This window comes from Citrobacter sp. Cb023 (assembly GCF_030336805.1).
GTDB classification, from domain to species: Bacteria; Pseudomonadota; Gammaproteobacteria; order Enterobacterales; family Enterobacteriaceae; genus Citrobacter; species Citrobacter braakii.
The window spans coordinates 652,274-767,616 of the sequence record NZ_JAOWCV010000040.1 but is presented as its reverse complement, the minus strand read 5'-3'; the positions used below and the strand labels follow the sequence as shown (position 1 = coordinate 767,616).

Below are 115,343 nucleotides of genomic sequence, written 5' to 3'. Positions count from 1 at the left end.
ATTCGACGTATTGAAATAGATGAAACTCCAGCCTCGGATGCCGACGCCTAAGCGTCATCATCCGGCAACTGAAGTATCGCAAGTAATAAGATCAGGAGTGAGCGATGTGTACGACATGTGGTTGCGCTGAAGGCAACCTTTATATAGAGGGTGATGAGCATAATCCCCACTCGGCGTTTCGCAGCGCGCCATTTGCCCCGGCGGCTCGTCCGGCACTGAATATTACCGGGGTGAAGACCTCCAGTTTCACACCGAGCCAGACCGAAGAAGGCGATTTGCATTACGGTCACGGTGAAGCAGGCACCCACGCGCCAGGCATGAGTCAGCGCCGGATGCTGGAAGTGGAAATTGACGTGCTGGATAAAAACAACCGTCTGGCCGAGCGCAACCGCGCCCGCTTTGCTGCCCGTCAACATCTGGTATTAAACCTTGTCTCAAGCCCAGGCTCCGGTAAAACCACGCTGCTGACCGAAACGCTGATGAAGCTCAAAGACAGCGTGCCTTGCGCCGTCATTGAAGGCGACCAGCAGACGGTTAACGATGCCGCCCGTATTCGCGCCACAGGTACGCCCGCCATCCAGGTCAACACCGGTAAAGGTTGCCACCTTGACGCACAAATGATTGCTGACGCCGCGCCACGTTTGCCGCTTGAAGACAACGGCATCCTGTTCATTGAAAACGTCGGGAACCTGGTTTGCCCGGCTAGCTTCGACCTCGGCGAACGCCATAAAGTGGCGGTGCTTTCCGTCACCGAAGGCGAAGACAAGCCGCTGAAATACCCGCATATGTTTGCCGCCGCGTCGCTGATGCTGCTCAACAAAGTAGACCTACTGCCGTACCTCAATTTTGACGTAGAAAAGTGCATCGCCAGCGCCCGGGAAGTGAACCCGGAAATTGAGATTATCCTGATTTCCGCCACCAGTGGCGAAGGCATGGACCAATGGCTCTCCTGGCTGGAGACGCAGCGATGTGCATAGGTGTTCCGGGTCAAATCCGCACCATTGATGGCAACCAGGCCAAAGTCGACGTTTGCGGTATTCAGCGCGACGTCGACCTGACGCTGGTCGGAAGCTGCGATGAACACGGTCAACCCCGTCTGGGCCAGTGGGTACTGGTCCACGTCGGCTTTGCCATGAGCATCATTAATGAAGCTGAAGCGCGCGACACGCTCGACGCGCTGCAAAACATGTTTGACGTTGAGCCGGATGTCGGCGCGTTGTTGTATGGCGAGGAAAAATAATGCGTTTTGTTGACGAATACCGCGCACCAGAACAGGTGATGCAGTTGATAGAGCACCTGTGTGAACGTGCCGCACACCTCCCCTACACTGCTGAACGCCCGCTGCGCATCATGGAAGTGTGTGGTGGTCATACCCACGCTATCTTCAAGTTCGGTCTCGACCAATTGTTGCCCGACAACGTCGAGTTTATTCATGGCCCGGGCTGCCCGGTTTGCGTTCTGCCGATGGGCAGAATCGACAGCTGTGTGGAAATCGCCAGCCATCCGGAAGTGATTTTTTGCACCTTTGGCGATGCGATGCGTGTTCCGGGTAAACAAGGTTCTTTGCTACAAGCCAAAGCGCGCGGCGCGGATATCCGCATCGTCTATTCACCGATGGATGCGCTGAAGCTGGCGCAGGAAAACCCAACGCGTAAGGTTGTGTTCTTTGGCCTGGGTTTTGAAACCACAATGCCAACCACCGCCATCACCCTTCAGCAGGCAAAACAGCGTGACGTGCAGAACTTTTACTTTTTCTGCCAGCACATCACGCTTATCCCTACGCTGCGCAGCCTGCTGGAACAGCCGGACAACGGCATCGACGCCTTCTTAGCGCCGGGCCATGTCAGCATGGTGATTGGCACTGATGCCTATAATTTCATTGCTTCAGATTTCCATCGTCCGTTGGTGGTCGCCGGTTTCGAACCGCTCGATCTGTTGCAGGGCGTGGTGATGTTGATTGAACAGAAGATTGCCGCGCATAGCCAGGTCGAAAACCAGTATCGCCGCGTGGTGCCGGACGCCGGTAACCTGTTAGCGCAACAGGCCATCGCCGAAGTGTTCTGCGTCAATGGCGATAGCGAATGGCGCGGTCTGGGCGTCATTGAATCCTCTGGCGTTCACCTGACGCCAGACTATCAGCGCTTTGATGCCGAAGCGCATTTCCAGCCAGCGCCGCAGCAGGTGTATGACGATCCGCGCGCGCGTTGCGGCGAGGTATTGACCGGCAGATGCAAACCGCATCAGTGCCCGCTATTTGGCAAAACCTGTAACCCGGAGACCGCGTTTGGCGCCCTGATGGTCTCCTCAGAAGGCGCATGTGCCGCCTGGTATCAGTATCGTCAGCAGGAGTGTGAAGCATGAACAGCGTACAACTCGCCCACGGTAGCGGCGGTCAGGCTATGCAGCAGTTGATCAACAGTCTGTTTATGGAGGCTTTTGCTAATCCGTGGCTGGCGGAACAAGAAGATCAGGCCCGTCTGGATCTGGCGCAACTGGTTGCAGAAGGCGATCGTCTGGCGTTTTCAACCGACAGCTATGTTATCGATCCGTTGTTCTTCCCGGGTGGCAATATCGGCAAGCTGGCCATCTGCGGTACGGCTAACGACGTGGCGGTCAGCGGCGCGATCCCTCGCTACCTCTCCTGCGGTTTTATCCTCGAAGAGGGTTTGCCGATGGAGACGTTGAAAACCGTCGTCAACAGTATGGCGGCGACCGCGCGTGAAGCAGGCATCGCCATCGTGACCGGCGATACCAAAGTCGTGCAGCGCGGCGCTGCAGACAAGCTGTTCATCAACACGGCCGGAATGGGGGCGATCCCCGCCAACATTCACTGGGGCGCACAGACCCTCGGCCCAGGCGATGTGCTGCTGGTCAGCGGTACGCTTGGCGATCACGGCGCAACTATCCTTAACCTGCGCGAACAGCTGGGTCTTGATGGCGAACTGGTCAGCGACTGCGCGGTATTGACACCGCTTATCCAGACGCTGCGTGATATTCCCGGCGTGAAGGCGCTGCGTGACGCGACCCGTGGCGGCGTAAATGCGGTAACGCATGAATTTGCCGCCTCATGCGGGTTTGGTATTGAGCTGTCTGAAGCGGCCCTGCCCGTGAAGCCCGCGGTGCGTGGCGTTTGCGAACTGCTGGGTCTGGATGCGCTTAACTTTGCTAACGAAGGCAAGCTGGTGATTGCCGTTGAGCGTCAGGCTGCTGAAACGGTGCTTGCCGCGCTGCGCGCACATCCGTTAGGACGCGATGCCGCAATGATTGGTGAAGTGGTAGAACGCAAAGGTGTGCGTCTTGCCGGACTCTACGGCGTGAAACGCACTCTCGATTTACCACACGCCGAACCATTACCTCGTATATGCTAACAGCCGGTTGGCAGCAAGCTGTAGGCCGGGTAAGACGCATTTGCGTCGACATCCGGCCTTAACGCTGCAATATCACCTGATGGCGTTTTGCCGATCGGGTCTACGGTTCGTGTAGCAGGACCAGTCCGGCAATAATTTACGACTTATACCTATAATTCATTTACCGTTTTCGCACCGTTCTGCGGTGCTTTTCCTGGAAAAGCAATATGTCGTATACACCGATGAGTGACCTCGGACAGCAAGGCCTGTTCGATATTACTCGTATATTATTACAGCAGCCCGACCTGCCGTCTCTCAGCGAGGCGCTTTCGCAACTGGTCAAGCGTTCAGCGCTGGCCGACTGCGCGGCTATTGTCTTATGGCAGGCACAAACGCAGCGTGCGCGTTATTTTGCGACGCGTGAAAATGGTAACCCCATCGATTATGAAGACGAAACGGTGCTGGCGCATGGCCCGGTACGCCGTATTTTGTCTCGCCCCGATGCGCTGCACTGCAACTATCACGAGTTTAACGAAACCTGGCCACAGCTGGCCTCTGGCGGGCTGTATTCTAAATTTGGTCACTACTGCCTGCTGCCGCTGGCGGCAGATGGACGAATCTTTGGCGGTTGCGAATTTATCCGTAACGAAGACCAACCGTGGAGTGAAAAAGAGTACAACCGGCTGCAGACCTTCACCCAAATAGTCGGCGTCGTTGCTGAACAAATTCAAAGCCGGGTCAGCAACAATGTCGATTACGATCTCCTGTGCCGTGAGCGTGATAACTTTCGCATCCTGGTCGCCATCACCAATGCTGTGCTCTCCCGCCTGGATATTGATGAGCTGGTCAGCGAAGTCGCTAAAGAGATCCATCACTACTTCGACATTGATGCCATCAGCATCGTGTTACGCAGCGATCGCAAAAACAAGCTCAGCATTTATTCCACTCACTATCTGGATGAACATCATCCGGCACACGAACAAAGTGAAGTGGACGAAGCCGGCACGCTCTCTGAACGGGTCTTCAAAAGTAAAGAGATGCTGCTGATTAACCTGAGCGAACGCGATACCCTGGCCCCTTACGAAAGAATGTTGTTCGAAACCTGGGGCAACCAGCTACAGACTCTGTGCCTGCTGCCGCTGATGTCCGGCAATAATATGCTCGGCGTACTTAAGCTGGCGCAATGTGAAGAGAAAGTATTCACCACCGCCAATCTCAAACTGCTGCGCCAAATCGCAGAACGCGTGGCGATCGCCGTGGATAACGCCCTCGCCTACCAGGAGATCCACCGCCTGAAGGAGCGGCTGGTCGATGAAAACCTGGCGCTGACTGAACAACTCAACAACGTGGAAAGTGAGTTCGGAGAAATCATTGGCCGCAGCGAAGCGATGTACAGCGTACTCAAACAGGTCGAAATGGTGGCGCAAAGCGACAGCACTGTCCTGATTCTTGGTGAAACCGGGACGGGTAAGGAGCTGATTGCACGAGCAATTCACAACCTGAGCGGACGTAACGCCCGTCGGATGGTGAAAATGAACTGCGCGGCAATGCCTGCCGGATTGCTGGAAAGCGATCTGTTTGGCCATGAGCGTGGCGCATTTACCGGGGCCAGCACGCAGCGGATTGGACGCTTTGAACTGGCGGACAAAAGTTCGTTATTTCTCGATGAAGTTGGCGACATGCCGCTGGAGCTTCAGCCCAAGCTGCTGCGCGTTCTGCAGGAGCAGGAGTTTGAACGTCTGGGCAGCAATAAGCTGATCCAGACCGACGTTCGCTTGATCGCTGCCACTAACCGCGATCTGAAAAAGATGGTCGCCGATCGCGAGTTTCGTAACGATCTCTACTATCGACTGAACGTCTTCCCGATCCATCTACCGCCGCTGCGCGAGCGCCCGGAAGATATTCCGCTGCTGGTGAAAGCCTTCACCTTCAAAATTGCCCGCCGGATGGGGCGCAATATCGACAGCATTCCCGCCGAAGCCCTGCGTACGCTGAGCAACATGGAATGGCCGGGTAACGTGCGCGAGCTGGAAAACGTCGTAGAACGCGCGGTTCTGCTCACCCGGGGCAACGTGCTGCAACTGTCCTTGCCGGATGTAATCGCTATGGCGCCGTCTACGCCGCCGGTGGCGACCGAAGTCGCGCAGGATGGCGAAGATGAATACCAGCTGATAATGCGCGTTCTGAAAGAAACCAATGGCGTTGTCGCCGGTCCTAAAGGCGCGGCACAAAGACTGGGGTTGAAACGCACAACGTTACTCTCGCGCATGAAGCGCCTGGGCATTGATAAGGACGCACTGGTTTAACGGATTATTGCCCGATAGCGCTACGCTTATCGGGCCTACGCCACTGGTGCGTTTGTCTTTGTCGGCCGGAAAAGGCGCAGCCGCCACCCGGCATAGAATAGCTAAATCACTTCTTCCGCTGGTATTTCTCGGGTAACTCCGGCACCGGACGTTTGTCATCAATCAGATGACGCACGGTCAGGATCGGATGACGCCAGAGCATTCTGGGTCCAGCCCAACGCATAATTTGCTTCATCTCTTCGCGTTTAGCGGGCTGGTAACAGTGCACCGGACACTGTTTGCAGGCCGGTTTTTCCTCACCAAATACGCATTTATCCAGGCGCTTTTGCGCATAGGCAAACAACGCATCGTAATGCCCCGGTTCATCTGAAGCCTGCGGACACTGGCTCTCATACAGCGAGATCATTCTCTGGATCGTCATTTTCTCACGTGCAATACGTTTGCCGGACATGATGCCTCCACAATTAAGTTGCATAAATAATACACCTTAACTAAGCGCAGGACTATTCCCTGCCGGTGATACATTCCTTAGCACCCTACGCAAATAAGAATTATTTTCATTTGTTTATGCCATGTGCTATATAACATAGCAAAGGCTATATTCGATGATAAATTAACCACTTTGTTGTGAGGGATACTATGCCGCATCTGCCCCATCTGAAGTCATTTCTCCTTGCCAGCGTGTTAACGGCGCTTACGCTGTCACCTGCCTGGGCGAAAGAAAAGTTCAAAGTGATAACCACCTTTACGGTAATTGCCGATATGGCAAGCAACGTGGCAGGTGACGCGGCGGACGTCAGTTCCATCACCAAACCCGGGGCAGAAATTCACGAATATCAACCCACACCGGGGGATATTAAACGGGCGCAGGGCGCACAGCTTATTCTCTCCAACGGCCTTAATCTCGAACTATGGTTTGCCCGCTTCTACCAAAATTTGTCCGGCGTACCGGAGGTCATGGTCTCAAACGGCGTGCAGCCAATGGGTATCAGCGAAGGGCCATACAACGGCAAACCGAATCCGCATGCCTGGATGTCAGCGGAGAACGCGCTTATCTACGTGGATAACATTCGCGATGCGTTGATGAAATACGATCCCGACCATGCCGCAACCTACCAGAAAAATGCGGAGAATTATAAAGCGAAAATCCAGCAGACTCTGGCGCCACTGCATGCAGAACTGGCGAAGCTCCCTGCAGATAAACGCTGGCTGGTCACCAGCGAAGGCGCATTCTCTTACCTCGCGCGTGATAACGGCCTGAAAGAGCTGTATCTATGGCCGATCAATGCCGATCAGCAAGGCACGCCCAAGCAGGTACGCAAAGTGATCGATGCGATCAGAAAACATCAAATCCCTACCGTATTTAGCGAAAGCACCGTGTCCGACAAACCTGCGCGTCAGGTCGCCCGCGAGTCTGGCGCGTATTACGGCGGCGTGCTGTATGTCGATTCGCTCAGCGCTGCCGATGGTCCGGTACCGACCTATCTGGATTTACTACGCGTGACGACAGAAACCATCGTCAGCGGCATCAACGACGGGTTAAGGAGCCAAAAATGAGTCAATCTGCGATTACCGTGAATCAGGTTACGGTGACGTATCGCAACGGCCACACCGCGCTGCGGGATGCCACTTTTCAGGTTCCGGGCGGCTCAATTGCCGCTCTGGTCGGCGTAAACGGTTCGGGAAAATCAACGCTTTTTAAAGCGCTGATGGGTTTTGTCCGGTTGGCGAAAGGGGAAATATCGATTCTGCAACAACCGGTTAATAAGGCGCTCAAACAGAATCTTATCGCCTATGTCCCCCAGTCAGAAGAGGTGGACTGGTCGTTTCCGGTACTGGTGGAAGATGTAGTGATGATGGGCCGCTTTGGCCATATGGGGTGGCTGCGTCGACCAAAACAGATCGACCACGACTGCGTGGATGCGGCGCTGGCGCGGGTAGATATGCTGGACTATCGCCATCGCCAGATAGGTGAACTGTCCGGCGGGCAGAAAAAACGCGTTTTTCTGGCAAGAGCCATCGCACAGGACGGGCAGGTTATTTTACTGGATGAACCCTTCACCGGCGTGGATGTGAAAACCGAGGCCCGGATCATCGATCTGCTGCGTGAACTGCGTGATGAAGGCCGGACCATGCTGGTCTCTACCCATAATCTGGGATCCGTAACCGAATTTTGCGATTACACGGTGATGATTAAGGGCACGGTGCTGGCAAGTGGGCCAACCGAAACCACCTTTACCCACGAGAATCTCGAGCTGGCATTCAGCGGCGTTCTGCGTCACGTCGCGCTGAGCGGCGGTGAACAACACGTGATTACCGATGATGAACGTCCGTTTATTTCGCGACGCGCGGCAAGCGAGGGGGAGTAATCATGAACTGGCTGACGGAGCCGTTTGGCTACCAGTACATGCTCAACGCCATGTGGGTTTCGGCGATGGTCGGCGGCCTGTGCGCATTTCTCTCCTGCTATCTGATGCTCAAAGGCTGGTCGCTGATTGGCGATGCGCTGTCGCACTCGATCGTTCCAGGCGTGGCCGGAGCCTATATGTTAGGGCTTCCCTTTGCGCTGGGCGCATTTCTTTCCGGTGGACTGGCGGCGGGCAGCATGCTGTTTCTCAATCAGCGTTCACGCCTGAAGGAAGATGCCATTATCGGGCTGATTTTTTCGTCCTTTTTCGGTATCGGGCTGTTTATGGTGTCGCTTAATCCGATGTCGGTGAACATCCAGACCATTATTCTGGGTAACATCCTGGCGATTGCGCCGGAAGATATTCTGCAACTGGCGATCATCGGCGTGGTTTCGCTGACCATTTTGTTTTTGAAGTGGAAAGATCTGATGGTGGTCTTTTTTGATGAAAACCACGCTCGGTCTATCGGTCTGAATCCGGGTCGGCTGAAACTGTTGTTTTTTACGTTGCTCTCCGTTTCCACGATCGCCGCACTGCAAACCGTCGGCGCCTTTCTGGTGATTTGCCTGGTGGTTACGCCCGGTGCGACGGCCTGGCTGCTGACCGATCGTTTTCCTCGCTTGCTCACCATCGCCGTGGCGCTCGGCAGCCTGACCAGCTTTTTCGGCGCCTGGCTAAGCTACTGGCTGGACGGTGCAACCGGCGGAATTATCGTCGTTCTGCAAACGCTGCTGTTCCTGCTGGCATTTGTCTTCGCACCAAAACACGGTCTGCTGGCAAATCGCCGCCGCGCCCGTCTGGTGAACAAGGAGCAAGTATGATCTTAACAACGCTGCTGGAACCTTTTCAGTTTAGCTTTATGGTTAATGCGCTGGTCATCTCTACCATCGTCGCTGTGCCCTGCGCGCTGTTGTCGGTATTTTTAGTACTCAAAGGCTGGGCGTTGATGGGCGATGCCATGAGTCATGCCGTTTTCCCAGGGATTGTACTGGCGTGGATTGCGGGCATTCCGCTGGCAATTGGCGCGTTTATCGCCGGTCTGTTCTGCGCGGTGGCGACCGGATACCTCGACGATAACAGCCGCATTAAGCGCGACACCATCATGGGTATTGTTTTCTCCGGGATGTTTGGTGCGGGTCTGGTGCTGTACGTCTCTATCCAGTCAGAAGTCCATCTCGATCATATTCTGTTCGGCGACATGCTGGGCGTATCTTTAAGCGATATCATGCAAACCGCGGTTATTACTCTGGGGATCGCGCTTATCATCGGACTTAAATGGAAAGATTTGCTGCTGCATGCGTTCGACCCACATCAGGCAAAGGCCAGTGGGCTTAACACCGCACTGCTGCATTACGGCCTGTTGTGCATGATCGCCCTGACGATTGTCGCCACGCTAAAATCGGTAGGGATTATTTTGTCAATTTCATTACTGATTGCACCTGGCGCCATCGCGATTTTAATGACGCGGAAATTTTCCCACGCCTTATGGCTGGCGGTGGCGATGTCGGTCATTACCTCATTTATGGGCGTGTACCTGTCATTTTTCATCGACAGCGCGCCGGCTCCCACCATCGTCGTACTATTTTCCCTGCTGTTTGTGATTACCTTTATTTATGCAACCCTGCGCGATAGGCGTTTAGAGAATCAGCTTCAGCTGCAGGATCCGTAAATTATGGGTCAGCTAATGTTCTTGATATTAATATAGCCTCCGCCAGGAGGTTATATTATCGGCAGATTACAGCATCGTGATGATACGTTTAAATAAACGGATTATAGATTACTCTAACGTGAACAACGGTTGTGGCTTGCCAATGTGGTATCCCTGTAACCACCCGACATTCATGTGTTCCAGGTGCATCTGGATTTCGGCACTTTCAACAAACTCGGCGACAACCTGCATACCTTTCATTGCCGCAACCCGGCAGAAAGATTCGATGATATAGCGACTAACCTCACATTTTATAATCCCACGAACGAAAGACCCATCAATCTTCAAAATATCTGCTTCAATGTTCATCAGGCGTTCATAGCTTGCAAACCCGGCACCGAAGTCATCAATCGCGATCCGACATCCCAATTGACGTAGTAAGCGTAGTGTATCCGCCGTGTGTTCTTTATCTGACAGGGTATCAGCCTCGGTTATCTCAAAAATAATCCGTTGCGGAATCACCACATATTCCTGCAACAACGCAGTTATCTTTGCAACGATACCTGAACGACATAGCGTCACTGGCGCCAGGTTAATGGAAAAACAACTCAGCGGATGGTAGCGCATGTACTTCAGGGTGTTCTCAATAACCCAAAGATCGATATCGGGTGCTAACCCTGTGTCGCGTGCAACCGACAGAAAATGGTCAGGGGAAATAAACTCCCCGTGCTCATTGAGCATGCGGATCAATATCTCATGATAGGATTCATCACCACGAGTACTGACGATAGGCTGGGCCAGCAGGACAAAGGTATTGTGATCCAACGCGTTTTGCAGTGCAGCGCGAACATCCGTTGTATCGGTAGTAGGGTTGCCAAACAGTCGGCTATGCTGTGCCTCAAGGTTTTCCGGCCTGCCGTTGGTCATTGGCGATATGACTTTTGTTATTATTGGAGGGAACATCATATTCATATCAAATTAATAAATAAATACTAATTTATAGATAAAAATGGACATTCCGCGTAGCTGGCATCAGCGGTGAAGAAAAAGACAAAAACCAACATACTGATAATCAACAAAAATCACAAACCCAGTTTTTTCATTATCATTCCAGCTGAGTGCAAAAAAAAAACACGTCAGATGCTTTTAATGTTTACTTTAACATACAAAAAAAGAGAGTTTGCCTCGCTTCATAATTATTTTTCCGTCACTCACTAACTCCTGCAATACTTTGTGGATAGCACTGCGTGAGATATGATTTCGAGCGAGAATGAATGTATACACAGATGTGTTTTCACGCATCTCAGGCTCCATCGACCAAATATATTTCAGGTGCTCAATAATCAATTCACGGATAGTGCGATGCGATTGCAATTTTTCTCGCTGAAAATAGCGTTGCAGATGTAGCGTTAAAATATCAAATGCATGTTTCCAAAGATTCTTCGCAGTGAACAAAAGTTCGGCATTGGTTGCACTCATCGCCCACATTTCACAATCGGTATCACAACGTAAATAGTGTCCGGCAACTTCCGTACGCATTTGCGGCAAGCCGAGGATGGCCGGTGCAGATATACTTACCATCACTAAATCATTTTCCACACGATGAACAGAGATGGCCCCTTTCTCCAGAAACAAGATATTTCCATCACTCTTCAGATCAATACGCTGGCGTTTTTTGCGTAAGGACAGCCAGGCATTATCTGACTTTTTCATTTCATCACCAACAAGCACTACAGCATTTTCAATATCTTTCTGGAACATGGGACTCTCTACCGCAAATTATGGCTTTGTCAAAACGAGGGTGGATTTTTACTCAACACGAAAAATAAATGTCAGCTCACCAACAAGCTGACATTTATTCCCATCTACATCTACCACCGGCATTCCCTGGTGCCGTTGACGCGTTCAGACTCATGCTGTTTTCGCGTGGTGGCGCCAGGCAGTATATGACGCTGTCCATAAAGAATTAATGGCAATCATCTTTGTCGTTGTTATTTCATCTTTCTGTTCTTTTCAATGTAGCCAAAAAGATACAATACATTGATTTATATATAGTTTATTTTCATTAAAAAGTTATCATTGTTGTTATATTATGATACGAAATTGAAACACTTCGCGGTTCTCGCTGCAGGGTCGGGTCCATACTGGTGGTCTTTATGGACTAAGTGGTATCATGACTCGCCAACCGCCTGGCGCACCAGCAAGAGTAGAAACATCATGTCTGAGACTGGCAATGTCAGTTATCTGATTGAAAAAATAATAATATTTACGCCAGCTACACAATCTCTGGCGCGGATAGATCAACCCAATCAGCGGATAAAACTCAAACACTCGGCGTCATTATGTCTTTTATTACTTATTCAACATCGCGGGCAAGTGGTTTCCCAAAACGAACTACTGGAATTCGGCTGGGGTAAAAATCACCGCCAGGTGAGCTTCAACGCCTTTTATCAAAGCATTCTCTCTTTGCGCAAAAGTTTGCTGCAGCTGGAACTGGAGCAACCGCTTATCACCACAATCCCCCGCAAAGGGCTGATCATCCAGGAAGAGTTCAATATTCAGGTGATTGAAACTCCGGAGGAGAGCGTATCTTTTACAGCAGAACCCTTAGTGCCGGATGTCGCCATAGAAGAACGGTCAGATGACACAGCGCGCCAACCTTTGATCACCACTGCTGAAATGGTAATACTTGCTATTACCCTGATAATTTGTGTGCTTATAATGTATCCGTGGCAAACCAGTGATAACTATTTCTCCGGCTATATCACCGCAGACAAAGCCCCTACTGACTGTCAGTATTATTTTAATAATGATGCCAGTAATTTCTCCCGACATACGGCATTTATCAACAAAAATCCTGGGCTGTGTCAGAGCCATAAATTTATCTATATCACCACCTACCCTGAATCCAAAAAACTATCCGTGCTTGTATGTCGCTCACCGATGAAAAATAGGCAGGAAAACGCCTGTCAGTCGGTTTATTACCCACGGTATGATAGCTAATGAATTTTTATTCCCGAACGCCCCGCATCCAGACAGGTATTATCCTGTTGCTTTGTTTTGCTGCGCTAATTGTTACCGCCGTCTACCGGTACAGTAAAAACAATGGTCAGTTACATAATCTGACCTGTCGGTCTGCCATCGAGATTGTACGCAATACAAGCTCATTCCGAGGGATCATTGATATCAAAACCGGCGGCAGCAAAGGTATTGTGAATATTGATGGCATTATCAAAGATGCCGAAAATAATGAGCAGACCGTGCAACGCATGGTACTTTTTACACAATCCAGCTACGGCTCAAGCCCGGTTTGGATTTCGCAGAAAATCCAAATCTCCAATCGCGAAACAGCACCCGCCAGTCTCATTCAGGAACTCCTCCCCGACTTCTTCCTGACCAACACCAGCGTATCCAACGTCGATTTTTTTGCGCTGAATAGAGAGACGTATTTGATTACCAAAGAGGGGATCCCCTATCTGTACTGCCAGAATTATGCGTTGCCGGAAAATGAATAATCAGTAAGCGAAGATTAAAAAAAGCAAAAACGATTTGAAAGAGTCACTTGATACGGACTTCACGAACCACACGCCAATGATGTCTTGGTGTGTTAATGCTGATTCATAAAGATTATTTCCTCTCATAATATAAAAACCCTATTCTAACCTACACTACCATAACTCGCTGATTATGCGAACATTGTTACCCTGCTCGTCCAGCGTTATAACTCTCTGGTTTTCCAATAATCCCTTCCCTCTCTGACCGCCAGTAACAAATGTCACCGACAGTTGTATATTGATGCAACGATGATTTTATAGCTCGGGCGACTTTTCAGGCGCAGAGTTAGCGGTGAAATTTGACAGTGTGCCAAGCTGATATTCTGCAATGCGGCACAATCATCCGGTCAGACAGGTATTGAGCATGTTCATAACCCGATTGATTGCCCTGCCCGGGAGTCCACTTTAGCCCAGGGCCGACACAGCAATTGTATCTAACACGTTTATTTTATTAAGTTTTTGATAACAATTAGTTAATTAATTTATTCATTCGCCTATTCCGCTGTTCTGCAAAAACGTCATTTGCAGCTTTTGTCCATCATCTAACCAGTAATTACTTTCTTAACGCTAGCCTCTTCATCCCCTCGCTCATGATATAAATTTATAAAAAACATTAAAAATAGCGTTTTAATCTTAAAAAAATAATTTAATCGATATTTACATTTACCAAATATGCAAACAATGGTCTTATATTCCAACCTTACAGCGTGACGCGAAATGTTGTTCTGCAACCGAATGCGCCACTCCAGAGAAGGTGAAATGAATCATCAACATCTGTTCAGATGCCAGGGATGATGTAGCGCGAACCAGGGAGCAGGGAAAAAGTTTCACGCTACTGACAAAAGTAAATTTGATTATGAAAATGGGATATACACAAATGTTTAACAAAACATTCATCGTAGCGGCATTGATGGTTTCCAGCTCTGCATTTGCAGCTGAATCAACCGGCGTAGCGGGTGGCACTATTACCTTTAACGGTTCAGTGTCCGATACCACCTGTAACGTAGTGACCAATAACGGTTCAGACTTCACGGTAAACCTTTCCCCTATTGCTGTGGGTGATATGGGCACCACCGCCGGTGTTGTTAAAACCAACGCCAAAGACTTCACCATGAATCTGAAAAACTGCTCTGCGGCATCGGACGAAGCTAAAACGCTTAAAATCACTTTCAGCAGCAGCAACCTGTCGGATGATGCTAAATACCTGAAAAACTACAGCGACAATGGTGCCGAGGGTGTGGGTATTGCGCTAACCAAAGACGGTAACACTGCCGTACCGTTTGATACCGCTTTCGATACTGGTCTGAGTTCCGCTGACGCTGCCACCGAAGATGGCGTCACACTGACCATGTATGCCAACTACTACAACTACGGTGGCGCGGCCGTAACAACCGGTAAAGTGGTTACTGACGCAACTTATTCCTTCAGCTACGACTAACTCATTCAGCCGGGGTCTCCCCGGCTCTCCTCTACGACATTATGAAAACTCTGATATTTTTTCTTGCGGCTACGTTCATTTCCATGAATGCCAGCGCAAGCGTTGTGATCAACGAAACGCGTGTTATTTATCCGGCCAGCGCCAAATTTGTGTCGGTGCAACTGGTAAACGACAGCGAACAAACCCATCTGGTGCAGTCCTGGATTGACGAGGGCGATGCTTCCGCCGCGCCGGAGAAAGTCAAAGTGCCGTTTTCTCTGCTGCCTCCGGTCGTAAAAATGAGCGGACACGCCGGACAGGCTCTGAAAATCTCGGCGATGAACACCCATTCGCTGCCAAAAGACCGCGAAAGTGTGTTCTGGCTTAACGTTCTGGATGTCCCTCCCGTCCCTGAAGGGAGTGGAGATAGCTACCTACAAGTGGCCATTCGCAATCGTATAAAACTGTTCTATCGTCCGGATCAACTGAGCGATCTCGACAGCAGCGTGGCGGAGAAAATTACCGTTTCGACTTCTGGCGGTCACACTTGCCTGAAGAATAATTCGCCATATTACATGACCATCCCTCAGGTCGTGACCTGGCAGGGGGGCGAGCTAAAGCAAAGCCGAAAAGATAATTTACTGGCTGAGACTGCGTTTATACCGCCGTTTGGCTGCGCGCTGGTGTCCAGCAAAATTCAGTCCGGTGGGCAATATCGCCTTACCTGGCTTGATGATTATGGCGCAAAGAGATTCAGCACTATCCACTGATATCCCAGATAAATGACTCCAGGTTCAATTCTGATGAAAAACAGTTCTCTGTTTCGTATAAGTTTGCTAGTTCACTCTGTCAGCCTCGCGATATTTTCATACGGCGCGTTGGCGGAGGATTTTAATAGCAGCCTGCTGGTAGGTAATTCAGCAGATATGGACTGGAGTAATTCTCGGCTGGTTATGACGCCGGGGGCTTATGATTTGGATGTTTATGTGAATAACGTCTGGCGCGGGAAATTTAATATTTCCGTCGCTAATGACGATAAAGGTACTCTGCTTATTAATAAAGACGACGCATCTCTACTGGATATTCAGGGGCTGGATGATATTGTAAATAAAAGCACCGCTGAAAAGCTCGACGTTAATACCCTGCTACACGGAGGGAAAAGCGCCCTGATACCCGGCACACTGCGTCTGGATTTAGAAGTACCTCAGGCTTTCGTAAAAGAATATAGCCGTAACTGGGTGTCACCGCAAAAATGGGATCAGGGAATTAATGGCCTGTATACCAATTACAATTTCAACTATTACAATTTTCACGGCCTGCAGAATGGCTATAGTGACAGCGATAATCTGTATTTATCGCTGAACAGCGGACTAAACATGTATGGCTGGCATTTTCTCGATAGCTCATCGTGGATGCGCTACAGCGCAATGAACAAAGGTAGCTGGATAAATACCACGCGTTTTGTTGAAAAACCAATTGCGGCAATCGATTCGGTACTGCGCATTGGTCGAAGCTATACGACGTCTGATTATTTTGACACGGTCCGTTTTCGTGGGGTGACACTGAATAAAAGTCGTCAGATGTTACCGGACAGCGAAAACGTTTATATGCCAGTGATCGAAGGTGTTGCAACCAGTTCAGCGGTGGTCAGTATCTCCCAGGATGGTCATATCATCCACCAAATCAATGTCCCACCAGGCCCCTTTGCCATCCGCGATCTGATGCCTACCGGCTCACGCAGCGATTTATCCGTCGAGGTAAAAAACACCGGCGGCAACATTGAGCGCTTCATTGTGCCATTCTCCTCGATCCCGGATATGCAGCGCCCCGGCAGCAGCGACTATCAGATTAACGTCGGGGCGGTGGACATGCGCAACGTCGACGATAGCAGCCATTTTACCCAGGTGAGCTATTCACGTGGGGTGAATAACTACCTCACCGCGTCAGCGGGCGGGATCTGGAGCCAGAATTATCAGTCTCTGCTTCTGGGAGGAGCGGTTTCCATCCCCTACGCTGGGTCACTCTCGGCTTCCGTGGAGGAGTCGCAGTATCGTCTGCCTGGCGATAGCCGTCGCCACGGAGAAAAATACGCGCTGTCCTGGAGTAAATACTTCCCGACCCGCACCAATATTTCGCTGGCTTCGTATTATTACCGTACTCAGGATTACGCTTCTTTTAGCGATTATATCCTGACCAAATCCAATATTAAGGATTATGGCGGAACGGGCACCTCAACGATCAACAGCAAACAAGCCTTTAGCGCCAATATTAATCAGCCGCTGGGGGAACAATTTGGAAGACTGTCGCTTTCAGCCTACTGGCGCGATTACTGGCGCGGTCAGAAAAGTAGCCGTCAGTACAACCTGACCTGGAGCAATGCCAGTCACGGCGTCAACTACTCGGTTTCGCTGCGCCGCTCGGAGGTTACGCAGTCCTATTACGACTATGAAACCAATTATGAAGGCGACCTGGTGAGCGCGTTGCGTTCACGCGGTAAGACGGAAAACAACCTCTATTTTTCTGTCACGATACCGATGTCGATATTCGGCAGCGGCGGCAGCCTGTCTTCTCATGCCAGCGTGCAGAACGGCAAATATTCCTCTTCTGACGTCAGCATGAGCGGGAATATGCATGATGTTGACTACAGCCTGATGCTGAGCCACGACAGTGACAACGATTCGCGGGCAGCCGATCTCTACACCAGCTGGAAAAATGACTATACCAGCATGAACAGCGGCGCGACCCTGGCCCGTGAATATCGCCAGCTAAGCTTGGGTGCCAGCGGCAATCTGCTGGCATGGAAGGGTGGGCTGCTGGCGTCTCCTCATAACGGACGTAATTTTGTCATTATTGAAGCGCCAGGAGTGGTGAACGCGGTCGTTAACGGCGATACCTCCGCACACACCAACAGCAAAGGTATCGCCCTCATCACCAGCGCGACACCGTACCGACAGAATAATTTCCATCTGGAGCAGGATGGAACCCAAAAAAGCGACGTCGACCTTGAAGGTAATTTACTCAATGTGGCGCCGTACGAAGGCAGTATCAGCTGGCTGAAGTACAAAACTGACACGCGCAGACTCTTCACTTTTGATGTGCAAACCGCGGAAGGGGGTCAGTTGCCGTTTGGCGCGGTTGTCAGCGGTGCCGGGAATGAAGAAGTCGGCTATGTCGCACAGGGGAGTCAGATTTTTATTAAGTCAGAGACGCTTCCCGCCAGCCTGAAAGTGAATATCAGCAAAGGCAAAACTAAAAAATTCTGCACTATTTCCCAGCCTGCAGAGCATGCTGAAAATATTTGTCGCTAACTCAGTTTTCTCAGCTAACAGAATCAATCATGAAAAAATTATTTTATCTTATGGTTACGGCCATAATACTGACCGCACTCCCAATATTATCTGCACAAGCACAGTCGCAGGCTCAGTCTCGCGGTGTAACAGGCGATACCTGCCGTAATTCCGGCATACTTTTTACCAGCGTCGCAGAATCGGATAAGTCGCTAAATCTTTCATCGGCTTTCGTGAATTCAAACGTCGTTGAATATTCCTATACCACCAGTTGGTCGGGTAGTATGACCTGTACTTACGGGAATATTGGGATCGGTGGTCTGGCGCAAGACCACTTATATTATTTTACCGGTTTCAACGGTTCTCCTGTTTATTTGAATTTCAACAGTGCGGATGGTGAAAGTAGCTACTGGATAAAATTAACGGCCACCATTAGTGGCGATACCAAAGTGACTGTCAGCGGTATCGTGGGCATTCACTCTCTGTCATATCAGACACAATATACGCTGCGGGCGGAATTAATGTCGGCTCCGCCTGTGGGCATGGAAAGCTATACCAAAACCACAACCAGCGGCGCACTGTCGGTCATACCTGCGGTGATGAGCGGTACCGGAAGCGGCTCCAGCTCACCGTTCCTTTCCAGCAAAACATATGCTTATCGCGCCTGGTCCAATATGATGTCTGAAACCGCACGCAAAAGCTGGAATACCGATTATTTTATTGCTTATGAGAAGCTGACGATTCAGTTTGAGCCAAAAGAAACAACCTGCAATATGACGCGGGACATGAGCGTGAAATTACCCCCTGCTCCGTTTAGCGTCCTGAAAAAAAATGGAAAGGCAACTGGTGCCGATTTCACGATCCCGCTGAAGTGCGGCAACCTGGCCGGAATTAAAACATCTACCCGCAATGTTAAGGCCTGGTTATCCAGCAATGATTTAGTCAGTTCTGATACCAGCTACCAGATAATGGTCAACGATGAAACCACGGCGGGAGGGGTAGGTATTGCCATTCGTAGCCGGATGTTTATGGGTGACTATGATGAGGTGCAAATATCCAGTAGCAATAATATGGAACATGCTTCGCAAATATTAGATATCGCTAAAGATGATGATATAAGCAATACGCAATACATTTATCTTCATGCTTATTACAAAGTTTATAACGCATCAGCATTATCAACCGGTAGCGTGGTGGCGACTGCGCAGATAATGTTTGGCTACGATTAACCCCCCTATTTTACTGTGGCCCAGACGGGCTACAGTAAGTTTTTAATTTAATTCTCTTAAAGGATTTTATGAAAATATCTGTTCAAACCGTGCTTGATCTTTTGCACAGCATTATGCACCCGCTTTCTCCTGAACTGGTGCATCATTTGCAACGCACGGGTCTCATTTGCTGGTATCTCGGGAATCGAGCCGGTTTTGACAGTGCAGCCATCAATAACGCCTGGCTTGCGGGTATGTTGCACAATATCGGGGCGCTGAGCAAAGTGCACCCCTTCAGTGGCGCCCATGGTAAAGCCTTTATTGAAGAGCATGGACGACTTGGCGCCTCAATGATGTCCGGCGTACGTTTTTTACAGCCAGTGACCGCAATTCTTGAAACGCGCCACGCGGATGCCTTGGGTTACACGCAGAATACAATGCTAAATACCTGGCATCTGGTGCATCTGGCCGATGAGTTTGAGCTGTGGCTGCGCGGGATTGAAGGTGACTATGTGGCCCAACGGCATAATATTGTTTCCGGTTTTCTGGCCAGTAGCCCACTATGGCCATCGTGCCTGGTCGAGGCGCTACAGGATGCCAGCCATGAGGATGGTTTCTGGTTTCGCCTGAGTTCGCCCTCATTACAACAGGTGCTGCGCGTTATCAGCCCGCTCAATGATGTGGTGCTGGATCACCATGATTTTCTGGAGGTCTGCCTGCTGATTTCGAATATCGTCGATAAATACAGCAGCTTTACGCAGACTCACAGTACCAGCGTGGCTCACGTGGCGGCGAAGCTTGCGGAGCTGTACGGCTGCGATCGCTACACCCAGGATAAAATCCGCATCGCGGGGTACCTGCACGATATTGGCAAGCTGGGTATTCCACTGGAAATCCTCGAGAAGCAGGGAAAGCTGGAGCCGGACGAGTACGCGCAAATGAAGCGCCACAGCTATAAGACGCTGGAGATGCTACATCCCATTGAGGAGCTGGGTGAAATCGTACACTGGGCGGCAAGACATCATGAACGCCTCGACGGCAGCGGCTATCCTTTTCGCCTGGGTGCGGCTGCGCTGGATATCCCTTCGCGTATTATTGCTGTGGCTGATGTTTTCACCGCGATGACCGAGAACCGCCCCTATCGTCAGGGGATGTCCAGCGAAAAAGCATTGATTATTCTGGAGGAAGAGGCGTCAAATTTTCGTCTGGATCGGGACATTGTCGATCTGCTAAGCCATAATATTGCAGTGCTCAGACCTTTGGTTGCGATGTACTAAGCCAGGCATAACCCGAAATCGCAGCCGCGCAGAATGCATATTGTATAAATTTACCGAAAGAAAACGCGAATGAAATATTTGATAGCCAATAGAGTCATTTACGATAGCGAGAGCGGGGAACTTGTGGTCAAGGAACCCGGAAACGAGCAAAGTAAAAGGCTAACAAATACCGCTAACCGTATTCTTTCGTTACTGATTGCGTCGCCAGGCCGGGTACTTGAACGCGATTATCTTCTGGATAAAGTCTGGGAGGAAGCGGGCCATCCGGGTTCCAGTTCATCGCTGAGCCAGTACATTAGTATCCTCAGAAAAACATTAACATCCTTAATATTCATTGAGGAAATTATTGTAGCCGTACCCAAGGTGGGCTTTTACTTCTCACCAGAAATCGCCGTTGAACTGCAGAATGATGAAGAAATGGTGAGTACCACACCTCTTCCGGTATCCCTGCGTAAGGCGGCAACGAAGGATAAAAAAAACCTCTGGCTGATTGCGGCTATCGCGTTTTTGCTGCTGGCCAACCTTTGGATACTCAGCCAGAAACAGGGTTCACCGCGTTTTGCAGCCGAATACAGTATTGGTGAAATCGGGAACTGCAAATTTACTGCCTATGAAGATTTATCGGAGGAAGTTGACCCTCAGGTCATGAATATTATCCGTCAGCTACAGCCTGAACTTGAGCTAAAGTGCGCCCGGAAACCCGCGCAGATTATGGTTTATTTTCAACCCAGTGTTCTTTACGGTAGTCATGGTCGGTTTTTCTACTCTTATTGTCCAACAGATAAGGCAACAGCAAAAATTGTCTATTGTGAGAACCATTATGCTTTTAACTGGAAATTAAAATGAAGCTGATGACAACCTTAGTGCTGGCAGTGGTCGCGTTGATTTGTCTGTTAACATGGCAACTAAGCCTGCGATCGGGTGTTTATTTTGACAAACGCTGCTTTGCGAATATCACCTATGTTGACGCTTCGGATCACGCTCTCTTATTCAAAGGAAATATCACGTTTGAATTTAACAAGAACGAAACGGGCGTATTTAATCTTTCCGGCAACATTGACTATCAGGGGCGTCAATATCGATTGTCGCGTTATATAACATTTACCTATCATAACGTCAGTGGGAACCAGTATCGTATGAATACGACGACAAAAGATATCATGGCTCACGATAATGTGCCGGAAGACATTACCCTGCTGACAACAAAAATATTTGGGATGGAAGGGGAATACGTTATCTCCTTAGACAAAAAAGACAATAACTATATTACGATTGCAAATACCTTATCACCCTTAATGAACTGTGTGATTCAATAACAGGGATAGTGTTATACATTCACTATGAAAAGAAATAATTGTGTCAATTGTGAAGAGTGCGGTTTTGCAGAACTGTGCTCCGCCTATCTGTTCAGGCAGAAAGATCCATTGTTTATCCGCAATCTGGAGACAAAAAAGAAGATTGCCAGAGGTGAATATATTTATCGTCGGGGAGAGAAAATAGACGAGCTGTATGCCCTACGTAGCGGGGCCGCTAAGGTTTACGATGCGCGCGGGCAGCTGATGGGGATCGTTTTGCCAGGACAGGTGATGGGCGTGGAGGAGCTGCACATCGGGTACAGTCAGCAGGATATTCAAGCCGCAACGGAAATAGAAGTTTGCGTACTGAGAAGCGATCATTTCTACGAAATGAGCCAGCTGATGCCAGGGTTTACAGATTTTATTGTCAGGATCCTGTCACGTTCGGCGCAGGAAAAACAGCAATTTATTTCAGTATTGACCAAAAGTGATACCTTGCAGAAGGTTCAATATTTCCTGCAACTGTTGTCTCGCACTTATAAAGAGTATGGCTTTGAGCATCTCAACCTTGAGTTACCGATCAGTAAGAAAGAACTGGCCCAGGTTCTGGGCATTTCGATATCCACCTTGTCGCGTGCCCTGGATAGCCTGAAGGATCAGGGGATTATTTCCATGCTAAATAAAAAAGAGATAACGCTAATGGTGTCAGACAAAAAATAGCGTCTGAATGAGGATGTTCTTGTAATTTCTTAGTTTCATCTCAAAAAATCAGTAAATCATTTATTGTCCAGTGTATCCCTTTGAGGAAAGCACCGGACTCATTTTTCTTAAAAACAAAGAGTTAAGGTTTTTCCCAATGTCGTTTGTCGTATTCTCTGATGATATTTTTTTTACCCGGTCTGCGGGAGGGCTGATGCCAATAGATAGCCTGCGCGAAGAGAACTTATGTATTATTGATATTGAATCTTTCTTCAGCTTGCATGATATTAAACATCGTGTTTGCAATGAACTGACCGACGGCTATTCTATCATTTTTGTAAAAGGCCGTGGAATGTTATCAAAGGTGCTTTCATCACTGGAGGGTATCTCCAGAACCGCCTCTGTAACGGAGTTTATCCGGTATATTAATGAAGGCCGAAGATATACTGTCTATCATATACTCACCATAATTGATTCTTTGCGGGAGCTACGTAACCTTACCCATACCGAGATTTCCGTAGCCTGTGCGTTACGCCGACAAATAAATATTACTGCCACATCCCAACTTCTGCACTGCTCAACGAAAGCAGTGTATCAGCGGGTATCTGCCTTGGCTCAGAAAATGAACCTCAGATACGGTACTCAAATCCAGTATTTCTTGTACCGCGAATATACCATTGAGGAACTCCAGCAGATAAATTGCATGAAACATCGTCCTGATACCAGTGTATTCCAGAATAATGGATCGACCCCACATCTGTAAGCAGATTCGATCCTCACGACGAGGCCTGTCTAATGGCCTCCGGACTGAGGTATCGCCCCGGTTGTCGTACAGGTTGAATCACTACGGATTTAACAGACACCTCAGAGTCATTTATGGACTTATCTTTGTCGCCAGGCTTCATCATTTCTACCGCTTTAAACGAAAGTAGCTTTCCCTCTTGTTTTCCTGCCATAAAGACTCCGTTATCATGCACCTTATGCAGTCATGAACATCAAGGTAGGTTACTCTGTATATGCCCATATTTTACCCAGGTATAGGTTGGCAAGGCACACTTTAACCCACCTTTAAATGTAGGATTTCATGATATTCGATGAGACAACGTGAAACTTAACGATAACCAAAAAATCACTAACTCATTAAAAATTAAGAAAATGGACATCATAAACCAATGAGTACAATAGAAAACTTAGACTCCCACACCCCCATGATGCAGCAGTATCTCAAGCTGAAAGCTCAGCACCCGGAAATACTGCTGTTTTACCGCATGGGCGACTTTTACGAACTGTTTTATGACGATGCGAAACGCGCGTCTCAGTTGCTTGATATATCCCTGACCAAACGCGGCGCATCTGCAGGCGAGCCAATCCCGATGGCAGGCATTCCTCATCATGCGGTAGAAAACTACCTCGCCAAGCTGGTCAATCAGGGTGAGTCCGTTGCTATTTGTGAACAGATTGGCGATCCGGCGACCAGCAAAGGCCCGGTTGAGCGCAAAGTGGTACGTATTGTCACACCAGGCACCATCAGTGATGAAGCGTTGTTGCAGGAACGCCAGGACAACCTGCTGGCCGCCATCTGGCAAGACAGTAAAGGGTACGGCTACGCTACGCTGGATATCAGCTCCGGGCGTTTTCGTGTCAGTGAACCCGCTGACCGCGAAACCATGGCCGCGGAATTGCAGCGCACCAACCCCGCTGAATTGCTGTATGCCGAGGATTTTGCCGAAACCTCACTGATAGAAGGACGTCGCGGCCTGCGCCGTCGTCCGCTGTGGGAATTTGAAATTGATACCGCCCGTCAGCAGTTAAATCTGCAGTTCGGCACGCGGGATCTGATTGGCTTTGGCGTGGAAAACGCCCCACGCGGATTATGCGCTGCCGGCTGTCTGCTGCAATACGTAAAAGATACCCAACGCACCTCGCTGCCGCATATTCGTTCCATCACCATGGAGCGTCAGCAGGACAGCATCATTATGGACGCCGCCACACGCCGCAATCTGGAAATCACCCAGAACCTGGCGGGCGGGGTGGAAAACACGCTGGCTTCAGTACTCGACTGCACCGTGACACCGATGGGTAGCCGTATGCTCAAGCGCTGGCTGCATATGCCGGTCCGCGACACCAAAATCCTCATCGAGCGCCAACAGACCATCGGCGCGCTGCAGGATACCACCAGCGAATTACAACCCGTGCTGCGTCAGGTAGGCGATCTGGAACGTATTCTGGCGCGTCTGGCCCTGCGTACTGCGCGCCCGCGCGATCTGGCCCGTATGCGTCATGCCTTCCAGCAATTACCCGAACTGCGCGCACAACTGGAAAACGTAGACAGTGCCCCTGTGCAGATGCTGCGCGAGAAAATGGGTGAGTTTACTGAGCTGCGTGAACTGTTGGAACGTGCCGTCGTGGAAGCTCCGCCAGTGCTCGTACGTGACGGCGGCGTCATTGCCCCAGGCTACAATGAAGAGCTTGATGAGTGGCGAGCGCTGGCTGATGGCGCCACGGACTACCTCGACAGACTGGAAATCCGCGAACGCGAACGCACCGGTCTGGACACGCTGAAAGTAGGATTTAACGCCGTGCACGGCTACTACATTCAGATCAGCCGTGGGCAAAGTCATCTGGCGCCAATTAACTACGTACGCCGCCAGACATTGAAAAACGCCGAACGCTACATTATTCCGGAACTGAAAGAGTACGAAGACAAAGTTCTGACCTCAAAAGGCAAAGCGCTGGCGCTGGAAAAACAGCTGTATGACGAACTGTTCGACATGCTGCTGCCACACCTGGCTGATTTGCAACAGAGCGCCAGCGCGCTGGCGGAGTTGGACGTGCTGGTCAACCTCGCGGAGCGTGCTTATACCCTGAATTACACCTGTCCGATCTTCACCGATAAACCCGGTATTCGTATTACCGAGGGACGCCATCCGGTGGTTGAACAGGTGCTGACCGAGCCGTTTATCGCCAACCCGCTTAACCTCTCGCCTCAGCGACGGATGCTGATCATCACCGGCCCAAACATGGGGGGTAAAAGTACCTATATGCGCCAGACTGCGTTGATTGCGCTACTGGCCTATATCGGCAGCTACGTTCCGGCACAGAAAGTCGAGATCGGGCCTATCGATCGTATCTTTACCCGCGTGGGCGCGGCGGATGATCTGGCATCAGGTCGTTCCACCTTCATGGTAGAAATGACCGAAACCGCCAACATTCTGCATAACGCGACCGAGAACAGTCTGGTGCTGATGGATGAGATTGGACGCGGTACCTCCACCTACGACGGCCTGTCGCTGGCATGGGCATGCGCAGAAAATCTGGCAAATAAAATCAAAGCATTAACTTTATTTGCGACCCATTACTTCGAACTGACGCAGTTACCGGAGAAAATGGAGGGTGTCGCTAATGTGCATCTGGATGCGTTAGAGCACGGCGATACCATCGCCTTCATGCACAGCGTGCAGGATGGCGCGGCGAGCAAGAGCTATGGTCTGGCAGTCGCTGCCCTGGCTGGCGTACCGAAAGAGGTGATCAAACGCGCGCGGCAAAAACTGCGCGAACTGGAAAGCATCGCGCCAAATGTTGCCGCAACCCAGGTCGACGGTACGCAGATGTCACTGCTGTCAGTACCGGAAGAAACGTCACCCGCCGTTGATGCGCTGGAAAACCTCGACCCGGATTCGCTAACGCCTCGCCAGGCGCTTGAGTGGATCTACCGGTTGAAAAGTCTGGTGTAGTAAAAAGAGCCCGATAGCGTTAGCCCTAAAGAAAAAGGCCAGTCTCAATGAGACTGGCCTTTCTTGATAGAACTTGTGCTTACTCGCGGAAAAGCGCTTCGATATTCAGTCCCTGAGTCTGCAGAATTTCACGCAGACGACGCAGACCTTCAACCTGAATCTGGCGAACACGTTCACGAGTGAGACCAATTTCACGGCCCACATCTTCCAGTGTCGCAGCTTCGTACCCCAGCAGACCAAAACGACGTGCCAGCACTTCACGCTGTTTGGCGTTCAGTTCGAACAGCCATTTGACGATGCTCTGTTTCATATCATCGTCTTGCGTGGTGTCTTCCGGACCGTTTTCCTTTTCATCGGCCAGAATATCCAGCAACGCTTTTTCGGAATCGCCACCCAGCGGGGTGTCTACCGAGGTAATACGCTCGTTGAGTCGGAGCATACGGCTGACGTCATCAACCGGTTTATCCAGTTGTTCAGCAATCTCTTCTGCACTCGGTTCGTGGTCCAGTTTATGCGACAACTCACGCGCGGTACGCAGATAGACGTTCAGCTCTTTTACAATGTGAATCGGCAGTCGGATCGTACGGGTTTGGTTCATAATCGCCCGTTCGATCGTCTGGCGGATCCACCAGGTTGCGTATGTTGAGAAGCGGAACCCACGTTCCGGGTCAAACTTCTCGACGGCACGGATAAGCCCTAAATTGCCCTCTTCAATCAGGTCCAGCAATGCCAGACCACGATTGCCATAACGACGAGCAATTTTCACCACCAGACGCAGGTTACTTTCAATCATGCGACGGCGAGATGCGACATCTCCACGCAGTGCGCGACGCGCAAAATAAACTTCTTCTTCGGCTGTTAACAGTGGTGAATAACCAATCTCACCAAGGTAAAGCTGAGTCGCGTCCAACACACGCTGTGTGGCCCCCTGCGATAACAGCTCTTCTTCAGCCAGGTCGTTATCACTGGGTTCCTCTTCACTCAAGGCTTTTTCATCAAAAGCCTCTACTCCGTTCTCATCAAATTCCGCATCTTCATTTAAATCATGAACTTTCAGCGTATTCTGACTCATAAAGGTGGCTCCTACCCGTGATCCCTAACGGAACTAGCACGTGAAAGCCTGGTTCCGCCTAATTATCGCTGCGGTAAATAGCGCAGCGGGTTTACGGATTTCCCCTTGTAACGAATTTCAAAATGCAAGCGTGTTGAACTGGTTCCGGTGCTACCCATGGTAGCTATTTTCTGCCCCGCCTTGATTTCTTGTTGTTCCCGGACCAGCATTGTATCGTTATGGGCGTAGGCGCTCAGGTAATCATCGTTATGTTTGATGATAATAAGATTACCGTAACCACGCAGCGCATTACCGGCATAGACGACGCGTCCATCTGCGGTCGCGACAATAGCCTGTCCTTTGCTGCCTGCAATGTCGATCCCTTTATTGCCACCTTCGGTAGCCGCAAAGTTTTCGATCACTTTGCCGTCAGTCGGCCAGCGCCAGGTAGAGATTGGCGAGCTAGTCGACGTTGAGCTTGCAGTTGATTCGGTTGTGCTAACTGCTGGAGCCGTTACAGGCGCTGTGACCACAGTCCCAGCAGGCTTGTTGTTCGGCAACATTTTGTTAGCACTTTGTTCACCTGAATCCTCAGAATACGTAATTGTTGGTTTCGAAGCAACAGCAACGGTGGAATTTTGTGCAGGGTTGGTCACAACTCCTTGCTGTGCTGCATCCGCCTGGGTGATGGCATTGCCACCGGTAATCGGTGCACCAGACGCGTTGCCCACTTGCAGAGTTTGACCGACATTCAGGCCATACGGGGCCGGAACGTTATTGCGTTGTGCGAGGTCACGGAAATCGTTCCCGGTTATCCAGGCAATATAGAAAAGGGTATCGCCTTTCTTAACAGTATAGGTACTGCCGCCCGTGTAGCTACCTTTCGGAATATTCCCATACTTACGATTGTATACAATACGACCGTTTTCCATCTGCACAGGCTGTTGAGCAACAGGCTGGATTTGCGTTGGCTGTGTGGTTGGTTGCTGCACCGACTGGATCTGTGGCGTCTGCTGTACCGTCGACGTCGAGCCCATTTTAGGTGGAGGCGTAATCAGCATGCCAGAACTGGTGTTCGTTGATGCACTACCGTTAACCGAGCTGACCGGCGCTGGTGGATTCGAGGTGTTTGAACAACCTGCCAACCATAGTGAAACCAGTGACAATGCCGCAATGCGGCGAACGGTAAATTTGTGGCTTCCCGCGCTCATTTATCCCCCAGGAAAATTGGTTAAAACCAGTGACGTAATCACCGTGCAAGGCACCGTCACAATACGCTTACTCTTTCGAGAATAACCAGGAAAACTCCAGGTATTCAGCAGCGCTATCTACGCAAGCTCCCCTTTCACTAAGGGAACGAAACGTACGGCCTCCACGGTATCGATAATAAATTCGCCTCCCCGACGACGCACCCGCTTCAGAAACTGGTGCTCATCGCCCACGGGTAAGACGAGAATGCCGCCCTCATCCAGTTGCATCATCAATGCGGTGGGGATCTCGGGCGGCGCTGCCGTTACAATGATAGCGTCAAACGGAGCTCGCGCCTGCCAGCCTTGCCATCCATCACCATGACGGGTCGAAACATTATGTAAATCAAGCTGCTTCAGGCGGCGACGCGCCTGCCATTGCAAACCTTTAATGCGCTCAACGGAGCACACATGATGCACCAGGTGCGCCAGAATCGCCGTCTGGTAGCCAGAGCCAGTACCAATTTCCAGCACCCGAGACTGCGGCGTTAGCTCAAGCAGTTCGGTCATTCGCGCAACCATATAAGGCTGCGAAATCGTCTGCCCCTGACCAATCGGCAGGGCAATATTGTCCCAGGCCTTATGTTCAAACGCCTCATCAATGAATTTTTCACGCGGCACGGCGGCGAGCGCATCGAGGACAAGCTCATCTCTGATGCCCTGCGCACGTAATTGTTCAAGAAGAGTGTGTACGCGTCTGCTTACCATTGCGTGTCGACTCCCACGCTGTCTAACCAGTCAGAAACCACTTCATGCGCGCCGTATGCGGTTAAATCGACATGCAGCGGCGTGATAGAAACATAGCCTTCATCGACGGCTGCAAAATCCGTATCCGGCCCGGCGTCGCACTTTTCGCCCGGTGGCCCGATCCAGTACAGCGTATTACCGCGTGGGTCCTGCTGTGGAATAACCTGATCCGCCGGATGGCGACTGCCGCAGCGCGTGACGCGAATACCTTTAATCTGATCGAGCGGTAAATCCGGCACGTTGATATTCAAAATGCGACCGGTGCGCAGCGGTTCACGACTCAGCGCCCGTAAGATACGACAGGTTACTGCGGCAGCAGTATCGTAGTGTTTATGGCCATCAAGTGAGACAGCCAGCGCCGGGAACCCCAGATGACGACCTTCCATTGCCGCCGCAACGGTACCGGAATAGATAACATCATCACCCAGATTAGGACCCGCATTAATACCAGAAACGACAATGTCCGGACGCGGACGCATTAATGCGTTCACGCCCAGATAGACGCAGTCGGTGGGCGTACCCATTTGTACGGCGATATCGCCGTTATCATAGGTAAAGGTGCGAAGTGAGGATTCCAGCGTCAGCGAGTTAGACGCGCCACTGCGGTTACGATCCGGGGCAACCACCTGTACGTCAGCAAACTCACGCAGCGCTTTCGCCAGCGTTTGTATACCGGGTGCGTGGACCCCATCATCGTTACTCAGCAATATACGCATAATCACCCATTGTGTTAATAAGTTCCCTTACAACACTGGTGGCGAAGCTACCTGCCGGTAGCCAGAAGCGTAACTCGACGGTTACGTCATCCCACCAGTTCCAGCTTAATTGTTGTGGATACAGCAACATAGCGCGACGCGACGCGTCGACTTTCTCGCGCAATAACAGAGACTGCAGCGCGGTTTCATCAGCAACAGCGGCTTTTTCAAACGCCAGTGCGTCGCGCTGAGTTCCCCACTCACCGCTGCCCGGTAATGCCGCTGTGATCATCAATTCTTTCTCATCGACGCGACGCTGTAATTCAGTGTGTTCTTCATGTGTGGCGACAAACCAGCTTCCGCGTCCGGATAATTGTAGCGCATCGCCGTCAACAACTTGATTAAAGTCTGTTTTTTTCAAGCGTTCACTGACTATCTGATTAAACAACGCGCTACGGGCCGCCGACAACCAAAAACTGCGTTTATTGCGATCGCGCACCGGCGCATCGCTTTGTGCCCAGCGCAGCGCCCCTTGCAGGTTGCTGCCGCCGATACCAAAACGCTGAGCGCCAAAATAGTTAGGTACGCCGCGTTCGCTAATCGCCTGCAAACGCGCTTCAACGTCATTTCGCTCGCTCACTTCACGCAACACCAGCGTAAATTCGTTGCCTTTCAGCGCTCCTAAACGCAGCTTACGCTTGTGGCGCGCGTACTCCAGAACTTTACAGCCTTCGAGCTCAAATTTGCTTAGATCAGGCATTGCATTGCCCGGTACACGCGCGCACAGCCACTGTTCCGTGACCGCATGCTTATCTTTCTGCCCGGCAAAGCTCACTTCACGGGCGTGAATTTTCAGGAATTTCGCCAGCGCGTCAGCCACAAAACGGGTGTTACAACCGTTTTTCAGGATGCGCACCAAAACATGCTCGCCTTCGCCATCCGGTTCGAAGCCTAAATCTTCGACGACAACAAAATCTTCCGGATTCGCTTTCAGGACGCCATGGCCCAGAGGTTTGCCATGGAGATACGTCAGATCGTCAAACACTGTCATTTCGGTGCCTTAATGAGTAACGCCACCGCTTCACAGGCAATCCCTTCCCCACGCCCGGTAAAACCGAGTTTTTCCGTGGTGGTCGCTTTCACGTTAACATCATCCATATGGCAGCCGAGATCTTCGGCAATAAACACGCGCATTTGCGGAATGTGCGGCAGCATCTTCGGCGCCTGAGCAATAATCGTCACATCCACATTACCAAGCGTATAGCCTTTGGCCTGAATACGCCGCCAGGCTTCTCGCAATAATTCACGACTATCGGCACCTTTAAAGGTCGGGTCGGTGTCAGGGAAGAGTTTACCGATATCCCCCAGCGCAGCCGCGCCCAGCAGAGCATCGGTTAGCGCGTGTAACGCCACATCGCCATCAGAATGCGCCAGCAATCCTTTTTCATACGGGATGCGCACACCACCAATGATAATTGGGCCTTCTCCGCCAAAAGCGTGTACGTCGAAACCGTGTCCAATTCGCATTATGTCTTCTCCTGGTGGGTAGTCCGGGTCAGATAAAATTCGGCCAACGCCAAATCCTCTGGACGCGTTACTTTAATATTATCAGCCCGTCCTTCAACGAGCTGAGGATGTAAGCCGCAATATTCCAGCGCCGAGGCCTCATCCGTAATGGTTGCGCCTTCGTGGAGCGCACGGGTCAGGCAATCGTGCAACAGCTCGCGAGGGAAAAACTGCGGCGTCAACGCGTGCCATAAATCGGTGCGATCGACCGTATGGGCAATGTCTGTTCGGCCCGGCTCCGCGCGCTTCATCGTGTCGCGTACTGGTGCCGCCAGGATCCCGCCGGTGCGGCTGGTCTCACTGATTGCCAGCAAACGGGCTAAATCATCCTGGTGCAGACACGGACGCGCGGCGTCATGCACCAGTACCCAACTGGCCTCACCTGCGGCTTGCAAACCGGCAAGGACAGAATCGGCACGCTCGTTGCCGCCATCCACTACGGTAATTTGCGGATGCGCGGCGAGTGGAAGTTGGGCAAAGCGGCTGTCGCCTGGGCTGATAGCGATAACGACTCGCGTCACCCGGGGATGAGCCAGCAGCGCATCAACCGAGTGTTCAAGAATGGTTTTATTGCCAATAGAGAGGTACTGCTTAGGACACTCTGTTTGCATTCGGCGGCCAAACCCGGCAGCCGGCACCACGGCGCAAACGTCCAATAAAGTGGCTGCCATGTTAAATCCCTGGACGGTTTATCGATTGTTTTGCCCTGCAGTCTGAGCGCGTTTAGACGCGTCAGGCACCAGACGATAAAAGGTTTCGCCCGGCTTAGTCATACTGAGTTCGTTGCGCGCGCGCTCCTCAATAGCCTCTTGTCCGCCATTGAGATCGTCAATTTCGGCAAAGAGCTGATCGTTACGTGCTTTAAGTTTCGCGTTCGTAGCTTGCTGCGCAGCAACATCATCGTTGACGCGACTATAGTCATGTATGCCGTTCTTACCGAACCACAGCGAATACTGCAGCCAGACCAATAAAGCCAGCAACAGCAGCGTTAGTTTACCCATCCTGCCCCCTGAAAAACGGCATTAACATCCCATAACTTCCGCAGACAACTTTACATCAACGGTCGGGAATGCCGCGACAACGCGGGCAAATGTACCACATTTGCCCGTTGTTACGTATACCCCGTGTAAGGAGAACATAATCTCATTGTTGGTTACGGTTTGAATTATGACCAGAGAGTGAACAACATCAGCGATTGTTAAAAAAAGGCGTTTGCCTAACCCAACAACCACAGAAATAGCGCGCCAAACATCGCCCCAACCACCAGCAGGGTGCAGGTAATGCTCAACAACAACAGCCCCTTCAATAGGGAGTGCAGCGCAATACCCGCGACAATCGCCACGGGCAGCAATGCGAGGAAAAAGGGCCAGGTATAAATGAAGAAAAAGAGTGTGTTAGGGCCATAAATCAGAAACGGAATCCCCAGCGCCAACAGCCACGCGATAAAACCGACCACGGCACCCGGTAGTGACCAGGTGGTTTCATCGTCGGCGGCGAAGGTATCTGACTCTGTAATAGTAATGTTATGGCTGTTACGCATATCTAATCCTGTGACCGTGACTGACCGGGCATACAAGCTCGGGTGTCTCAGGATCTGATAATATCTTCCTGCCTCAGCAGGTCTAATAATTGGGGTACCAAATTTGTTACCAATTGTTCACCATCAAGGTGAATCTCTGGCGATTCAGGCGCTTCGTATACGGAATCAATTCCGGTGAAATTGCGCAACTCACCCGCCCGCGCTTTTTTATACAGCCCTTTTGGATCGCGTAATTCGCACGTTGCCAGCGGTGTATCCACAAAAACCTCAATAAAACGCCCTTCGCCAACGCGTTCACGGACCATTTTGCGTTCGGCGCGATGTGGAGAGATAAAGGCGGTCAACACCACAAGACCCGCATCCACCATCAGGTTAGCCACCTCGCCAACCCGACGAATATTCTCCTTACGATCGGCATCGCTAAACCCAAGATCGCTGCACAGGCCGTGGCGCACGTTATCGCCATCCAACAAATAGGTACTCACTCCCAGCTTGTGCAACGCCTCTTCCAGCGCCCCTGCTACCGTAGATTTACCGGAACCAGACAGCCCGGTAAACCACAGCACAACACCACGATGACCGTGGCGTTGTTCCCGCTGTTGCGGTGTAACAGGATGGGCATGCCAGACGACGTTTTCGTCATGCAGCGCCATTATTTTCCTCCCAGCAGATCGCGCGCGCCCCAGTGCGGGAAATGGCGACGCACCAACGCATTAAGCTCCAGCTCAAACGCGCTGAACTGAGAAGCCGCGGTGTGCTCCTGGACGATTGGCTCACGTACCAGCCCCGCGCCAACGGTAACGTTGGTCAGGCGGTCAATGATAATCAGCCCGCCCGTAACCGGATTCTGCTGATAGGTATCCAGCACCAGCGGCTCATCAAAAGTCAGATTAACCAGACCGATGCCGTTTAGCGGCAACGCTTCAACATCACGTTGGGTCAGGTTATTAATATCAATCTGGTACTGCACGTTATCAACGCGTGCGCGGGTCTTCTTACCGGCGACTTTGATGTCGTAGCTCTGCCCAGGCGACAACGGTTGTTCCGCCATCCACACCACATCAACGGCAGCGCTTTGTACCGCAGGTAACGCTTCACCGGCATCAAGTAGCAGGTCGCCACGGCTGATATCGATCTCATCTTTCAATACCAGGGTGATCGCTTCACCCGCATGCGCTTCCTGTAAATCGCCATCAAAGGTTACGATCCGCGCCACGCTCGACTCAACGCCGGATGGCAGCACTTTGACGCGTTGCCCTACCTTCACACTACCGGAGGCCAGCGTCCCGGCATAACCACGAAAATCCAGATTCGGTCGGTTCACATACTGCACCGGGAAGCGCATCGGCTGAGTATCAACTATGCGTTGGATCTCAACGGTTTCCAGTACTTCCAGTAGCGTCGGACCGCTGTACCACGACATGCTGGCGCTTTGTGAAGCCACGTTGTCGCCTTCCAGCGCAGAGAGCGGCACAAACCGGATATCCAGGTTGCCCGGCAACTGTTCAGCAAAAGTAAGATAGTCTTCGCGAATGCGGTTAAATGTCTCTTCGCTAAAGTTCACCAGATCCATTTTGTTGATCGCCACCACCAGGTGTTTGATCCCAAGTAGCGTGGAGATAAAGCTGTGACGACGGGTCTGATCCAGCACGCCTTTACGCGCATCGATCAGCAGGATCGCCAGGTCGCAGGTCGACGCACCGGTCGCCATGTTGCGAGTGTACTGCTCATGGCCGGGAGTATCCGCAATAATAAATTTACGCTTCTCGGTAGAGAAATAACGGTAAGCCACGTCGATGGTGATGCCCTGCTCGCGCTCGGCTTGCAAGCCGTCAACCAATAACGCCAAATCGAGCTTTTCGCCCTGAGTACCGTGACGTTTACTGTCGTTGTGCAGCGATGAAAGCTGGTCTTCATAAATCTGACGCGTGTCGTGCAGCAGGCGACCAATCAGGGTGCTTTTCCCGTCATCCACGCTACCGCAGGTTAAAAAACGCAGCAGGCTTTTGTGTTGCTGGGCGACCATCCAGGCTTCAACGCCGCCTTCATTAGCAATTTGTTGTGCAAGTGTCGTGTTCATGGCGGCTCCTTAGAAATACCCCTGACGTTTCTTCAGCTCCATGGAGCCCGCCTGGTCGCGGTCAATCACGCGGCCCTGACGTTCACTGGTGGTTGAGACCAGCATCTCTTCGATGATTTCCGGCAGCGTCTGCGCATTCGACTCCACCGCGCCTGTTAACGGCCAGCAGCCGAGCGTACGGAAACGCACCATGCGTTTTTTAATCACTTCACCCGGTTGCAGATCGATTCTGTCGTCATCAATCATCATCAGCATGCCGTCGCGTTCCAGCACCGGACGCTCCGCCGCCAGGTACAGCGGCACGATGTCGATATTTTCCAGCCAGATGTACTGCCAGATATCCTGTTCAGTCCAGTTGGAGAGCGGGAATACGCGAATGCTTTCGCCTTTGTTAATCTGTCCGTTGTAGTTATGCCACAGTTCCGGACGCTGATTTTTAGGGTCCCAGCGATGAAAACGATCGCGGAAAGAATAAATGCGCTCCTTGGCACGCGATTTCTCTTCGTCACGACGAGCGCCACCGAACGCGGCGTCGAAACCGTATTTGTTCAACGCCTGCTTCAACCCTTCGGTTTTCATAATATCGGTATGCTTGGCGCTACCGTGAACAAACGGGTTGATGCCCATCGCCACCCCTTCCGGGTTTTTATGCACCAGCAGTTCACAACCGTAGGCTTTCGCCGTGCGGTCACGAAACTCGTACATCTCGCTGAATTTCCAGCCGGTATCAACGTGCAGCAGAGGGAACGGCAACGTGCCAGGATAAAACGCTTTACGCGCCAGATGCAGCATTACGCTGGAATCTTTGCCGATGGAATACATCATCACCGGATTCGAAAACTCGGCGGCCACCTCACGAATAATATGGATGCTTTCCGCTTCCAGTTGCCGCAGGTGGGTAAGTCGTTTTTGATCCATAACCGTTCCTATGTAATGCCGTTATTTTGCTAACGATGCTCAGATAACCTGACTATAGGGAGGGCAAGAGGGCGAATGAAATTACGAATTGGAATGAGTAGTTCCTCAAAGGAATAACGATCCGGAAAAGCAAATATCAAAAAGTGCTTAAGCTACCGAATTTCGGGCATTTAGGAGCAAATGAAATTGTTTTACCTCGATCACGGTTTCATACTAGCGGCTAAAAATTTCTGCTTGGTATTTAAGGACTCATTATGTTTTCCGCAACGCGCCCCCTTCTTGCAATCCTGGCGCTCGGCGCGTGCTTTATCCTTCCCGCACAGGCAACATCTTCCAAACCTGGAGATATCGCAAATACCCAGGCTCGATATATCGCAACGTTTTTCCCAGGCCGCGTAACGGGCTCTCCGGCAGAAATGTTGTCTGCTGATTATATCCGTCAGCAATTTCAGCAGATGGGCTACAGCAGTGATATTCGAACGTTTAATAGCCGTTATGTTTATACCGCCAAAAATAACCGTAAAAACTGGCATAACGTCACGGGAAGTACCGTTATTGCCGCACATGAGGGTAAAGCGCCACAGCAGATTATTATCATGGCGCACCTCGACACCTACGCCGCGCAGAGCGACGCCGATTCCGATGCCAATCTGGGTGGATTGACCCTGCAAGGTATTGATGACAACGCCGCAGGACTTGGCGTGATGCTGGAACTGGCGGAAAAACTCAAAGACGTGCCGACGCAGTACGGCATTCGATTTATCGCCACCAGCGGCGAGGAAGAAGGCAAACTGGGCGCGGAGAACATCCTGAAGCGAATGAGCGCCGCCGAGAAGAAAAATACGCTGCTGGTTATCAACCTCGATAACCTGATCGTCGGCGATAAGCTCTATTTCAATAGCGGTAAGAAAACCCCGGAAGCGGTGCGAAAATTGACGCGTGACCGGGCGCTGGCCATCGCGCACAGCCGCGGTATCGTAGCCAGCACCAATCCGGGACTGAACAAAAACTATCCGAAAGGTACTGGATGTTGTAACGATGCAGAGGTCTTCGACGATGCGGGCATTGCCGTGCTCTCCGTTGAAGCAACCAACTGGAGTCTGGGCAAGAAAGATGGCTATCAACAGCGCGCCAAAAGCGCCTCGTTCCCGGCAGGCAACAGCTGGCACGATGTGCGACTGGATAACCAGCAGCATATCGATAAAGCCTTACCGGGCAGGATAGAGCACCGTAGCCGCGACGTGGTACGCATTATGCTCCCGCTGGTGAAAGAACTGGCAAAGGCGGGTAAATCCTCGTAACCCATCCAGCTCCATAATATTTCTGCTTTCAAAGTGGATTATCCCCGCTGGCGCGGGGAACACTCGATACTGTCCATAATGATGACCGGGTAATGCGGTTTATCCCCGCTGGCGCGGGGAACACTGATGGTTATTTTTGTCGGATGGGACCGTTTTCGGTTTATCCCCGCTAGCGCGGGGAACACCGCACGTATGCGTATTCATCCGCCGTAATCTGCGGTTTATCCCCGCTGGCGCGGGGAACACAATCTTTGAACGCTTCCCCTCTAGCTGAGCGACGGTTTATCCCCGCTGGCGCGGGGAACACAATCTTTGAACGCTTCCCCTCTAGCTGAGCGACGGTTTATCCCCGCTGGCGCGGGGAACACAATCTTTGAACGCTTCCCCTCTAGCTGAGCGACGGTTTATCCCCGCTGGCGCGGGGAACACGTGCTCGCTCCGTTACCTCGCTTTGTGCCTCGTGGTTTATCCCCGCTGGCGCGGGGAACACTGTGAATTACCGTGATATGACCATGGGATTAACGGTTTATCCCCGCTGGCGCGGGGAACACCCACCAACTCGGCGGCGCTCACTGTTCATAGCCGGTTTATCCCCGCTGGCGCGGGGAACACTTAGAGTCAAGTTTGACAGACTCGTTAATAAACGGTTTATCCCCGCTGGCGCGGGGAACACTGGGGAAAGGTCGGGCTGTTGTTGTTGTGGAACGGTTTATCCCCGCTGGCGCGGGGAACACATCACCACCGTAAAATTGAAGCCATTGGGGGACGGTTTATCCCCGCTGGCGCGGGGAACACCTCTCTGTGTTGCCAGCGGAAACGCGCGCGCGCGGTTTATCCCCGCTGGCGCGGGGAACACGCGAGATTGATAGTGGTTGTCATTTTAAATTCCGGTTTATCCCCGCTGGCGCGGGGAACACAGCGGCTGCCCACGGAAACAGTCGTATTTCCCCGGTTTATCCCCGCTGGCGCGGGGAACACTGATCAGCGCCATCAGCGTTAAAGCAATAAACCGGTTTATCCCCGCTGGCGCGGGGAACACACGATGCTCACGCTTGATTTCGATATCACCGGCGGTTTATCCCCGCTGGCGCGGGGAACACTCGTCGGTTTTTGTTTGCTCACTGTTTGTCTCCGGTTTATCCCCGCTGGCGCGGGGAACACTGGATGCAACCGCGACGGATTCAAGCCGCCTACGGTTTATCCCCGCTGGCGCGGGGAACACTCATTGGTCCCAATTAGCTCTTTTTGCAGCACCGGTTTATCCCCGCTGGCGCGGGGAACACGGTTAGCCGCTGACAGATAGCGCAATAGGTAGCGGTTTATCCCCGCTGGCGCGGGGAACACCGGCGTGGTTTGCTGCGTCAGAAATAAAATCCCGGTTTATCCCCGCTAGCGCGGGGAACACTGACGCCAGATACCTTTGGTAATGCCGAGTTTCGGTTTATCCCCGCTGGCGCGGGGAACACGGCCATAACCAGGCATGGATTGCCCGCCAGGGCGGTTTATCCCCGCTGGCGCGGGGAACACCAATGCAGTTTATGCTAAATCGGCGCGGGCGCCGGTTTATCCCCGCTGGCGCGGGGAACACCGTTAACAATAATGTTTATACTATTCATGCAGCGGTTTATCCCCGCTGGCGCGGGGAACACTTAAAACCAAGGGCATCGACTTTAATATTTTGCGGTTTATCCCCGCTGGCGCGGGGAACACCGGAACCGGTGGTAATGGAATGTTCGGCCAGCCGGTTTATCCCCGCTGGCGCGGGGAACACCCATCCACCACCAGCACGAGGAACCGCTCTTCCGGTTTATCCCCGCTGGCGCGGGGAACACACGGGGAGCGCCCGGGGCAATCACCTCGCGTGCGGTTTATCCCCGCTGGCGCGGGGAACACAACCAGGATGTTTTTATTTTATTTTCAGGTATCGGTTTATCCCCGCTGGCGCGGGGAACACGGTTACAAGCCCTGTCATCCGTAACGAGATCTCGGTTTATCCCCGCTGGCGCGGGGAACACACTGGCAGGTATCACCACGGCCAAACCACGCCCGGTTTATCCCCGCTGGCGCGGGGAACACGTGCGCGTAGGCTCAGTAAAAATAATACCGTCCGGTTTATCCCCGCTGGCGCGGGGAACACTTTACGAAGGCGTTTAAGAAATAAAGTGAGATCGGTTTATCCCCGCTGGCGCGGGGAACACTAACACCACCGCCTTTGTTATCGAAACTGGTTCGGTTTATCCCCGCTGGCGCGGGGAACACATCCGCAATACGCTCTAATGCATGCTGATAATCGGTTTATCCCCGCTGGCGCGGGGAACACGGCTATCCGCGTCGTGACGATGAATCCCGGCGCGGTTTATCCCCGCTGGCGCGGGGAACACCGCTATTAACGGAACGTGCGATGTAATAAATCCGGTTTATCCCCGCTGGCGCGGGGAACACTGATAGCCTCCCAATTTACGCGGTGTTTCGCCCGGTTTATCCCCGCTGGCGCGGGGAACACTGCCGGAAGGTTACAGCTATTCGCCCGAATCGCGGTTTATCCCCGCTGGCGCGGGGAACACGGTACAGGTTCGTTGCTCGCTCCGTTACCTCGCGGTTTATCCCCGCTGGCGCGGGGAACACCAATGCAGTTTATGCTAAATCGGCGCGGTCGCCGGTTTATCCCCGCTGGCGCGGGGAACACTTCGATGATTATTTATTTGGAGCGTTTTCGGTTTATCCCCGCTGGCGCGGGGAACACACAAAAAAACCAATAATCGAAATCACAGCAACCGGTTTATCCCCGCTGGCGCGGGGAACACAAATCGGTATTGCTATATCATTATTTTTAGGGCGGTTTATCCCCGCTGGCGCGGGGAACACTCGTTCCAGCTAACCAGCCCGTTTTGCTTGCCCGGTTTATCCCCGCTGGCGCGGGGAACACAGTATCTTTGGTGCTCGTGACGTTTGCTGGACCGGTTTATCCCCGCTGGCGCGGGGAACACATAGTTGTACCAGGTTAGGCCGCGTTGCGTTTCGGTTTATCCCCGCTGGCGCGGGGAACACAGCCCGTTCAATGGTGCCACGCAAACGGTGAGCGGTTTATCCCCGCTGGCGCGGGGAACACTTCTGCTTCTTGTTCTGTACCGGAAAAAAATTCGGTTTATCCCCGCTGGCGCGGGGAACACTTGAAAATCCCGGCTATTTGTGAACGATTCAGCGGTTTATCCCCGCTGGCGCGGGGAACACGCAAAAAACTAAAACCCGTCGTAGCAGCAGAATCGGTTTATCCCCGCTGGCGCGGGGAACACAAGACGATGAGCACCCCATACTGTTTTATCAACGGTTTATCCCCGCTGGCGCGGGGAACACATGCGTCTGCCTGGTGCGCCCCTGGCGTGATGCGGTTTATCCCCGCTGGCGCGGGGAACACTATGAGAGCGTGTAGCGCCCGGTTATGGCCTGCGGTTTATCCCCGCTGGCGCGGGGAACACTATTGACCAGACAGGCAAGATAACCGGAACGGCGGTTTATCCCCGCTGGCGCGGGGAACACTCATCCGCCATGCTCCTGATTTCGTCGAATGGCGGTTTATCCCCGCTGGCGCGGGGAACACACCGATTGCCTCTAACCAAATATCGGGATCGTCGGTTTATCCCCGCTGGCGCGGGGAAGTGAGGTATCGCCAACATAAACACCTGCGCGAACTTCTAATAACCAGACAGCCAGACGACCGCGCAAACGAGCAGGAATATTTTCGGTGACAACAACAAGCATACTCATGCGCTACCCCCTGTGACCTGCATCGCCCAATGAAACAGGCTCAGGGATCGCCGGAGGCTGGGCATCTGCAAAAGGTTTAGGGATTTCAATTTCCCCGGCAGCCAGTACTTCCTCAATCAATGGGATGATCCGCGCCAGCGTTTTCTGGCTGCGGAATATATCCCGACAGGCCAGACGAACCTCTTTATCTGGACTGACTGGCGCACGGGCAGCAATCTCGAAAGCAACCGGAACAACACCATCAAATTTGACGATATCAGCAATGTCATACACAAAAGAGAGCGGCTTACCGGAATGCACAAAACCAAAAGCAGGTGCGTAACCTGCGGCTAATACCGCGGCTTCGGTAATACCATAAAGGCAGGATGTGGCAGCACTAATACACTGATTAACCGTGTCGCCCTTTCCCCAGTCTTTAGGATCGTAACGTCGACCATGCCACTTCACACCGTAGCGCTCTGCCAGCAGAGCATAGCTCTGGCGTACCCGCGCGCCTTCGATGCCGCGGAGTTGTTCAACGGAGCGACGGCTGGGAGCAGGCTCACCAAAACGCAATTCGAACATTTTACGCACTACTTTCAGCCGGAGTTCTTCATCCAGCGCCAGCTTTGCCTGATACAACAGTCTGTCTGAACGCGCGCCTCCCGGCTGTCCGCAGGCGTAAAGTCGTACACCTGCTTCACCAACCCATACCAGTAAGGTACCTGTGGTTGCCGCCAGTCGCACCGCGGCATGAGAAACGCGCGTGCCTGGCTCCAGCATAATGCAGGCTATCGATCCCACCGGAATATGCGTTCGTATTCCCGTTTTGTCGATCAGCACGAACGCACCGTCGATCACATCAATCTGCCCGTATTGCAGAAAGATCATTGAGGTACGATCTTTCATTGGGATGGGGCTCAGCGGTAGCCAATTCATTGTTCCCCTCGCCGAATCAACATCAGACCGCAGCCTAGCGCTTTGCTTTTACCAAACCCATTCCTGAGAGCGTGAGAGAAACGCGTCACATCGTCTACCCGTAACAGTCCCGCAAAATCAACGCTACCAAAACTGATAGGACGTTCCCCGGTCAGTCGACTGAAACGTTGTTGCTGGTAACTCACCACGTAATCCTGCTTATCAGGAAGCATGAAACCATGCTGTTCCCCCTGACGGCGTAGCCAGTTATTCGCCGCGATGATTTGCAGTGGCCAGTGTTGTTCAGCAGGTATCCCTTTCTGCTTTGCCTGGTATTTGGCATCCATCATCACGTCGCTACGCTTACCGGATCGGGTGATAACGGGGTTCGCGCGTAGCGAAAAATACAGAAACATGCCTTTTGTCAGATGTGGCTGAAACGGTTTACTCTCTACGGCAAAAATATTATGCCCATCTAGAGGTGGAACATCCGACTGCACATAAAAACGCTCACCCCGTTCTGCAGACTCATGGCGAAACAGAAAACGGCGTTCATCCTGATGAGAAAAAAGCTGCCAAAGCCATTGATGACTGGCATAGGGGCTGGCGCTCTGCCACTTCTGCATCATTTCAGGCGTTAGCTTGCCGAGGTCCAGCGTTACGCGTGACAGAAACATTATTTTTCCTCCCTGAGCTGGCCTGCAAACTGACTACGCGTAGTAAACTGCCAGCGTACTTTACTGAGTGGCTGATCGCTTCTCTGAACGGAAATAGCAGGCACAACGCCCTGCGGCTCGCCTTCCCAATAGCAAAGATCGGACGCGGTAGTGATTGCCGCCAGTTCCGGGCAAATCAACGCCTGCTCTGCCTGGTAAAAAACGTGGGCCAACGTTCCGTCCAGTATCAGCGGCGCCAGCGGCAGGGCTGGAGGACAAGATTTTCGCCCCAGATACAGAGGAAATACAGGCTCCTCCAGCGCAGCTGCCAGTTTTTCCAAAACTATCGGTGCCCCTTCAGTTTCCTTAACAGCAATATGAAACAGCGCATCGCACCGATATTCGCGGGTGGTGATCATCGGATTGTTGAGATCTTCCTGCCCCAGAACCAGCTCATCACGCCGAGTGAAATAAATGCGCTTTCTGTTCTCTTTTGGTACTTCGACAGTGTGATAGTCACGCAGCCATTGCTCGCGGGAAGAAAACGGTCGTATGGCAAAATGGTAGTGTCGGTTAAACTCATCCAGATGAGCAGCCTCACGCCGGATACCACAGGCGGCAGCAAGCAATCCCAATAATGCTGAACGACTGGGCACAGCGTTGCTGTGCCTCACCTCGCCCACGGCGGCTTCGCCCCAGGACATCAACGGCGCGTAAAGTTGAAAAACAAGATAGCGGGACATCGCAACTCCTTACTGGCTGACAAACTCCAGCAGTTCCTGGAGCGAACCTTCGCCCGATTCCACATTCATCTCGTAGTGGCGCTCCCCCTCACGTGACCCGTAAGCGCGTTCAAACTTCTGCCGCTGCTCTTTCAGGCGTTGAATGGCCTGTGTCTGCTGATCTTCTCCACGAACAGGATTAAAGAAAGCGACTGAAAGCGCGCGAGGCTGCTGGCGTCCCATTTCCACCAGTGCGTAAGATGCGTAAGCACGCGAGGCAAAGCTGTTCTGATTTCCGGTTGGCGAGACGGTGAGCGCCGTTTCGGCCAGCGCCTTAAGGGTTCGCGCGACCAGGGCTTTATCACCATTGAGGTTTTCCAGTAACAGGTCGCGACTGATGCAAATATAAGAATAGAATAACGCAGAGGCGAAGCCCTTCTCACCCATATGCGCCGACCCGGCGTCATCCTCTTTACGGTTCAGATCGTCCACTGCCGTAAAGAAATCCTCTTCAACCGTAACGGCGCTGACGCCAAGAGCATGAGCCACCTGGCAAGCGGCTTCAACGTTAAACGCCGGGCTGGACGCCAGCATGCGACCAAACAGCGCGATATCAACGCCGCTGGCAGTTTCACGTAACAGCTTCAGCTCGCTCACTTCCGGTTCACGTTTATCCGCAATCAGCGTTTCAACCAGTTGGTTTATATGCCGGTATTCATCCGGACTGATATGCACCAGTTGTTCGATATTCAGGTTCTCTTCCGCCTTCGCATTTTTATCGGCTTTTAATTTGCCGAACTGGCTGGCTATTTTTCCAGCGGCGGAAAGCGCCATCTTTTCTGCAACTCCACCAGCCAGCAGATGTTTATAAATCTCACTGCCCAGACGGCGAGTACGGGTGCCAATATGTCCACTAAGAGCGCTTTCAAAAACTTCCGAGGTACGCCATGCGCGCTTGAGACTTTGTGAGGAGACCCGAAGACGCTCTACCCCGCCCATAATGGCGGTTTTCGGACGTCCGGTATCATCACGGTTCAGGTTAGCGGGGGCGTAAGCCGTCAGAATATGCAATTGAATAAATGTCGTCATGAGTGAAATCCTTTTTATTTGTTCCTGGGAGATTTTTCGCCAGCCTGCAGATATTCACTGGCCCAGCGTACGGAGAGGCGCTTAAAAGGGTTACTTTCAGCCGCCAGATGTGCTTCTTTCGCCTGCCATTCACGCATCCATAAGAAAACCCCGTCAGCCAGCGACACAAGGTTAACGCCCTGGTCACCGCGCAGTTTTACCGCACGAATCAGTTGACTGGAGAGTTCCGCCGGGGTTCTGACCGCCAACAGGCGATCGAAACGCTGACGTGAAAGGCAGGGGCCGCTTTTAATCTCTTCACCAAGCTGGCGGGCGAAAGAGCCGGTGGCGTTGTCGTGATGGGCATGGGCCGCAATGCCTGTAAAAATGGCTAATGCCAGTTTGTCGCTGGCCTGCTTTTCTACGTCCGTCAGCGCACGGTTCAGATGATGAAAAGCCTGGCTGGTGAGCGCCCCATACGGTAAAACCGCATGACGCAGCTCTGCTCGCCAGGCCCGACCATTGCCTGTAAAAGCAGCATCGACGCTATTGCGTTCCTGCAAACTCCGAAACCAACGGCGAATAATGCCAGGCGCACCGTCGATAATAATCAGCTCTTTTCCGGTGTTAGTTTCAAACATTCGCCTGCTCCTTATGTTCCATAGCGAGCTCCTTCAGTGTTTTCAGGCTGGTGAGTTTTTTGACATTCTTGATAAGACTGAGCCGGGCAGACAAAATTCGTTGCAAATCAGCCGTATTATCGGGGTTGGTAAAAGCGCTCTGGTCGAATATTTGTAGCAACCCGCGTTGCAGGTTCTCTCCCCACTCCCGCAGCGCGGCGCGCGCCTGAGGCTGAAGAGAAGAAGGATGTTGGCTTAACGTCTGCCATAGCTGACGAAATCCTGGCTCGGTCTGCTGCCAGAAGGCGATATCCACCATACTGAAATCCCCTTTCGCCTCTTTAGGACTCCCGAACCAGGCCTGTTTAAGCGCCTGAACGAGAAGAGGTCGAACGGAGATCGCCAGTTCGAGTGCAATTGAAAGCAGGTCTTTAAAGCTTTCCGCTTCATCGGCAAATAGCGCGATCAGAGGTAAACGATGCTCATACCAACAGCGCGCCTTGGCTTTATCCATATCAAAACCAAAGCACCATAATCCGGTAGCTCCCGGCTCTGGATTCTCGAGCACAACGCGTGCAGGGATCGTGCAATTCAGTTTATCTTCCGTCTTCATCGCCAGCCCCAGCCAGTCTTTATAGACCAGACCACCAGGTTGTCCCTTGAGCGCCAGCATCGATGACGCCGCGTCTTTCAGCGCTTTTCGATACGGTGAAAGCGGGTGAACCCAGCCGTCATACTGCACGCCGTAGTTTTTGCTGCGGATCTGGCTGAGCAATGCAGGATGAGGCTCACCGCACAAATCACACTCGCCGCTTTGCGTATGGCTGAAATCAATTTCCAGCCGTCGCGGCATGCCCCAATAGGCCTGGAGCGGATGTGCATTTTCGGGCGTCACCCTATTTTTTGACGTTTCACTACTGCGGGTTGCGGCCAGCCACGGGAAAATCAGAGCCAGTTGCTCATCCTGCCATTGCTGCTGCCCAGGCATAACATTCAGCCAAAGTTTGCGCCACAGCGGCTCATTTGGCTGAACTGGCATTAACAGCGTCGTCAGCGGTCCACCGCCGCGCATGCTGGTACGCCCCCCGGCTCCGTCCTCAGGGGAGTTGGTCTGAACGGTATAAAGCGCCATCACTGCACAGTGCGGGCAAAAATGCCGATAAATACGACGTTTTACGAAGTGATCTTTATTTAACTTAACAGTGTTGCCGCCGGGAGCATCAATCAATAACCTGGCGATTGCGCTATTTTTAACATCCAGCCCAGAAAAATCCTGCAAAAAAGCGGGTTTCTGTGGGCCAAACTGCATGGCAACCGCCACGCGTTCCAGCGCTTTTTGCCAGCGGTCCGGATCGATACCATCTTCCCAGATATCCTCCCACTGTTCTTCATCCTCCGGCGCGAATACCGTTTGTAGCAGGCCAATCAATAACTGATATGCCGCCCCCTGAAAATCTGCGCGCGGCCACGCCAGTTCGATAATGTCATTATCAGCCAACTCGCCTGGCGAAATTTTTCGCCGCTGCCCCTGCCTGTCGATAACCGGCAGCCAGGGCTCCGTGATAAGTGAAAACATGATTCCTCCTGAAATAAATTACTGCAAATGCTGGCTCGATAACCCCCACGCCTTGCTATAAACTGCCGACGCGTCCCCCTCTGTAAGTAGCAGCACCTGTGCATTCGGGTTGTGAATTTCGTGGCGAAAATGTTCGAGTTCTTCCCCCTGCAAACACGGCGCGTTAGCAGCAATTTTCTGCCATAGCGTTTCCCGCAACGAGAGGCGACTTTGTTGCCAGGAAAACGGTTCCAGCCGGGCGTAGGATTGCAGCGATCCTCCCTCTGCCCGCCAGGCAAGAAACAAATCGACGGTGGGCTCGCTTAATCGGGTGGAAAGTTCCACGTCGTCACTCCATCCCGCCATGCTTGCGGTACGGTGATAGCCTGTTTCCCAATCCAGAATGTTTTGCTTTGCGGCAGCCTTCACACTGAGATCTTTGCCGTAAACGTTATCCTCCTGAGCTTGCAGGCCAACGGGCGCGGCTATCCATGCTTCGTATACGCTTTCCACCAGTTCGCGCGCATCTTCCGGCATGCGAATCTCCCCTTTGTCGCGCAATATTGCCTGTGTCCGCCACAGGCAAGCGTGGTCTTCGTAGACATAGCCTGTACCTTTGAGATGTTCACCCAGCCAGCCACTTTCCGCTTCCGGTTGCCACTCCGGCGCCAGAATGTGCAACGCTGGAGACAGACGACCATCTGGCATCTGCCCGGTTAGCGCCCCGTGTCGATCGCGAATATGGCGCTGTAAACGTCCTGCGCGCTGAATCAATAAATCGACCGGGGCCAGGTCGCTAATCATGACGTCGATATCCAGATCCAAACTCTGTTCCACAACCTGTGTTGCGATCAGCACTTTGCCGCGCCGCAACGTTGGTGTGCTTGATTTTCCGAACCATTCCAGCGCCCGATTTTCTATTGCCATACGATCGATAAATGCAAAACGACTGTGGAACAACAGCAGGTTTTCTGGTGGAACAAGCCCGCTATCCAGCAACTGGCGATAGACGGTAATCGCGTCATCCACCGTGTTACGGATCCAGCAGATGCATTGCCCGCTTTCAACGGTGCGGAGGATCAGTTCGCGGGCGCTGTCCGGATCGTTGAGCCACTGCACCGCAACGCGACGAGCCACTTCAGGACGCGTGGGAATATAGCGTTCAGATACCCCCTGCGAACTGAGATGCGAAAGCCAGGGATAGCCTGCATTTTGATCGGCAATAACGGGAGCACCGTTAATACCGCGCTGGAAAGCATTCAGTAACGTATGGCGTAAAGACGAGGGCAGCGTGGCGCTCAGGATGATGACGCTACCGCCCTGAGCCGCATGAAAGGTCAGTAGCCCTTCCAGCAGACGCACCATATAGCTGTCATAAGCATGTACTTCGTCCAAAAGCAGGATCTTGCGATACAGCCCGAGCAAACGTAGAGACTGATGACGAAATGGCATGGCGGCCATTAATGCCTGATCGAGAGTTCCGACCCCCACCTCAGCCAGCAGCGATTTCTTGCGTGAATCAGCAAACCAGATATTGCAGGTACTGCTGGCAGCCTGTTCATCCGGTATATAGGCAGATTGTCCGGCATTCCGCGATGACCACAGGGAATGCGTGAAGGCCTCCGACATGCCGCTTGAGCCATGCGCCAGCACCAGCGACGGGCGTTGCTCTGCTACAAATAACGCGCGATAAGCCGTTGCCAGCCGTTGAAACATGGCGTTTGAGGTTGCCATAGTCGGCAGTCCAACGTACAGGCTGTCACCTTTCCCCTGAGCCATTAACCGCTGGGTGAGGATCAGCGCCGCTTCCGTTTTGCCTGCACCGGTCACATCCTCCAGTACAAAAAGTTGTGGGCCTTCGGCTGAAATCGCTATGTCCATAGCGCTTTGCTGAAGCGGCGTTAAGTGCTGAATAAACGGGAACAGATCGGCCGGATTACGGTGGGTATCTACCGAAGAAAGCTGAGGAAGTTGCGCCAGCGCGTGCGTGGCCTGTGCTAAGGCCCTCTGCCAGTACGCGCTATCTGGCATAACGGTACTGACCAGTGGAAAATCATGTTGGTTCGATCCCATCCAGTCCGCAAGCGTTGTCAGTCCAGCCAGCAGCCAGCTTTGTTGACAGAGTTTTTTACGCCAGATTTTGTCGCAAAACCGGTCGGGGAAATCAGTGACATTGAGGAGAGAAGAGAGCGCCGCCATCCATTCTTCGGCAGCCACTTTGTCTTCGGGGGTAAAAGCAACGCTTCCTTTGACATCCTTTAATGGCGGAAGACCATGATGACCGGTGACGACGTTGAGCCAGATATCCAGCGTTCTTTCACTTTCGCGTGTTAACGCAGGTAACGCATTGGGCCATGCTTTTCTCAACCCCTGCCAGAACCAGTATCCCAGCGAGTCGTGTCGTTCAGGATAGCCAATCCCGCTGATACCGGGCACCAAATCCGGGTAAGACGTCTTATTGAGCTGCTGAAAACCCCGCGCGAATTTCCCTATATCGTGGAGCCCCAGTATCCAGGCAAACCAGCGCGCAGCCTCTTCCCGGGAGAAACCTAATTCGGCAAAGATATCTGCCGCATGAAAGCGATTGCGCATCACCATTTGCCAACCGCAGGCCGCCACATCCAGACAGTGATAGGGCAGCAAATGGTATGCATCCCCCTGGTCGTGAATATTTTCCTTTTTACTGGTTTTTCCCCAGTAAGCAAAATAAGGTGCGTAATTAGCCATTTATTAATAACAAGTCCGAATCCAAATATATTAAGAGAATTACAGACTAAGAAATAATATCGGTGATCAGAATCACACCTTAACGCGCAAAATAAAGTATTTATGCAAGATAATAATAAATATGAATAAGATGAATTATATAAATAAGCACCAGAAATATTTCCCTCTATTTTCCGGTGCTGATGAGACTATCACCCCTCGTGCAATCCGCACTCGCGCTTCAATCCGAAGAACCGCGTCTCTTCTTCCGCCATACCCGGCTCCCATTTGCGGGTGGTATGGGTATCACCAACTGACAGATAGCCCTGATCCCACAGTGGATGGTATTTCAGGCCGTGCTTTTGCAGATACTGGTAAAGGGTACGGTTGTCCCAGTCGATGATCGGCAGCACTTTAAACACGCCGCGCTGGATAGCCAGCACCGGCAAATGCGCCCGACTGCCCGACTGTTCGCGGCGCAGACCGGCAAACCAGGTTTGCGCATTGAGTTCTTTAAGCGCGCGGTTCATCGGCTCGACTTTGTTGATCTCATTGTATTTCTCAATGCCTTCAACGCCCTGCTCCCACAGTTTGCCGTAGCGCGCTTCCTGCCAGGCCGCGCTCTCCTTCGCCCGGTAGACTTGCAGATTAAGCTTGAGCTTGTCCGTTAACTCATCAATAAACTGGTAGGTTTCCGGGAACAAATAGCCGGTATCGGTGAGGATCACCGGGATATCCGGGTGAATCTGATTCACCAGGTGCAGGCTTACTGCCGCCTGGATACCAAAGCTTGATGACAGTACATATTCACCAGGCAGGTTTTCCAGCGCCCACGCCACGCGCCCTTCGGCGTCCAGCTTTTCGAGCTGTGCGTTGGTTTCCGCCAGCGCCAGAATGCGGTCGACTTTTGGCAGGTCATTAAGGGCGTTTAGATCGAGTACGGACATAATTACCTCTCGTGGTTACTCCCAGAAATCCCGGGCGGGATCGAGCACCGGGCGAATGATGCCCGCACGCACCGTAAAATCACCGAAGCCTTCACCCGCTTCGCGCTCTTTCGCCCAGCGACCAACCAGTTCGTCAACGGAGTCGAGAATTTCCGATTCCGTAATATTTTCGCGATACATACGCGGAATGCGCGTGCCCATGCGGTTACCGCCAAGGTGTACGTTGTAGCGCCCCGGGGCTTTACCCACCAGGCCCAGTTCCGCCAGCATCGCGCGGCCGCAGCCGTTCGGGCAGCCTGTAACGCGCATCACGATATGCTCGTCAGGAATGCCGTGTTTTTCGAGAATAGCTTCCACTTTATCAGTGAACGATGGCAGGAAACGTTCGGCCTCCGCCATCGCCAGCGGACAGGTCGGGAACGACACGCAGGCCATCGAGTTTTCACGCTGCGGCTTCACCGCATTCATCAATCCGTGATCGCGCGCCAGCTTCTCGATCTTCGCTTTTTGGCTTTCCGGCACACCAGCAATGATCAGGTTCTGGTTGGCGGTGATGCGGAAATCCCCTTTGTGGATCTTCGCGATCTCCAGCAGGCCGGTTTTCAGCGGACGGCCCGGATAATCCAGGATACGGCCGTTTTCAATAAACAGCGTCAGGTGCCAGTTATTGTCGATCCCTTTTACCCAACCAATACGATCGCCGCGACCGGTGAACTCGTACGGGCGGATAGGCTCAAATTTAATACCCGCGCGACGCTCCACTTCCTTTTTGAACGTGTCGATACCAACGCGTTCAAGCGTGTATTTAGTTTTGGCGTTTTTACGATCGGTACGGTTACCCCAGTCGCGCTGCGTTGTCACCACAGCTTCTGCTACCGCCAGGGTGTGCTCCAGCGGCAGATAGCCGAACTCGCTCGCGGTGCGGGCGTAGGTTTTCTTATTGCCGTGCTCAATCGACAAACCACCGCCGACCAGCAGGTTAAAGCCCACCAGCTTGCCGTTTTCGGCAATCGCCACGAAGTTCATATCGTTGGCGTGCAGATCGATGTCGTTCTGCGGCGGGATTACGACCGTGGTTTTAAACTTACGCGGCAGATAGGTTTGGCCGAGGATCGGCTCTTCGTCGGTGGTCGCTACCTTCTCCTGATCCAGCCAAATTTCTGCATAGGCGCGAGTACGCGGCAGCAGATGTTCGGAGATCTTCTTCGCCCATTCATAGGCTTGGGCGTGCAGCTCGGACTCGTACGGGTTAGAGGTACACAGAACGTTACGGTTCATGTCGTTGGCGGTCGCCAGCGCGTCCAGCCCGACCGAATGCAGCATCTGGTGTACCGGCTTAACGTTCTTCTTCAGAATGCCGTGAAACTGGAAGGTCTGACGGTTGGTCAGACGAATGCTGCCGTAAATTGTGTTGTCATGGGCGAACGTGTCGATCGCCTGCCACTGTTTGGTGGTGATCACCCCACCCGGCAGACGGCAGCGCAGCAGCATCGCGTGACGCGGCTCCAGCTTTTGCTCGGCTCGTTCGGCGCGGATATCGCGGTCATCCTGCTGGTACATACCGTGAAAACGGATCAGCAGGAAGTTATCGCCTTTGAAGCCGCCGGTCAGGCCGTCGTTTAAATCTTCGGCAATCGTACCGCGCAGATAGTTGCTTTCCAGCTTCATACGCTCAGCGTCGGACAGCTTGCCTTCGACCACCAATGGTCCTGGGTATTTTTCGCTCATTAGTAGACATCTCGCTGATAACGGCGCTCAATGCGCAGCTCACTTAAAAATTCATCCGCCGCTTCGATATCCATAGCACCGAATTCGGCAATCACTTCCAACAAAGCCTGCTCAACGTCTTTCGCCATGCGATTAGCGTCGCCGCAGACATAAATGTGGGCACCGTCGTTTATCCAGCGCCACAGTTCCGCACCTTGTTGGCGCAGTTTATCTTGTACGTAGACTTTTTCTTTTTGATCGCGCGACCAGGCGAGATCGATGCGGCTCAGTACGCCCTCTTTGACGTAACGCTGCCATTCCACCTGGTACAGGAAATCTTCGGTAAAGTGTGGGTTGCCAAAAAACAGCCAGTTTTTGCCTTCGGCTCCGTCAGCCGCACGCTGCTGCATGAATGCACGGAACGGCGCAATCCCCGTGCCTGGTCCAATCATAATCACCGGTGTCTGCGGGTTAGCCGGCAGGCGGAAGTTATCGTTGTGTTCGATGAACACGCGCACCTCGCCCTCTTCTTCCACGCGATCGGCGAGGAAACTGGACGCGCCACCAGCACGGGCACGACCTTCAATGTCATAACGCACCACGCCCACGGTGACGTGCACTTCGCTTTCCACTTCCGCCTGGGAAGAGGCAATAGAATACAAACGCGGCGTCAGCGGGCGCAGAAGATCAACCAACGTTTGGGCATCCAGCTGCGCCGGAGAGAAACGCACCATATCGACGATTGGCGTGGTTGCGGCGTAATGCTGCAACTGTGCCTTATCACCCACCAGCGGCAGCAGGGATTCGCTACGGGTTAAAGTGGCATAGTTCTCGACGATATTGCCGGTGTTAACCGTCAGCTCGAAATGCCACTGCAGCGCTTCGGTGAGCGACAGGGTTTTGCCGTCAACCGTGACCGGCTCATCTCCTTTCAGCCACAGCAATTCAACCAGCTCTTTGACCAGCTCAGGATCGTTCTGATACCAGACTCCTAAGGCATCGCCCGGCTGGTAGCGCAGGCCGGAATCGCCGAGATCGATTTCAATATGGCGCACATCTTTTTCCGAGTCGCGACCAGTGATTTTCTGATTCACCGCAAGCGACGCCGTCAGTGGCGCTTCTTTGGTGTACGGGCTGGTGTGTACTTCGTTTACCGCACCGCTCGCAGCAACTTGCACAGACGATGCCGCAGGGGCACGCGCTTTCAGGACATCAACCAGACGGGCACGCCATTCGGCTGCCGCGCCCTGGTATTCGACGTCGGCATCCACGCGGTCAAGCAAGCGTTCACCGCCCAGCTCAGCCAGTTTTGCATCGAAGTCTTTTCCTGACTGACAGAAAAACTCGTAAGAAGTGTCACCAAGACCAAACACGGCAAAAGCGGTGTTATCAAGCTTCGGCGCTTTTTTCGAGAACAGGAATTTATGCAACGCTACGGCTTCTTCCGCCGGTTCACCTTCCCCTTGCGTCGACGCCACTACGATCAGCAATTTCTCATTGGCGATTTGTTTGAATTTATAGTCGCCAGCATTGGTGAGAGTGACGTTGAGCTTTGCAGCGATCAGATCATCGCGCAGGGCTTCCGCCACACGACGCGCATTACCGGTTTGCGAGGCGGAGATAAGCGTAATGCCAGGCATTTCAGCAGCAGGCGCAGGAGTCGCCGCATTGCTGCCTGGCTGCTGATTCAGCACGCCCCAAAAATAGCCAGAAACCCACGCAAGCTGTGCGGGAGTGAAATCGGTCGTGGCCGCCTGAAGGCGTGCCAGTTGCTCCGGGTTTAGCGGTAGCAGAGCGGAAGGTGGGGCCTGTGTCGTCATGCGTTGTCATGTTCCAGTAAGCAAAGCGGATTTAAGCAATAAAACCCAAACTGAAGATAAGGTTAACGGCGGGGATAGTAACAATTAAAGAAGGGATAGAAATAACAAATAACCAAATGAACTAACCTGTTTTAGTTATAGTTATTAACAGCAAAACAGATTGGATAACCATATGATATATCAATAATTATTAAATATTACCATCATGAATAGGTCGTTCTGATACTCAGCGCCCTTTTAACTAATGATAAAATTCGCTCTTTACGGTACCCTACGGCGGTTTTTCGCATTCTTGAGAGTAAAAAATGTCCACCACCTTGTTTAAAGATTTCACCTTCGAAGCCGCTCACCGCCTGCCGCATGTACCGGAAGGGCATAAGTGTGGCCGCCTGCATGGTCACTCATTTATGGTGCGTCTTGAAATTACCGGTGAAGTCGATCCGCATACCGGTTGGATCATGGATTTTTCTGAGTTAAAAGCCGCGTTTAAGCCAACTTACAACAGACTCGATCACTACTATCTGAACGATATTCCTGGCTTAGAAAACCCAACCAGTGAAGTACTGGCCAAATGGATTTGGGATCAGGTTAAACCGGTTGTCCCTCTGCTGAGTGCCGTAATGGTGAAAGAGACCTGCACAGCAGGCTGCGTGTATCGCGGGGAATGATTGTATCGTCTGTGGCAACGGTCAATTTTCCTTAACTAACACTCTGTTAGGGTTATGTGCTCTGGATATCTGGAGCACAACATGTCTGACGATTTCGATATTATTATTATCGGTGCAGGGATAGCGGGCACCGCTTGTGCTTTACGCTGCGTGCGAGCAGGACTGTCAGTTTTGCTTATTGAACGCGGCGAGCTTCCCGGCAGTAAAAACCTTTCCGGCGGGCGTCTGTATACTCACGCGCTCGGTGAACTTCTTCCCCACTTCCAACATTCAGCCCCACTTGAACGCCGAATTACCCAGGAAAATCTCTCGCTGTTAACTCGCGATGGCGCAACGACGTACTCCAGCCTGCAACCGGATGGAGACTCATGGAGCCTGCTGCGCGCCCGCTTCGACCCGTGGTTTGTCCCCCAGGCCGAGGCCGAAGGCGTACAGTTTATCAGCGGTGTGACGGTCGAGGCGCTCCATATCGAAGAGGGCAGAGTCTGCGGCGTTATTGCCGATAACGAGACGCTGCGCGCCCGTTATGTGGTACTGGCGGAAGGGGCAAACAGCGTACTGGCCGAGCGCTACGGATTCCTGCCGCGTCCCTCGACAACCGCAATGGCATTAGGCATTAAAGAGACTTTGGCGCTGGATAAATCGTTACTTGAGGAACGTTTCCGCTTATCCAATGACGAAGGCGCGGCAATGCTGTTCAGTGGCAATATTTGTGGCGAACTTCCCGGCGGCGCGTTTCTCTATACCAATCAGGAGACGCTCTCTCTGGGCGTGGTTTGTCCGCTCTCCTCTTTGGCACAAAGCGATGTCCCGGCGGCTGAACTGCTGGAGCGGCTCAAGACGCATCCGGCGTTACATCCGCTGCTCAGAGGCAGCGAAACGCTGGAATATGGTGCGCATCTGGTTCCAGAAGGCGGGTTGCACAGCCTGCCCGTACAATATGCAGGAGAAGGCTGGCTGCTGGTGGGCGATGCGCTGCGCAGCTGTGTGAATACCGGTTTCTCCGTTCGCGGCATGGATATGGCGCTCATTGGCGCTCAGGCGGCGGCGCAAACATTGATTAACGCCTGCCGGAAACGCGAGCCGCAAAATCTGTTTCCGGCTTATCACCACGACATCCAGCACAGCCTGCTGTGGGACGTTCTGCAACGTTACCGGGATGTTCCGGCGTTGCTCCAGCGCCCCGGATGGTATCGTCAATGGCCCATGCTGATGGAGGCTATTTCCCATGAAATCTGGCATCAGGGCGACCGCCCGGTAGCCCCGCTGCGCCAGATTGTCTGGCGTCAGTTTCGTCGTCACGGCCTGCGTCATCTGGCAGGCGATATCATCAGGAGCTTACGATGTCTGTAGCCCGTAACGTCTGGCGTCCCGCCGACATTTCACATATTGTTCCTGCGACCGTTGTTGACAGCGAAACGGCACAACGGCTGATCGCATCCTGCCCCGCCGGACTGTTTTCTCTTACGGCGGAAGGTGAGCTACGGGTCAGCTTTCGCGGCTGCCTGGAGTGCGGCACCTGTCGACTGCTGTGTGATGAAAAAACGCTGCAACAGTGGCGCTACCCCGCGTCCGGCTTTGGCATCACTTACCGATTTGGATAATTTAATAGGATAATTTATGCCCCTGTTACACCTGCTCCGCCAGAATCCTGTCATTGCCGCGGTGAAAGACAACGCCAGTCTGCAATTAGCCATCGATTCCGAATGCCAGTTCATCTCTGTTTTGTACGGCAATATCTGCACCATCAGCCATATCGTGAAGAAGATTAAAACTGCCGGTAAATACGCATTTATCCACGTTGATCTGCTGGAGGGCGCGTCTAATAAAGAGGTGGTGATCCAGTTTCTGAAGCTGGTCACCGAGGCCGACGGCATCATCAGTACCAAAGCGTCGATGCTGAAAGCGGCGCGGGCAGAGGGCTTTTTCTGTATTCATCGCCTGTTTATCGTCGACTCCATCTCCTTTCACAACATTGATAAGCAGGTCGCACAGTCGAACCCGGACTGTATTGAAATCCTGCCGGGATGCATGCCAAAAGTGCTGGGATGGGTGACGGAAAAAATACGCCAGCCGTTGATTGCCGGTGGTCTGGTTTGCGATGAAGAGGACGCTCGCAATGCGATGAAAGCTGGTGTAGCAGCGCTTTCAACTACCAACACCGACGTCTGGACGTTAGCGAAAAAGCTGCATTAACCCGAGCCGCCGGATAGCGGTGTAAACACCTGACCCGGCATCCCCCTGAATTAATTTTCTGCGATGGCTGCCAACGCCTCCAGCACCGGCAGCCAGTCATCCACAATCCCGACATCCGCCTGTGAAAAGACCGGCGCTCTGGCGTCACTGTTTATCGCCACCACAAACCGGCTCTGACGAACCCCGGCCATTAGCGCCGCCGCGCCGGATGCCCCCGCGACAATGCAGACATCCGGCGCAAGCAGATGCCCCGATATCCCAATCACGCGCTCAGCGTCAAAACCACCGTTCATCACCCGTGCACGGCTGTATCCCACTTCGGCACCAAACTCCTTACCAAGAGCGGTAATTTTTTCGGCATCGGCGTCACTTCTTCCCTGCCCTACCACCAGCACACGCCCGGCCTGCAACAAAGGATGAGCTGTAACACGGTCGATGCTTTCTACGCTATCCAGCCAGCCCGGAGGTGTGGTGGAGGCAATCCGGCGCTCCACCATCGCTGGCAGCGCGTTGCCCGACGCGCTCGTTTCCGGTTGTCGCGCCAGTGAAAGGCACAAGGGACGCGCGGTGATTTGTAGCCGGGCCGTCAGCGCATTCCCCCAGTGGGATTTCGTCACCAGCCCCTGTTGCGCATCCAGCGTCTGCACCTGGCAAACGCTGCCGCCGTGCAGACGCCAGGCCAGCCGCGTCGCAAGCTCATCCCCCAGCGCACCCGCCGGAAAAATCAGGATGTCGGCTGGCGTCAGCAACCACTGCGTCGCCAGCGCGTCCAGCACCTGCTCCGCCACGTCCGGCATCGGGTCTAGAGTCCAGCGTTCCAGTTCTGCTGCATTAAGCGCGTTTTCTGCAATCCAGCCTGCCAGTGCAGCGCATTCACCCGATTCCGTAATCACAACGATCTTCATGGCTGCATCCTCTGGCGCAAATAATCATTCCACAATATCCGCGCTTTTTCCTGCGCCGTCGCGCCGTCGATAAGCGTGGCGCTGCGCCGCTGCGCCGGTCGCGCCAGCTTCTGACATTGCACGTTCGGAGTTTCATCACTGGACGCTGGCTGACGTAAAATTGCCGCTTTTGCCGCCGCCAGACGCTGACGCATTCCGGGGACGGGAAGCGCAACTTCACCACATTGCCTGACGGCAATCACTGCCGGAAGCCGCACCCGGCAGCGGCGTAACCCGGTTGTCGTTCGCTGTTCGACAACAACAAAAGGCGGCGTCAGCGTAAAACGCTCCACCTGGGTAAAGCAGGGCCAGGCCAACATTTCAGCCATCAAAAATGGCGTTTGCCCGTTCTGCCCTTCGCTACTCTGACAGCCAGTGATAATCAAATCCGCGCCGTGATGACGCTGCCAGTCAGTTATTTGCCGGGCAATGAATTCCGGCGCAAAGCGCAGATCCGCCGTCGTTTCCAGCAACACCGGCTTATCAAAACCCAGCGCGGCAAAATAGCGCAACCAATGAATAGCACGCTCATCGCTAATGCTTAGCGCGGTTAACGTCATATCACAACCTTCACGACGTTGCGCCAGCAGTAATGCCGCAGCCGCCTGCTCATCGGCACCAGGAGAACAGCGCAGCAGCGCGGTGTCCGGGCCACGGGTATCTTCCGTCGCCGCCAGCCAGTCTTTTTCCGCCAACATGCCGGAGTCTGGTTCGGCCTTAAACGCGAACAGAATGTTCATTTGCTCCTCCCTGTCTTTTCTCCACGCTTCCGGCCGCCACCAACGGCAATGCCTTCGTTTCCGGTGCCCATAGCCAGGTCACCACAAATCCAATGAGGAGCACGCCAGCCAGCAGCAGCAACGTGACCTGCATCCCCCATTGCGCCAGCGTCCAGGGCAGCAGGCCGGTGCTGATTGCCGCGCCAAGTCTGCTCATCGACGTCGCAAAACCCACGCCCAGCGAGCGGATATCCGTCGGGAAGCTTTCAGCAGGCAGGATCCCTACCAGATTACTGACCGCAGAAATTGTGGTGCTGAACAGGACAAAAAGCAGCAAAGTTAACGAGCTACCGGACGGCAGAAAAGCCATCACCACCAGCGTGGCAGCCAACAGAAAAAAACTCCCAAGCAGAAACCGGCGGTGCGCCAGCAGATGTGTTAATACCAGCCCCAGCAGTGCGCCAACGATTAACAACGCATTCAGCAGCAGGCTGGCGGTGAGCGCATCCTCCAGGCCGAGGGTCCCGGCAATGGTAGGCAGCCAGGTGTAGATAACAAACCACGGGATCACCAGACAAACAAAAAACACGCTGTTAAACGCGGTTCGCCGCCAGTAGAGGGGGGAAAAGAGCGTTTTGATATGTTTCCCGGACGCCGCAGAAACCTCGTCGCCGAGCAATACGTGCGCCCCAAAATATCGGTGAACAATAGCGTGGGCTTCCGCGAAACGCCCCTGGCGCAGCAGCCAGCGAGGCGATTCCGGCGTCCCCCAGCGAAGCAGGGTAATCAATAGTGCGGGAAGCGCCGCCGACGCCAGCAGCCAGCGCCAGGCATCCGGGCTTTCGGTAATAAAATAGTGCCCCGCCAGGCTTGCCAGCACATAGCCGATGGTCCATACCACGCTAAAAGCCCCCAGCAACACTCCCCGGTGTCGTCGTGGAGAAAATTCGGCCAACAGAGTGTGCCCTACGGAATAATCGCCTCCCAGCCCAATCCCAATCAGAATACGTAACACAATGAGCTGCTCTGGCGAAGTGGCGAAAAGCTGTAAAAAAGAGGCGATGGTGATCAGCACAAAGCTGAAAGTGAAGATCTTCTGTCGACCAATGTGGTCTGAAATCCAGCCCAACACCAGACTACCGAGAAACAACCCGAGCAGCGCCGAGCCGCCAATCATCCCGGTCATAAACGGCGTGAGCTGCATGGCAGGTGTTAACTGAATAATGGCATAGCCGACAACACCAAGAACATAGCCGTCGGTAAGGTGAGCACCAAAGGTCAAGGCGGCAATACGACAGTGAAAACCGTTAAGCGGTAAATCGTCCATTCGCACCGGTGAAGTGTTCATTTCTACCCCTGTCCGGTAAAATTGTGGCTTCCCGATCAGGAAGCCAGCTGATGTTTATTTCTCAATCGGGTAGATCGTTCCCGTGTTCATAATGCCGTTTGGATCAAACTGACGTTTCAGACCTTCCAGCAGCGGCCACGCGCTGCCATGTTCCAGCTTGCTCCAGTGAACGCGGTGCTTACCAATGCCGTGGTGATGTACCATTGAGCCGCCAAGACGGATCGTCTCTTCGCAAATAATCTTGTTAAGCGGGTTGTGGTACTTATCAATCTCCTCTTCCGGCTTGCAGTCCACCACGTTGTAGTCATACACAAAGTACATGTTGGTACCGTTGATATAACTATGGGAAGAGTGACCGCCCAGCATGGTGATGTCATCCGCGTGTGGGAATTCAGTACGAATACGATGGATCACGTTTTCGTAAATTTGATGGATGCAGCTCCAGCTGCCGGAAACTTCCGTCGTAAAGCCCATATTGCCGGTTTTCAGGATCTGTACGCGTTCAGCAGCCACTTTTTCCGGGCCCCAGTTCAGATGGTTAAACCAGTTCTCAATCAGCTTGCTGTCCACACGCTTACACTGTGGATAACGCGCGACGATCTCCGCAATGCCCTCGCCAGTAGCTTGCGCCATTCGCGGATTGCCCTCAGCCATGAAGATCAACACGCATTTCCCGTCAGCGAAGTGAGTGAAGTGCTGGGTACCATCCTCGACGTCATACAGGCGTGCAATCGAAGGACGGTAGCCTTCCACCATCACTTCACGCAGGATGTCGAAACCGATTTTCATATCGTCCAGAATGTAGCCGTAAAAAAGGTTATTTTCCGGCGTGAACTTGAAGATTTTCACTGTTACTTCAGTGATATAGCACAGTGCGCCTTCGTTCCCAATGATGATGTGGCGAATGTCCGGCCCGGCAGCCCGGCGTGGCACGTTCTTGATGCGGGTTACCGTGCCGTCCGGCAGCACCGCCTCCAGCCCCACGACCATATCTTCAATGGCACCGTAAAGAGTGGAGAACTGCCCGATGCTGCGGGTTGCAACCAGGCCGCCCATCTGCGCCAGCGGCTTAGACTGCGGCGAATGCCCGGTGGTATATCCTTTTTCGCGCAATGCATTTTCCAGAATCTCAAGCGGCACGCCGCATTGAGCGGTCGCCTGCATATTTTCAATATCAATGCTTAGGATCTGGTTCATCCCTGTCCCGTCAAGGACCACAGAGTCTTTGACGACGGTTTCCAGACCCCCTTCCGTCGCGGATGCCCCGGTACGCGGAACCCCATTGATTTTATGTTGGTCCATAAACGCCAGAACGCGGGAAACCTGCTCTGTCGAACCGAGTTTTACCACTGCCGCCGGAATGGGCAGCGTGTAAACGCCGTGAATGTCGGCATATTTACGAAAGCGGTCAATACTGTTTTTCTTTAATACCGTTTCATCGGTAATTACGCGTTCGGACCCAACAATTTCTTTTAACTGGTCAACAATCGCTTCGCGAAATAAAGGCATAGCTATTCCTTCCTGATAATTAGCAGAACAATTAATAATACAGAAACTATAGGTAGATATTAGCGAACTAAATAACCGCCATCGACGACCAGTAAATGACCGTTAACATAATTAGAAGCCTGACTGGCAAGGAATATCGCAGCCCCCATTAAATCCTGGGTATCGCCCCAACGATTAGCCGGGATATGATCCAATACGCGCTGATTCGTTTCCGGATTGCTGCGCGTAGCCAGCGTAATATCCGTTGCATAATATCCCGGTGCGATACCGTTAACCTGAATATTATATTGCCCCAATTCATCGCAATACGCCTTGGTAAAACCAGCAAGCGCATGTTTTGTCGCTGAATAAGCCGGAGACCACTGTCCGCCAAGATAAGAGAACAAAGAACAGATATTTATAATTTTACCGCTGTTTTGCGGAATCATAATTTTTGCCGCTTCGTAGCTCAGTTCAAACGCCGCCGTCAGGTTGACGTCAATCATCGGATCCCAGTCCGCACGACCAAAGTCCAGTACCTTATTCAGCTTACAAATTCCGGCGTTGTTCACCAGAATATCAACGGTGCCAAAACGCTCGCAGCAGGCGGCAATAATCTTCTGCGGGGCACCTTTCTCGGTGATATCCACCTGCATGAATTCAACTTCAACACCCTGTTTCTCAATGATTTCCTTCGTTTCACCGTTATCTTTTACAAAACTTGGGATAAACAGATTCGCCCCGGCTTTCGCCAGCGCCATCGCAAAAGCCTGACCCAGACCGCTGTTGCCACCCGTTACGATCGCCGTTTTCCCTTTCAGGGAGAAAAAATTCATTGAGAATGCATTGAGAGATTCGATTGACATAGCTGGCTCCAAATTCCTTTAGGCAAAAAAAAAGAAAGGCAACTTCCCCCGCTAGAGGGAAGTCACCTTTCTCATTATCTCTGGTAACTGGAATGAATTTTTAGCATAACGAGAAAATATCTAACGTGATCAAAATCACAGATGTTTTGTTCATTCTGTATTGATGACTAAAAACAAGAAGCGTGATTATTCTCACACTATAACCCACACTTCCATGTTATTTCTAAGCGCAATTACTAGAGACCTGAGAAAAGTAATCCACCTGAAAGGGCGGTTTACTTTTCTCTTTTTTTTGTCTGCATAAAATGAGAGCCCGATATGCAACAATCCTCATATCGCCGTTGGATAACACTCGCCATTATTAGTTTCAGCGGTGGCGTTAGTTTTGATTTAGCCTATTTACGTTATATCTATCAAATTCCCATGGCAAAATTCATGGGATTTAGCAATACCGAAATTGGATTAATAATGAGTACCTTTGGCGTTGCCGCTATTATTCTGTATGCGCCCAGCGGCGTTATTGCCGATAAATTCTCCCATCGCAAAATGATCACTTCAGCCATGATAATTACCGGCTTGCTCGGTCTGCTGATGATGACCTATCCACCGCTGTGGGTCATGCTCTGTATTCAGGTCGCCTTTGCCATCACGACAATCCTGATGCTGTGGTCGGTATCAATTAAAGCCGCCTCGCTGCTGGGGGATCACAGTGAACAAGGGAAAATCATGGGCTGGATGGAAGGCCTGCGCGGTGTCGGCGTCATGTCGCTGGCGGTATTTACCATGTGGGTCTTTTCTCGCTTCGCACCGGATGACAGCAACAGCCTGAAGGCCGTGATCCTGATTTATAGCGTGGTTTACATCCTGTTGGGAATTTTGTGCTGGTTCTTCGTGAACGATGGCAACAGCCGCAGCCACGGTGCGAAAGAGGATAAGCAGGCGTTTCAGCTCAAAGATATCATCGCCGTGCTGCGTATCAGCACCACCTGGTATTGCAGCATGGTTATTTTTGGCGTCTTTACGATCTACGCCATTCTCAGCTACTCCACCAACTATCTGACTGAAATGTACGGCATGTCGCTGGTCGCGGCGAGCTACATGGGGATCGTCATCAACAAGATCTTCCGGGCTATCTGTGGGCCACTGGGCGGCATCATCACCACCTACAGCAAAATTAAGTCGCCAACGCGCGTGGTGCAACTGCTTTCAATTGTCGGCGCCGCTGCGCTGATTGCCCTGCTGGTGACGAACTCAAATCCGCAGTCCGTAGTTATGGGGATCGGCCTGATTCTGCTGCTGGGCTTCACCTGCTACGCCTCGCGCGGGCTTTACTGGGCCTGTCCCGGCGAGGCCAGAACCCCTTCTTACATCATGGGAACCACCGTAGGGATCTGCTCGGTGATCGGTTTTCTGCCCGACGTGTTCGTCTATCCGATTGTCGGCCACTGGCAGGATACGCTCCCAGCGGCACAAGCCTATCGCAATATGTGGCTGATGGGACTGGCGGCGCTGTGCATGGTCATCCTCTTCACGTTCTTATTGTTTCGCAAAATTCGCACCAACAACGCCGCACCGGAAAAGATAACCTCACTGGCCGCAGAAACCTCCGGCGAGTGAAGATGGAAAATTAAAGGAGAATGACAATGTCAAAGAAATACATCATTGGAATTGATGGCGGAAGTCAGAGTACCAAGGTTGTGATGTACGATCTGGAAGGTAACGTGGTGTGTGAAGGAAAAGGTCTCCTGCAACCGATGTTTACTCCCGACGCCGATACGGCAGAGCATCCGGACGACGATTTATGGGCTTCATTGTGTTTTGCTGGCAAAGACTTAATGAGCCAGTTCGCGGGAGATCCAAAAGACATTGTCGGGATTGGTCTGGGCTCCATTCGCTGCTGTCGCGCATTGCTCAAAGCAGACGGCACGCCCGCTGCGCCATTGATCAGCTGGCAGGACGCGCGCGTCACCCGCCCCTATGAGCACGCCAATCATGATGTGGCTTACGTCACCTCATTTTCAGGTTATTTGTCACATCGCTTAACCGGTGAATTTAAAGACAATATCGCCAACTACTTTGGTCAGTGGCCGGTGGATTACAAAACCTGGACATGGAGCGACGACCCGGAGGTGGTGAAGAAATTCAATATCCCGCGCAGGATGCTGTTCGAGGTGCAGATGCCGGGAACCGTGCTCGGGCACCTGACGGATGCAGCGGCGAAAGCGACCAGCTTCCCCGCCGGATTACCGGTGGTTTGCACCACCAGCGACAAACCGGTAGAGGCCCTGGGCGCAGGATTGCTGGACGACGAAACCGCGGTGATCTCATTAGGCACCTATATCGCCCTGATGATGAACGGCAAAGCGCTGCCCAAAGATCCAATCGCTTATTGGCCAATTATGTCTTCGATTCCGCAAACGCTGCTCTACGAAGGCTATGGCATTCGCAAAGGGATGTGGACGGTCAGTTGGCTGCGGGATATGTTGGGGGAATCACTAATCCAGGATGCGAAAGCACAGGATCTGTCGCCGGAAGATTTGCTGAATAAGAAAGCGGCCAGCGTACCACCCGGTTGCAATGGCCTGATGACCGTCCTGGACTGGCTGACCAACCCGTGGGAACCGTTCAAACGTGGGATCATGATTGGCTTTGACTCCAGCATGGACTACGCCTGGATTTACCGCTCTATTCTGGAGAGCGTTGCGCTGACGCTGAAAAACAATTACGACAATATGTGTAACGAAATGAATCACTTCGCTAAACAAGTTATCATTACGGGCGGCGGTTCAAACAGTGATCTATTCATGCAAATCTTTGCCGACGTGTTCAATCTTCCAGCAAGACGGAATGCCATTAACGGTTGCGCCAGCCTGGGCGCGGCAATTAACACGGCGGTAGGGCTTGGTCTCTATCCGAACTATGAGACCGCGATAGAAAAAATGGTTCGGGTGAAAGATGTATTCACACCAATAGAAAGCAACGCCAGACGCTATGACGCGCTGAACAAAGGGATTTTCCGCGATTTAACCCAGCACACCGATGTGATCCTGAAAAAGTCGTATGAAGTACTGCATGGCGGCCTGAATAACGTCAATTCGATTCAGAGCTGGTCTAACGCATAAGGTTATCCGGCCTGCATGTAGCACTCAATGCAGGCCGATAAACCCATTATCATCAGGCGATATTCAGATATTTATGGGTCTGCATCGACAGACGCCAGTTACGCGCGATACAGGTATCAATACACAAACGCGTAGCATCTTCTTTCTGGCTGATTGGCTGTAAGGCGATGATACGCGGTTTGTCGTCGCTCAACGTAGCCAGCAGTTCATCCAGCGCTTCAATATCGCGAACGCGACCAACCGGATGTTTGATTTCATTCGCACGCTCCAGCGCCTGCGACAGCACATCATAACCGCCGCGCATATTCACCTTCGGCGATACGGTCACCCAGGTATTCGGCGTACAGCGCACTTCGTGGGTACCGCTGGTTTCAATCTGGCAGCTAAAGCCGTTCTTTTCCAGCAGGTCTGTCAGCGGCACCAGGTCATGAATGCAGGGCTCGCCACCGGTTATCACCACGTGACGGGCGGTATAGCCCTGACGCACAATGACCGCCAGCAGATCCTCGCTGCTCGCCGCGCCCCATTTATCGCTCTCTTTGGTCTTAGCCAGGATGCTGTACAGGGAAACTTCCCGATCCTCAAGCTTATCCCAGGTGTGTTTGGTATCGCACCAGGCACAGCCAACCGGGCATCCCTGTAAACGAATAAAAATGGCGGGGACGCCGGTAAAGTAACCCTCACCTTGCAGGGTCTGGAACATCTCGTTAATCGGGTACTGCATAGCGCTCTCAATATGGGGATAAACGATAATTATCGCAGATCCCCGCCAAAGTATCATGCCCCATCGATGCTTTACGCGGCGATCGCCGCGGCAAAGCGTGCCGTAATCTGCTGCGGACGCGTGATAGCCCCTCCAACCACCACGGTATGGGCACCTAATGCCAGGCAACGTGCAGCACGTTCCGGGGTATCGACGTTTCCTTCCGCCACGACCGGTATGCTGACCGCAGCCAACACCTCACGTAAAAAACCGCAGTCGTTTTCCGCCAGCACATGCCCGACAGTGTCAGCGGTATAGCCGTAGAGCGTAGTGCCCACGCAGTCAAACCCCAGACGCTCGGCGGTCACCGCCTCGTCTACAGTGGCGATATCCGCCATCAGCAGTACGGACGGGTAGCGAGCGCGGACTTGTGCGACCAGTTCTTCCAGCGTTTGCCCACCAGGGCGCGGGCGCGCTGTCGCGTCCAGAGCAATAATTTCCGGCTCAACGGTCATCAACTCATCCACTTCCTGCAGGGTGGCCGTGATAAACACATCACTACCCGGATAATCGCGCTTGATAATCCCAATCACCGGCAGTGAGACGATCTCTTTGATAGCGCGAATATCCACCACGCTGTTCGCACGGATACCTACCGCACCGCCCTGTGCTGCCGCCAACGCCATACGCGACATAATAAATGGACTGTGCAGAGGCTCATTTTCCAGCGCCTGACAGGAGACGATTAATTTACCTTTCAGGCAATCCAGTACAGTTTTCATTACGATAAGATCTCTTCGACTTCGTTTTTAATGATGGTGACATGCGGGCCATAAATCACCTGAACACCTTTACCGCGAATAATAACGCCACGTGCTCCGGTCGCTTTCAGCGCCGCTTCATCTACCTTGCTGCTCTCTTTCACCGTCACGCGTAAGCGTGTGGCGCAACAGTCCACCTCTTCCAGATTCTCTTTGCCTCCCAGCCCAGAGATGACTGCCGCAGCGCGTTCACTTTGAGGCAGACCGGATTCAATTGGGGTTACGTTTTCACGCCCAGGTGTCAGCCAGCCAAAGCGGTTAATCAAATAGCGGAAGGTAAAGTAGTAAAGGAAGAACCACGGTATCCCCACCATGGGAACGTACATCCAGTTGGTTTTAGCTTCCCCTTGTAAGACGCCGAAGAGGAGGAAATCGATAAGCCCACCCGAAAAAGTTTGCCCAATAGTGATATGTAAAATATGAGCCATCATAAACGCCAGGCCATCGAAGAAGGCGTGAATGACATATAACACGGGAGCCACAAAGAGGAAGGAGAACTCGATAGGCTCAGTGATCCCCGTCAGGAAAGAGGTCAGGGCTGCCGACAACAGCAGGCCGGCGACAAGCTTTCTGTTCTCCGGCTTGGCAGTGTGGTACATCGCCAGGCATGCGCCAAGCAGGCCAAACATCATGGTAATGAATCGCCCGGACATAAAGCGCGAGGTGCCCGCATAGAACTGCTGCGTATTCGGATCGGCAAGTTGGGCAAAGAAAATCCGCTGCGTACCTTCAACCAACTGGCCGTTGACGATTTCGCTACCGCCAAGCGCCGTCGTCCAGAACGGCAAATAAAAGATATGGTGTAAACCCAGTGGGCCAAGCATACGCAGGATGAAGCCGTACAATAGTGTCCCCAGATAACCCGTCGCATCCACCAGACCACCCAGCCCAAAAATGAGTTTCTGGAAATGCGGCCAAACCACTGTCATGACAGCCCCCACGACAATCGCGGCAAGGGAGCTAATAATCGGTACAAAGCGCGAACCGCTGAAGAAACCAAGGAACTGAGGTAGTGAGACTTTATTGAAACGGCTATGCAGCGCGCAGGTGACAAGACCAATAACCACCCCACCAAACACGCCCGTTTCCAGCGTCTGAATACCCAGCGTCATCCCCTGGCCAACGGCACCCGGGTTCTCGTGCGCCAGTGTCCCGTTGAGGGTCAATAAGGCATTGATAGTGGCATTCATCACCAAAAATGCCAGCAATGCCGCCAGCCCGGCGGTACCTTTATCCGTTTTCGCCAGTCCTACAGCGACACCCACTGCGAACAACACCGAAAGATTGGCAAACACAATAGAACCGGCGCTGGTCATGATTGTGAAGATTGCCTGCAACCAGTCGACATCCAAAAACGGATAAGCCGTCAATGTGTTTGGATTCGACAGTGCGCCGCCAATCCCTAACAACAGTCCCGCGGCGGGCAATACCGCAATCGGCAGCATGAAGGATTTGCCGAAGCGCTGCGCTTTTTCAAACCATGCACCCGATGAGGCGCCGCTAAACATTTGCATCATTTTTTCATCTCCCCGACTAGTGATGAAAATTTTTACCATAATTATTTTTATAAATGAAAATCATCATCAAAAACCAGGAAGCCGATCATACTTTTTTAAAATGACTGGCATCTCTCCCCTGCTTTCCGCCACACTATCAGCAGAGAAACGCATTAAGGATTTTGCATGTCAGAAAATGAAAACCTGCTGCTGAGATTGCGCCAGAGCGTTGACGGATATAGCCGAACACAACAGAAGCTGGGAGAGTTTGTGCTAAGCGATCCGGCAAAAGTTGTCTACCTGACGATTACCGAACTGGCGCGTGAAAGCGACACCAGCGAAGCTAGCGTCACACGGCTGTGCCGTACGCTGGGGTGTAAGGGCTATAACGAGTTCAAAATGGCGCTGGCACTCGATCTCCAGCAAGAACAGCCGGTAGAGCACAGCGGGGATGAAATTGACAATGTGGTCAATGAATCCGTGCAAGCACTGCAGGACACCGCAAAATTACTCGACAGAGCATTACTTGAAGCAGCCGCTCTTGCGCTGCATCAGGCGCAGTCGGTACAGATTTATGGCGTAGCGGCCAGCGCCATTCTGGGGGAGTATTTACATTACAAACTCCTGCGCTTGGGCAAACCCGCACAAATGTTCAGCGATATGCATCGCGCAGCCATGAACGCCACAACGCTAAGCAAAGACACGCTCGTGGTGGCGATTTCCAGCTCAGGCTCCACGCGCGATCTGCTGCATGTCGTTAAACTGGCGCGTAAGCAAGGCGCGCGCGTACTGGCGTTGAGTAATACGCCGCGCAGTCCGTTGGCTTCGCTGAGTGATATTCAACTGGTCGCAGCCAAACCAGAAGGTCCGTTGAGTGCTGGTGCGCTAAACGCCAAGGTGGGAGTGATGCTGTTGGTAGAACTGCTCACCACGTCACTGATTGCTCTGGATGAAAAGTACAGTGATGTGAGCCAGAAAACCGCCAGTGCGACCTTACCGCTACTGCTTTAGTTTAGCGGCATAAAAAAACCCGCCGCAGCGGGTTTTTACGTTAAGAGTTAAAGAACAGGATTACGCCTGACCTTTGATCTCTTTACGACCGTTGTACGGCGCTTGTTCACCCAGAGCTTCTTCGATACGAATCAGCTGGTTGTACTTAGCAACGCGATCAGAACGGCTCATAGAACCGGTTTTGATCTGGCCTGCAGCGGTACCAACAGCCAGGTCAGCGATGGTAGCGTCTTCAGTTTCGCCAGAACGGTGAGAGATGACAGCGGTGTAGCCAGCGTCTTTCGCCATTTTGATCGCAGCCAGAGTTTCGGTCAGAGAACCGATCTGGTTGAATTTGATCAGGATGGAGTTAACGATGCCTTTTTCGATGCCTTCTTTCAGGATCTTGGTGTTGGTTACGAACAGATCGTCACCAACCAGCTGGATTTTGTCGCCCAGAACTTTAGTCTGGTATGCGAAACCGTCCCAGTCAGACTCGTCCAGACCATCTTCGATGGACACGATCGGGTACTGTTTGGTCAGTTCTTCCAGGAAGTGGGTGAATTCTTCGGAGGTGAATGCTTTGTTGCCTTCGCCAGCCAGAACGTATTTACCGTCTTTGTAGAATTCAGAAGCTGCACAGTCCATCGCCAGGGTGATGTCTTTGCCCAGCTCGTAGCCAGCTGCTTTAACCGCTTCAGCGATTACAGCCAGAGCTTCAGCGTTGGAACCCAGGTTCGGCGCGTAGCCGCCTTCGTCACCCACTGCAGTGTTCATACCTTTAGCTTTCAGAACTTTAGCCAGGTTGTGGAACACTTCAGAACCCATACGTACGGCTTCTTTCAGGGTTTTAGCGCCAACCGGCTGAATCATGAACTCCTGGATGTCAACGTTGTTGTCAGCGTGCTCACCACCGTTGATGATGTTCATCATCGGAACCGGCATGGAGTATTTGCCCGGAGTACCGTTCAGTTCAGCGATGTGTGCATACAGCGGCAGGCCTTTAGCAGCAGCAGCTGCTTTGGCGTTCGCCAGGGACACAGCCAGGATGGCGTTTGCACCGAAGTTGGATTTGTTTTCAGTACCGTCCAGATCGATCATGATCTTGTCGATGCCAGCCTGATCTTTAGCATCTTTACCCAGCAGAGCCTGAGCAATTGGGCCGTTAACAGCTGCAACAGCTTTCAGTACGCCTTTACCCATGAAACGGGATTTGTCGCCGTCGCGCAGTTCCAGTGCTTCGCGGGAACCAGTAGAAGCACCTGACGGAGCTGCTGCCATACCAACGAAACCACCTTCCAGGTGTACTTCGGCTTCAACAGTCGGGTTACCACGGGAGTCGATGATTTCACGACCGATGATTTTAACGATTTTGGACATTAGATTTTCCTCAGTACAAGTTAAACTAAAACTCCAGACAAACAATGCACCCGGATGGGTGCATTGCCGTTCTAACTTTTTTACTTCTTACTTCGCCTGACGCTTCTGATGTTCACTGGCGGCTTTCACAAAGCCGGCAAACAGCGGGTGCCCATCACGTGGCGTGGAAGTAAATTCCGGGTGGAACTGACAGGCCACGAACCACGGATGATTCGGTACCTCAATGATCTCGACCAACTGATCATCACCGGAACGGCCTGCAATACGCAGACCCGCAGCTTCAATCTGTTTCAACAGCATATTGTTGACTTCGTAACGGTGGCGATGGCGTTCAACAATTGTCGGCGCGCCGTACAGCTGACGAACCAGGCTATCGTCGCTCAACTGACACTGCTGGGCGCCAAGGCGCATTGTGCCGCCCAGATCGCTCTTCTCGGTACGGACTTCAACGTTGCCGTCTTCATCGCGCCATTCGGTAATCAGGGCCACCACCGGGTACTTACAGTCTGGCACAAATTCCGTGGAGTTGGCGTTATCCATACCCACTACGTTACGTGCAAACTCAATCAACGCAACCTGCATACCCAGGCAAATACCCAGATAAGGAACATTGTTTTCACGCGCAAAGCGCGCTGTCGCGATCTTACCTTCAACACCACGGTAGCCGAAGCCGCCAGGGATCAGGATTGCATCAAGACCTTTCAGGATCTCAACGCCGCGCGTTTCGACATCTTGCGAATCGATCAGCTTAATGTTGACGGTGACACGATTCTTCAGACCACCGTGCTTCAATGCTTCGATAACTGACTTATAGGCATCCGGCAGTTCAATATACTTGCCGACCATACCGATAGTCACTTCGCCTGCCGGATTCGCTTCTTCGTAGATAACCTGTTCCCATTCTGACAGATTAGCTTCCGGACAGTTCAAGCTGAATCGTTTACAAATATAATCGTCAAGGCCCTGGGATTTCAACAGGCCTGGAATTTTATAGATGGAATCGACATCTTTCATTGAAATAACGGCTTTTTCTGGCACGTTACAGAACAATGCAATTTTTGCACGTTCGTTGGCCGGAACCGCGCGATCGGAACGACAGATCAGAATGTCAGGCTGGATACCAATCGACAGCAACTCTTTTACCGAGTGCTGAGTCGGTTTAGTTTTGACTTCACCGGCAGCGGCCAGGTAAGGAACCAGAGTCAGGTGCATGAACAGCGCGTGTTCACGACCGATATCTACCGCTAATTGGCGAATCGCTTCCAGGAATGGCAGGGATTCGATATCACCGACCGTACCGCCGATTTCAACCAGAACGACGTCATGACCTTCGCCACCGGCAAGGACACGCTCTTTAATCGCGTTGGTGATGTGCGGGATAACCTGTACGGTTGCACCCAGATAGTCGCCACGGCGCTCTTTGCGCAGGACATCGGAGTAAATTCGACCGGTAGTGAAGTTATTGCGGCGAGTCATTTTGGTACGAATGAAACGCTCATAGTGACCCAGGTCCAGGTCGGTTTCAGCGCCGTCTTCAGTAACGAACACTTCCCCGTGTTGGATTGGACTCATAGTACCTGGATCGACGTTGATGTACGGATCCAGTTTCATCATGGTCACGTTGAGGCCACGAGCCTCAAGAATGGCTGCCAGGGAGGCTGCGGCAATGCCTTTACCCAGAGAGGATACGACCCCGCCGGTCACAAAAATATAGTTCGTTGTCATGCTGGACCTGAGAAGTTAGGGTGAAACGATGGAATTACCAAGACGGGAAAGTAGTATACCCGAACATGACGAGCGCCACAAACTTTCATTATTCCTCCTCTTCACCAGGCTCACATAAACATCGGGAGTGAGAAAATAGCCCCTTTGGGGTAAATGTTTTTGACGTAAATCAAGCGCTTGTTATTTAAAAAATCACACAAATCGCCCTTGACCGACGAAATCCCTTAGAGATCAATTTCCTGCCGTTTTACCTGTTGCCAGACTTCTTCCATAGTTTCCAGATCAACACCAGTCATTTCCAGACCCCGAGCCGCTACAATTCGCTCAACCTCACGAAAACGGCGCTCAAATTTCTCGTTCGCTTTTTGCAATGCGATCTCAGCTTTAGTGCCTAAATGCCGAGCCATATTGACCGTCGCAAACAACAGGTCGCCCATTTCCTCCTCCAGTTTAGCCTGGTCGACAACAGCCTGCTTCGCCTCAAACATGACTTCATCGATCTCTTCGTAAACCTTGTCGACAACCGGTCCTAATGTTTTCCAGTCGAAGCCAACATTAGAGCAGCGTTTCTGGATTTTTTGGGCGCGCATTAACGCCGGTAAACTACGGGGAATATCGTCGAGTGCGGAATGCTGCGCCTTCTGGGCGCGTTCTTCGCTTTTGATTTGCTCCCAGCGGGTCAACACCTCAGTGCTGTTACTGGCAGAAACATCAGCAAAAACATGTGGGTGGCGACGCTCAAGCTTATCGCTGATGGCGGCGCAAATATCATTGAAATCGAAACGTCCTTCTTCCTGCGCCATCTGGGCGTAAAACACCACCTGGAACAGCAAGTCACCCAGCTCTCCACGCAGGTCGTCGAAGTCTTCCCGCGCAATTGCGTCCAGCACTTCATAGGTTTCTTCGAGGGTGTAAGGGGCAATAGTGGCGAATGTCTGCTCTTTATCCCAGGGACAACCGTTTTCCGGGTCGCGCAGGCGCTGCATAATACCGAGCAGTCGGTCGATTTGATTCATTGGAATATCCTGAAATTTCAATACGCGAGGCCAGATAAGACGACAGCCGATATCCGGCAACATGGCAATGCCTGATGGCAACGCTAACGCGCCTCACCAGGCATGCAAACTTATCTGGCCTATAAAATAATTAATTACCGTGCAGACGACGTGCGTCGATCACATCCGGCACCTGGTTCAGCTTGCCAAGCACGCGCCCGAGCACCTGCAGGTTATAGATTTCGATGGTCATATCGATGGTAGCCAACTGCTGTTTGGTATCACTCCGGCTGGCAACCCCCAGCACGTTCACCTTCTCGTTGGCAAGAATCGTGGTGATATCACGTAATAAGCCGCTGCGATCGTTAGCCTGGACGCGAACCACCAGCGAATATCCTGCCGAGTAGCTTTCGCCCCAAACCGCATCAACAATACGTTCCGGCGCATGGGAGCGCAGCTCGGTCAACTGTTCGCAATCCGCCCGGTGCACGGAAATACCGCGGCCCTGAGTGATAAACCCGACAATTTCATCGCCTGGAATCGGCTGGCAGCAGCGCGCGATGTGGTGCATCAGGTTACCCACCCCTTCCACCACCACGCGACCATCGTCTTTACGGCGACTCTGCGGCGCCTGCGTTTTCTGCTGAAGCTGTTTCAGCGCGGCGGCATCCTGTTCGGCTGCGCTCGGCTTATTAAACTGCGCCTGCAGGAAGTTCACCATCTGGTTGAGGCGAATGTCCCCCCCACCAATCGCCGCCAGCAGCTCATCCAGCTCATTGAAGCTGTAGCGCGGCAGCAGGTGCTTTTCCGCTTCTTTCAGGCTAATGCCTAAATGCGCCAGCTCATCGTCGAGGATCTGGCGGCCAGCAAGGATGTTTTTGTCGCGGTCCTGTTTACGGAACCAGGCGTGGATCTTCGAACGCCCCCGACTGGTGGTGACATAGCCGAGGTTAGGGTTCAGCCAGTCGCGGCTTGGGTTGGGCTGTTTCTGGGTGATAATTTCAATTTGATCGCCCATCTGCAGCTGGTAGGTAAACGGTACGATGCGTCCGCCAATTTTCGCGCCAATGCAACGATGCCCCACATCACTGTGAATATGATAAGCAAAATCGAGCGGTGTGGAGCCCGCAGGTAAGTCCACAACGTCGCCTTTTGGCGTAAAGACGTACACTCGGTCATCAAAGACCTGGCTACGGACTTCATCCAGCATTTCGCCAGAGTCCGCCATCTCTTCCTGCCAGGCGATCAGCTTACGCAGCCATGCAATACGATCTTCATGACCAGAACGCGCCACGCCGGAAGCAGTGCCCTCTTTGTACTTCCAGTGTGCCGCAACGCCCAGTTCGGCATCTTCATGCATCTGTTTCGTACGGATCTGAATTTCAATGGTTTTGCCGCCCGGTCCCAGCACAACCGTATGAATTGACTGATAGCCGTTGGGTTTCGGGTTAGCGACATAGTCATCGAACTCATCCGGCAGATGGCGATAGTGAGTATGCACTATCCCGAGCGCGGCATAGCAGTCCTGTAAACGCTCCGCCACGATACGCACCGCGCGCACGTCGAAAAGTTCATCGAAGGCCAGCTGCTTTTTCTGCATTTTGCGCCAGATGCTGTAGATGTGTTTCGGACGTCCGTACACTTCGGCTTTGACGCCTTCCGTTTTCATCTCTGAGCGCAAATGACCGACGAACTCATCAATGTAATGCTCGCGATCGATGCGACGTTCGTGCAGCAGCTTGGCAATACGTTTGTATTCAGCCGGGTGCAGGTAACGGAAGCAGTAATCTTCCAGTTCCCATTTTAATTGCCCGATACCCAAACGGTTGGCCAGCGGCGCATAGATATTGGTGCACTCTTTTGCCGCCAGAACGCGTTCATCTTCCGGTGCGTCCTTCACTTCACGCAGATGTGCAATCCGCTCCGCCAGCTTGATGACCACACAGCGGAAATCATCCACCATTGCCAGCAGCATGCGGCGAACGTTATCGACCTGTTCGGAAGAGACTGAATCGGTATGAGTGGCCTTAAGCTGGCGTATTGCCGCCATATCCCGCACGCCGTGGATAAGATGAACAATGGATTTGCCCACGCTCTCGCGCAGGATGTCTTCACTGACCACGTTGGCATCTGCCAGAGGGAACAGCATTGCTGCGCGCAGCGTGTCGATATCCATGCTCAACATGGAGAGTATTTCAACCATCTCCACGCCACGCCACAGCAGCAGATCCGCATCCGGATGCCCCTGTGTCTGCTGCTGGCAGTACGCCCAGGTTTCGGCTAAGCGTTCACACGACTGCTGGCTGGAGATCCCCAGACTCGCGATCCATTTCTTTGGATCAAACTCACCAGCTTTATTTATATGTGCACTTCTTACCGCAACCATTGTCCTCTCCTTAAGGGGCCTGGCCTGTCGAAGTCGACAAGCCATACCCATTGTCTTTCACGCTGCATTACCACCCGAAATCCAATGGGTACAAAATTTATTACATACGCTCAAACAGGACCATTGATTCCAGGTGTCCAGTGTGCGGGAACATATCAAGCATCGCCAGTCGCCGTATGGCATATCCCGCGTTGAGCAAAGCGTCGCTGTCACGAGCCAGCGTTGCCGGGTTACAGGATACATAAACAACGCGTATAGGTTCTAATTTTATAATATGTTGCATCACACCTGCAGCCCCCGCACGCGCAGGATCGAGCAATACTTTGTCGAATCCGTTTTTCGCCCACGGCTGCCGGGTAACATCTTCCTCAAGGTTTTCATGAAAGAATGTCACATTGTGTAATCCGTTATTCAGCGCGTTTTCCCGGCCTTTTTCCACCAGCGCCGGTACCCCTTCCACCCCCACCACGTTTGCAGCCCGGGTTGCCAACGGCAGGGTAAAATTACCCATTCCACAGAACAGATCGAGAACGCGATCTTCAGGTTGCACATCCAGCCATTCGAGCGCACGGGCCACCATTTGTTGGTTTACCCCTTCATTGACCTGAATAAAATCACGCGGGCTGAAGGTTAACCGTAGTCCATTTGAGTCATACCAGGGCGACTCTTCTGATATTGATTCCAGTATCTCGCTTTGCGGGGCCAGAAACAAAGACAGCCCCTGAGAATGCGAAAAGCATTCCAGTTTTTCTTTATCCTGAACACTTAATGGCGCCGTGTGGCGCAAAATCATCAGGGTTCCGCTCCCCGCCTGCACCAGCTCGACATGACCAAGATGGCGTAACCCTTGCAGACTTTCCAGACACGCCCGGATGTGGGGCAAGAGCGCTTCAAGCTGGGGCACCAAAATAGGGCATTGTTTAACATCGATAATGTCGCTGGATGCGGATTTGCGAAACCCCATCTGCAATTTTTGTTCTTTTGGCCGATAATTCAGGCTCAACCTGGCGCGACGACGATAGCCCCACGGGGTATCAGCTATAACATCCGACACTTCACATTTCATTAAACGCGACAACGCCGCGCTTTTGCTACGCTGCTGCAACGAGATGCTGGCATGCTGCTGCTGGCAGCCGCCGCACACGCCAAAATGCGGGCAACGTGGCACTTCACGCTGCGGACTGTCGTTTAAACGTCGTTTTACTTGCGCGCGGGCGAACTGTTTTTTATCTTCGGTAATCACCACCTCGGCGCTTTCCTGAGGTAGCAATTCCGGTATAAACAACGCCTTTCCGTTATGGCGAGCAACGCCCTGGCCGAAAGGATCAAGGTCATTGACGGTAACGGTTATGATCTGACGCGTCGTCACGCGTCGTTTTGCAGAGTAGAATTGCGCCATCGACGAGATATTTCTCTATTTAACAGTGTGACCCTAATTGTCCCATAACGGAACTCCATGACCAACTACAGCCTGCGCGCACGCATGATGATTCTGATCCTGGCCCCGACCGTCCTGATTGGTTTGCTGCTCAGTATCTTTTTTGTTGTGCATCGCTATAACGACTTGCAGCGTCAACTGGAAGATGCTGGCGCCAGCATCATTGAGCCACTCGCGGTCTCCAGCGAATATGGCATGAATCTGCAAAACAGAGAATCCATCGGCCAACTTATCAGCGTGCTGCATCGTCGCCATTCCGATATCGTGCGGGCAATTTCTGTCTATGACGAGAATAACCGGCTGTTTGTCACATCCAATTTTCATCTCGATCCGTCTGAAATGCAGCTGGCAACCGGTTCACCATTTCCCCGTAAGCTGAGCGTCACCCGGCTCGGGGATATCATGATCCTGCGAACGCCAATTATATCGGAAAGCTATTCGCCGGATGAATCTGCCGTCAGCGACGCCAAAAATACGGAAAATATGCTGGGGTATGTGGCGCTTGAGCTGGACCTCAAGTCAGTAAGATTGCAGCAGTATAAAGAGATCTTTATCTCCAGCGTAATGATGTTGTTTTGTATCGGTATTGCGTTAATTTTTGGCTGGCGTCTGATGCGCGACGTGACTGGCCCGATTCGCAATATGGTAAATACCGTTGACCGAATACGTAGAGGACAGCTCGACAGCCGCGTCGAAGGTTTCATGTTGGGCGAGCTGGATATGCTCAAAAATGGCATCAACTCGATGGCGATGTCACTTGCGGCCTACCATGAAGAGATGCAGCACAACATCGACCAGGCCACCTCTGACCTGCGCGAAACGTTGGAGCAGATGGAAATCCAGAACGTCGAACTGGATCTGGCGAAGAAACGCGCCCAGGAAGCGGCGCGTATTAAGTCTGAGTTTCTGGCTAACATGTCGCATGAGCTGCGTACGCCGCTGAATGGCGTGATTGGCTTCACCCGCCTGACGCTTAAAACCGAGCTCAACACGACGCAGCGCGATCACCTGAATACGATTGAACGCTCGGCCAACAATCTGTTGGCCATCATCAATGATGTGCTCGACTTCTCCAAACTTGAGGCGGGCAAACTGATTCTGGAAAGCATCCCATTCCCGCTACGTAGCACGCTGGATGACGTCGTCACGCTGTTAGCGCACTCATCCCATGATAAAGGGCTTGAGCTGACGCTAAATATTAAGAATGACGTGCCGGACAACGTCATCGGGGACCCGCTGCGCTTACAGCAGGTAATCACTAATCTGGTTGGCAATGCCATCAAATTTACCGAAGGCGGCAATATCGACATTCTGGTCGAGAAACGCGCCCTCAGTAACACGAAAGTGCAAATTGAAGTGCAAATCCGCGATACCGGAATTGGCATCCCTGAGCGCGATCAGTCACGCCTGTTCCAGGCCTTCCGCCAGGCCGATGCCAGTATTTCCCGCCGCCACGGCGGGACCGGACTGGGCCTGGTCATTACGCAAAAGCTGGTCAATGAAATGGGCGGGGATATCTCCTTCCACAGCCAGCCGAACCGGGGCTCCACGTTCTGGTTCCATATCAGCCTCGATCTCAACCCTAACGTTCTCGTGGATCGCTCAACCACGCACTGTCTGGCCGGAAAGCGGCTGGCCTACGTTGAACCTAACGCCACAGCCGCGCAATGCACGTTAGATATCTTGAGTGAAACGCCGCTAGAGGTGATTTACAGCCCTTCATTCTCCGGGCTGCCGAAGGATCATTACGATATTCTGCTGCTTGGCATACCGGTCACTTTACGCGAACCGCTCACTATGCAGCATGAGCGGCTGGCAAGCGCAGCGGCGATGACCGACTTTTTGTTACTGGCTCTGCCTTGCCATGCGCAGATCAACGCTGAGAAATTAAAGCAGGGCGGCGCGGCGGCGTGCCTGTTGAAACCTCTTACCTCAACCCGCTTACTGCCAGCGTTGACAGAGTATTGTCAACTGAACCACAGCGCGGCTCCGCTACTGTTAGACGAGAGCAAAATTGCGATGACCGTCATGGCGGTGGACGACAACCCGGCGAACCTCAAGCTGATTGGCGCACTGCTGGAAGATAAAGTGCAGCACGTCGTGCTCTGCGACAGCGGACATCAGGCAGTGGATCGCGCCAAACAGATGCAGTTTGATCTCATCCTGATGGATATTCAGATGCCAGACATGGACGGTATTCGCGCCTGCGAACTGATCCACCAGCTTCCTCATCAACAACAGACGCCGGTCATTGCGGTCACCGCGCATGCCATGGCTGGGCAAAAAGAGAAGCTGCTCAGCGCCGGAATGAACGATTACCTGGCGAAGCCTATCGAAGAAGATAAGCTGCATAATCTGCTGTTACGCTACAAACCCGGCGCGAGCTCATCGCTGAGGGCGCTCGCTGTTGAACCGGTCGTCAATCCGAATACCACGCTCGACTGGCAACTGGCGTTAAGGCAAGCCGCCGGTAAAAACGATCTGGCGCGGGATATGCTGCAAATGCTGCTCGATTTTCTGCCCGAAGTGCGTAACAAAATTGAAGAACAGCTGGTAGGTGAAAACCCTGAAGGACTGGTGGATATGATCCATAAACTGCATGGCAGTTGCGGTTATAGCGGCGTTCCCCGCATGAAAAACCTGTGTCAGCTGATTGAGCAGCAATTACGTAGCGGGAGCAAAGAGGAAGAGCTGGAGCCTGAGTTTTTAGAGCTTCTGGATGAAATGGATAACGTTGCGCGCGAAGCGAAGAAGTTGTTAGGGTAAAGATCTGATTGCCGGATGACGACGCTCACGCGTCTTATCCGGCCTTCATGCCACATCATTCAACGTAATTGCTGACCCGCTTTCAGGGTCGCGGCCACGTTTCGCGCCGTCATTCGCACATTCTCACTCGCGTTCTTCAGCGCCTCATCCAGCGTGCAAACGGTATAAATAACGCTAAAAACCGCATCCAGCCCATGCTCGTGTACAACACCGACATCAGCCGTCAGGCTGCCGGCAATGCCAATAACCGGTTTGTTGTAACGCTTTGCCACCTTCGCCACGCCAACCGGAACCTTACCGTGAATGGTCTGGCTGTCGATACGTCCTTCACCCGTGACCACTAAATCCGCATCCGCAACGCAGTCGTCGAGGTGTAACGCATCCGTCACGACCTCAATACCGCAGCGTAACTGCGCACCGCAAAACGCATACAGTGCCGCCCCCATACCGCCAGCCGCGCCACCACCCGCCAGTTCCAGCACGTTGACGTCCAGATCGCGGGCAATGAGTTGCGCATAATGCGTGAGCGCCCGATCAAGACGAAGAATCATCTCCGGCGTCGCCCCCTTTTGCGGACCGAAGACCGCAGAGGCCCCCTCTTCACCGGTCAACGGATTAGTCACATCGCAGGCCACTTCAATACGGCACGCGGCAAGACGCGGGTCTAGCTGAGAAATATCAATCCGGGCGAGTGATTCAAGGCCAGTCCCGCCATGAGCAATATCGTTATTTTGCGCATCCAGTAATTTTGCTCCCAGCGCTTGCACCATCCCGGCACCGCCATCATTGGTGGCGCTGCCGCCAATGCCGATAATGATATGTTCAACGCCCGCGTCCAGCGCATGACGGATTAGCTCCCCGGTTCCCCAGGAGGTCGTTTTCAGCGGATCGCGTAAACCTGCGGGAACCTGCTCCAGTCCGCTGGCGGCCGCCATTTCGATAAACGCCGAACGCTCATCCCCGGATAAACCATAAAATGCCTGAATCGTTTTACCCAGAGGGCCGGTAACATCAACATGCACAAGGTGGCCTTGCGTTGCGGCAACCATCGCTTCGACCGTTCCCTCACCGCCATCCGCGACCGGGATCTTCACGTAATTCGCCTCAGGCCAGATCTCACGAAATCCCAGCTCAATAGCCGTTGCCACTTCAAGCGCACTCAAACTTTCCTTATAGGAATCCGGTGCGATTACTATTTTCATAAAGCATCCTTACGCATGTTGACTGTGTTAAGCATACACCAGGAGAAAAACCGCCCCTTTGTGGGAGCGGTCCCAGTTCGCTTAGCGTACCATGCACGGACGCTTATTATCAAACGTCCAGTTCGGGATCAGATACTGCATTCCCATGGCATCATCGCGCGCTCCCAGTCCATGTTGCTGATACAGCTCGTGAGCTTTCATAACCTGATCCATATCCAGCTCCACGCCCAGACCCGGCTTCGCCGGTACCTGCACCATGCCACCTTTGATTTCAAACGGCTCTTTAGTCAGGCGTTGATTGCCTTCCTGCCAGATCCAGTGGGTATCGATAGCGGTAATTTTGCCCGGCGCCGCCGCCGCAACATGAGTAAACATCGCCAGCGAAATATCAAAGTGGTTGTTAGAGTGCGAGCCCCAGGTCAGCCCAAACTCATGACACATCTGCGCAACGCGGACAGAACCCTGCATAGTCCAGAAGTGCGGATCCGCCAGCGGGATATCCACGGACTGCAACGACAGCGTATGTCCCATCTGACGCCAGTCGGTGGCGATCATGTTGGTGGCGGTCGGCAAACCGGTAGCACGACGGAATTCCGCCATGACTTCACGGCCTGAGAACCCCTGCTCGGCACCGCACGGATCTTCCGCATAAGCCAGCGATCCTTTCAGGTACTTACCAATTTTAATCGCTTCATTCAGCGACCACGCGCCATTGGGATCGAGCGTGACACGTGCCTGTGGAAAGCGTTTCGCCAGCGCCACAATAGATTCCGCTTCTTCTTCCCCGGCCAACACCCCGCCTTTCAGTTTGAAATCGTTGAAACCATATTTCTCATATGCCGCTTCCGCCAGGCGTACCACCGCATCCGGGGTCATCGCCTCTTCATGACGCAGGCGATACCAGTCGCATTTCTCATCCGGCTGGCTCTGATACGGCAGCGGCGTCGCGTTACGGTTACCGACGAAGAACAGGTAACCCAGCATTTCAACTTCGCTACGCTGCTGACCGTCGCCCAGCAGAGATGCGACGTTAACGCCCAGATGCTGACCCAGCAGATCCAACATGGCCGCTTCGATCCCGGTAACCACATGAATAGTGGTACGTAAATCGAAGGTCTGCAAACCACGGCCACCAGCATCACGATCGGCAAAGGTATTGCGGACCGCATTCAGTACGTTTTTGTATTCACCTAACGTTTTGCCCACCACCAGCGGAATGGCATCTTCCAGGGTCTGACGAATTTTTTCGCCGCCGGGAATCTCACCCACGCCGGTATGACCGGAGTTATCTTTGATAATCACAATATTACGCGTGAAGAACGGGGCATGTGCGCCGCTCAGATTCATCAGCATGCTGTCATGGCCCGCAACCGGGATCACCTGCATCGCGGTTACGACTGGGGTAGTAAATTGTGCGCTCATAATTAAGTCCTTATTCAAAATTAGTGGCGGCCGAAAACGGGACGTTTACGGTCAAAAGTCCATCCAGGGATCAGATACTGCATCGGGCCTGCGTCATTACGCGCGCCGCCGGGCAGCGCCTTATAGGCTTCATGCGCTTTCTGTACCTGATCCCAGTCCAGTTCCACGCCCAGGCCGGGCGCGTCGGGTACCGCAATTTTTCCGTGTGTAATCTCCAGCGGATTTTTGGTCAGGCGGCAATCGCCCTCCTGCCAGATCCAGTGGGTGTCGATCGCCGTTGGGTTGCCCGGCGCAGCGGCACCGACGTGGGTGAACATCGCCAGGGAAATATCAAAATGATTGTTAGAGTGGCAGCCCCAGGTCAGTCCCCAGTCATCGCATAACTGTGCCACGCGCACCGCGCCGGAAAGGGTCCAGAAGTGCGGATCGGCCAGTGGAATATCTACCGAGTTGAGCATCACCGCATGGCCCATCTCACGCCAGTTGGTGGCTATCATATTCGTTGCTACCGGCAGACCGGTTGCACGGCGAAACTCGGCCATCACTTCGCGGCCGGAAAAACCCTGTTCTGCGCCGCACGGATCTTCGGCGTAGGTCAGAACATCGTTCAGCCCTTTACACAAGGAGATAGCTTCATCCAGCAGCCAGGCACCGTTAGGATCGACCGTAATACGCGCATCCGGGAAGCATTGTTTCAACGCGCGAGCGGTGTCGATTTCCTGCTCGCCAGGCAGCACACCGCCTTTGAGTTTGAAATCTTTAAAGCCGTAGCGATCCTGCGAAGCCTGAGCCAGACGCACCACCGCCTCACTGTTCATCGCCTGCTGGTGACGCAGGTGATACCACTCATGGTTGCCCGGCGTGCTATCCAGATACGGCAGATCGGTTTTGCTGCGATCTCCCACGTAGAACAGATAGCCGAGCACGGTGACCGCATCGCGCTGCTTGCCTGGCCCTAACAGTTCGCAGACCGGCACGTTCAGCGCCTTGCCCAGCAGGTCGAGCAGTGCGGCTTCCAGCGCGGCCACCGCATTAACCCGCAGTTCAAAGGTCCAGGCACCTTTGCCAAAGGTGTCAAAATCAGCGGCCTGGTTGCCTTTATGCACCTGCTGAACCACCTTATTCAGGCGCGCGACTTCCTGGCCCAACACTTGTGGAATCGCGTCCACAAGCGTCTGATAAATCACTTCGCCGCCCGGTGCTTCACCGACGCCAGTATTTCCGGCGTTATCGGTGAGCACGACGATATTGCGGGTAAAGTATGCGTTATGCGCCCCGCCAATATTGAGCAGCATGCTGTCATGACCGGCCACCGGGATGACCTTCATATCGGTAATAATGGGACTCGATTGTGTTGTCATCATCATTGCCCTGCGACAGGTTTCAGTTCGATACGTTTAATATCACCCACCAGCACCAGATAGCTCACTACAGCAATCAGCGCATGCACCCCGACGTAAATCAACGCACCGTTAAACGAGCCAGTGGTACCTACGATGTAGCCGATAGCAATTGGCGTAACGATACCGGAGATGTTGCCAAACATATTGAACAGACCGCCGCTCAAACCGCTGATCTCTTTTGGCGCAGTATCGGCCATCACCGCCCATCCCAACGCACCGATACCTTTGCCGAAGAAGGCCAGCGCCATAAAGCCGATGATCATCCACTCCACGTTGACGTAGTTACAGAACACCATCACCATCGACAACAGCATACCCAGTACGATTGGCGTTTTACGGGCGATATTCAGCGAACCGGTACGGCGCATCAGCCAGTCGGAAATAATGCCGCCGAGCACGCCGCCTGCAAATCCGCAAATGGCCGGGACCGAGGCAACAAAACCGGCTTTCAAAATCGACATACCGCGTGCCTGTACCAGATAAACCGGGAACCAGGTGATAAAGAAGTAGGTCAGCGCGTTTATGCAGTATTGGCCGATATAAATACCGATCATCATCCGTGAGCCCAGCAGTTGCTTGATCTGCCCCCACTTCACGCTGAACGGCACTTTGGCTTTGGCTGCCGCCTGATCCATATTGATCAGCGCTCCGCCTTCGGCAATATAGTCCAGCTCTTTTTGGTTTACGCCCGGATGCTGGTTCGGTTCATGAATCACCTTCAGCCAGATAAAGCTGATAACAATCCCGAGACCGCCCATAAAGAAGAACACATGCGACCAGCCCACTTCGTGGGTCAACCAGCCCATGATTGGCGCGAAGATCACGGTGGCAAAGTACTGCGCCGAGTTAAAAATAGCGACCGCCGTGCCCCTTTCCTGCGCCGGGAACCACGCCGCCACAATACGACTGTTGCCAGGGAAGGATGGCGCTTCGGCTAACCCCACGAGGAAGCGCAGGGTAAACAGCGCAACGATAATGCCGAAGCCGCTGAAGATATCGACGAAGCCCTGCAGCAGGGTAAACATGGACCAGATAAAAATGGACCAGAAGTAAACACGTTTTGAACCGAAGCGGTCGAGCAGCCAGCCGCCGGGGATCTGACCGATAACATAGGCCCATGAAAAAGCGGAGAATACATACCCCATCCCTACCGCATCCAGACCAATATCTTTGGCCATCTCCGAGCCGGCGATGGATAAGGTGGCGCGATCGCCGTAGTTGAAGGATGTGACGATAAACAGCATCACCACTATCCAGTAGCGAGCGTTAGTGCGTTTTTCCGCGCTGCTCGCCGCCTGACTTAATGAACTCATTGTTGCACTCCTGAATCTTGGCTTTCGCCAGTTCATTCTGTACAGCACCTGTAGGGTGATCAGAATGAGAGGTTAGTGTGTGGCAGTTTTGGTACAGCTCAGGGCCGTTTTATTCTGACTCGCTGCCTTTTCGGGAACTGACGGGAAAAGTATATGAAGGAGTGCCTCTTACCCTCACCGTGCAAAAACACAACATTGCGGGAGGTGAATGAGGTTGTTTATGGCATAAGCCTAAGGGAATGGAAGATGCTTCACGAAATTGGCGTTTGGTGGGCGTTTTGTTGCCGGGTAGCAACGCCTTACCCGGCCTACGATCCAAAAGAGAGTAACAGGCCCGTGCAAGCAAAGTGCTGCCGGGCGCAAGGTTATTTAAGCAAGGTTCCCCAGTTTTCTACCCAGGGATTGGATTCGCTTTCCGGTTCAGGATGCTCGCTGGCGTCAATCAGCAGCATTTCCCCAACACGGTGGGCGCTTTGTTCCTGCAACAGTGCATCGAACTGCTTGCCGCCATTGCAGAAATTAACATAGCTACTGTCACCCAGCGCAATTACTCCGTAATGCAGATTTGGCTGGAAACCGAGATTATCTTTGATCCCCTGAAACAGCGGCACGATGCTATCCGGCAGATCGCCCTGCCCGGTCGTTGAGGTCACCACCAGCACATATTTTTCCTGATATGCCTGCCAGTCGCTGAGCTCGGGATCTTCGAACACCGTGGCTTTATGACCCTGCGCCGTCAAAATAGCTTCGGCCTCTTCGGCAACCAGCAACGCGTTTCCGTACATCGTGCCGACAAAAATTCCAATTTCCGCCATAACCGTAATCTCCTGGGACTTAAGAATCTATCTGCTCATCCTGACCTGACAGCCCGCTGAACTCAACCCTTTCATTCTCAGGGAGAAGTCCACGCCAGCCAAACTGTGATAGCGCCTGCATCCAGACATCATCCAGCCCGGCGCGAATAACCAGCGGTTCGCCGGTAAAAGGATGAGTCAGCGTAAGCTGGCTGGCATGAAGCATCAAACGCTGACAGCCAAAATGCTCAGCGGCGCTGCGGTTTTGCCGCAAATCACCGTGCTTACTGTCGCCGATAATCGGATGGCGTAAGTGCGCCAGATGGCGTCTGAGCTGGTGTTTTCGACCGGTTTTAGGATCCAGTTCCACCAATCCGTAACGGGTCGTCGGATAACGTCCGGTCGCTACCGGCATCTCAACCGTCGCCAAACCGCGATAATGGGTGACGGCAGGCTGCGGGCCTTTATCATCACGGGCAAATTTATCGGCGATCTTATCCAGTTCTTCGACCAGCGGGTAATCCAACACGGCATCATCCATCAGCCAGCCACGCACAATCGCATGATAGCGTTTCTGAATTTGATGATGTTCAAATTGCTGGGACAGCAACCGCCCGGCTTCGCTGGACAGTCCCATCAGCAGTACTCCGGAAGTCGGTCTGTCGAGTCGGTGGGCGGTAAAAACGTGCTGACCAATCTGGTCGCGTACCGTTTGCATCACCACCACTTTCTCATCCCGGTCGAGCCAACTGCGGTGAACCAACCAGCCCGAAGGTTTGTTAACTGCGACCAGCCATTCGTCCTGATACAGAATCTCCAGCATCAGGCGTTATCACTTGTAAACAGTGCATCCAATTCCTGCAATGCCGTCAGGAGAATTTCGCGTTGCGGGTGATCGGCTGCCAACGCCATTTCGTAATACGGTGCGACGGCAAAAGCCTGCGGAAGCGGCTGAGCGTTATCAATCAGCGTATGCATGCGGGGAATCAATACCCATTGCAGCCACTCAACCGGCTCCATGGTATCCATACAAAAAGGCTGCGTGCTGGTAAACAGATGCTCTGCAGGCTCATCCAACCGCCAGTGATTATGTTCACGCAGTAGCGCTTCAAGCGCGTGTAACTGCTGGCGCACACGGTCATGAGTCGTCATGAAATTAACCTCAATGATGAAAAATCTGGCGCGAAGAATAGCACTAGTGAAGGGAAATAAAAAAAGGGAGCACTGTAAAAACAGTGCTCCCGGTTCGTTTCGCAGCGTTCCAGCTACTTTTAGTGCTCCCTGCTCATCCGTGACAACTTTTCCTGTGGTCTTGCGACCTTGTTCATCCTGAACTTGTGCATCCTGCTCACATCACCCCGATGTGAAGACTTCATCCTGAAGTGTCCTGGCCATCCTGACCCGCCGAACATCCTGACCGGCTCTCATTCTCCATCCTGGAGGTGTCCCTTAACGCATCCAGCGCTTTCCGCTTCGCTTCATCCTGAAGCCTGTCCTTGTAACACCGTCCTGGTGTGTCCTGCCGAAGAGCCATCATCCTGATGTTCTCTTCGTTGTGCGACTCCTTGTCGACAGATATAGAATCGCCTGTTTCGCCTTGTCTTACAAGATGCTTACAGACACTCCCTTAAGATTATTTTCGTATGAAAGTTGACAATAAAACATTAACTTTATGAATAATAAGGAATAATTATTTTATCCGTTCATTAAGTCTTTACTTATTACCTGGCAATGTCCTACAGGGTTTGTAAGAGATCTCTCACAAGGTTCAGGGCAATCTGGATTACAGAACTGGCTTAAGCTGAGTGAGAAATTCCGCAAGTGAGTCCGCCAGCACCGTTCGTTTACGGGTTCCCAGCGTTTCTTTGCACACTTCACCGGAGAGATTGCACACCGAAATGACGTCAAGCTCATTGTCCTGGGTGGCAATAAAAAGCGTAGGCGACAGCTTGAGGCGCTTTTGCGTAACCAGGTGACCAATCAGGTTTTCCTGAACGCGCCTGAAGTCGTCTTCGCTCCAGGTTTGCAGCAGCGTTAGTTTTTCATCCGCAAACTGCGCGTGCATGTCCCCGGCAAACTGGGTGGTGTAAAAAGCGTGAACGGCTGGTTGTATCACGATATCAAAGGCGCGTTCAACCGCATTGAGGTTTTTTTCGCCGACAAAAGGCTGAGGTTGCCAGAATACCGCATCGTCTGTGGAAGAAATGATGCACGGAGAAGGTACGCCATACAGCTCTTCGCTGAGGGGCCAACTGTTGTTTTTTTCGTACCATGCGTCGCAATAACGTGTCGTAAAGGCTGTCAACGCCTGCGCTGTCAATTCGTCCACTGATTTCTCTCTTCACAAAAGCCAGGATACACTTGTCGCATAGTGTATCTGGTTTATGACGGTGAAACATGTCCTCTTATGAAAATCATCAGGCGCTTGACGGCCTGACTCTCGGTAAATCAACAGATTACCGTGACAATTACGATGCCAGCCTGCTGCAGGGCGTTCCACGCAGCCTGAACCGCGACCCGCTGGATTTACAGGCCGATAATCTGCCTTTTCACGGTGCCGATATCTGGACGCTATATGAACTGTCTTGGCTGAATGTCAACGGTTTACCGCAGGTAGCGGTCGGTCATGTAGAACTGGATTACACCAGCGTAAATCTGATCGAATCGAAAAGCTTTAAGCTTTACCTGAACAGTTTTAACCAGACGCGTTTTGATTCCTGGGATGCGGTACGCCAGACGCTGGAAAACGATCTGCGCGCTTGTGCTCAGGGTGATGTCAGCGTAGCGCTGTACCGTCTTGACGAACTGGAAGGACAACCGATAGCCCACTTTAACGGCACCTGTATCGACAATCAGGATATCGTCATCGATAACTACCAGTTCAGCACAGAGTATCTGGAAAATGCCGTTGGCGGTGAAAAAGCGGTGGAAGAGACGCTGGTCAGCCATCTGCTGAAGTCTAACTGCTTGATCACCCACCAGCCGGACTGGGGCTCCATACAGATTCAGTATCGCGGACGGAAAATCGATCGCGAGAAGCTGCTGCGTTATCTGGTCTCCTTCCGTCACCATAATGAGTTTCACGAGCAGTGCGTGGAACGCATTTTCAATGACATTCTGCGCTTCTGCCAACCGGAGAAACTGAGCGTTTACGCGCGCTACACGCGACGTGGCGGCCTGGACATTAACCCATGGCGCACCAACACCGATTTCACCCCAGCAACGGGGCGCTTGGTACGTCAGTAATCTTTTTTCTCAATTTTGCGTGCCGGATTCCGCGCGCAAGGTTGTGAAAGGTCATAAGCCAGGGCTATTGTAATCAACAGGGAATGACGTGTTGCGTCCCATAAGGAGTTTACTTGATTACACATATTAGCCCGCTTGGCTCAATGGACATGTTGTCGCAGCTGGAAGTCGATATGCTTAAACGCACGGCCAGCAGCGACCTGTATCAACTGTTTCGTAACTGTTCGCTTGCCGTTCTGAACTCCGGCAGTTTGACCGACAACAGCAAAGAGCTGCTGTCACGCTTTGAAAGTTTCGACATTAACGTGCTGCGCCGCGAACGGGGCGTGAAGCTGGAACTGATCAACCCGCCTGAAGATGCGTTTGTTGATGGACGCATTATTCGCGCACTGCAGGCCAACCTGTTTGCCGTGCTGCGCGACATTCTGTTCGTCAATGGCCAGATCCATAACGCCGGTCGCTTTCAGCATCTGGATCTTGAAAGCTCGGTGCATATTACCAACCTGGTATTCTCGATCCTGCGCAATGCCCGGGCGCTACACGTGGGTGAAGCGCCAAACATGGTCGTCTGCTGGGGGGGTCACTCAATCAACGAAAACGAGTACCTGTACGCCCGTCGCGTTGGTACCCAGTTGGGCCTGCGCGAACTGAACATCTGTACCGGCTGTGGTCCGGGGGCGATGGAAGCGCCAATGAAAGGCGCTGCGGTCGGTCACGCTCAGCAACGATACAAAGACAGCCGCTTTATCGGAATGACCGAACCGTCAATCATTGCCGCTGAGCCGCCTAACCCGCTGGTTAACGAACTGATCATCATGCCGGACATTGAAAAACGTCTGGAAGCGTTCGTGCGTATCGCCCACGGTATAATCATCTTCCCAGGCGGCGTAGGGACAGCAGAAGAACTGCTGTATCTGCTGGGGATCCTGATGAACCCGGCCAACAAAGATCAGGTTTTACCGCTGATCCTGACTGGACCAAAAGAGAGCGCCGATTACTTCCGCGTGCTGGACGAATTTATCGTGCACACGCTGGGGGAAGATGCGCGTCGCCACTATCGCATTATCATAGACGATGCAGCAGAAGTGGCTCGTCTGATGAAAAAAGCGATGCCGCTGGTGAAAGAGAACCGCCGTGACACCGGTGATGCCTACAGCTTTAACTGGTCGATTCGTATCGCGCCTGATTTGCAGATGCCGTTCGAGCCGTCCCATGAAAACATGGCTAACCTGAAGCTGTACCCGGATCAACCTGTGGAAGTACTGGCGGCAGACCTGCGCCGTGCGTTCTCGGGGATTGTAGCCGGTAACGTGAAGGAAGTCGGGATCCGCGCCATCGAAGAGTTTGGCCCGTACAAAATCCACGGTGACCGCGAAATGATGCGCCGCATGGACGATCTCCTGCAGGGCTTTGTTGCACAGCATCGTATGAAGTTACCTGGCTCCGCGTATATCCCTTGCTACGAGATTTGCGCCTAACCTCCAACAGCCGCCAGCAGACGCTATCGCGGTGACAGTTTTGTCCATATCAAAGCCGGGTTTGGCGCATCAGCCTCCCGGCTTTTTTTAGTGATACCAGTCACATAGCTCAGACGATCATATAAATACCGATGATGTTTCATTAAAAATAACGCGCTGCGCAAACGATTACCTTTAAAACCCAACCGTGATTTATCTTAGGAAATTATTATTAGTCGCCAAAATCCTCTAAAAACAACAGTTTTTACAGCGTAACGCTCGTATCTTCGCGCCTTCGCTTTCATGATATATGTCGTTAATGTTAGCCTTCGCGCCCGTAAATTCGCTTTGACTATTTTTTAACAGATTAATGGTCCAAATTTATCCACATAAAAGGTGGATTATTGCATTTGGGATCGCGATCACTGATACATTCATTACTAAAATGTATCTTTCCGCCCGCAAATTATTACGGCGAAAAATTATATAAAAAATCGCTCAACGAATTTCGATTTACAGTCGGGTATTTTCTCATTGGATTGACCCCAAACCCGACTTTTTAAGCTTCCTCCAGGAGAAATAGATGGAAAACACTCAAACCAGCACTATCGTTACGGGCCAGACCCGCAGCGCATGGCGCAAGACAGACACCATGTGGATGCTGGGCCTTTACGGCACGGCGATTGGCGCGGGTGTATTGTTCCTGCCGATTAACGCAGGCGTAGGCGGTATGATTCCGCTGATCATCATGGCGATCCTCGCTTTCCCAATGACCTTCTTTGCACACCGCGGCCTGACTCGCTTCGTGCTGTCCGGTAAAAATCCGGGTGAAGACATTACTGAAGTTGTAGAAGAACACTTTGGTGTAGGCGCAGGAAAACTGATTACCCTGCTCTACTTCTTCGCTATCTACCCAATTCTGTTGGTCTACAGCGTAGCAATCACCAACACCGTCGAAAGCTTCCTGACCCACCAGTTGGCAATTACGCCGCCGCCGCGCGCAATCCTGTCTCTGATCCTGATTGTCGGCATGATGACCATCGTGCGTTTCGGTGAGCAGATGATCGTGAAGGCGATGAGCATCCTGGTATTCCCGTTTGTTGCCGCCCTGATGCTGCTGGCGCTGTACCTGATCCCTCAGTGGAGCGGTGCAGTTCTGGAAACCCTGTCCTTTGACTCTGCAGCAACCACCGGCAACGGACTGCTGTTGACCCTGTGGCTGGCAATTCCGGTAATGGTGTTCTCCTTCAACCACTCACCAATCATCTCCTCCTTCGCCGTGGCGAAGCGTGAAGAATACGGTGATGAAGCTGAGAAGAAATGCTCTAAGATTCTGGCATTCGCTCACATCATGATGGTGCTGACCGTTATGTTCTTCGTCTTCAGCTGCGTATTTAGCCTGACCCCAGCGGATCTGGCTGCAGCGAAAGAGCAGAACATCTCTATCCTGTCTTACCTGGCAAACCACTTTAACGCGCCGATCATTGCCTGGATGGCACCGATCATCGCGATTATCGCTATCACCAAATCCTTCCTCGGCCACTACCTGGGCGCACGTGAAGGTTTCAACGGTATGGTGATTAAGTCTCTGCGCGGCAAAGGCAAAACCATCGAAATCAACAAACTGAACAAAATCACTGCGCTGTTCATGCTGGTAACCACCTGGATTGTGGCGACGCTGAACCCAAGTATCCTCGGTATGATTGAAACCCTGGGTGGCCCAATCATCGCGATGATTCTGTTCCTGATGCCGATGTATGCAATTCAGAAAGTACCGGCAATGCGTAAATACAGCGGCCATATCAGCAACGTCTTCGTTGTGATTATGGGCCTGATCGCTATCTCCGCTATTTTCTACTCTCTGTTCAGTTAATTCCCCTGCGCCGCTCCTCGGGGCGGCGCACCTCGATACACAATGGACGCCTCATGATTAGCGTATTCGATATTTTCAAAATCGGCATTGGCCCTTCCAGCTCCCACACTGTTGGCCCGATGAAAGCAGGCAAACAATTCACGGATGACCTGATTGCACGCGGAATTCTCACTGACGTAACCCGCGTAGTGGTTGATGTCTATGGCTCTTTGTCTCTGACGGGGAAAGGTCACCATACCGACATCGCTATTATTATGGGCCTGGCGGGTAATCTGCCGGATACCGTAGACATTGATGCCATCCCGGCCTTTATCCAGGATGTGAATACTCATGGACGTTTGCTGCTGGCGGACGGTCAACATGAGGTCGAGTTCCCGGTCGACAAGTGCATGAATTTCCATGCGGACAATCTGTCCCTGCACGAAAACGGGATGCGTATTACCGCACTGGCGGGCGAAAAAGCCATTTACAGCCAGACTTACTATTCCATTGGCGGTGGGTTCATCGTTGATGAAGAACATTTTGGTTTACCGAACAACTCTCCGGTAAACGTGCCGTATCCGTATAAATCTGCGGCTGATTTGCAACGTCATTGCCAGGAAACCGGCCTGTCACTTTCCGGTCTGATGATGCAAAACGAACTGGCGCTGCACAGCAAAGAAGAGCTGGAACAACACTTCGCCAACGTCTGGGACGTCATGCGCAGCGGGATTGAGCGCGGCATCACCACCGAAGGTGTATTGCCGGGCAAACTGCGCGTTCCACGTCGCGCGGCGGCGCTGCGTCGTATGCTGGTCAGCAGCGACAAAACCACCACTGATCCGATGGCGGTTGTTGACTGGATCAACATGTTCGCGCTGGCCGTGAACGAAGAAAACGCTGCCGGTGGACGCGTGGTTACGGCGCCAACTAATGGCGCATGCGGGATTGTTCCTGCCGTGCTGGCGTACTACGACAAGTTTATCCGCGAAGTGAATGCTAACTCGCTGGCACGCTACATGCTGGTCGCGAGCGCCATTGGTTCACTGTACAAGATGAACGCCTCTATCTCTGGCGCCGAAGTGGGCTGTCAGGGTGAAGTCGGCGTTGCCTGCTCCATGGCTGCGGCCGGTCTGGCTGAACTGCTGGGCGGTAGCCCAATGCAGGTGTGCATCGCGGCGGAAATCGGTATGGAACATAACCTGGGTCTGACCTGCGATCCGGTTGCCGGTCAGGTGCAGGTACCGTGCATTGAGCGTAACGCCATTGCTTCGGTTAAAGCAGTGAACGCCGCACGTATGGCGCTGCGCCGTATCAGCGAACCGCGCGTGTGCCTTGATAAAGTCATCGAGACCATGTACGAAACCGGTAAAGACATGAACGCCAAATACCGTGAAACATCTCGCGGCGGTCTGGCGATGAAGATTGTCACCTGCGATTAAGTCCCACCACGTTTCAGAGTCTGTAGGCCGGATAAGGCGCTCGCCGCCATCCGGTCTACGGATAACGCTATTTCGCAACACTCGCCTCCCCTCGCCGTGAATGTTACCCTACAAACTTATTTGTTAGGGAGAACACCGTGGCCGTCCACCTGCTCATTGTCGATGCACTGAACCTTATCCGCCGCATTCACGCCGTACAGGGCTCACCCTGCGTAGAGACGTGCCAGCACGCGCTCGATCAGTTGATTGTGCACAGTCAGCCTACGCACGCCGTGGCGGTATTCGATGATGAAGCGCGCAACAGCGGCTGGCGTCACCAACGGTTGCCTGACTACAAAGCAGGTCGCCCCCCGATGCCTGATGAATTGCACCAGGAAATGCCCGCCTTACGCGCCGCTTTTGAACAGCGCGGCGTCTGCTGTTGGGTCTCCAGCGGGAATGAAGCCGATGATTTAGCCGCAACCCTGGCGGTTAAAGTGAGCCAGGCGGGACATCAGGCTACCATCGTCTCAACCGATAAAGGCTATTGTCAGTTGCTCTCCCCGACGCTGCGTATTCGTGACTACTTCCAAAAACGCTGGCTGGATGCACCGTTTATTGAGAAAGAGTTTGGCGTGCTGCCGCAGCAGTTGCCTGATTACTGGGGACTGGCCGGGATCAGCAGTTCGAAAGTACCGGGGGTTGCAGGTATTGGTCCCAAAAGCGCCACGCAGCTGCTCGTACAGTTTCAACATCTAGAAGGCATTTACGCGCATCTTGATGAAGTACCGGACAAGTGGCGCAAAAAACTAGAGATGCACCAGGAGATGGCGTTTCTGTGTCGCGATATCGCACGGCTGCAAACGGACTTACATATCGACGGAAACCTGCAGCAATTACGGTTGGTGCGATAGGTCTGTTGCCAAATGGCGCTGTGCTTATCTGGCCTACACGTCGAACACCCCGGTAGGCCGGATAAGGCTTTCACGCCGTCACGCTGAAAAATTACCAGGCGGTGTGGTACAGCTCAACGATATCCCCAAGATTCGCTTCACGGGGATTTCCCCCGGTACAAACATCGTCAAATGCCGCCTGTGCCAGCGCAGGAATATCCTCTTTACGTACGCCAACATCGCGTAAATGCAGTGGGATCCCTACATCGCGGTTAAGGGCGAAGACGGCATCTACTGCCGCTTTACGTGCCTCTGCCAGCGTCAGTTCTTCAACCTTAACTCCCATCACCCGGGCGATATCGCGAAATTTTTCCCCGGTGAATTCGGCGTTATAGCGCATCACGTGCGGCAGCAAAATGGCATTTGCTACGCCGTGCGGCGTGTTATAAAACGCGCCTAACGGGTGTGCCATTCCATGCACTAATCCCAGACCAACGTTGGAAAAGCCCATCCCGGCCACGTACTGGCCCAGCGCCATCGCTTCCCCGGCCTGGGTATCGCCCGCAACGGAACCACGTAATGCCCCAGCTATCATTTCAATGGCTTTAATGTGCAGCGCATCGGTAAGCGCCCACGCCGCCCGCGTAATGTACCCCTCAATAGCATGGGTCAGGGCATCCACTCCGGTGGCGGCTTTTAGCGCCGCTGGCATGCCGTCCATCATGTCTGCATCGATGAACGCTACCTGTGGGATGTCATGGGGGTCGACACAAACAAACTTACGCCGATTTTCTTCGTCAGTGATCACGTAGTTAATGGTCACTTCCGCTGCCGTTCCCGCGGTGGTGGGGATAGCCATAACCGGCACGCTCGGGTTGCGCGTTGGCGATAACCCTTCAAGGCTGCGTACATCCGCAAACTCAGGGTTATTATTGATAATGCCAATCGCTTTACAGGTATCCTGAGGGGAGCCTCCGCCGATGGCGATCAGATAGTCTGCGCCGCTTTGCTGAAAGACACCCAACCCTTCCTGCACCACCGCAATGGTTGGGTTAGGAATAACGCCTGAATAGATTTCCCATGCCAGACCAGCAGCATCCATTCGGGAAGTCACCTTATCGACAACGCCGCACTGCACCAGATTTTTATCAGTCACAATCAACGCTTTGCGATAACCACGACGGATGACTTCATCGGTTAATGCACCAACAGCTCCCCGGCCAAACCATGCCGTTTCGTTCAGAATCATTCTGTTCGCCATCGTATTTCTCCTTTTCGCTATGCGAAATTACTCTTCAATGCGTAATCCGTAAGATTTGAATTTCTCCAGCACAATGGCGATCTCCTCGTCATCCAGCACCGGCACCGGGTCAACAATCGCCAGCGTGCTCAGATAAAGGCGGGCCAGAACTTCCACTTCATGCGCCAACCACAGTGCTTTTTCCAAATTCGCTTCACAAGCAATCAACCCATGGTGCTGTAAAAGCGTTGCCTTACGGTTTTTCAGGGCGACGCTCACATGCTCTGACAGCTCTCGTGTACCAAACGTCGCATAAGGCGCACACGGAATAGAGTTCCCCCCAGCCGCCGCAATCATGTAGTGAATTGCCGGGATAGGGCGATTAAGAATAGAAACGGCCGTGCAATGTACGGCATGGTTATGGACAACCGCATTGGCATCGGGACGCGTCTGGTATGCCGCCAGGTGAAAACGCCATTCACTGGAGGGTAATTGTCCTTTATCATATTTCCCGTCGTTATCTACATACACGATCATATTTTCAGTAAGTCTTTCGTAAGGAATACCGCTGGGCGTGATCAGCATCCCATTTTCATAACGCGCACTCACATTTCCCGCCGTCCCCTGATTCAATCCAAGGCTGGTCATTTCAAGGCAGGTTTCAATGATTTCTCGCGACAAACGCATTCTTTCCATAATGATTCTCCGGGTACAGTTTCCCCTCGTCTTTATTGCGAAAAATGCAGCCGCAGAGTAAGACGGGTCAGGTTTCAGATACAGGCAGCCACTGAACGTATATATTCAGGTTCAGTAGGCCGATTTATTTATAGCGGCGTATTAAGGTTGTCTTACGCGCTTAATAAGTTTCATCTCAACTTTTACAGTTTCTTTAATTGGCTGGTCATCAATAGCACTCATCATCATATCGAACGCTTTTTCCGCCCAAACATTTTCATCCTGCTGCATTGACCAGACATTATTGGCGAGGAATCCCAGCATTGGGTGTTCATCGAATGTCCCAATGTTAATTTCAGGTGGAATTGTGCCAAAACGATTACGAATAGCATTAATGGCCCCCTCCAGTACGGGTAATGATGAGGCGATAAATGCCTGTGGACAGCCCTGTTCGCCGATCAACTCATCCATCAGTCGATAACCACCCTCGGGCGTGTTGTCCGGCCCTTCGCGCACCCAATCGCTATGCAAAATACCATTATTGTTCAATGCATTAAGATAACCTTGCAAACGGTCGCCGATGCTGGGTAATCCGGTATCTCCCACCAAAAACCAGATCGGCGACTTTCCAGCGTCAAACAAACTTTGCGTCAATTTTTCGCCGCCCAAAATGTTATGGCTTTCTACCAGAGCGTTATCGGTATACTTAAAATCACGGTCAAGTAACACCATCGGTTTTCTGACCTGACGTAAATGGTGCTGCTGATTCTCTAATGTTGAGGGAACAATAAAAAGGCCATCGACATTGCGAGCTATTAACGCTTTAGTCAGTTTATTTTCGTAATCAACATCGTCATAGGTACAGCTAATCGTTAGCTGATAACCGGAACGACGACAGCGTTGCTCAAGTTTTTCTGCGAGTGTGGCAAAAAACACGTTGGAAATATTGGGCACAATCAATCCCAACGTATCCGTTTTATTCAATTTCAGGCTGCGTGCTGAATGGTTAATGACGTAACCATAGCGCTCGACATATTCATTAATACGCGTTTGGGTTTTGACACTGATTCGATATTGCTCTGCTTTCCCGTTCAGCACCAGTCGTACGGTCGTAACCGATAAATTCAGATCGCTGGCTATCTGTTCTACTGTTTTAGCCATTTATATGCCCCAGTTCACATCCAAAAACGTCAATCTACAATCATAAAAGTATTTTAAACTTTTGTCTTACTGCATAAGTTGGTTAATCGCCTGCTGCTGATCCCACATCATCAGATAAGCCTGATATTTGCGGTCATAGAAGTTCCGCCGTGCCGGGTTAGCCTTAATCACCTCGCCAGATCGAACCATCGCCTGGCATGCAGATGGAATATTTTCCCACGCGCCGCAGGCAACCGCGCCGGTGATGGCCGCACCTAACGTCACTGCATCCTCTTCCTGCATCAGATGAATATCGCATCCGGTGGCATCGGCATATTCTCGCAACCACAGTGGGTTATGCGTTGCGCCGCCGCACAGCGTCAGTCGGGAAATGGTGTGACCGTTTTCGCGCATCACTTCCATAATATGCCGCGTACCGCAGGCGATCGCCTGTAATGTCGCCAGGTACAGACGAGCAACCTGCATCTCGCCTCGCTCAAGAGTCAAACCGCAAACACTCCCCCGGGCATCGGGTCGCGCGCGCGGTGAACGATTGCCGTGATGATCGGCCAGCACATGCAAATAACGACCAGGCTCTGACTCCTGCGCCTCAAGTGCGGCAACCCATTCATTAACTAAAACGATGGGATGGCAACCCCGCGCCTCAGCCTTGTGAAATAGCGCCGCGCTGGCTCCTGACTCCTGAAGCGTCCAGTCGACTAACGCCCCAGCGGCACTTTGCCCCCCTTCTGTCAGCCAGTAGCCTGGCAGCATGGCTGACCAGTACGGCCCCCATACACCAGGTGTATGAATTTCCTGCTCGCTGCACAGCATATGGCAATTTGACGTTCCGCTGATCAACGCCAACGTCCCCTCAGGCTCAACACCGGCAAGCGCTACTCCGCCCGCATGGGCATCAATCATTCCGCTGGCGACGACCACTGCAGTCGTCAGCCCCAGCGCCTGGGCCGCATCGGTGCTAAGCGTTCCAACGGCGGCGCCTGGCGGCAGGATCCGCGACGGGATTTTGCCCAACAAATCCGTTAGCTCAACAGCGTCAAGCAAAGAGTGGCTAAAGCGTTGTTCATGTGCCAGATAGTTCCATTTACAGGTCAGCGTGCACAGACCAGCAACATCACAGGCGGTAGCTTTAGAGACCAGAAAGTCCGCCAGATCGTAGAAGCGATACGCACTCTGCCAGGTGGCTGGAAAATGGTTTTTCAACCACAGTACTTTAGGAAGCTCCATTTCGACGCTGACTTCACCGCCAACGTAGCGCAGAGCCGGATCCTGCGTGGCGTTTATACGTTGCGTCTCCTGCGCCGCACGATGATCCATCCACATGATGATGTTATGGTCTGATGGTTCGCCTGGTGAAACTGCCAGACCCCGCCCCTGCTCATCCAGTGCCACCAATGAACAGGTGGCATCAAATCCCAATGCGCGAATCTCCTCAATGCGAACCCCGGATGACGACACCGCCTCCTTCACTGCATGGCAAACCTGCTGCCAGATTTCTGCAGATGACTGCTCAACCCGCTCAGGACCGGGTCGAAACTGCGAGATGGCGTGTGTCGCAAAAGCCAGCCGTTTGCCACTGGCATCAAAGACACCAGCCCTGACGCTGGCGGAACCGACATCCACACCGAGGAAATATCCACTGCCCATAGTAACTCCCTGACGCTGGCGAATGATGGGGCGAGCACTTCGCCCCAACGGTGTTATTTTTTACCGAATGGGTGTAACAGCTTGTCAATTTCCGGGGTGTCAATGTTCTTCGCATTAACGAATTTAACCGGAATATCAATTTCTTTCGGTACAGACTGACCCGATACCGCTGCATTTAGTGTCTTGATACCCTGGTAGCCAATCTGATAAGCGTCCTGCACGACAAAGCCCTGAATGACCCCAGACTTCAGGAAAGCAATGATTGCCTCGGTGCTATCAAAACCAATCACTTTCACTTTACCTTTCAGGTTTTGACTATCAATGGCGTTTGCTACGCCCAGCGTTGAGCCTTCATTGGTGCCATAAATCCCTGCAATATCAGGGTTGGCCTGGATCATATCGATGGTTTTATCCATCGCTTTTTGCGGATCGCCATCGCTGTACTGGACCGGTAGCACCTGGATTTCCGGGTATTTCTCTTTCATGCGGGCAATAAACCCTTCCGAACGCTCAATCGCTGAGGAGGTCCCCGCTACGTGCGCAATAATGCCCACTTTACCTTTGCTGCCCACTTCCGCTGCCAGTGCATCCGCCGCTTCAGCACCGGCTTTACGGTTATTCGTGGCGACAAAGCTCACTGGGATATCGGAATTCACACCGGAGTCAAACGTCACAACTTTAATGCCGCGTGAATTTGCGGTCTCAACTAATGGCGCCAGCGCATTGGCATCTAACGCTGCCAGCAATAGCCCATTGGGTTTTTGCGCCATCGCGTTTTCAACTAGCTGAATCTGCTCGGCAATCTGAGTTTCATCCGCCGGGCCGACATAGCTGGTTTTATCACCCGACTCTTTTGCTGCCGCTTCCGTCCCCATTTTTACGGTTTGCCAGAATTCATGCTGGAAACCTTTACTGACCACCGGAAGGTTCATATCTTTAGCCAATACGCTGGATGTCATACAGGCCAGCAGGGATAACGCATAGACAAAATTCCTGGTTCTCATTGTTTTACTCCGTTCTGAGTGAGTCACCCTAAACGTCAGGGTTATGATGCCCCGTGACTTCCGGGAGCGTAAATCAACGAATTTTTTTGCGTAATGTATCGAGATAAACCGCAGCAATGACCACCACGCCCATGGCCACCATTTGCCAGAACTGGGAAACCCCCATCAGGTTCAGACCATTTTTCAACACGCTCATAATGAATGCGCCGATGATAGTCCCGCCGATGGTGCCAATTCCTCCCATCAGGCTCGTACCGCCAATAACAACCGCCGCGATGGCTTCCAGTTCATAACCCACGCCAACCGTTGGCTGACCAGAGTTCAGACGTGAGGCCAGAATAACCCCGGCGATCCCGGTCAGCAGACCGCAAAAGGCGTAGACGAAAATTTTGACGCGTTGAACTTTAATTCCGGAAAGGTGTGCGGCCACCTCATTGCTACCCACAGCGTAAACATAGCGACCAATCACCGTTTTCTTCAGGATGTAGGCGGCGATTAGCGCCACCACCACCAGGTAAAAAACGGGATAAGGCAACACATCGAACAAACGTCCCTGGGCCAGCATTTTGAAGGTGGGGTAATCAGCGAAATAAATCGCACGACCATCTGTCATCACCATATTGATGCCTCTGACGGACATCATCAGGCCCAGCGTGGCGATAAAAGGTGGGATAGTCATTTTGGTGACCAGCAGACCATTGATATAGCCGCATAATCCACCGGCCAGCACCCCGGCCAGAATACATACGGGCAGAGGCAATCCCAGCGTGGCGCTGATGCCTACCGCAACACCCGAAAAGGCCACCACCGAGCCAAGAGAAAGGTCGATTCCTGACGTGATAATGACGAAGGTAACGCCAATCGCCATAATGCCAATCACTGAAGTTTGCAGAGCGATTGTCATGATGTTTTCAGTGTTAAAGAAAAATGGCGAACCAAAGCTAAAAAATATTACTAAAATAATCAGACTCAAAAGCGGCGCAAGGCGCATTAAAAGTTCTTTGTTAATTTTTATTTTCTTATTATTGCTGTCTGAAGAGGTTACAGAGATAGTCATAAATTAGTCCTCTAACGTCGCATATTGCATGATTTTTTCTTGTGTGGCGTCATCAGAAGCTAACTCCCCGGTAATACGTCCATTACGCATCACTAAAATGCGATCGCACATACCCAGCACTTCCGGTAATTCAGAGGAGATCATGATAATTGACTTCCCTTTTGCCACCAGTCGATTCATTAATTCATAAATCTCAAGTTTGGCACCCACATCAATACCGCGAGTGGGTTCATCAAAGATGAGAATATCGGTGTCTTTACACACCCATCTGGCAATAATAATTTTCTGCTGATTACCACCACTTAAATTCAGAGCAGCCTGTTCTAAATGTGGTGTTTTAATGCGTAGGGCTTTCACCTGTTCTTCGCTGGTTTTCTGACAACGTTTGCTGTCCACGTTGCCATAACGATCGGAATACTCAGGATAATTGCCCAACATAATATTGCGCTCAACGGACAGTCCTAATGCCAGCCCCTCTTTTTTCCTGTCCTCGGTTAAATAGCTGATACCCTGTTTGATAGCATCAGGAATATCTTTAATTACCGTCACGTTACCGTTCAGCTTGAGGGTTCCGCCATCAATGGGATCCGCACCAAAAATCGCCCGCGCCAGCTCAGTACGTCCTGCCCCCATCAGACCGGCGAAGCCCAAAATTTCGCCCTGATACAGAGTGAAATCAATATTGTTCAATACGCCATTGCGCGTCAGACCGCTTACTTCCAACACCGGCTTGCGTTGAGCCAAAGGTTCGCGGCGAGGATAGATATTGCCAAGATCGCGCCCAACCATCATGGCAATCAGATCGCTAATTTTGACCGCATCATAATCCACAGTGGCAATAAACTGGCCATCCCGCATCACCGTCGCGCGATCGGCGATCAGCGCCAGTTCCTCTAACCTGTGCGAGATATAAACAATGCCCGTTCCCTGTTCTTTCAGCAAACGAGTTACCTGAAATAAGCTGTCAATTTCCGTTTCAGTTAGCGCTGCCGTCGGTTCATCCATAATAAGAATCTTGGCATTCACCGATATCGCTTTAGCAATCTCAACCATTTGTTGTTGCGCGACGGTCAGATCGGCCACCAGCGTTTCTGGAGAGATATTCAGGTTTAATTTTTGCAAAATATCGATAGCTGCCTGTCGCTGTTGTTTTTCATCCAGACGCCAGCGATTATTTTTGCAAAACTCCCTGCCAATAAATATATTATCTTCCACCGTGAGTTCAGGGAAAAGGTTAAACTCCTGGTGAATGATGGTGATACCTGCGCTTTGTGCACTCAACGGGTTCGCAAAAGTAACAGGTTGTCCCTCAAAAATAATATCCCCTTCATCAGGCTGATAAACACCGGATAAAATCTTCATCAACGTAGACTTTCCTGCGCCATTCTCACCCAGCAGCGCATGAACCTCTCCTTTGCGTAAAGCAAAATCCACATTACTCAACGCTAATACGCCGGGAAAACGTTTCGTAATATGACTCATCTGTAAAAATGTTTCAGACATTGCTGCTTTCCTCAATATACAGAAACTGCAATCAGTGAATCAGGCGCAAAACGTTGCCAGGAAGCCATCGTCACCGTTAATGCGAATACTACCTATAAGTTCATATGCGTTTTATCAATTATGCTAACTCGAGTTAGCGAAGTGCCTTTTAAAGCTATTTTAGCTACTCAAAATAGCCAAATCATTTGGTTTAAAACTGTGACGCTGAACAGACAATTTATTACAACCAATTAATTTAAAAAGGATTTATTGAAAATACCCGTCCTGGTTTATTTGACGCAGATCGAATTTTAACCACTTCTCGTGAAGCCTCTCACAGTTCCACAACAAAAAAGTTGTGCAAAAAACTCTCTAATACCTAAGCTAACTCGAGTTAGCAAAAATGGGTTATTCAGCCAACTGCGACGGTGGTGTTCAACATCCGCTTTTGCAGCACGGCATAAAGTGAGATGAGGAACCTCGAATGAACAAAAATAGCTTACCGAAAATTGGAATTCGTCCGGTGATTGATGGGCGCCGTATGGGTGTTCGTGAATCGCTCGAAGAGCAAACCATGAATATGGCCAAAGCCACTGCTGCGCTGATCACAGAGAAACTTCGTCACGCCAGTGGCGCACAAATTGAATGTGTGATTGCCGACACTTGCATTGCCGGGATGGCTGAATCTGCCGCCTGTGAAGAAAAATTCAGCAGCCTGAACGTAGGCGTGACGATTACTGTTACCCCATGCTGGTGCTACGGTAGCGAAACCATCGACATGGATCCGATGCGCCCGAAAGCTATCTGGGGCTTTAACGGAACAGAACGTCCCGGCGCAGTTTATCTGGCCGCAGCATTGGCTGCGCATAATCAAAAAGGACTTCCCGCCTTCTCTATTTACGGCCATGACGTACAGGATGCCGGCGATACCACGATCCCTGCCGATGTTGAAGAAAAATTGCTGCGCTTTGCCCGCGCGGGCCTGGCGGTTGCCAGTATGAAAGGCAAAAGCTACCTGTCCGTAGGCGGCGTTTCAATGGGCATTGCCGGCTCGATTGTCGATCATAACTTCTTTGAATCCTGGCTGGGAATGAAGGTTCAACCCGTTGATATGACCGAACTGCGCCGTCGCATCGACCAAAAAATCTATGACGAAGCTGAGCTGGAAATGGCGCTGGCGTGGGCGGATAAAAACTTCCGCTACGGTGAAGATCAGAACGCACAGCAATATAAGCGTAACGCAGAGCAGAGCCGTGCGGTGCTGAAAGAGAGCCTGCTGATGGCCATGTGTATTCGCGACATGATGCAGGGTAACCAGAAACTGGCAGACAAAGGTCGGGTTGAAGAGTCGCTGGGGTACAACGCGATTGCCGCAGGCTTCCAGGGCCAGCGTCACTGGACCGATCAATACCCGAATGGCGATACCGCCGAAGCACTGCTCAACAGCTCCTTTGACTGGAACGGCATTCGCGAACCGTTCGTTGTCGCCACCGAAAACGACAGCCTGAACGGCGTGGCGATGCTGTTTGGTCATCAACTCACCGGCACAGCGCAGGTCTTTGCCGATGTGCGCACCTACTGGTCGCCAGAGGCGGTTGAACGCGTCACGGGTAAACCGCTGACCGGCCTTGCTGAGCACGGTATTATTCACCTGATTAACTCCGGCTCGGCAGCGCTGGATGGCTCCTGCAAACAGCGCGACGGCGAAGGGAAACCGACCATGAAGCCGCACTGGGAAATCTCACAGAAAGAGGCGGATGATTGCCTGGCGGCTACCGAATGGTGTCCGGCTATTCACGAATACTTCCGCGGCGGCGGCTATTCTTCTCGCTTCCTGACCGAGGGCGGCGTGCCGTTCACCATGACCCGCATCAACATCATCAAAGGCCTGGGCCCGGTGCTGCAAATCGCGGAAGGCTGGAGCGTGGAATTGCCGAAAGAGATGCACGACCAGCTTGATGCGCGCACCAACTCCACCTGGCCAACCACCTGGTTTGCCCCGCGCTTAACCGGTAAAGGCCCGTTCAGCGATGTCTATTCCGTCATGGCTAACTGGGGCGCAAACCACGGCGTACTGACGATAGGTCACGTGGGCGCGGACTTTATTACGCTCGCCGCCATGCTGCGTATCCCGGTTTGTATGCACAACGTGGAAGACGAAAAAATTTACCGCCCTTCAGCCTGGGCAGCCCATGGTATGGATATGGAAGGCCAGGATTATCGCGCCTGCCAGAACTACGGCCCGCTGTATAAGCGTTAATGCGACTCTGGCCCGGTGGCGCAAGCTTACCGGGCCTGCGCAGTGAATTTTGTAGGCCGGGTAAGCGCTGCGCCATCCGGCTACGTTTGGGGAGCGATTATGAAACAAGACGTTATCCTGGTTCTCGACTGTGGCGCGACCAACGTGCGGGCTATCGCCGTTGACCGACAGGGAAAGATTGTCGCCCGCGCAGCAACCCCGAACGCCAGTGACATCGCAACAGAAAACAGTACCTGGCATCAATGGTCGCTGGAGTCCATTCTGCAACGCTTCGCCGATTGCTGTCAGCGCCTCTGCACGCAACTGGCCGCCTGCCATGTCCGCGGGATCGCCGTCACCACTTTTGGCGTAGACGGCGCGCTGGTTGATAAGAACGGCAAGCAGCTGTATCCGGTGATTAGCTGGAAATGTCCACGCACCGCAGCGGTGATGGAGAATATTCACCACTACATATCACCGCAGCAATTGCAGGAAATTTCCGGCGTCGGCGCATTTAGCTTCAACACGCTGTATAAACTGGTGTGGCTGCAAGAAAACCATCCGCAATTTCTGGAGCAAGCGCACGCCTGGTTGTTTATCTCGTCGCTTATCAACCACCGTTTAACCGGCGAGTTCACTACAGATATCACCATGGCGGGCACCAGCCAGTTGCTGGACATCCGGCAGCGCGATTTTAGTCATGACATTTTGCAGGCTACGGGCATACCGCGCCGTCTGTTCCCGCGCCTGGTTGAAGCAGGCGAACAGATTGGGGCTTTGCAACCAGAGGCTGCCAGCCTGCTCGGGCTTACGGCGGGAATTCCGGTCATCTCTGCCGGACACGACACGCAGTTTGCGCTATTTGGCGCTGGAGCCCAACCAGATGAACCGGTGCTCTCTTCCGGCACATGGGAAATTCTGATGGTGCGCAGTGCGCAGGTGGATACCTCCCAGCTCAGCCAATATGCGGGTTCCACTTGTGAGCTGGATAGCCAGGCTGGACTGAATAACCCCGGCATGCAGTGGCTGGCTTCCGGTGTACTTGAGTGGGTGCGTAAGCTGTTGTGGACTGCCGACACCCCCTGGCAGACGTTGATTGACGAAGCCAGGGCCATCCCGGCAGGCGCCGAAGGCGTGAAGATGCACTGCGACCTGCTGGCCTGTCAGAATGCGGGCTGGCAAGGGGTTACGCTCAATACCACCCGTGGGCACTTTTATCGCGCCGCGCTGGAAGGACTGACAGAACAGCTGCAGCGAAACCTCCATACGCTGGAAAAAATCGGTCATTTCCAGGCCACAGAACTGCTATTGGTTGGTGGGGGAAGCCGTAACGCGTTGTGGAATCAGATCAAAGCGAATGTTCTCGGGATACCTGTCAAAGTGCTGGATGACGCCGAAACCACCGTGGCAGGTGCCGCAATGTTTGCGTGGTCGGGCATTGGGGAATTTGCCTCACCGGAACAGGCACGCGGGCAGGTACGCTACCAGTACCGTTACTTCTATCCGCAAACCGAATCCGAACTAACAGGAGTCGAGTAACATGCTCAAAACAATATCTCCCTTAATTTCGCCCGACCTGCTGAAGGTGCTGGCTGAGATGGGCCACGGCGATGAGATTATATTTTCCGATGCCCACTTCCCGGCCCACAGCATGGGACCACAGGTTATCCGCGCCGACGGTCTATTGGTCAGCGACCTGCTACAGGCGATTATTCCGCTCTTTGAACTGGACAGCTATGCCCCATCGCTGGTGATGATGGCGGCTGTTGAAGGCGATGCCCTCGATCCTGACGTCGAGGCCCGCTATCGTCAGGCGCTTTCACTGCAAACCCCCTGCCCGGACATCACGCGTATTGACCGCTATGCCTTCTATGAACGCGCGCAACAGGCGTTTGCGATCGTTATCACAGGAGAGCGGGCAAAGTACGGGAATATTCTATTAAAAAAAGGAGTAACCCCGTAATCTCTGGTCTGAATGCCCGTCAGCTACGGGCATTCATCATAAAATGAGGATCAGAACATGAAAGCGGCGCGCCAGCAGGCGATCGTAGATCTGCTTACTAACCACAAAAATCTGACAACCGAAACCCTTGCTTTGCAACTTAAGGTCAGCAAAGAGACCATCCGCCGCGATCTCAGCGAGTTACAAGCCCAGGGAAAAGTGCTGCGCAATCACGGGCGGGCCAAAGTGATTCATCGGGAGAATCAGGACAGCGGCGACCCGTTTCATATACGACTCAAAAGCCACTATGCCCACAAAGCGAATATTGCCCGCGAAGCGCTGGCATGGATCGAAGAAGGTATGGTGATAGCCCTGGACGCCAGCTCAACGTGCTGGTACCTGGCGCGACAGTTACCGGACATCAACATTCACGTCTTTACCAACAGCCAGCCCATTTGCCAGGAATTGGCTAAACGCGAACACCTTCAGCTAATCAGCTCCGGCGGTCGCCTTGAGCGTAAATACGGTTGCTATGTTAACCCCTCGCTCATCTCGCAGCTCAAACCACTCGAGATCGATCTGTTTATTTTTTCCTGCGCAGGGATCGACAGCGACGGCGCACTCTGGGACTCTAACGCGACCAATGCCGACTTCAAGTCCATTCTGCTTAAGCGCGCAGCGCAGTCATTATTGCTGATCGATAAAAGTAAATTTAATCGTTCGGGAGAGGCCCGGATTGGGCATCTGGATGATGTGACCCATATTATTTCAGATACGCCGATGATTGAAACAATGCAGGCCGGATGAGACATTTACGCCTTCATCCGGCCTGCAATTTTACCTTATCGCTCGTCGCGACGACCACCAACAGCAGCCCACAGGCGACGGACGTGCACGGTGACTTCTTCACGGTCATGATACAGCTGACGCGCCTGAATCTGGGCATTTACGCCATGCTCGTCAAGCTGTGCCTGAATATAAGCCAGGTTTTGCGACACCTCTTCGTAGCGTTTTTTCATCGGCAGCTTGAGGTTGAAGATAGTCTCACGACACCAGCCGTTGACCAGCCACTGCGCCATCAGGGCGGCAACCTTCGCGGGCTTTTCCACCATGTCGCAAACCATCCACGAAATGTTATTGCGATTTGGCCGGTACTTAAATCCGTCTTCGCGCAGCCAGGTAACTTGTCCGGTATCCATCAGGCTTTGCGCCATCGGACCATTATCCACGGAGTAAACCCACATGTTGCGTTTAACCAGTTGATAGGTCCAACCGCCCGGGCATGCCCCTAAATCCACCGCATACATTCCGTTAGCCAGACGTTCATCCCACTCATCGGCAGGAATAAACACGTGCAGCGCTTCTTCCAGCTTCAGTGTTGAACGGCTCGGCGCATCGGCCGGGAACTTCAGACGCGGAATGCCCATGTAGAACGGGGAGTTATTGTCAGGCCAGGAATAGCCGGTATAGCAGCAGCCAGGTGCGATAAAGAACACATGAACCACCGGACGTTTTGGCGTTTCATACTTTGCCAGCACGCCCGCTTCCCGCAGCGCCGCGCGCAGCGGTACGGTAAACTTACGGCAAAATTTAACCAACTCTTTGCTTTCATTGGTATCAGCAACTTCAACGCGCAGATCGCCGCCTTTCTCTACCACGCCCTGCAACATGCCGACAATCGGCGTAATGCGGTCTTCCGGCGGTAAATATTGCAGCAGTTCGCCCACCACAAACATTTGACGGGCAAAAATCAGCGAGCTAAACGGCAACTCTTTCACTAACTTTTCGGCATCGTCCTGCTGATAGCATTCGAAGATGACGTAACCCGCATTGTCTTTCACGCGGGCAAAACCGAAGATTTCCCGGCGTCCTGCTTTATCCGTAATTTCTGCGGCGCACTCTTTTTCAAAACCTGGGCGACACAACAATACAACCTTATTCATGGCTAACGCCCTTACGTTTCAATCGAATAGCGCCCACTAACATCAGCGCCCAGCCCACAAGGAAGCTGAAACCACCGACAGGGGTAACAAACGCCCACAGGCGTAAATGCGAGAGCGCGAGGCAATACAGGCTGCCGCTAAACAGCACCGTTCCTAATGCCAAAAACACGCTACTCCAGTAAAACCAAATGCTAATACGCCGCTGCATGGCGACGGCCAGGCCAAATATAGCCAGCGTATGGAACGCCTGATACTCGAGGCCAGTCTGGATCCACCCCATCTCAACGACACCGAGGGTTTTACTCAGAACATGTGCCCCAAAGGCGCCCAACGCCACAAAGATAAAGCCACTTACGGCGGCAAAAATCAGCATAAAACGGCTGGTCATGTGAATACCCTACGTAAATTATTGTTCATAACGAAAGCGGAATTTTTCTTGTTCCGTGGCCGCTTTCGCCAGAATCCACTGACGGAAGGCGGCTATTTTACCCAGTTCTGCCTGACTGTCATGACAAACCAGATAAAATGCGTTTTTGCTGACCAGAACATCATTAAACGGACAGACCAGACGTCCGGCTTCTATTTCGGATTGCGCCATGACGTTATTAGCCAACGCAATTCCCTGTCCATGGATAGCAGCCTGGAGCACCATGGCGCTATGGCTGAAGATGGGTCCCTGCTGTACGTTGATATGATTCAGGCCAAGCTGGCGCGTATAGGCTTGCCAGTCACGGCGCGACGCATCGTGCAATAATGTGTGTTTCGCCAGATCTTCGGGCGTCTTTAGCGGTTTATCACCGGTGAGTAATAGCGGCGAGCAGACCGGCAATAAATATTCTGCGTACAATTTTTCAACGCGCAGACCCGGCCAGTTGCCGCGTCCGTAGAAAATCGCCACATCAACATCGTCAGCCAGTTTGTCTTCCTGACGGTCCACCGCCTGGATCCTGACATCGATTCCCGGATAAGCTGAGTTAAAGCTAGAGAGTCTGGGAACCATCCATTGGATTGCAAAACTGGGCAATAAACTCACGGTGAGCGCACCTTTTGCACTGCGTGCCTGAAGTTTACGCGTCGCGTCGGTTAATTGCGAAAAAATCTCTTTGATGTCGAGAAAGTAGCTTTGGCCTTCTTCCGTTAACAGCAAAGATCGATTGCGACGACGAAACAGCTTCAGCCCCAGGAAATCCTCAAGTGACTTGATTTGATGACTTACTGCGGCCTGCGTCACAAAAAGCTCTTCTGCTGCGCGAGTAAAGCTCAAATGACGCGCTGCAGCATCAAAAACACGCAACGCATTTAGGGGTGGTAATCGTTTTGACATGACTTTTAGGCTTTGATGTTAAATGAATTTAACAATTAACCAACAGGCTGTAACCTATTAGTTTTTTTTATCTGAGCCATTATAAATTGTCCGTTGAGGTTCTACCAGCAAATACCTATAGTGGCGGCACTTCCTGAAGCCGGAACGAAAAGTTTTATCGGAATGCGTGTTCTGGTGGGCTTTTGGCTTACGGTTGTGATGTTGTGTTGTTGTGTTTGCAATTGGTCTGCGATTCAGACCATGGTAGCAAAGCTACCCTTTTTCACTTCCTGTACATTTACCCTGTCTGTCCATAGTGATTAATGTAGCACCGCCAAATTGCGGTGCTTTTTTTTGTCCGACTCTTTGTCGATGGACGACCGGTTAGTTATCCAGTTCTACCATCTCTTTCACATCGGTACGGTTAATCTGCTGTTTGTTGCCGTTAGCGTCTTTATACGAAATCATCCCCGTTTCATTGTCGGTCTGTGGCTTACCATCAGATACGATTGATCGACCATCATTGGTGTGCATCACGTAATTCGAACCAGAACAGGCGCTCAGGGCAAAAGTCAGCATACAAGCAGAGATAATTGCGGCAGTCTTTTTCATCTTTTTCTCCTTAAAGCGATTTATGCTATTAAAAACACACTCCGTAACAGGCTAAATTGCTCGCCTAACGGTATATAGCATAAGACACTGCGTGGACTTTGCCAGGATATCCAGAGTATTCCGATGGTTAGCACACCCCTTGTATCAGCGCCCTTTTTGCGCCACGATCGGTTTACTGAACTGAGGAATACCATGAACGCTTTTAACCCCGCGCAGTTTCGCGCGCAATTTCCCGCACTCAACGATGCTGGCGTCTATCTCGACAGCGCTGCTACAGCACTGAAGCCGCAGGCAGTGATTGAGGCCACCCATCAGTTTTATAGCCTGAGCGCCGGGAACGTCCATCGCAGCCAGTTTGCCGAAGCACAGCGCCTGACCGCACGCTATGAAGCCGCGCGGGAAAAAGTCGCAAGCCTGATTAATGCGCCGGATGACAAAACAATCGTCTGGACCCGCGGTACGACGGAAGCGATCAACATGGTTGCCCAAAGCTATGCGCGACCGCGCTTACAACCGGGTGATGAGATTATCGTTAGCGCAGCAGAGCATCATGCCAACCTCGTGCCCTGGCTGATGGTGGCGGAGCAAACGGGGGCGAAGGTCGTCAGGCTGCCGCTTAACGCCCATTTATTGCCAGACGTTGAAAGCCTCGCGCAACTCATCACTCCACGCAGCCGCATTCTGGCGCTTGGGCAGATGTCGAACGTTACCGGCGGTTGCCCGGATTTAGCCCGCGCCATTACGCTCGCCCATGCGGCTGGCATGGTGGTGATGGTGGATGGTGCCCAGGGGATTGTCCATTTCCCCGCCGACGTACAGCAATTAGACATTGATTTCTATGCGTTCTCGGGCCACAAGCTGTATGGCCCCACCGGCATTGGCGTGCTGTACGGTAAACCGGAACTGCTGGATGCCATGTCTCCCTGGCTCGGTGGCGGTAAAATGATTAGCGAAGTCAGTTTTGACGGTTTCACCCCCCAGGCTGCTCCATGGAAGCTGGAGGCCGGTACGCCTAACGTTGCTGGCGTTATCGGACTAAGCGCGGCGCTCGAATGGCTGGCGGACGTTGACGTGGTGCAGGCCGAAAACTGGAGTCGGGGTCTGGCGACGTTGGCAGAAGATGCGCTGGCGAAACGCCCCGGCTTTCGCTCCTTCCGCTGCCAGGACTCCAGTCTGTTAGCCTTTGATTTCGCAGGGGTTCATCACAGCGACATGGTGACGTTGCTGGCCGAATATGGCATTGCACTGCGTGCAGGACAACACTGTGCGCAACCGCTGCTGGCAGAACTGGGCGTATCCGGGACGCTACGCGCCTCATTTGCACCTTATAATACGCAAAGTGATGTAGATGCGTTGGTCGCAGCCGTTGACCGCGCGCTGGAAATATTGGTGGATTAATGACAAGCCCTCTGTTCGCCGGACACCCGTTTGGCACAACCGTAACGGAAGAGACGTTACGCAATACCTTTACCCCGCTCACCCAGTGGGAAGATAAATATCGCCAGCTGATTCTGCTGGGTAAGCAGTTGCCAGCGCTTCCGGATTCGCTAAAGGCGCAGGCCAAAGAGATCGCGGGCTGCGAAAACCGCGTTTGGCTGGGGCATACCCTTCATGAGAATGGTACTTTGCATTTCTTCGGCGACAGCGAAGGTCGCATTGTACGCGGGCTGTTGGCGGTATTACTCACGGCGGTTGAAGGTAAAACCGCAGCCGAGTTACTGGCGCATTCGCCTATGGCATTATTTGACGAGCTAGGTTTACGCGCGCAGCTCAGCGCCTCGCGTACCCAGGGGCTGCATGCTCTGAACGAGGCGATTCTTGAGGCTGCCCGACAGGTTTGATGGTTGCCGGATGGCGACGCGAACGCGTCTTATCCGGCACAACACTCAACTCTGGCGCGCCGCTTTCGCCATCATCTTCTTCAGCGCGTGTGAGACGGCAACAAAGCCAAAGGTGGCGGTCACCATAGTGGCCGCGCCAAAACCGGATGCGCAATCCATGCGCTTCGGCCCTTCCGCCGTCGCCTTCATCGCACATACCGAGCCATCTGCCTGCGGGTAAACCAGCGCTTCGGTCGAGAACACACAGTCCACGCCCAGCTTGCCTTTGCTGTTTTTCACCACGCCAAAATCGCTTTTCAGCCGCTCGCGTAGCTTGGCTGCCAGCGGATCCTGGATAGTTTTTGCCAAATCAACGACCTGTATCTGCGTCGGGTCGATCTGCCCTCCCGCACCACCGGTGGTCACCAGCGGAATTTTGTTACGCCGACACCAGGCGATTAGTGCCGCTTTTGGGCGCACGCTATCAATCGCATCAATGACATACGAATAACCCGCACTCATATACTCAGCAACATTATCCGGCGTGACAAAATCATCGACCACGTTCACCCGGCACTCCGGGTTAATCTGACGGATACGTTCAGCCATCACTTCAGCTTTTGCCAGGCCGACGTTATCGCGCAGAGCATGGATCTGGCGGTTAGTATTGGTGACGCACACATCATCCATATCGATGAGCGTGATGGCGCCAATACCGGTACGCGCCAGCGCTTCCGCCGCCCACGACCCTACCCCGCCAATCCCGACCACACAAACATGCGATTGGGCAAACAACTGCAGCGCATTTTCGCCATACAGACGCGCCGTACCGCCAAAACGCTGGCGCCAGGCATCACTGATAACCACAGACATAACACCTCAAATTCATTAATATCGAGCGCCATCCGGCTATTAACCGCTGAACACGTTACCCGTACCCGGCGCTGTTTTCAGTACCCAGACGCGACCGTAGTGATTATACCACCCCGCACGGTGTCCGGCGTCAGCACCAATGCCCTGATAGATATCGAAGTGTTGCCCTTTAATAGCGCCACCCACATCTAACGCCACCATCAGGCGCAGTTCGTACTGGCCGGTAAACTTGCCGTTATTGTCCAGTAACGGGACTTCCGCCAGCAATGTTGTGCCCGCCGGAATGATACTGCGGTCAGAAGCCACAGACGCGCGGCCAATCAACGGTACCGCGCTGGCCCCTTTGACCGGTGCAAAAGATTGCGGTTTAAAGAAGACAAACGATGGGTTCTGCTCCAACAGCTCACGCACTTCGGCTTCGCTGTGCGTTTCACCCCAATGGCGAATAGCCTGCATCGACATATCTTCTTTTTTCACTTCGCCACGGTCGATAAGCACTTTACCGATGCTGCGATAGGCGTGGCCGTTTTTCCCGGAATAGCTAAAGAAGTTAAGCGGACTGCCATCGCCAAAATCGATGTAACCACTGCCCTGCACATCCATAATGAAGTTATCCATCAGGGAGTTGCTGTACGCCAGAATGTAGTTGTCGCTCAGCGCGCCCGCGTAAATCTCGGCACGGCTTGGTAAGCGCCCACGTTTTGGCGGCATGCGATAGATAGGATACTGAAACTCGCCCTGGCGCGTATGGCGCGCCTGAATAACCGGCGTGTAGTAACCGGTAAACTGGACGTTACCGTAGTTGTCCGCCCCTTCCATTTGCCAGGCATCAATACCAAACTGGCGCATACTGCGCGTATCACCGCCCGCACGTAACCACTGCTGGATAGCGTTGTAAACGTTGCTCTGGTTGCCGTACAAACGTGGCGAAGCGCTGCGAATTTGATTAACCTGCTCGGCGAAATCACCGGCATTGATTGGTGCGCCAACCGCATCAGGCTGGTTCACCAGTGAGAAAGGCTGGGTAAATTTCCCGTCTTTATACTGCTGCCCACGATCGGTGGGTTTTGAGGAACACGCGGCGAGCATCGCGACGACAGCTCCCGCAAGAAGATATTTTGCCCAACGTCCTTTCATTGTTCTCGTCTTATGTTGCCTGAATGCGAGACGAAGATAACAAACCCCCGAACCTAATGAAATGCGTATACATACCCGAACGCAAATTTTGAGCAAAAAACAATCCAGAATGCGTTGTTTTTGTTCATTTTCACCTTAAAAACGTGATCAAGGTGAAAAAAGGGTTGCATGAAAATGCGAGCAGAGTATAGTGCGCATCCACGGACGCGGGGTGGAGCAGCTTGGTAGCTCGTCGGGCTCATAACCCGAAGGTCGTCAGTTCAAATCTGGCCCCCGCAACCAATTAAAATTTGATAAAATATAAAGCAGTACGGTGACGCGGGGTGGAGCAGCCTGGTAGCTCGTCGGGCTCATAACCCGAAGGTC

General features: G+C 52.5%; 101 protein-coding genes, 1 tRNA gene, 2 pseudogenes and 1 CRISPR repeat array (1 of these 105 cut by a window edge). Of the genes and pseudogenes, 44 read left to right on the top strand and 60 right to left on the bottom strand.

The window, feature by feature from the left end; translation table 11 throughout:
- The 6 genes from hypA to flhA all read left to right on the top strand — a co-directional run.
- Positions 1–51, top strand: the final stretch of a protein-coding gene (gene hypA, locus OGW44_RS24450; RefSeq protein ID WP_019077546.1) for a hydrogenase maturation nickel metallochaperone HypA. 321 nt of this gene lie to the left of the window's left edge; 51 of the gene's 372 nt are visible here — the last part of the coding sequence; its start codon lies beyond the left edge, outside the window; its stop codon occupies positions 49–51.
- Positions 52–104: 53 nt separating this feature from the next.
- Complete coding sequence (gene hypB / locus OGW44_RS24445; protein WP_016154192.1) at positions 105–977, top strand: hydrogenase nickel incorporation protein HypB; 873 nt, start codon at positions 105–107, stop codon at positions 975–977.
- Positions 968–1,240 carry a hydrogenase 3 maturation protein HypC gene (hypC, locus tag OGW44_RS24440; protein ID WP_003037411.1) on the top strand — a complete coding sequence of 91 codons (273 nt, stop codon included), beginning with the start codon at positions 968–970 and terminating at the stop codon, positions 1,238–1,240. The genes hypB and hypC overlap by 10 nt, the downstream gene beginning before the upstream one ends.
- Positions 1,240–2,361, top strand: coding sequence for a hydrogenase formation protein HypD (gene hypD / locus OGW44_RS24435; protein WP_019077547.1), 1,122 nt, complete (start codon positions 1,240–1,242; stop codon positions 2,359–2,361). Before hypC ends, hypD begins: the two co-directional genes overlap by 1 nt.
- Positions 2,358–3,368 (top strand): hydrogenase maturation carbamoyl dehydratase HypE, encoded by a 1,011-nt coding sequence (gene hypE, locus OGW44_RS24430; protein ID WP_016157324.1) that lies wholly within the window; start codon positions 2,358–2,360, stop codon positions 3,366–3,368. The genes hypD and hypE overlap by 4 nt, the downstream gene beginning before the upstream one ends.
- A gap of 206 nt (positions 3,369–3,574) precedes the next feature.
- The gene (gene flhA, locus OGW44_RS24425) at positions 3,575–5,653 is read left to right on the top strand and encodes a formate hydrogenlyase transcriptional activator FlhA (protein WP_185654476.1); all 2,079 of its coding nucleotides are present in this window, start codon (positions 3,575–3,577) and stop codon (positions 5,651–5,653) included.
- 106 nt (positions 5,654–5,759) lie between these two features.
- On the opposite strand, the gene OGW44_RS24420 is transcribed toward flhA, so the two are convergent.
- Positions 5,760–6,104 carry a nitrous oxide-stimulated promoter family protein gene (locus OGW44_RS24420; protein WP_003825888.1) on the bottom strand — a complete coding sequence of 115 codons (345 nt, stop codon included), beginning with the start codon at positions 6,102–6,104 and terminating at the stop codon, positions 5,760–5,762.
- Positions 6,105–6,292: 188 nt separating this feature from the next.
- Here OGW44_RS24420 and OGW44_RS24415 point away from each other — a divergent pair, with 188 nt between their 5' ends.
- Genes OGW44_RS24415 through sitD form a run of 4 tightly spaced genes read left to right on the top strand, consistent with a single transcriptional unit; the run spans position 6,293 to position 9,730 of the window.
- Positions 6,293–7,210, top strand: a complete 918-nt coding sequence (locus tag OGW44_RS24415) for a metal ABC transporter substrate-binding protein (protein WP_019077550.1) — start codon at positions 6,293–6,295, stop codon at positions 7,208–7,210.
- Positions 7,207–8,022, top strand: coding sequence for an iron/manganese ABC transporter ATP-binding protein SitB (sitB, locus tag OGW44_RS24410; RefSeq protein WP_019077551.1), 816 nt, complete (start codon positions 7,207–7,209; stop codon positions 8,020–8,022). The genes OGW44_RS24415 and sitB overlap by 4 nt, the downstream gene beginning before the upstream one ends.
- Positions 8,023–8,024: 2 nt before the next feature.
- On the top strand, positions 8,025–8,882 hold the full coding sequence (gene sitC, locus OGW44_RS24405; protein ID WP_016154199.1) for an iron/manganese ABC transporter permease subunit SitC: 858 nt from the start codon (positions 8,025–8,027) through the stop codon (positions 8,880–8,882).
- Positions 8,879–9,730 (top strand): iron/manganese ABC transporter permease subunit SitD, encoded by an 852-nt coding sequence (gene sitD / locus OGW44_RS24400; protein WP_016154200.1) that lies wholly within the window; start codon positions 8,879–8,881, stop codon positions 9,728–9,730. Before sitC ends, sitD begins: the two co-directional genes overlap by 4 nt.
- 108 nt (positions 9,731–9,838) lie before the next feature.
- On the opposite strand, the gene OGW44_RS24395 is transcribed toward sitD, so the two are convergent.
- On the bottom strand, positions 9,839–10,636 hold the full coding sequence (locus OGW44_RS24395; RefSeq protein WP_149381261.1) for an EAL domain-containing protein: 798 nt from the start codon (positions 10,634–10,636) through the stop codon (positions 9,839–9,841).
- A gap of 231 nt (positions 10,637–10,867) precedes the next feature.
- A complete protein-coding gene (locus OGW44_RS24390) occupies positions 10,868–11,470 on the bottom strand; it encodes a helix-turn-helix domain-containing protein (RefSeq protein WP_185654475.1) in 603 nt (200 codons plus the stop codon).
- A gap of 456 nt (positions 11,471–11,926) precedes the next feature.
- Here OGW44_RS24390 and OGW44_RS24385 point away from each other — a divergent pair, with 456 nt between their 5' ends.
- From OGW44_RS24385 to mutS, 12 genes are all read left to right on the top strand, one after another.
- Positions 11,927–12,712, top strand: a complete 786-nt coding sequence (locus tag OGW44_RS24385) for a winged helix-turn-helix domain-containing protein (RefSeq protein ID WP_137380304.1) — start codon at positions 11,927–11,929, stop codon at positions 12,710–12,712.
- Positions 12,712–13,224 (top strand): YqeJ family protein, encoded by a 513-nt coding sequence (locus tag OGW44_RS24380; RefSeq protein ID WP_016154204.1) that lies wholly within the window; start codon positions 12,712–12,714, stop codon positions 13,222–13,224. The genes OGW44_RS24385 and OGW44_RS24380 overlap by 1 nt, the downstream gene beginning before the upstream one ends.
- Positions 13,225–14,140: 916 nt before the next feature.
- Positions 14,141–14,701 carry a fimbrial protein gene (locus OGW44_RS24375; protein WP_047357877.1) on the top strand — a complete coding sequence of 187 codons (561 nt, stop codon included), beginning with the start codon at positions 14,141–14,143 and terminating at the stop codon, positions 14,699–14,701.
- A gap of 83 nt (positions 14,702–14,784) precedes the next feature.
- Entirely contained in the window at positions 14,785–15,450 is a 666-nt protein-coding gene (locus tag OGW44_RS24370) for a fimbrial biogenesis chaperone (RefSeq protein ID WP_223952813.1), read from the top strand.
- A 33-nt stretch (positions 15,451–15,483) separates the two neighbouring features.
- A complete protein-coding gene (locus tag OGW44_RS24365) occupies positions 15,484–17,988 on the top strand; it encodes a fimbria/pilus outer membrane usher protein (RefSeq protein WP_103928523.1) in 2,505 nt (834 codons plus the stop codon).
- 29 nt (positions 17,989–18,017) lie between these two features.
- Positions 18,018–19,196 carry a fimbrial protein gene (locus OGW44_RS24360; protein WP_185654474.1) on the top strand — a complete coding sequence of 393 codons (1,179 nt, stop codon included), beginning with the start codon at positions 18,018–18,020 and terminating at the stop codon, positions 19,194–19,196.
- Positions 19,197–19,264: 68 nt separating this feature from the next.
- Complete coding sequence (locus tag OGW44_RS24355; RefSeq protein WP_047414275.1) at positions 19,265–20,452, top strand: HD-GYP domain-containing protein; 1,188 nt, start codon at positions 19,265–19,267, stop codon at positions 20,450–20,452.
- Positions 20,453–20,521: 69 nt separating this feature from the next.
- Positions 20,522–21,298, top strand: a complete 777-nt coding sequence (locus OGW44_RS24350) for a winged helix-turn-helix domain-containing protein (protein ID WP_047414277.1) — start codon at positions 20,522–20,524, stop codon at positions 21,296–21,298.
- Positions 21,295–21,768, top strand: coding sequence for a FidL-like protein (locus OGW44_RS24345; protein WP_047414279.1), 474 nt, complete (start codon positions 21,295–21,297; stop codon positions 21,766–21,768). The genes OGW44_RS24350 and OGW44_RS24345 overlap by 4 nt, the downstream gene beginning before the upstream one ends.
- Before the next feature lie 24 nt (positions 21,769–21,792).
- Positions 21,793–22,467 (top strand): Crp/Fnr family transcriptional regulator, encoded by a 675-nt coding sequence (locus OGW44_RS24340; protein ID WP_047414281.1) that lies wholly within the window; start codon positions 21,793–21,795, stop codon positions 22,465–22,467.
- Between the two features lie 136 nt (positions 22,468–22,603).
- Positions 22,604–23,209, top strand: coding sequence for a hypothetical protein (locus tag OGW44_RS24335; RefSeq protein WP_104651269.1), 606 nt, complete (start codon positions 22,604–22,606; stop codon positions 23,207–23,209).
- A 409-nt stretch (positions 23,210–23,618) separates the two neighbouring features.
- Positions 23,619–26,180 (top strand): DNA mismatch repair protein MutS, encoded by a 2,562-nt coding sequence (gene mutS, locus OGW44_RS24330; RefSeq protein ID WP_047414286.1) that lies wholly within the window; start codon positions 23,619–23,621, stop codon positions 26,178–26,180.
- 79 nt (positions 26,181–26,259) lie between these two features.
- Here mutS and rpoS read toward each other — a convergent pair whose 3' ends face one another.
- Positions 26,260–27,252, bottom strand: coding sequence for an RNA polymerase sigma factor RpoS (rpoS, locus tag OGW44_RS24325; protein WP_000081498.1), 993 nt, complete (start codon positions 27,250–27,252; stop codon positions 26,260–26,262).
- A 62-nt stretch (positions 27,253–27,314) separates the two neighbouring features.
- Positions 27,315–28,397 (bottom strand): murein hydrolase activator NlpD, encoded by a 1,083-nt coding sequence (gene nlpD, locus OGW44_RS24320; protein ID WP_230330220.1) that lies wholly within the window; start codon positions 28,395–28,397, stop codon positions 27,315–27,317.
- On the opposite strand from nlpD, the gene OGW44_RS24315 reads away from it, so the two are divergent.
- Entirely contained in the window at positions 28,300–28,527 is a 228-nt protein-coding gene (locus OGW44_RS24315; RefSeq protein WP_225622947.1) for a hypothetical protein, read from the top strand. The genes nlpD and OGW44_RS24315 overlap by 98 nt on opposite strands.
- A 32-nt stretch (positions 28,528–28,559) precedes the next feature.
- Here OGW44_RS24315 and OGW44_RS24310 read toward each other — a convergent pair whose 3' ends face one another.
- The 10 genes from OGW44_RS24310 to cysD form a co-directional block, all read right to left on the bottom strand.
- On the bottom strand, positions 28,560–29,186 hold the full coding sequence (locus OGW44_RS24310; RefSeq protein ID WP_003034172.1) for a protein-L-isoaspartate(D-aspartate) O-methyltransferase: 627 nt from the start codon (positions 29,184–29,186) through the stop codon (positions 28,560–28,562).
- The gene (surE, locus tag OGW44_RS24305; RefSeq protein WP_016154207.1) at positions 29,180–29,941 is read right to left on the bottom strand and encodes a 5'/3'-nucleotidase SurE; all 762 of its coding nucleotides are present in this window, start codon (positions 29,939–29,941) and stop codon (positions 29,180–29,182) included. The genes OGW44_RS24310 and surE overlap by 7 nt, the downstream gene beginning before the upstream one ends.
- Complete coding sequence (gene truD / locus OGW44_RS24300) at positions 29,922–30,971, bottom strand: tRNA pseudouridine(13) synthase TruD (RefSeq protein ID WP_185654473.1); 1,050 nt, start codon at positions 30,969–30,971, stop codon at positions 29,922–29,924. The genes surE and truD overlap by 20 nt, the downstream gene beginning before the upstream one ends.
- The gene (gene ispF / locus OGW44_RS24295) at positions 30,968–31,447 is read right to left on the bottom strand and encodes a 2-C-methyl-D-erythritol 2,4-cyclodiphosphate synthase (protein ID WP_016154209.1); all 480 of its coding nucleotides are present in this window, start codon (positions 31,445–31,447) and stop codon (positions 30,968–30,970) included. The genes truD and ispF overlap by 4 nt, the downstream gene beginning before the upstream one ends.
- Positions 31,447–32,157, bottom strand: a complete 711-nt coding sequence (gene ispD / locus OGW44_RS24290) for a 2-C-methyl-D-erythritol 4-phosphate cytidylyltransferase (protein WP_016154210.1) — start codon at positions 32,155–32,157, stop codon at positions 31,447–31,449. Before ispD ends, ispF begins: the two co-directional genes overlap by 1 nt.
- 18 nt (positions 32,158–32,175) lie before the next feature.
- Positions 32,176–32,487, bottom strand: coding sequence for a cell division protein FtsB (ftsB, locus tag OGW44_RS24285; protein WP_003034163.1), 312 nt, complete (start codon positions 32,485–32,487; stop codon positions 32,176–32,178).
- A 215-nt stretch (positions 32,488–32,702) separates the two neighbouring features.
- Positions 32,703–33,026, bottom strand: coding sequence for a DUF3561 family protein (locus OGW44_RS24280; RefSeq protein ID WP_016154211.1), 324 nt, complete (start codon positions 33,024–33,026; stop codon positions 32,703–32,705).
- A gap of 47 nt (positions 33,027–33,073) precedes the next feature.
- Positions 33,074–33,679: an adenylyl-sulfate kinase gene (cysC, locus tag OGW44_RS24275; RefSeq protein WP_019077557.1), complete on the bottom strand. Its 606-nt coding sequence runs from the start codon at positions 33,677–33,679 to the stop codon at positions 33,074–33,076.
- A complete protein-coding gene (gene cysN, locus OGW44_RS24270) occupies positions 33,679–35,106 on the bottom strand; it encodes a sulfate adenylyltransferase subunit CysN (RefSeq protein ID WP_016154213.1) in 1,428 nt (475 codons plus the stop codon). The genes cysC and cysN overlap by 1 nt, the downstream gene beginning before the upstream one ends.
- 9 nt (positions 35,107–35,115) lie before the next feature.
- Positions 35,116–36,024: a sulfate adenylyltransferase subunit CysD gene (cysD, locus tag OGW44_RS24265; protein WP_003034152.1), complete on the bottom strand. Its 909-nt coding sequence runs from the start codon at positions 36,022–36,024 to the stop codon at positions 35,116–35,118.
- Positions 36,025–36,278: 254 nt separating this feature from the next.
- Here cysD and OGW44_RS24260 point away from each other — a divergent pair, with 254 nt between their 5' ends.
- Entirely contained in the window at positions 36,279–37,325 is a 1,047-nt protein-coding gene (locus OGW44_RS24260; RefSeq protein WP_019077559.1) for an aminopeptidase, read from the top strand.
- Between the two features lie 34 nt (positions 37,326–37,359).
- Positions 37,360–40,984: a CRISPR direct-repeat array (repeat unit 29 nt; unit sequence CGGTTTATCCCCGCTGGCGCGGGGAACAC).
- 46 nt (positions 40,985–41,030) lie between these two features.
- On the opposite strand, the pseudogene OGW44_RS24255 reads toward OGW44_RS24260, so the two are convergent.
- The 11 genes and pseudogenes from OGW44_RS24255 to cysJ form a co-directional block, all read right to left on the bottom strand.
- Positions 41,031–41,084: pseudogene (locus OGW44_RS24255) on the bottom strand (type I-E CRISPR-associated endoribonuclease Cas2e); the annotation flags it as partial.
- A 9-nt stretch (positions 41,085–41,093) separates the two neighbouring features.
- A complete protein-coding gene (gene cas1e / locus OGW44_RS24250) occupies positions 41,094–42,008 on the bottom strand; it encodes a type I-E CRISPR-associated endonuclease Cas1e (RefSeq protein ID WP_185654472.1) in 915 nt (304 codons plus the stop codon).
- Positions 42,005–42,664: a type I-E CRISPR-associated protein Cas6/Cse3/CasE gene (gene cas6e, locus OGW44_RS24245; protein WP_049268523.1), complete on the bottom strand. Its 660-nt coding sequence runs from the start codon at positions 42,662–42,664 to the stop codon at positions 42,005–42,007. The genes cas1e and cas6e overlap by 4 nt, the downstream gene beginning before the upstream one ends.
- A complete protein-coding gene (cas5e, locus tag OGW44_RS24240) occupies positions 42,664–43,386 on the bottom strand; it encodes a type I-E CRISPR-associated protein Cas5/CasD (RefSeq protein ID WP_185654471.1) in 723 nt (240 codons plus the stop codon). Before cas5e ends, cas6e begins: the two co-directional genes overlap by 1 nt.
- A 9-nt stretch (positions 43,387–43,395) precedes the next feature.
- Positions 43,396–44,454, bottom strand: a complete 1,059-nt coding sequence (cas7e, locus tag OGW44_RS24235) for a type I-E CRISPR-associated protein Cas7/Cse4/CasC (protein WP_049268521.1) — start codon at positions 44,452–44,454, stop codon at positions 43,396–43,398.
- Positions 44,455–44,468: 14 nt separating this feature from the next.
- The gene (casB, locus tag OGW44_RS24230) at positions 44,469–45,074 is read right to left on the bottom strand and encodes a type I-E CRISPR-associated protein Cse2/CasB (RefSeq protein ID WP_053090388.1); all 606 of its coding nucleotides are present in this window, start codon (positions 45,072–45,074) and stop codon (positions 44,469–44,471) included.
- Positions 45,067–46,629, bottom strand: coding sequence for a type I-E CRISPR-associated protein Cse1/CasA (casA, locus tag OGW44_RS24225; RefSeq protein ID WP_185654470.1), 1,563 nt, complete (start codon positions 46,627–46,629; stop codon positions 45,067–45,069). The genes casB and casA overlap by 8 nt, the downstream gene beginning before the upstream one ends.
- An 18-nt stretch (positions 46,630–46,647) precedes the next feature.
- Positions 46,648–49,335, bottom strand: a complete 2,688-nt coding sequence (cas3, locus tag OGW44_RS24220) for a CRISPR-associated helicase Cas3' (RefSeq protein ID WP_185654469.1) — start codon at positions 49,333–49,335, stop codon at positions 46,648–46,650.
- A gap of 191 nt (positions 49,336–49,526) precedes the next feature.
- Positions 49,527–50,261, bottom strand: a complete 735-nt coding sequence (cysH, locus tag OGW44_RS24215; RefSeq protein ID WP_185654468.1) for a phosphoadenosine phosphosulfate reductase — start codon at positions 50,259–50,261, stop codon at positions 49,527–49,529.
- A gap of 15 nt (positions 50,262–50,276) precedes the next feature.
- Entirely contained in the window at positions 50,277–51,989 is a 1,713-nt protein-coding gene (cysI, locus tag OGW44_RS24210; RefSeq protein ID WP_046274900.1) for an assimilatory sulfite reductase (NADPH) hemoprotein subunit, read from the bottom strand.
- Entirely contained in the window at positions 51,989–53,788 is a 1,800-nt protein-coding gene (gene cysJ / locus OGW44_RS24205; protein ID WP_185654467.1) for an NADPH-dependent assimilatory sulfite reductase flavoprotein subunit, read from the bottom strand. Before cysJ ends, cysI begins: the two co-directional genes overlap by 1 nt.
- A gap of 305 nt (positions 53,789–54,093) precedes the next feature.
- Between cysJ and queD the strand changes: the two genes are divergently transcribed.
- From queD to OGW44_RS24185, 4 genes are all read left to right on the top strand, one after another.
- Positions 54,094–54,456, top strand: a complete 363-nt coding sequence (gene queD, locus OGW44_RS24200) for a 6-carboxytetrahydropterin synthase QueD (RefSeq protein WP_016154218.1) — start codon at positions 54,094–54,096, stop codon at positions 54,454–54,456.
- Positions 54,457–54,537: 81 nt separating this feature from the next.
- Complete coding sequence (locus tag OGW44_RS24195; protein WP_185654466.1) at positions 54,538–55,809, top strand: FAD-dependent oxidoreductase; 1,272 nt, start codon at positions 54,538–54,540, stop codon at positions 55,807–55,809.
- Positions 55,800–56,060: a ferredoxin family protein gene (locus OGW44_RS24190; RefSeq protein ID WP_075847512.1), complete on the top strand. Its 261-nt coding sequence runs from the start codon at positions 55,800–55,802 to the stop codon at positions 56,058–56,060. The genes OGW44_RS24195 and OGW44_RS24190 overlap by 10 nt, the downstream gene beginning before the upstream one ends.
- Positions 56,061–56,076: 16 nt before the next feature.
- The gene (locus OGW44_RS24185; RefSeq protein ID WP_016154221.1) at positions 56,077–56,652 is read left to right on the top strand and encodes a glycerol-3-phosphate responsive antiterminator; all 576 of its coding nucleotides are present in this window, start codon (positions 56,077–56,079) and stop codon (positions 56,650–56,652) included.
- A gap of 50 nt (positions 56,653–56,702) precedes the next feature.
- Here the strand turns inward: OGW44_RS24185 and OGW44_RS24180 are convergent, their stop codons facing one another.
- The 5 genes and pseudogenes from OGW44_RS24180 to OGW44_RS24160 all read right to left on the bottom strand — a co-directional run bounded on the left by OGW44_RS24180 (position 56,703) and on the right by OGW44_RS24160 (position 62,017).
- A complete protein-coding gene (locus OGW44_RS24180) occupies positions 56,703–57,557 on the bottom strand; it encodes an electron transfer flavoprotein subunit alpha/FixB family protein (protein WP_016157339.1) in 855 nt (284 codons plus the stop codon).
- On the bottom strand, positions 57,554–58,336 hold the full coding sequence (locus OGW44_RS24175; protein WP_016157340.1) for an adenine nucleotide alpha hydrolase family protein: 783 nt from the start codon (positions 58,334–58,336) through the stop codon (positions 57,554–57,556). The genes OGW44_RS24180 and OGW44_RS24175 overlap by 4 nt, the downstream gene beginning before the upstream one ends.
- A pseudogene (locus tag OGW44_RS24170) lies at positions 58,314–59,672 on the bottom strand (MFS transporter); the annotation flags it as partial. The gene OGW44_RS24175 and the pseudogene OGW44_RS24170, both read right to left, overlap by 23 nt.
- A 45-nt stretch (positions 59,673–59,717) precedes the next feature.
- Positions 59,718–61,172, bottom strand: coding sequence for an FAD-binding oxidoreductase (locus OGW44_RS24165; protein ID WP_185654465.1), 1,455 nt, complete (start codon positions 61,170–61,172; stop codon positions 59,718–59,720).
- 59 nt (positions 61,173–61,231) lie between these two features.
- Positions 61,232–62,017 carry an SDR family oxidoreductase gene (locus OGW44_RS24160; RefSeq protein WP_016154226.1) on the bottom strand — a complete coding sequence of 262 codons (786 nt, stop codon included), beginning with the start codon at positions 62,015–62,017 and terminating at the stop codon, positions 61,232–61,234.
- Between the two features lie 318 nt (positions 62,018–62,335).
- Between OGW44_RS24160 and OGW44_RS24155 the strand changes: the two genes are divergently transcribed.
- Together OGW44_RS24155 and OGW44_RS24150 are read left to right on the top strand one after the other, a co-directional pair.
- On the top strand, positions 62,336–63,634 hold the full coding sequence (locus OGW44_RS24155) for an MFS transporter (RefSeq protein WP_103284164.1): 1,299 nt from the start codon (positions 62,336–62,338) through the stop codon (positions 63,632–63,634).
- 26 nt (positions 63,635–63,660) lie between these two features.
- A complete protein-coding gene (locus tag OGW44_RS24150) occupies positions 63,661–65,139 on the top strand; it encodes an FGGY-family carbohydrate kinase (protein ID WP_185654464.1) in 1,479 nt (492 codons plus the stop codon).
- A gap of 52 nt (positions 65,140–65,191) precedes the next feature.
- Here the strand turns inward: OGW44_RS24150 and queE are convergent, their stop codons facing one another.
- The 3 genes from queE to OGW44_RS24135 all read right to left on the bottom strand — a co-directional run bounded on the left by queE (position 65,192) and on the right by OGW44_RS24135 (position 68,180).
- A complete protein-coding gene (gene queE / locus OGW44_RS24145) occupies positions 65,192–65,863 on the bottom strand; it encodes a 7-carboxy-7-deazaguanine synthase QueE (protein WP_185654463.1) in 672 nt (223 codons plus the stop codon).
- A gap of 71 nt (positions 65,864–65,934) precedes the next feature.
- A complete protein-coding gene (locus OGW44_RS24140) occupies positions 65,935–66,624 on the bottom strand; it encodes an N-acetylmannosamine-6-phosphate 2-epimerase (protein WP_016154230.1) in 690 nt (229 codons plus the stop codon).
- Positions 66,624–68,180, bottom strand: coding sequence for a maltose/glucose-specific PTS transporter subunit IIC (locus OGW44_RS24135; protein WP_016157348.1), 1,557 nt, complete (start codon positions 68,178–68,180; stop codon positions 66,624–66,626). The genes OGW44_RS24140 and OGW44_RS24135 overlap by 1 nt, the downstream gene beginning before the upstream one ends.
- Positions 68,181–68,345: 165 nt before the next feature.
- On the opposite strand from OGW44_RS24135, the gene OGW44_RS24130 reads away from it, so the two are divergent.
- On the top strand, positions 68,346–69,170 hold the full coding sequence (locus OGW44_RS24130; protein ID WP_049040365.1) for a MurR/RpiR family transcriptional regulator: 825 nt from the start codon (positions 68,346–68,348) through the stop codon (positions 69,168–69,170).
- A gap of 60 nt (positions 69,171–69,230) precedes the next feature.
- Here the strand turns inward: OGW44_RS24130 and eno are convergent, their stop codons facing one another.
- The 5 genes from eno to rlmD all read right to left on the bottom strand — a co-directional run bounded on the left by eno (position 69,231) and on the right by rlmD (position 77,034).
- Positions 69,231–70,529 carry a phosphopyruvate hydratase gene (eno, locus tag OGW44_RS24125; protein WP_003034129.1) on the bottom strand — a complete coding sequence of 433 codons (1,299 nt, stop codon included), beginning with the start codon at positions 70,527–70,529 and terminating at the stop codon, positions 69,231–69,233.
- A gap of 87 nt (positions 70,530–70,616) precedes the next feature.
- A complete protein-coding gene (gene pyrG / locus OGW44_RS24120) occupies positions 70,617–72,254 on the bottom strand; it encodes a glutamine hydrolyzing CTP synthase (RefSeq protein WP_016154233.1) in 1,638 nt (545 codons plus the stop codon).
- A gap of 224 nt (positions 72,255–72,478) precedes the next feature.
- Positions 72,479–73,270 (bottom strand): nucleoside triphosphate pyrophosphohydrolase, encoded by a 792-nt coding sequence (gene mazG / locus OGW44_RS24115; RefSeq protein WP_049040397.1) that lies wholly within the window; start codon positions 73,268–73,270, stop codon positions 72,479–72,481.
- A 130-nt stretch (positions 73,271–73,400) separates the two neighbouring features.
- The gene (gene relA, locus OGW44_RS24110) at positions 73,401–75,635 is read right to left on the bottom strand and encodes a GTP diphosphokinase (RefSeq protein WP_016154235.1); all 2,235 of its coding nucleotides are present in this window, start codon (positions 75,633–75,635) and stop codon (positions 73,401–73,403) included.
- A 100-nt stretch (positions 75,636–75,735) separates the two neighbouring features.
- Entirely contained in the window at positions 75,736–77,034 is a 1,299-nt protein-coding gene (gene rlmD / locus OGW44_RS24105; RefSeq protein ID WP_016157350.1) for a 23S rRNA (uracil(1939)-C(5))-methyltransferase RlmD, read from the bottom strand.
- A 57-nt stretch (positions 77,035–77,091) separates the two neighbouring features.
- Here rlmD and barA point away from each other — a divergent pair, with 57 nt between their 5' ends.
- Complete coding sequence (gene barA / locus OGW44_RS24100) at positions 77,092–79,839, top strand: two-component sensor histidine kinase BarA (protein ID WP_047357900.1); 2,748 nt, start codon at positions 77,092–77,094, stop codon at positions 79,837–79,839.
- 59 nt (positions 79,840–79,898) lie between these two features.
- Here barA and OGW44_RS24095 read toward each other — a convergent pair whose 3' ends face one another.
- From OGW44_RS24095 to syd, 8 genes are all read right to left on the bottom strand, one after another.
- Positions 79,899–81,041, bottom strand: coding sequence for a glycerate kinase (locus tag OGW44_RS24095; RefSeq protein WP_016154238.1), 1,143 nt, complete (start codon positions 81,039–81,041; stop codon positions 79,899–79,901).
- Positions 81,042–81,122: 81 nt separating this feature from the next.
- Complete coding sequence (gudD, locus tag OGW44_RS24090; protein ID WP_016154239.1) at positions 81,123–82,463, bottom strand: glucarate dehydratase; 1,341 nt, start codon at positions 82,461–82,463, stop codon at positions 81,123–81,125.
- Between the two features lie 20 nt (positions 82,464–82,483).
- On the bottom strand, positions 82,484–83,824 hold the full coding sequence (locus OGW44_RS24085; protein ID WP_181627440.1) for an enolase C-terminal domain-like protein: 1,341 nt from the start codon (positions 83,822–83,824) through the stop codon (positions 82,484–82,486).
- Between the two features lie 2 nt (positions 83,825–83,826).
- On the bottom strand, positions 83,827–85,179 hold the full coding sequence (gudP, locus tag OGW44_RS24080; protein ID WP_016154241.1) for a galactarate/glucarate/glycerate transporter GudP: 1,353 nt from the start codon (positions 85,177–85,179) through the stop codon (positions 83,827–83,829).
- Positions 85,180–85,544: 365 nt separating this feature from the next.
- Positions 85,545–85,994: a flavodoxin gene (locus OGW44_RS24075; protein WP_047499385.1), complete on the bottom strand. Its 450-nt coding sequence runs from the start codon at positions 85,992–85,994 to the stop codon at positions 85,545–85,547.
- A gap of 19 nt (positions 85,995–86,013) precedes the next feature.
- Positions 86,014–86,796 carry a tRNA pseudouridine(65) synthase TruC gene (gene truC, locus OGW44_RS24070; protein WP_019077582.1) on the bottom strand — a complete coding sequence of 261 codons (783 nt, stop codon included), beginning with the start codon at positions 86,794–86,796 and terminating at the stop codon, positions 86,014–86,016.
- Positions 86,796–87,125, bottom strand: a complete 330-nt coding sequence (locus OGW44_RS24065; RefSeq protein ID WP_016154244.1) for a YqcC family protein — start codon at positions 87,123–87,125, stop codon at positions 86,796–86,798. The genes truC and OGW44_RS24065 overlap by 1 nt, the downstream gene beginning before the upstream one ends.
- Positions 87,126–87,756: 631 nt before the next feature.
- A complete protein-coding gene (syd, locus tag OGW44_RS24060) occupies positions 87,757–88,302 on the bottom strand; it encodes a SecY-interacting protein (RefSeq protein WP_016157357.1) in 546 nt (181 codons plus the stop codon).
- Positions 88,303–88,370: 68 nt separating this feature from the next.
- On the opposite strand from syd, the gene queF reads away from it, so the two are divergent.
- The 5 genes from queF to xni all read left to right on the top strand — a co-directional run bounded on the left by queF (position 88,371) and on the right by xni (position 94,863).
- Complete coding sequence (queF, locus tag OGW44_RS24055) at positions 88,371–89,219, top strand: NADPH-dependent 7-cyano-7-deazaguanine reductase QueF (RefSeq protein WP_185654462.1); 849 nt, start codon at positions 88,371–88,373, stop codon at positions 89,217–89,219.
- Between the two features lie 113 nt (positions 89,220–89,332).
- The gene (gene ppnN / locus OGW44_RS24050; protein ID WP_003840366.1) at positions 89,333–90,697 is read left to right on the top strand and encodes a nucleotide 5'-monophosphate nucleosidase PpnN; all 1,365 of its coding nucleotides are present in this window, start codon (positions 89,333–89,335) and stop codon (positions 90,695–90,697) included.
- A 562-nt stretch (positions 90,698–91,259) separates the two neighbouring features.
- A complete protein-coding gene (locus OGW44_RS24045; protein ID WP_016154247.1) occupies positions 91,260–92,549 on the top strand; it encodes an HAAAP family serine/threonine permease in 1,290 nt (429 codons plus the stop codon).
- Between the two features lie 53 nt (positions 92,550–92,602).
- Positions 92,603–93,970: an L-serine ammonia-lyase gene (locus OGW44_RS24040; RefSeq protein WP_185654461.1), complete on the top strand. Its 1,368-nt coding sequence runs from the start codon at positions 92,603–92,605 to the stop codon at positions 93,968–93,970.
- A gap of 137 nt (positions 93,971–94,107) precedes the next feature.
- On the top strand, positions 94,108–94,863 hold the full coding sequence (xni, locus tag OGW44_RS24035) for a flap endonuclease Xni (protein WP_016154249.1): 756 nt from the start codon (positions 94,108–94,110) through the stop codon (positions 94,861–94,863).
- A gap of 91 nt (positions 94,864–94,954) precedes the next feature.
- Here xni and fucO read toward each other — a convergent pair whose 3' ends face one another.
- The 7 genes from fucO to OGW44_RS24000 form a co-directional block, all read right to left on the bottom strand.
- A complete protein-coding gene (fucO, locus tag OGW44_RS24030; RefSeq protein WP_046276144.1) occupies positions 94,955–96,103 on the bottom strand; it encodes a lactaldehyde reductase in 1,149 nt (382 codons plus the stop codon).
- A 27-nt stretch (positions 96,104–96,130) separates the two neighbouring features.
- On the bottom strand, positions 96,131–96,778 hold the full coding sequence (fucA, locus tag OGW44_RS24025; protein WP_003034062.1) for an L-fuculose-phosphate aldolase: 648 nt from the start codon (positions 96,776–96,778) through the stop codon (positions 96,131–96,133).
- A 141-nt stretch (positions 96,779–96,919) separates the two neighbouring features.
- Entirely contained in the window at positions 96,920–97,918 is a 999-nt protein-coding gene (locus OGW44_RS24020) for a LacI family DNA-binding transcriptional regulator (RefSeq protein ID WP_016154251.1), read from the bottom strand.
- Positions 97,919–97,984: 66 nt separating this feature from the next.
- On the bottom strand, positions 97,985–99,565 hold the full coding sequence (locus OGW44_RS24015) for an FGGY-family carbohydrate kinase (protein WP_016157360.1): 1,581 nt from the start codon (positions 99,563–99,565) through the stop codon (positions 97,985–97,987).
- 53 nt (positions 99,566–99,618) lie between these two features.
- The gene (locus tag OGW44_RS24010; RefSeq protein WP_016157361.1) at positions 99,619–100,569 is read right to left on the bottom strand and encodes an ABC transporter substrate-binding protein; all 951 of its coding nucleotides are present in this window, start codon (positions 100,567–100,569) and stop codon (positions 99,619–99,621) included.
- Between the two features lie 73 nt (positions 100,570–100,642).
- Positions 100,643–101,626: an ABC transporter permease gene (locus tag OGW44_RS24005; protein WP_003034055.1), complete on the bottom strand. Its 984-nt coding sequence runs from the start codon at positions 101,624–101,626 to the stop codon at positions 100,643–100,645.
- 3 nt (positions 101,627–101,629) lie between these two features.
- Positions 101,630–103,129 carry a sugar ABC transporter ATP-binding protein gene (locus OGW44_RS24000; protein ID WP_019077590.1) on the bottom strand — a complete coding sequence of 500 codons (1,500 nt, stop codon included), beginning with the start codon at positions 103,127–103,129 and terminating at the stop codon, positions 101,630–101,632.
- 463 nt (positions 103,130–103,592) lie between these two features.
- Between OGW44_RS24000 and fucI the strand changes: the two genes are divergently transcribed.
- From fucI to fucR, 4 genes are all read left to right on the top strand, one after another.
- Positions 103,593–105,368, top strand: a complete 1,776-nt coding sequence (fucI, locus tag OGW44_RS23995) for an L-fucose isomerase (protein ID WP_075847504.1) — start codon at positions 103,593–103,595, stop codon at positions 105,366–105,368.
- A 99-nt stretch (positions 105,369–105,467) separates the two neighbouring features.
- Positions 105,468–106,886 (top strand): L-fuculokinase, encoded by a 1,419-nt coding sequence (gene fucK / locus OGW44_RS23990; RefSeq protein WP_185654460.1) that lies wholly within the window; start codon positions 105,468–105,470, stop codon positions 106,884–106,886.
- 1 nt (position 106,887) lies between these two features.
- On the top strand, positions 106,888–107,310 hold the full coding sequence (gene fucU, locus OGW44_RS23985; protein ID WP_103766718.1) for an L-fucose mutarotase: 423 nt from the start codon (positions 106,888–106,890) through the stop codon (positions 107,308–107,310).
- A gap of 57 nt (positions 107,311–107,367) precedes the next feature.
- On the top strand, positions 107,368–108,096 hold the full coding sequence (fucR, locus tag OGW44_RS23980; protein WP_185654459.1) for an L-fucose operon activator: 729 nt from the start codon (positions 107,368–107,370) through the stop codon (positions 108,094–108,096).
- A 35-nt stretch (positions 108,097–108,131) separates the two neighbouring features.
- On the opposite strand, the gene rlmM is transcribed toward fucR, so the two are convergent.
- The 4 genes from rlmM to OGW44_RS23960 form a co-directional block, all read right to left on the bottom strand.
- On the bottom strand, positions 108,132–109,232 hold the full coding sequence (gene rlmM, locus OGW44_RS23975; RefSeq protein ID WP_003034040.1) for a 23S rRNA (cytidine(2498)-2'-O)-methyltransferase RlmM: 1,101 nt from the start codon (positions 109,230–109,232) through the stop codon (positions 108,132–108,134).
- Positions 109,225–109,620, bottom strand: a complete 396-nt coding sequence (locus tag OGW44_RS23970) for a DUF423 domain-containing protein (protein ID WP_003034037.1) — start codon at positions 109,618–109,620, stop codon at positions 109,225–109,227. The genes rlmM and OGW44_RS23970 overlap by 8 nt, the downstream gene beginning before the upstream one ends.
- 18 nt (positions 109,621–109,638) lie before the next feature.
- Positions 109,639–110,556: a glycine cleavage system transcriptional regulator GcvA gene (gene gcvA, locus OGW44_RS23965; RefSeq protein WP_016154260.1), complete on the bottom strand. Its 918-nt coding sequence runs from the start codon at positions 110,554–110,556 to the stop codon at positions 109,639–109,641.
- A 363-nt stretch (positions 110,557–110,919) separates the two neighbouring features.
- A complete protein-coding gene (locus tag OGW44_RS23960; RefSeq protein WP_016154261.1) occupies positions 110,920–111,147 on the bottom strand; it encodes a YgdI/YgdR family lipoprotein in 228 nt (75 codons plus the stop codon).
- Between the two features lie 192 nt (positions 111,148–111,339).
- On the opposite strand from OGW44_RS23960, the gene csdA reads away from it, so the two are divergent.
- Positions 111,340–112,545 carry a cysteine desulfurase CsdA gene (gene csdA / locus OGW44_RS23955; RefSeq protein ID WP_101700181.1) on the top strand — a complete coding sequence of 402 codons (1,206 nt, stop codon included), beginning with the start codon at positions 111,340–111,342 and terminating at the stop codon, positions 112,543–112,545.
- Complete coding sequence (gene csdE, locus OGW44_RS23950; RefSeq protein ID WP_016154263.1) at positions 112,545–112,988, top strand: cysteine desulfurase sulfur acceptor subunit CsdE; 444 nt, start codon at positions 112,545–112,547, stop codon at positions 112,986–112,988. Before csdA ends, csdE begins: the two co-directional genes overlap by 1 nt.
- 45 nt (positions 112,989–113,033) lie before the next feature.
- On the opposite strand, the gene tcdA is transcribed toward csdE, so the two are convergent.
- Both tcdA and mltA read right to left on the bottom strand, forming a co-directional pair.
- On the bottom strand, positions 113,034–113,840 hold the full coding sequence (tcdA, locus tag OGW44_RS23945; RefSeq protein WP_019077596.1) for a tRNA cyclic N6-threonylcarbamoyladenosine(37) synthase TcdA: 807 nt from the start codon (positions 113,838–113,840) through the stop codon (positions 113,034–113,036).
- A gap of 39 nt (positions 113,841–113,879) precedes the next feature.
- Positions 113,880–114,977 (bottom strand): murein transglycosylase A, encoded by a 1,098-nt coding sequence (gene mltA / locus OGW44_RS23940; protein ID WP_019077597.1) that lies wholly within the window; start codon positions 114,975–114,977, stop codon positions 113,880–113,882.
- A gap of 205 nt (positions 114,978–115,182) precedes the next feature.
- On the opposite strand from mltA, the gene OGW44_RS23935 reads away from it, so the two are divergent.
- A tRNA-Met gene (locus OGW44_RS23935) sits at positions 115,183–115,259 on the top strand.
- The last annotated feature ends 84 nt before the right edge of the window (positions 115,260–115,343 follow it).

Bases quoted from the DNA above. Each gene is read 5' to 3' on its own strand.
- hypB (WP_016154192.1), top strand. From the start codon at position 105: ATGTGTACGACATGTGGTTGCGCTGAAGGCAACCTTTATATAGAGGGT.
- hypC (WP_003037411.1), top strand. From the start codon at position 968: ATGTGCATAGGTGTTCCGGGTCAAATCCGCACCATTGATGGCAACCAG.
- hypD (WP_019077547.1), top strand. From the start codon at position 1,240: ATGCGTTTTGTTGACGAATACCGCGCACCAGAACAGGTGATGCAGTTG.
- hypE (WP_016157324.1), top strand. From the start codon at position 2,358: ATGAACAGCGTACAACTCGCCCACGGTAGCGGCGGTCAGGCTATGCAG.
- flhA (WP_185654476.1), top strand. From the start codon at position 3,575: ATGTCGTATACACCGATGAGTGACCTCGGACAGCAAGGCCTGTTCGAT.
- OGW44_RS24420 (WP_003825888.1), bottom strand. From the start codon at position 6,104: ATGTCCGGCAAACGTATTGCACGTGAGAAAATGACGATCCAGAGAATG.
- OGW44_RS24415 (WP_019077550.1), top strand. From the start codon at position 6,293: ATGCCGCATCTGCCCCATCTGAAGTCATTTCTCCTTGCCAGCGTGTTA.
- sitB (WP_019077551.1), top strand. From the start codon at position 7,207: ATGAGTCAATCTGCGATTACCGTGAATCAGGTTACGGTGACGTATCGC.
- sitC (WP_016154199.1), top strand. From the start codon at position 8,025: ATGAACTGGCTGACGGAGCCGTTTGGCTACCAGTACATGCTCAACGCC.
- sitD (WP_016154200.1), top strand. From the start codon at position 8,879: ATGATCTTAACAACGCTGCTGGAACCTTTTCAGTTTAGCTTTATGGTT.
- OGW44_RS24395 (WP_149381261.1), bottom strand. From the start codon at position 10,636: ATGACCAACGGCAGGCCGGAAAACCTTGAGGCACAGCATAGCCGACTG.
- OGW44_RS24390 (WP_185654475.1), bottom strand. From the start codon at position 11,470: ATGTTCCAGAAAGATATTGAAAATGCTGTAGTGCTTGTTGGTGATGAA.
- OGW44_RS24385 (WP_137380304.1), top strand. From the start codon at position 11,927: ATGTCTGAGACTGGCAATGTCAGTTATCTGATTGAAAAAATAATAATA.
- OGW44_RS24380 (WP_016154204.1), top strand. From the start codon at position 12,712: ATGAATTTTTATTCCCGAACGCCCCGCATCCAGACAGGTATTATCCTG.
- OGW44_RS24375 (WP_047357877.1), top strand. From the start codon at position 14,141: ATGTTTAACAAAACATTCATCGTAGCGGCATTGATGGTTTCCAGCTCT.
- OGW44_RS24370 (WP_223952813.1), top strand. From the start codon at position 14,785: ATGAATGCCAGCGCAAGCGTTGTGATCAACGAAACGCGTGTTATTTAT.
- OGW44_RS24365 (WP_103928523.1), top strand. From the start codon at position 15,484: ATGAAAAACAGTTCTCTGTTTCGTATAAGTTTGCTAGTTCACTCTGTC.
- OGW44_RS24360 (WP_185654474.1), top strand. From the start codon at position 18,018: ATGAAAAAATTATTTTATCTTATGGTTACGGCCATAATACTGACCGCA.
- OGW44_RS24355 (WP_047414275.1), top strand. From the start codon at position 19,265: ATGAAAATATCTGTTCAAACCGTGCTTGATCTTTTGCACAGCATTATG.
- OGW44_RS24350 (WP_047414277.1), top strand. From the start codon at position 20,522: ATGAAATATTTGATAGCCAATAGAGTCATTTACGATAGCGAGAGCGGG.
- OGW44_RS24345 (WP_047414279.1), top strand. From the start codon at position 21,295: ATGAAGCTGATGACAACCTTAGTGCTGGCAGTGGTCGCGTTGATTTGT.
- OGW44_RS24340 (WP_047414281.1), top strand. From the start codon at position 21,793: ATGAAAAGAAATAATTGTGTCAATTGTGAAGAGTGCGGTTTTGCAGAA.
- OGW44_RS24335 (WP_104651269.1), top strand. From the start codon at position 22,604: ATGTCGTTTGTCGTATTCTCTGATGATATTTTTTTTACCCGGTCTGCG.
- mutS (WP_047414286.1), top strand. From the start codon at position 23,619: ATGAGTACAATAGAAAACTTAGACTCCCACACCCCCATGATGCAGCAG.
- rpoS (WP_000081498.1), bottom strand. From the start codon at position 27,252: ATGAGTCAGAATACGCTGAAAGTTCATGATTTAAATGAAGATGCGGAA.
- OGW44_RS24310 (WP_003034172.1), bottom strand. From the start codon at position 29,186: ATGGTAAGCAGACGCGTACACACTCTTCTTGAACAATTACGTGCGCAG.
- surE (WP_016154207.1), bottom strand. From the start codon at position 29,941: ATGCGTATATTGCTGAGTAACGATGATGGGGTCCACGCACCCGGTATA.
- truD (WP_185654473.1), bottom strand. From the start codon at position 30,971: ATGACAGTGTTTGACGATCTGACGTATCTCCATGGCAAACCTCTGGGC.
- ispF (WP_016154209.1), bottom strand. From the start codon at position 31,447: ATGCGAATTGGACACGGTTTCGACGTACACGCTTTTGGCGGAGAAGGC.
- ispD (WP_016154210.1), bottom strand. From the start codon at position 32,157: ATGGCAGCCACTTTATTGGACGTTTGCGCCGTGGTGCCGGCTGCCGGG.
- ftsB (WP_003034163.1), bottom strand. From the start codon at position 32,487: ATGGGTAAACTAACGCTGCTGTTGCTGGCTTTATTGGTCTGGCTGCAG.
- OGW44_RS24280 (WP_016154211.1), bottom strand. From the start codon at position 33,026: ATGCGTAACAGCCATAACATTACTATTACAGAGTCAGATACCTTCGCC.
- cysC (WP_019077557.1), bottom strand. From the start codon at position 33,679: ATGGCGCTGCATGACGAAAACGTCGTCTGGCATGCCCATCCTGTTACA.
- cysN (WP_016154213.1), bottom strand. From the start codon at position 35,106: ATGAACACGACACTTGCACAACAAATTGCTAATGAAGGCGGCGTTGAA.
- cysD (WP_003034152.1), bottom strand. From the start codon at position 36,024: ATGGATCAAAAACGACTTACCCACCTGCGGCAACTGGAAGCGGAAAGC.
- OGW44_RS24260 (WP_019077559.1), top strand. From the start codon at position 36,279: ATGTTTTCCGCAACGCGCCCCCTTCTTGCAATCCTGGCGCTCGGCGCG.
- cas1e (WP_185654472.1), bottom strand. From the start codon at position 42,008: ATGAATTGGCTACCGCTGAGCCCCATCCCAATGAAAGATCGTACCTCA.
- cas6e (WP_049268523.1), bottom strand. From the start codon at position 42,664: ATGTTTCTGTCACGCGTAACGCTGGACCTCGGCAAGCTAACGCCTGAA.
- cas5e (WP_185654471.1), bottom strand. From the start codon at position 43,386: ATGTCCCGCTATCTTGTTTTTCAACTTTACGCGCCGTTGATGTCCTGG.
- cas7e (WP_049268521.1), bottom strand. From the start codon at position 44,454: ATGACGACATTTATTCAATTGCATATTCTGACGGCTTACGCCCCCGCT.
- casB (WP_053090388.1), bottom strand. From the start codon at position 45,074: ATGTTTGAAACTAACACCGGAAAAGAGCTGATTATTATCGACGGTGCG.
- casA (WP_185654470.1), bottom strand. From the start codon at position 46,629: ATGTTTTCACTTATCACGGAGCCCTGGCTGCCGGTTATCGACAGGCAG.
- cas3 (WP_185654469.1), bottom strand. From the start codon at position 49,335: ATGGCTAATTACGCACCTTATTTTGCTTACTGGGGAAAAACCAGTAAA.
- cysH (WP_185654468.1), bottom strand. From the start codon at position 50,261: ATGTCCGTACTCGATCTAAACGCCCTTAATGACCTGCCAAAAGTCGAC.
- cysI (WP_046274900.1), bottom strand. From the start codon at position 51,989: ATGAGCGAAAAATACCCAGGACCATTGGTGGTCGAAGGCAAGCTGTCC.
- cysJ (WP_185654467.1), bottom strand. From the start codon at position 53,788: ATGACGACACAGGCCCCACCTTCCGCTCTGCTACCGCTAAACCCGGAG.
- queD (WP_016154218.1), top strand. From the start codon at position 54,094: ATGTCCACCACCTTGTTTAAAGATTTCACCTTCGAAGCCGCTCACCGC.
- OGW44_RS24195 (WP_185654466.1), top strand. From the start codon at position 54,538: ATGTCTGACGATTTCGATATTATTATTATCGGTGCAGGGATAGCGGGC.
- OGW44_RS24190 (WP_075847512.1), top strand. From the start codon at position 55,800: ATGTCTGTAGCCCGTAACGTCTGGCGTCCCGCCGACATTTCACATATT.
- OGW44_RS24185 (WP_016154221.1), top strand. From the start codon at position 56,077: ATGCCCCTGTTACACCTGCTCCGCCAGAATCCTGTCATTGCCGCGGTG.
- OGW44_RS24180 (WP_016157339.1), bottom strand. From the start codon at position 57,557: ATGAAGATCGTTGTGATTACGGAATCGGGTGAATGCGCTGCACTGGCA.
- OGW44_RS24175 (WP_016157340.1), bottom strand. From the start codon at position 58,336: ATGAACATTCTGTTCGCGTTTAAGGCCGAACCAGACTCCGGCATGTTG.
- OGW44_RS24165 (WP_185654465.1), bottom strand. From the start codon at position 61,172: ATGCCTTTATTTCGCGAAGCGATTGTTGACCAGTTAAAAGAAATTGTT.
- OGW44_RS24160 (WP_016154226.1), bottom strand. From the start codon at position 62,017: ATGTCAATCGAATCTCTCAATGCATTCTCAATGAATTTTTTCTCCCTG.
- OGW44_RS24155 (WP_103284164.1), top strand. From the start codon at position 62,336: ATGCAACAATCCTCATATCGCCGTTGGATAACACTCGCCATTATTAGT.
- OGW44_RS24150 (WP_185654464.1), top strand. From the start codon at position 63,661: ATGTCAAAGAAATACATCATTGGAATTGATGGCGGAAGTCAGAGTACC.
- queE (WP_185654463.1), bottom strand. From the start codon at position 65,863: ATGCAGTACCCGATTAACGAGATGTTCCAGACCCTGCAAGGTGAGGGT.
- OGW44_RS24140 (WP_016154230.1), bottom strand. From the start codon at position 66,624: ATGAAAACTGTACTGGATTGCCTGAAAGGTAAATTAATCGTCTCCTGT.
- OGW44_RS24135 (WP_016157348.1), bottom strand. From the start codon at position 68,180: ATGATGCAAATGTTTAGCGGCGCCTCATCGGGTGCATGGTTTGAAAAA.
- OGW44_RS24130 (WP_049040365.1), top strand. From the start codon at position 68,346: ATGTCAGAAAATGAAAACCTGCTGCTGAGATTGCGCCAGAGCGTTGAC.
- eno (WP_003034129.1), bottom strand. From the start codon at position 70,529: ATGTCCAAAATCGTTAAAATCATCGGTCGTGAAATCATCGACTCCCGT.
- pyrG (WP_016154233.1), bottom strand. From the start codon at position 72,254: ATGACAACGAACTATATTTTTGTGACCGGCGGGGTCGTATCCTCTCTG.
- mazG (WP_049040397.1), bottom strand. From the start codon at position 73,270: ATGAATCAAATCGACCGACTGCTCGGTATTATGCAGCGCCTGCGCGAC.
- relA (WP_016154235.1), bottom strand. From the start codon at position 75,635: ATGGTTGCGGTAAGAAGTGCACATATAAATAAAGCTGGTGAGTTTGAT.
- rlmD (WP_016157350.1), bottom strand. From the start codon at position 77,034: ATGGCGCAATTCTACTCTGCAAAACGACGCGTGACGACGCGTCAGATC.
- barA (WP_047357900.1), top strand. From the start codon at position 77,092: ATGACCAACTACAGCCTGCGCGCACGCATGATGATTCTGATCCTGGCC.
- OGW44_RS24095 (WP_016154238.1), bottom strand. From the start codon at position 81,041: ATGAAAATAGTAATCGCACCGGATTCCTATAAGGAAAGTTTGAGTGCG.
- gudD (WP_016154239.1), bottom strand. From the start codon at position 82,463: ATGAGCGCACAATTTACTACCCCAGTCGTAACCGCGATGCAGGTGATC.
- OGW44_RS24085 (WP_181627440.1), bottom strand. From the start codon at position 83,824: ATGACAACACAATCGAGTCCCATTATTACCGATATGAAGGTCATCCCG.
- gudP (WP_016154241.1), bottom strand. From the start codon at position 85,179: ATGAGTTCATTAAGTCAGGCGGCGAGCAGCGCGGAAAAACGCACTAAC.
- OGW44_RS24075 (WP_047499385.1), bottom strand. From the start codon at position 85,994: ATGGCGGAAATTGGAATTTTTGTCGGCACGATGTACGGAAACGCGTTG.
- truC (WP_019077582.1), bottom strand. From the start codon at position 86,796: ATGCTGGAGATTCTGTATCAGGACGAATGGCTGGTCGCAGTTAACAAA.
- OGW44_RS24065 (WP_016154244.1), bottom strand. From the start codon at position 87,125: ATGACGACTCATGACCGTGTGCGCCAGCAGTTACACGCGCTTGAAGCG.
- queF (WP_185654462.1), top strand. From the start codon at position 88,371: ATGTCCTCTTATGAAAATCATCAGGCGCTTGACGGCCTGACTCTCGGT.
- OGW44_RS24045 (WP_016154247.1), top strand. From the start codon at position 91,260: ATGGAAAACACTCAAACCAGCACTATCGTTACGGGCCAGACCCGCAGC.
- OGW44_RS24040 (WP_185654461.1), top strand. From the start codon at position 92,603: ATGATTAGCGTATTCGATATTTTCAAAATCGGCATTGGCCCTTCCAGC.
- fucO (WP_046276144.1), bottom strand. From the start codon at position 96,103: ATGGCGAACAGAATGATTCTGAACGAAACGGCATGGTTTGGCCGGGGA.
- fucA (WP_003034062.1), bottom strand. From the start codon at position 96,778: ATGGAAAGAATGCGTTTGTCGCGAGAAATCATTGAAACCTGCCTTGAA.
- OGW44_RS24020 (WP_016154251.1), bottom strand. From the start codon at position 97,918: ATGGCTAAAACAGTAGAACAGATAGCCAGCGATCTGAATTTATCGGTT.
- OGW44_RS24015 (WP_016157360.1), bottom strand. From the start codon at position 99,565: ATGGGCAGTGGATATTTCCTCGGTGTGGATGTCGGTTCCGCCAGCGTC.
- OGW44_RS24010 (WP_016157361.1), bottom strand. From the start codon at position 100,569: ATGAGAACCAGGAATTTTGTCTATGCGTTATCCCTGCTGGCCTGTATG.
- OGW44_RS24005 (WP_003034055.1), bottom strand. From the start codon at position 101,626: ATGACTATCTCTGTAACCTCTTCAGACAGCAATAATAAGAAAATAAAA.
- OGW44_RS24000 (WP_019077590.1), bottom strand. From the start codon at position 103,129: ATGTCTGAAACATTTTTACAGATGAGTCATATTACGAAACGTTTTCCC.
- fucI (WP_075847504.1), top strand. From the start codon at position 103,593: ATGAACAAAAATAGCTTACCGAAAATTGGAATTCGTCCGGTGATTGAT.
- fucK (WP_185654460.1), top strand. From the start codon at position 105,468: ATGAAACAAGACGTTATCCTGGTTCTCGACTGTGGCGCGACCAACGTG.
- fucU (WP_103766718.1), top strand. From the start codon at position 106,888: ATGCTCAAAACAATATCTCCCTTAATTTCGCCCGACCTGCTGAAGGTG.
- fucR (WP_185654459.1), top strand. From the start codon at position 107,368: ATGAAAGCGGCGCGCCAGCAGGCGATCGTAGATCTGCTTACTAACCAC.
- rlmM (WP_003034040.1), bottom strand. From the start codon at position 109,232: ATGAATAAGGTTGTATTGTTGTGTCGCCCAGGTTTTGAAAAAGAGTGC.
- OGW44_RS23970 (WP_003034037.1), bottom strand. From the start codon at position 109,620: ATGACCAGCCGTTTTATGCTGATTTTTGCCGCCGTAAGTGGCTTTATC.
- gcvA (WP_016154260.1), bottom strand. From the start codon at position 110,556: ATGTCAAAACGATTACCACCCCTAAATGCGTTGCGTGTTTTTGATGCT.
- OGW44_RS23960 (WP_016154261.1), bottom strand. From the start codon at position 111,147: ATGAAAAAGACTGCCGCAATTATCTCTGCTTGTATGCTGACTTTTGCC.
- csdA (WP_101700181.1), top strand. From the start codon at position 111,340: ATGAACGCTTTTAACCCCGCGCAGTTTCGCGCGCAATTTCCCGCACTC.
- csdE (WP_016154263.1), top strand. From the start codon at position 112,545: ATGACAAGCCCTCTGTTCGCCGGACACCCGTTTGGCACAACCGTAACG.
- tcdA (WP_019077596.1), bottom strand. From the start codon at position 113,840: ATGTCTGTGGTTATCAGTGATGCCTGGCGCCAGCGTTTTGGCGGTACG.
- mltA (WP_019077597.1), bottom strand. From the start codon at position 114,977: ATGAAAGGACGTTGGGCAAAATATCTTCTTGCGGGAGCTGTCGTCGCG.